Below are 115343 nucleotides of genomic sequence, written 5' to 3' on the forward strand. Positions count from 1 at the left end.
ACTGGTAATGCCAATGGTGTACTCATTGGGGAAGGCAAAAATTACTGGAACAGCATTGGATGTGGAGACCGATGGCGTGAACAGCAGATGCTCGGCGGCAAAGACAGATGAAGTCAAAGTAAGCTTGGGCGGCGGGTATCTATTTAATCATAGAGATAAACCCCGACATCAGATTAGAGGCTTCTAACGATGGTAAGGGGGAATAACGATGGAAACGTATTGTTGACTAAGTGCTAATGCGGTTATTGGTCCATGAAAGGGCACATTAGTATGGAGACGTACGTAGGAGCTTTCTATTCCCATTGAGCTTGGCGTGTTTCCTGGAGATTTACAATGTATCATGATCCTTCTACAGCCTTTGCTCAGCAACCGTCGGACGCTGATAGTGATGACCCTTTTTCACTGGTCGATTCTGCGGCTGTTGCGGAAGAACGGTTCAAAGCAGGTGTGGCCTACCACCAGGAAGCCCAGTATAAGATGGCACTCATTTCCCTTCAGCGTGCCCTCGATATGCTTAGCTCGGTGGAGCCTGGTTTACTGAAAGGCAAAATTTATAATGCGATCGCCACCGTGCACTATAGCCAGCGTCGCTATTTATGGGCCTTAGAACCTGCCCGTAAAGCCCTAGCCATTGGCGAGTCCTTAGATAACAACTATCTCAGGCTCATATGCCTGGATCAAATTGGTAATAGCTATCGCCACTTAAACGATTTGGATAAAGCCTTAGCGGCCCTCCAGGAAAGCCGACAGATAGCTGAATCAATGGCCAATAGTAAAATTTTGAGCCGTAGTTTGAATAATCTTGGTTTAGCCTATAAAGCCAAAAGAGATTATGCCCAGGCAATTAACTGCTATGAACAAAGCCTTTTACTGGCGAAAGAGAACGGCAACATGCGTAAAGTCAGTCAAATCTTGCGCAATATCGGTAACCTGCACCATCGTATTGGTGACTATGCCAAAACAGTTGACTACTACAGTCAGCTTCTGGATGTAGAGTCTTCCCCCCTGGATACGTCCACCAAGATCAAAATTTTGCGAAATATCAGCAGTGCTTGCTACGCCCTAGGGCGCTATTCTATGGCGGTGCAATACCTAAAGCAACGCTTAAAGCTAGCCCAGAAAGTCAGCGATCTTAAAGTTCAAGAGCAAAGTTTAGATGACCTAAGTCTGAATTACGATGCCCTGGGTAAGACTGACCATGTGCTTCATTATCAAGAGCAGCGGCTACAGATCTGTTTAGAATTGCGCAATAGTCAACTACAGCAGCAGGCCTTAGATCGTCTTCGGGCTACCTGTCTATCGGTGGGCGATTTTGAGCGTATTCTCAAATATCAACATTTATTCAACGGTCGCACCGCTTAATAAGGTTAATCCTAGCGTCTAATTTAGAAACAATCTTTGCACCACTAATCGCGCTATAAAAAAGCCTGCCTGGGTATACCCAGACAGGCTTTTTCAAGTTCTAACGTGTTAGATCCGGTTTAGGACTGTACCTAAAGACGCTTCTATGCTTGCCACTTAGCAGCAACAAGTTCAGCTAGGTCAACAACACGTTGGCTGTAACCCCACTCGTTGTCATACCAAGCAACAACCTTAACCATGTCGCCATCCATAACCAAAGTCAGGCTGGAATCAACAATGGAGGAGTCGTCGGTCTTACGGTAGTCGATGGAAACCAGAGGCTCATCTGTGTAGCCCAGAACTCCCTTCATGTGGCCTTCTGTTGCAGCCTTAATTGCGGCATTCACCTCTTCGGTGATGGTCTTCTTCTCGACCTGCACAACAAGGTCAACCACAGAAACGTTAGGTGTGGGTACGCGCATGGCAATACCGTTCAACTTGCCCTTCATCTCAGGAATGACCAAGGATACAGCCTTAGCAGCACCTGTGGATGTAGGAACAATGTTGATGGCAGCAGCACGGGCACGACGTAGGTCGCGGTGGCTAGCGTCCAAAATGCGCTGGTCGCCTGTGTAGCTGTGGGTGGTGGTCATTGTTCCTTTGATGATGCCAAAGGAGTCATTGATAACCTTCACTACAGGCGCCAAGCAGTTAGTTGTACAGCTGGCGTTACTGATGATGGGGTTTTTGCCGTGCTCATACTGATCGGAATTAACGCCAATCACATAAGTATCAACATTGCCGCCCTTGCCAGGTGCCGTAATTAGCACCTGCTTCGCACCTGCTTCCAGGTGACGACGTGCGCCTTCTTCACTAACAAAAACACCGGTGGACTCAATTACAAGATCGATATCCCAAGCACCCCAGGGAAGATTGTTGGGGTTCCGGTCAGAACAACATTTGATTGTTTTATCGCCTACAGTGATGGTGTCATCGGTGAAGGTGACTTTCTCATCAAGACGACCCAGCAAAGAGTCGTACTTAAGTAAATGACAAGCTGTTTTAGGATCCGAAGTATTGTTGATGGCAACAAGATCGAATCCAGAATTTTCTCTGGTTAACCAACAGCGTAGGAAATTGCGCCCAATGCGTCCAAAACCGTTGATAGCTACTCTAATCACTGCGCTTACCCTCTGTCGTACAACTGCGTCTAATTAACGTTTTTATTCGCAAAACCAATGATATCTCATCGTCTGAAGCACTCGGGGTCAGATGCATCACAGTCGGTGCTGCAATGAAATGAACCCTGGACTAGAAAATGGATTATGGTTTGATGGTGTAATTAAGTATAATTGCTCACGGTATTGGGTTACAAGTTAGTCTCTGCAATTCCTATAAAGTTATGGCAAAGGCAACAAAAATAGTTGCCCTGTGTTTCGCTTGGGGACGGGGTTTGGGCTTAATGCCCCAATGTTAGAGATGTTTGAAATCAACGAATTTTGATTATCAGCTGAGCCTAATGGCTGATGATGCGGACAGGTTTGTAGCCATCCTGTAGATTCCTGGTATCATACGCCTGAAATATCTGTGTGCGGTATGTGAGGTGAGTTTTATGCCCATGACAGTGGATTTTAGCGGCAGGCCATTTCACTTTATTGGTGTGGGCGGTATTGGGATGTCAGCTCTTGCCTATGTTTTGGCCAAGCGTCAGCTACCGGTGTCGGGGTCAGACCGTCGTTTAACCCATATTACGAGTCGGCTTCAGAAGCAAGGGGTGCATACTTTCTGGAGCCAAGAGGCGGAGAACATTGCGGAAGCTTCTCAAACCTTGTCAGATGGGACTGTGGTGTTGCCCCAGGTGGTTTGCTCGACGGCAATTGGTACGAGCAATCCTGAATATAAGGCGGCGTTGGATGCTGGCTGTCCTATGTTCCATCGCTCTGACATTCTGGCGGCATTGATGAACGAGACCCAGGGAATTGCCATTGCTGGCACCCATGGGAAAACCACCACTAGTAGCATGGCGGGGTATCTGTTGTTGAAAGCAGGGGTGGACCCGTCCATTGTGATTGGTGGTGAGGTGTCTACATGGGAAGGCAATGCCTATGTGGGAACCAGTGACTACATGGTGGCTGAGGCCGATGAGTCGGACGGTTCTTTGGTGAAGCTTTCGGCGGCCATTGGGGTGATTACTAATATCGAGCTAGACCATCCAGACCACTACAGTACGTTGGATGAAGTGGTCAGCATTTTTAAGCATTTTTCGGCCCAGTGTGGTGTGGTGATTGGCAGTGCTGATTGTGAGACCGTGCTGCACCAAATTCGCCCTGATGTGACCTATAGTCTGCGTTCTGACTCTGGGGCGGACTACATTGCCACTGAGATTTGCGAAACAGCGGAGGGGACTAAGGCTGAGATTTGGGAGCGCGGCAATCGGTTAGGAGAATTGGAACTGCCGGTTTTGGGGCTACACAATTTGAGTAATGCGTTGGCCGCGATCGCAGTGGCGCGACGCTTAGGGGTGGAGTTTGAGCAAATTGCGGCCATCATGCCCACGTTTGAGGGGGCGAAGCGACGATTTGATCAGCGTGGTTTTCACAATGACGTCTTGTTTATTGACGACTATGCCCACCACCCGAGTGAGATTAAAGTGACCTTGGCCGCCGCTAAGGTGAAGAGCACAGAGGTGTTGCCAGATGTGTCCCAGCGCCGGGTGGTGGCGATTTTTCAACCCCATCGCTATAGCCGCATTGCCACCTTGCTGCAGGAATTTTCCATGGCATTTGCCAATGCAGACCATGTGGTGGTTACGGATATCTACAGTGCTGGAGAGGCCAATGCTTCTGGTATCACGGGGGAAGGGGTGACCAGCGCCATTGGTGAGCACCATAGGGCGGTGACCTATGCGGCCACGTTGGATGATGTCAAGGCTACGCTGGCTGATTTGTTGCGGCCTGGTGATTTGGCGATTTTTCTAACCGCCGGTAACCTCAACCAGGTCATTCCAGATGTGATGGCCTATCAAGGGGAAAAATCTGAACAAGCGGCCCTCACTAGTGTTTAGTTAAGACCGATGGTTCACCCTTGACTCAGCTCCCTGGCCCCAAAGCTGCTGCCAATTAGCAGCGTCTTGCTTTTATTTCCGTTTATACGTTCACCATGGTCCTTGAAAAGCAACTAACCAGCACGGGCTGTGTGGCTAAAGCCCAATTTTCATTAGCCAATTTGACGACGTTTAAGGTTGGTGGCCCGGCTGAGTGGTTTGTGGCGCCGCGCAGTGTTAGTGATTTGCAGGCTGCGGTGCAATGGGCCCAGTCGGAGGGGCTGCCCATTACCCGGCTGGGGGCTGGGTCGAATTTGCTGATTAGCGATCGCGGCCTACCGGGGCTAGTGATTTCTACCCGCTATTTGCGGCAAGCGGACTTCGATGATGCCGGTCGGGTAACGGCGGCGGCTGGTATGCCCATGGCAACCCTGGCTTGGAAAGTGGCCAAGCGCGGTTGGAAAGGCCTCGTGTGGAGCGTGGGCATTCCCGGCACCGTTGGCGGGGCGGTGGTGATGAATGCCGGGGCCCATGGGAGCGACACCCAGGCCATTTTGGTCAGCACGGAAGTGCTCAAACCCGATGGTTCGTTAGAAACCATCAGGCCAGCCGATTTAGAGTTTAAGTACCGCACCTCAGTGCTGCAAAAAGATCCCAGAATTGTCACCCAAGCCACGTTTCAGCTAGAGCCTGGACATGACCCTCAGGCGGTAAGGGCTGAGACGTCGGCTGATTTAGAGCAGCGTCGCACCACTCAGCCCTATCATCTGCCTAGCTGTGGCAGTGTTTTTCGCAATCCTAAGCCGAAAAGTGCCGGCTGGCTGATTGAGCAGTCGGGCTTAAAGGGGTTCAAAGTGGGACAGGCTCAGGTGGCAGAACGCCATGCCAACTTTATTCTTAACTGTGGTGGCGCTACCGCGACGGATATTTTCCAGTTAATCCGTCATATTCAAGCCATTGTGGATGATAAATGGTCTTTGCAGCTAAGACCTGAAGTGCAGATTTTGGGTGAGTTTCAGCCGATTTAGCGGACAATCCATGGGGGGATATGCTCAAATTCTGAGCATTGCCACTGCATTTCCCTCACAGATGCTATAGTTTGACAGTTAATTTAGTAAAATCAGGCCGCCAATATTATGAGCAAAGGGCAAGGTTTTGGCTTCGGTCTTGGCAAGATGAAAGAACTGAGCGAAGCCTTCAAAAAGGCTCAGCAGGTTCAAGAGGGAGCTAAAAAGCTACAGGAAGAACTGGAGCAAATGGAAATTGAAGGCCAATCGGGCGGTGGATTGGTAAAGGTCGTGGTTAGTGGTAACCAGGAACCTAAGCGCGTTTCAATTTCTCCCGAGGCGATGAATGAGGGTGCAGAAGTGCTGTCTGATTTGGTATCAGCAGCGATGCGTGATGCTTATTTGAAGTCAACCGAAACCATGCGCGAGCGTATGGAAGAGTTGACCGGTGGGTTGCAGCTACCCGGTCTATAAACCGATTTTTCGTAACGTTGTTTGGTGTTGATGCCATTGCAAAGGTAAAACCAAACCTAATCGCATAGGGTTAGGTGGGTGCATTTTCTTCTAAATCGGCAACGACACTTAGGTTTTAGTTAAAGCGATTAGCAAGTTACTTGCTAATCGCTTTTCTCATGTCTATGCTTGGCCTAGCCATGTGTTTCCCTTCTAAAAGATTTTGTCATGACCACTCGCCTCTTGTTTGTCTGTTTAGGGAATATTTGCCGCTCCCCATCGGCAGAGAACATTATGAACTATTTGCTAGAGCAGCGGGGATTGCCGCAGATTAGCTGCGACTCTGCAGGTACGTCTAGTTATCACATTGGTAGTTCACCCGATAGCCGGATGACGGCCGCCGCCAAAAAACGCGGTATTCGTCTGGTGGGCCAGGCCCGACAGTTTGTGACGGAGGATTTTGATCAGTTTGATCTAATCCTGGCGATGGATGACAGTAACTATCGCAATATTCTGGCCCTTGATCCTTCCGGGCAATATGGCCACAAGGTTAAACGCATGTGTGAATTCTGCCAGGAATATAGCGATCGCGAAGTGCCCGATCCCTACTATGGGGGAGCCGATGGCTTTGACTATGTGATCGATCTGCTGCTGGATGCCTGTGACGGACTGCTGAAGGACATCGTTGACTAGCACAGAGGCGATGGCCCTACTGCTTAAACACACAATCAAAGTCTACGTATCTGCCCTGGGCGATGGCCCTACTGTTTAAACACAAAATCAAAGTCTACGTATTTGCCTTGGGCGATGGCCCTACTGCTTAAACACAAAATCAAAGTCTGTGTATTTGCCCTGGTCGTAGTTCACCACAAACCAAGTATTGGGGTCAAAGGCTAAGGGATAGGCCTGTTGTTGCTTGGGCTGCTCGGCTGGGGACAGCACACAGTATGGCGCGGCAATGTTGCCATGGACCGTTGCTTGCTCTGTGCCCTGGGCTAGGGATAAAAACTGATTTAACTGATCTCTAGATAGTCGCTGCTCCTTATTCACCATGGTTTGGCATGGGGTGCTGGCGGTAGCCTGGGGGGTAAGCGGCCAGCCGTTGACCGCCGTCTGTTGGGTTTGGGGTGCCAGGGGCGCTAACCAACGGACCAACTGCTGCTGGGGGACTAGGGCTAAGGTGGCTAGGGCAATGCCGCTGAGCCACCAGCCTAGGGATGGGGCCGACCGCCTAGGGCGAATGGCGTGCTTGGGCTTGGTGGCGACTTTGGGGGCGGGGTATCGCTTAGGAGCATATAGGTGGAACTGGGTCATGGTGTAAATGGCCTACTTTTGATGGATCTATAGTAGTACAAATGATCTAATTTTGATCTAGATCCCAGCTAGAAACCCAAAAAGTTTTTATGATTTAGACAGTGAGGGCCAACGGGCTTGAGGGCTGGGCGATGAATCGAACGGTGGTGTGGTTTCGCCGCGATCTGCGAATATACGACCATGAACCCCTATGGCGGGCGGCCCGTCGGGGGGAAGTGATTCCTGTTTTTGTATTTGACCGGGCGCTGTTGCACCATCCAGAAACCGGGGCTGCCCGGGTGGAGTTTATGGTGAATTGCCTGCAAAATTTGGATGCCGATTTGCAACGCTTAGGGGGGCGCTTGGTCTTGTTAAGCGGCGATCCGGTGGAGGTGCTGCCGCGTTTAGTGGTCGAAACTCAGGCCGATGGCATCTATAGCTATACGGACTGTGAGCGGATCTATGGTCGTGTGCGGGATGCACGACTCAACCAGGCCCTAGCTGCGCGGCAACTAAAAATTCGCTGGTTTGAGCCAACGGCCAGCACCGGAGAATTGATGGCCTATCCCCGCTATCGTCAGTGGTGGTATCAGGAAATGGCGAGGCCGCTGGTGCCTGCCCCGGCGCGGGTGGAGGTGCCCCCTGATGTCCACGGTGAGCCCTGGCCAACGTTGGCGAAATTGGGACACCAAGCTGATGGTAAGCCCCAGCCCGTCGGCAGCACCGCCGCGGCGCGACGGTTGCTCCGGCAATTTTGTGCAGAAAAAGCGGATCGTTATTATTGGCAACTGTCTTACCCCAGTGCTGAAGTTACCACTGGCCTCAGCCCCCACATCAAATTTGGGGTGATTTCTGTGCGGGAATGTGTGCAAACGATTCGGCGGGCGGACGATCGGGGCGATCGACGCATCCAGCGTAGCTACCATCAGCTGATTTCTAGGCTGCGTTGGGGCAATGGCTTTACCCAACGGTTTCGATATTTACCCCAGCTGGAACTGCGATCGCTCTATCGTATTTTTGATGACGACGGTTGGGTCTTTGATGAAGCCCTCTACCAAGCCTGGCAAACTGGGCACACCGGATTTCCCATTGTCGATGCTGCGGCTCGTTGTTTGCAGGCCACCGGCGGCTATTTAGCCTTGAACTTTCGCACTCGGGCCATCTATTCCAGCTTTTTGAGTAACCTTTTGGGCATGGATTGGCGCTATGGGGCGCTGCACTTTATGCGCCACCTCATCGATGGGGACTGCCCCATTGACCATTACCAATGGGCGATGCAGTCGGGGGTGACCCACTGTGTAGACAAGACCTGGACCCGGATTTACAACCCCCAGCAAGTGGCCGTCGATCGGTGCGATCCAGAGGGCTCGTTTATCAAACGCTGGGTGCCAGAGTTGGCCCATGTGCCCCCGGCGCAATTGGGTCAGCCGCCGCCGACTCAGGGCTATCCGGCGCCAATCTTAGACTATCGAGAGATGCGATCGCTGCGTGTACAACAACTAGAACAACAACGACATCAGTTCTTAAACACAGACAACGTGGTGCCACATTTGGGCCGCATGCCAAAAATGGTGACCCCCTTTGGGACAGAGCGGTATGGGAGTGAAACAGCCTGGTGTGCCGAGGAAGTTTCACAGCTATTTCCCATAGCTCTAGATCTAGACAGCTTAGAGCCCCAGCAATGTTTGGATTTACGCACGTGGTTTGTGGCCCACGTCGATATTATGCCGCCGAAAAATCGTCAGCGAACCCAGACTACTCCATCAGATACCGAGCAGCTAAGTCTTCTATAGCAAGTGTTTTACTCTAATTTTGTCGGAATTTTAGGCAGTGCTAAGGTGACGACGTCCATCTAATCCACGCTAAGGATAGCCATATAACGACGTTTTTTGCAGATACCTGGCAAGCTGCATTGGATGGGAAAGTAGCGTATGCTTAGACCTTAACTTATTCTGCGACGGCAAAGTATTTGTACATTTGAATTGTGGTTAGCTCTCGATCAATTGCAGCCATTAAAAAACGGTTACAGATCTGTTTTGTCCTATTTCTGTTGATAGGCATAGGTTTGCGCTGCACCAATGTATCCCACAAGGTGTACTGGCACGATGAGGTGTACACCACAGTGCGGGTATTGGGGCATCAAGGCAAAGCCATTGAGAACGAGCTGATCCAGTCACCTGTGGTCACCGCGACTGACTTGCAATCCTTTCAGCAATTTCCTCAGCCAAAACGCTGGCGCGATACCTGGTCCGCCTTAGCCAGCCATCCCGAACATCCGCCATTGTTTTATGTACTAGAACGCTTGTGGGTCGGATTGACCTCGCCTTCTGTCACCACATTTAGGCTGTTGGCGGTAATTTTTGGCATTTTACTTTTGCCGGTGACCTACTGGTTTTCCCAGCAGCTGTGGCAAGATCGCTGGACGGGGCTGATTGCCACCTGTTTAATGGCTGTGTCCCCCGTGCAGTTACTTTACTCCCAAGAAGCGCGTGAATATAGTCTTTGGGCTTGCTTAATCTTATTGAGTAGTGGGTGCTTGTTGCGGGCGGTGCGCGGTGTGTGGCGCTATTCCAGTGACGCCATTGTGGTGCGTTCCCCCAGGTGGGTCGTTTTTCGTCAGTGGGCCTTGTACAGCCTGAGTATGGCGCTTTTGCTCTACACCACCTTGCTCAGTGGCCTGGTGATTTTAGCCCATGGAATCTACGTTGTAATTAGTGGTTCAAAGCGGCAGTGGCAACGTTGGTTGCTCTCCTTAGGTGTGGCGCTACTGCTGTTTGTGCCTTGGTTATTGGTCATGTTTAGGGGCAGTTCCACCCTAGAGTCAGCCACCGAGTGGACCTCTTTTCGGCAGCCCTTAGGGCAGCTAGTTAAATTTTGGGGCCTCCACCTAAGTTCTGCGGTAGTCGATTTAGGCTTTCCTTTGGACAGTGCCTATACCTATGTAGCGCCCTTGCTAGTGTTGATTATGCTGCTGGTGGCCCTATGGCAGCTGTTATTGGTCACCTCCCCCACCGCCATGGCGTTTTCGATTATGTCGTTAATGGTGCCAGCGCTGGGGCTCATTTTGCCAGATTTAATTAACGGTGGTCAGCTATCGGTTAGCACCCGTTACTTTATGCCATCCCTACTGCTAGTGCCCTTAATTTTGGCTGGTTGGGTCCGTCAGCTCATGCTGTCGGATCGCAGAATGTATCGAACCTGGGGCCAAGGCATATTAGCCCTTTTGCTAGTTGTGGGTTTAGTGTCTGGGGTGCTGAGTGCGGCGTCATTTACCTGGTGGAATAAAAACACTAGCTACCACGTAAATACGATGGGAGAAATTATTCGCCAAGCAGATAGACCGTTGGTCATGGCCGAGTTGGGCGATACCGGGTTGGGCAATGCCCTTTCCCTAAGCTACGCCGTAAATCCAGAAACTGGTTTTTTGCTATTTAAGCCTGGTCAATTGCCCCAAGTTCCCTCTGGGTATAGCGACTATTTTGTTATCTATGCGAATGGAGAGCTGATGAACGCCATTACGGCTAAAACAGGTCGCTCGGTTGTTCTCGCTGCCGGAGATTATCCCCTGTGGAGACTTGATTAGTCTAATGATTGTTCCCAAATATAGTCGGTTTAGACAATCTTTATCCAAGGTGAAAAAACGTTAGTTTTTAGTGAGAGACAGCTTTTATTTGTAGAAAATAAATTACATTGGGGACCTGTGACTGTCGCTGCATCATTTCCCTGGTTTTAGGCATGGGGCAATGATTTGAGGCCCCTAATACGGTTGATACCCCTAAGTAATGATAAGTAGCTCTCTGCGTTCTCAACGATACAGTGCTAAACCTTTAGTTGATATTTGGACTGCCCGCTACAGTTGTGCTCCCCTCTCGGGGGGCGCCACACCGACCCAGTTTGAAGATGCCATTTCTGCTAAGGGGCGTCGGCGGACAGTGGAGCGTTTGCATGGTCGCTTTATTAAGCAATCGTGCAGACGTGCGGCCATTCGCACCAGCGATCTCTACACCTGCTATAAGGATTCGAATTTGGGGGAGATTGCAGAACTCGCTAAATTTGCGATTCAGGTCTACGATGTGCTGCTGCAGTTTTATCAGGTTCATACGCCAGCGTTAGTTAATATTGCAGAGCAACAGAATGGGATAGTGCGCGGCTCTACCCAACGCGTGTTTCAAATACCAGAAATTGTTTCCCTGATTACTGATATCGAGCCGTTGCTATTGGAATTTCATGCGCAACAAACCATTGAGGAACATTGGCAAACCCGCAGTTTTCTTAGCACTCAACTGAGCTTTAGTAGCTGGTTTCTATTGAAGGTGCTGCCGAAAGAGGAGCAGGTGTTGTTGGGGGCTTACTTTTACTTTTTAGAAGAGTATGTGTCGATGCCCTGGCACAGATTGTATAAGGCGGCCACCACCCATGACCCCAGCTCGCCAATACTCTATTTGGCAGAGCGGATGTTGCCTCAAATTGCCCCTGTTTCTATGCAGGTTTATACCCAGTGGAGCAAACTCTTTGGTGGATATTACAACCGCAGGGGGCAGTTGGATAATTCGGGGGTGCGACATTCTTCCTTGCGCGATTTTAGTATGTTTCAGGTGTATCTATGGCTTTGCATTTTGCAAGGGGACTTAGGGGCCATTGAGCAAGAGTTGGTGGTGTTGTGTTCTCGGGTTTATCGCGGCATTGGCATCCCTTGGGAAATGACAGTGAAGGGCACTAAGCTTTTGGTGGATGAGATTTTAAGTGGTCTGGATACGGAAGAGAAAGCGTTGATTTCACCCTATACGGCTGGCATGTTAAGGGCATTTGAGCGGCAGCCATAGAAGGCTGTGAGTAAGTCTAAATTCGGTGGATTAAATCCGATGACAAAAGACAAGCTTGGAGAGGGCATTTACAAGGGAATGCCCTCGGATACTGGTGGCCATTAGTCACAGAATACGCAGTGCTAGGGGGAGATGCTCCCTGGATAGTCAACGATCACTATCTCTAGCCTTTGGCGACGGTCATGGCTTTGACCCGAATGTCCCCTGTCAGGATGCGGGGGCGGAAGAGAGTTTTAGTTAAGATCCATAGGGATTGCAGCTCTCCTGGGGTATTCCAACGCTTCCATTGGCCGGGGCGGCAGTATAGCAACTCTACGAGTTTGCGAGTCTCTGGCAGGGAAACCTTTTGGAATTGTACGGTGACGCAGGGAAACTCTCCTTCATTGCAGGTTTTGGTGAGGATGCCTTGCAAACTAATTAGGTCTTCGCTGATGGACAGGTGTATGGGGCAGGTTTCTCCTGGTGCCAGCTTGGGCAACCCCCGCTGGGTCAGGGTGATGGTGGCACCAATTTCTGAGATGGCGGTGGTGGTGCCCCACCAGGTGCGGGGGCTGTCGCCAATTTTTAGTCGCACCACACGGCGCAGGTCAAACCAGTCGTAGGGGGTGGGGCGAGGCACATCCAGCAAAACCAGCAGCGCCGCGCCTAGCATCATTAGGTTATATAGGCTCCAGATCCAGCCAACGCCGAGGCCGCGCAAATGGGCTGAGGCGTTGGGGGTGACTTCTAAGGCCCAGTTGCCTCGGGCCAGGCATTCGCCTAAATTGAGCCAGATGCTGCAGGCGGTGAGTACAAACATGGCCATTAGGGGCCAGGCTAAGTTCCAGTTAAATCGAAAGCCTTTGCTGGAGGTGCCCTTGGGGGTGACCTTAAAGCCGGTGCCAAAGGGAGACAGCAGGGCCTGAACTACGGTGACCGCTAGGGGAAAGGCGAGGACTAGGGAGTAAACATCGGAAAGGATGGCGGAGCGGGAGTGGTGATTGAGCCAGGAGAAGACTGTGATTTGAACAAAATAGTAGGGCAGGAAGAAGTAGATGATTTCTTCGGGGGTGGAGCGAATGGGGATAACGCCGAAGGAATAGAACAGGGGGGCAATTAAAAATATGATGCGGGAGATGCTGGTGAACCAGTGCAAAATGCCTTCTAAGTGACCTAATCGCTGGATTAGTTTAAGTCCGGGAATGGTGAGGGGATTGGTGTCGATAAAAAAGGCTTGCAGGGTGCCCCTGGCCCAACGCAGCCGTTGGATCGCATGGGCGGTGATATTTTCGGCGGCCAGACCGGCACTGAGTTTTTCGTCGAGATAGATGATTTTATGCCCTTTGGACGCCAGACGCACCGCGGTGAAGTAGTCTTCGCTGAGGGAGTCGGTAACAAAACCGCCGGCGCCTTCTAGGGCACTGCGGCGGGTGACAAACGAGGTGCCGGAGCAAACAACGCTGCCCACGCCATCCCGCATGGGCTGGATTTGTCGATAGAAGACTTCTTCTTCTGGGGTGAGAACGTCTTCTAGGCCGAGGTTACGGGCAATGGGATCGGGGTTGTAAAAACTTTGGGGGGTTTGCACCAGGGCGACGGTGGGATCCTGGAAAAAGCCGACGGTGCGTAATAGAAAATTGCGGGTGGGGACAAAGTCGGCATCGAAGGAGGCAATGAGATCGCCCTGGGTGTTTGCGATCGCATGGTTCAAATTCCCCGCCTTGGCATGGTCATTATTGGGTCGGATGCGATATTTGCAGCCCAGCTTTTCCGCCAGGCGCTGAATATCCGGTCGGCGGGTATCGTCTAGCAGGTACACCGTCTTATTGGGGTAGTCCATGGCCTGGCAGCCAATGATGGTGCGCCGCAAAATAAACTCAGGCTCATCGTAGGTGGGAATAAACACATCCACCGACGGCAGAAATGCCTTGTCCATCACCGCTAGCTGCATTTGGTCTGCCTGGGCCCGCCGATCCCGCACCCGCAGCAGCAAAATTAGCTGAATAATGCTCACCAGCAGCCCCAGCATTTCCATGGCAAACAGCACCGTGCTGGCCGTACCGTTTAATGGATCGTCAAAATTTAGGGTAGATAGGCTGCGCCAGGTAACGTAGCGGCCCACCAGGATCAGCAATACGGCAATGACTAACGTCCTAGACCAGGGCTTGGGCTTGGGCGAAATGCGGGTGATGATCAGGGCAAACAAAAACAGGGCCACGGTTGGAAAAAACAGGTAGTGGCCTGCCACCATGGGAGCTTCGAGCCATACGGGGGGGGACTGCTGTAGCAGGTTTAGCTGGGCAAAGATGCGGCTGATTTGCCCCTCGCCAGAAAACCAGGCAAAGGCTAGGCCAAGGGCGATTGCAACGATACCTAACATGATGATAGTTGCGTTGGGAATAGACAGCAGCGGTTTCTGCAGCGGAGGCTTACCGGTCGGAACCATTGATTCTTCCATGGATTAACACGCATTGATATCGCCAGGGCTATATAAGCTTTACGAATAAGGGCAGACTATGGATTGGTCCCACGTTTAACTTACACAGTTAGGCCGTACCTCAACTGTTCAATAAGTTGCATACTGGACTGAAATTTTGCTGAGACCCCGATGAATTGTCCCCACGAAACTTTTCAGTCGACAATCAGCCATTATTCTTATTTTCATCATGCAGCGAGCATGCTGTCCGTTTACAGTGGGTTTGTCATTGTTGGCAAGTCAAAAATTTCACTGTGATTCAGCAGACATTACGCACATAGAGAGAGGAAAATGGGCATCAACGATTGGCTTAGACTCATGCATCCGATTTTGGCAGTAAGTGTAGTATTTCCACTTATTGGCATGGTGTCTTACTTTGCGCTTCAGACTCGGCAGCGTCGTTTAGCGGTGCAGGCTAAGGAAAAGTCCAAGATTCCGCCGGTGGTGGGCAAGGAACATGTGAACTTGGGCAAGTGGTTAACTGGGGCTGTGGTCGGACTCACCTTGGTGGGGGTGGGCCATCCAATTTTTAAGAACATCGTCAAAAAGGCCGCCACCGATAGCCCGGTCCCTGGGGGCACTATCATCTTTATTGTCTTTATGTTCTTGTTCACCATTGGTGCCCTGGTGTGCCTGTATCGAGCAACGGCACCGCAAAAACTATGGCGCGGATTGTTCGCGGCGTTGACGACGGCCGGTCTATGGATTTTGGGTAGCCAGGATGGGGTGTTTCGTCGCACCTATGAGTGGCAGGTGTCTCACTACTATTACGGCATGGTGGCAGCGACGCTGATGGTCATTTCATTGGCGATTTTGCCCGAGATTTATAAGTCGAAGACCTGGCGCAAGGTGCACATTGCCCTGAACTGCATCGCCCTGTTGTTGTTTTTGGTCCAAGGCATTACGGGGACAAGAGATCTGTTGGAGATTCCCCTGAGTTGGCAGGAACCCTTTGTGTTTGGTTGTGACTTCGCCAACAAGACCTGTGGCGGCTAAGGCCGAATCCTATTGTTGTCGCTGTGGCAGTGGCTCAAAATAACAACAAATCCGATCAAAGGCCGAAACTCCCACAGGAAGCTTCGGCCTTTGACTTATCCTGAGAGGGCTACTGCGGCAGCCGACGATCGCCTGTTTTATCAAGCAATAGACCTGTCTCGGCGGATGGGGTTTCGAGATGCTTTGGTCGCGATCTGAAAGGCGCTATTGCATGACACAGGTGGTGGCTGGAGACAATTCAGCCTTAGCCTGGCGAAGAGAAATTCGCACTATAAAGTTAGTGCCATGACCGAGTTTAGAGTGGCATTGGAGGGTGCCATTATGTTTCTCAGTGATTACTTTGTAGCTGATGTAGAGACCCAATCCAGTTCCTTTGCCCACATCTTTGGTCGTAAAAAATGGATTAAACAATTGATCAATGATGTGATTTGGAATGCCAGGACCATTATCCTCAATGTGGATTTCAACCTGTTCGTTGGCAATCAACTTTGTGGAGATAAAAATCTGATTGGGATGTGCCTCAATCTCACTGTATGTTCGGGTTTTATTGATTTCTTCAAAGGCGTCAATGGCGTTGCTTAAAATATTCATAAAGACTTGATTTATTTGACCTGCGTAGCATTCAACGACAGGTAATGCGGCATAATTTTTAATGACTTTAATCTCTGGCTGTTTGCTATTTGCCTTGAGCCGATTTGCCAGAATCACCAGAGTGCTATCAATTCCTTCATGAAGGTCCACGCCCTTGATTTCTGATTCGTCCAGGCGAGAGAAATTGCGTAGGGATAGAATGATTTCACATATGCGTCGGGTTCCTAATCGCATGGATTTTAGAACATCTCCAGCATCTTGAATCAAAAATTCTACCTCTAACTCTTCCAACTTTTCTAGGACGGTTGTGGGAAGAGTTTGGCTATGTTTTTCATAGATCTGTAGCGCATGGACTAAATCTTGTAGGTAGTTTTCAATATGGTCAAGATTGCCATGGATAAAGCTAACGGGGTTATTAATTTCATGGGCAACTCCAGCCACCATCTGACCTAGGGCGGACATTTTCTCACTTTGAATTAAAGCCGACTGGGTGGATTGAATTTCAGCCAGGGCGTTTTGAAGAGACTCTGTTTTTTCTTGCTCTTGTTGTAAGAGTTGTTTGACTTGGCTGATTAAACGGTTTAATGCCGCAGACAGTGTACCCACTTCATCTGAGCTATTTACCGGTACCTGCAGGTCAAAATTGGATGTTTCAATTACTTTTTCTGCTGTTTCTGCGGCGTTTTTAACAGAAAAAGAAATTGCTCGACTCAGTAGGAAAAGTAGTATGCCCGCAATTATTAACGAAATAAGTGCACTGCCAAGGATTACCTGCAACCGGAAGATGGCGACCCGATCAAAGGTGGTCTTCGCATTATGAATTTGGATATTGGCATTATCACTGAGCTCTTGCACCAGGCTGAGAAACTGATAGGCATCTTGCCGTAGTGCCTGATTATTAAAGCGAGTAAGCTTTATCTGTAGATCACGACGTTCAGCGTCAGATAGCTGCTCTAGTTTTACTTGATTTAATTGAGTGATAAGGCTGTCTAAATCTTGGGTAAAGACTGAGTATTTTACGGTTAAATCTTTAATTAGCTCTCGTTCTCTTTGGTCATAAATCGTATTGCCATACACAATCCCATGATTTTTTTTGTAATCATGCCAGGCCCCACTAAACTGTTCTCTGTCTTCTATAAAGGTTGTATAGACTTCTGTCCACTGAGGTATGTCATTTAAGGTCAGAATGGCACCCTTTTGATGCAAATGCATTCTTAAGAGTTTGATTTTCAGTTCGTTGAGCATTCTGTGCTCAGCTTCACTGTCTTCAATCTCAGCCTGTGCCTGATCGAGATAGGCTTCTGCAATAACCCAGCCAGTGGTAACACCCAGAATGGCAACACTAATGGCAAGTCCAAAACTCCAGCCAATTTTATATTGCAATTGCAGATCGTTGAACCATTGACTCACATTAGAATATGAGCTTTTAAAAAAGGACTTTGCAGGCATCGAGTTAAAAATTGAAAATTAAGGAAGTAATATAAGGGGGGATATTATTCCCTGCCATTGATGGGGGTAGAGCCTTGATTGCTACTACTATTCCCTTGCATTATGTGACGGTCATAATGGTGTGGATAAATTTAAGAACAAACCGCAATTGTTCGCTTTATCCAAAGTTTGGATGATCCCAATTTCTAATAAATCGACTGACTTTCAGGGCAATCAATTAGTTGCCAGGGGCATAAACCCACGGTAACTTCATCATTAATTCTTCGCTTACATAATAATTTGCCGTAATCAAGGTCGCTCGGAATATTGCTAGATAGGCTAGCTTTTTTACGTCTATGCCCAGCTCAGTTAGCCTACCTAGGCATGTCCCATCGTTGAACTATCACCGGTGGATAATATGCAGGTATTTAACAAAAAGTGCTTATCTGAGTCGTTTTTTTGTTGTTTCGCTTGATAACAACGATTGTAAAAGGTCAGTGGTTCATAAGAATCAGTAATTTCCGGGACTGCCAAAGTCCGGAGCGTTCTGGAAATTGAGTGGATAAATAAAAAAGACGTTGCTGATCTTAGGGATAGTGGTTCTATTCATCAAATACCGTTTATGGCATGTTCCTTCCATGGGGCATTTCCCCAATAGGCAACTCTTCAAAAGAACACGTTTCTGTAGGGCTCAGGATGACAGTGAATTACGTGCCTAGAACTGAACAGCCAGCTGTCTCTTCGAGCCTGCTCAAGATTTGGAAAACTCGATATGTTGCCAGGGCCCAAAATATAGCAACAGATCCGACTAATTTTAGGAAATATCCGTTGGAGTTTGTGGCTTCGAATATAGGGCGCAAAAGAACCCTGGCAAAACTTTCTGATAAATTGATCAGGGAGTCATCCCATGGTGCGGCGGCTAAGACTCGTAGTCTGTACTTGCAACATGAATATTTGCAGTTTAACGATACGGTAGATCTATCGAAATTCACCCTACAAACAATTCCTGTCCTTTTACGTTCCTATCAAGAGCAGCCGCCGGTCGTTATTTATCCCCCAGGGGCAGCGCCTGAAGTTTCTACTGCAGTACAGTTTGGCATTGCCGATATTAGTACCCTGGCCAACTATTTGGGCAGCTGTTTTTCTCAATTCAAGTCCCAGCATGCTGCTTCAAAAGATTGGCTGGTGCAATGTTTTTTGACGTCTCAAATTGGCCTTGCGAGCGCGTCTATTTTGTCGGTGCTAGACCCTGTGGAGCAGGCGATGCTGACGCCCTATTTTAACTTGTTAGAAGACTATGTTGCGATTCCCTGGTGGCGATTGTGCGATTCTGCGAATCAATACGATAAGTTTTCTCCTGAACATAAGCTGGTGGAGCATATGCTGGTGCGCACCTCTGAGATTTCCTGGGCCGCCTACCGTCGCTGGACCCAACAGTTTGTTTCCTATGCCGGGGCTAGGGGTAACTTAAACAACTTGAAGATCCGCCGTTCTTCCCTGCGGGACTTTGATATGTTCCAGGTTTATCTCTGGTTAAGTGTGTTGCAGGGGGATTCAGGCATTATTTCAAAGGAGCTGGTGGTGTTTTGTGCTTATATTTTTAAGGGCATTGGCATTCCATGGCCGATGACGCTTGCCGGGATCCGCACCCTGGTGGAAGAGATTTCAGGGCGGCTAACCCCTGAGGAACAGTCAGTTGCTAATAGGTTTATGAATGGCATGATCAACGCTTTTCAAGCGGTGGTCTAGGGACGCTATAGAATGGGGCTGTGTTGTGCGCACCTGTTCTGTAGCTGGGGATTGAGGGATTTATGCCCGATGATATTGTGCCGTTTCTGATGGGCGTGGGTTTGCTGGTTGCCTATTTGTTTTGGTCTGCGGCTACGGAGATGGGGACTCGTTGGCCCTGGCGACGGTAGGGCCAAGGGCATCAGCTTAATTTGAAAAAATTCGGCTATTGCAGCGTCAACGCTAAAAATTGGGATTCTGCCTTGATGAAGAGTAAAGGGTAAAGAGTCACGTTCATCTCGTTTACCCTATAGCCCTGGGGGCATGCTGACGCTAGTACTCTTTACTGACCTTATCCTAAATCTTAGGCTTGACAGACTACTAGGCCCCAGTGCGAAAGTCAGAATTTTTAAGTCAGAAAGGGAGAGTGTGCCGTAGAGCTTTGTTTTTCTTGCAGAGTCCTCTAACTTTCTGGGAAGATCGTTCTGCTTTGGGTTGGGTGCCGGGGGCGATATTTTTTTAGTGCCCTTAAAATTTAGCGGTGTTGCTGTGTCTTGAACTAATGCCCCAGTGTGAACTTTGCCAACGTGACTGTCCAAAGCTAACGGAGCATCATCTTGTGCCCCGACAGCAAACGAAGCGTAAGAAACGGGATCCTGGGCCGACAACGACTATTTGTGCGCCGTGCCATAGGCAAGTGCATGTGCTGTTTTCCAATAAGGAACTGGCCCAGGACTTGAATACGGTGGAACGGCTGAGGTCCCATCCCAATATGCAAAAGTTCCTGGGTTGGATTCGGAAACAGGACCCCTATAAAAAGATACGCACCTATCGTTAAACCCCTGGGAGGCTGGGATAGTCGGTGTAGCCTTGGCGTCCGTGGGTGTAGAAGGTGGTGCCATCGGCTTCATTGAGTGCTGCGCCTTGTTGAACCCGTTCGACTAAATCGGGGTTGGCGATAAAGGGCACGCCGTAGGCGATGGCATCGGTTTTGTTATTTGCAATAGCGGCCGCTCCGGTGGTGGCGTCATAGCCGCCATTGAGAATAGTGGGGCCTTGGAATGCCTGTTTGAGGTGGGGTAGGGCGGTCTCGACGTCGCCTGCTGCTGCCATGAAATGACCCGGCAGGGCTTCTATGACGTGTAGGTAGGCGAGATTATATGGGCTTAGGGCCTTGGCAACGTGGGTGAATGTGGCGAGGGGATTGCTATCGTGCATGTCGTTAAAGCCAACATAGGGCGATAACCGCACGCCGACGCGATCGCAACTCCAGGCATTGACCACGGCCTCGGTCACCTCTAGCAAGAAACGGGTCCGATTTTCTACACTGCCGCCGTACCTATCTGTGCGCTGGTTGGAGCCATCCCGCAAAAATTGATCGATCAAATACCCATTGGCACCATGGATTTCCACCCCATCAAAGCCCGCCGCTTTCGCATTTTGGGTGGCGGTGGCATAGTCTTCAATGACCGCCGGAATCTCTTCTAGGGTGAGGGGGCGGGGGGCAACAAAAGACTTTTTGCCAAGGGGTGTGTGAATCTCTCCTTGGGGGGCGATGGCCGATGCGGAGACGGGCAGCGCGCCCTGGGGTTGAAAATCTGGGTGGGAGGCCCGACCGGTGTGCCACAGCTGGAGAACAATTTTGCCACCGCGCTGATGGACGGCCTGGGTGATTTTTTGCCAGCCAGCCACTTGCTCGGCGGTGTAAATGCCGGGGGTTTGGACCCAACCCGCGGCCTGTTCTGAAATTTGGGTGGCTTCGGTAATAATCAATCCGGCACTGGCCCGCTGTTGGTAATATTCGACCATCAGGTCGTTGGGAACGCGGGAGGGCCCTGAGCGCGCTCGGGTTAGTGGGGCCATGATCATGCGATTGGGCAGTGAGATCGCTCCAATTTTTAGGGGTTGAAACAGGGCGGCTACCGAATCGGTGGGGGCGGTATGGGGGATATTAGCCATGGGGAAACTGACCTAATGCTGTAGTTCAATAGTTCCGAATAGTCGAACTATAGCGTGTTATTTTTTAACTTGGCCATGTTTTTTGATGGGGGTTAACCGTACCGATGTCCCCTATCTAGTAAAGCTGGGGTCAATGCTGACCCACATCACCAGGTTAAGTTGCTCGGGGCTAATGCTACTGTCTAACACCCGTGTGGTAATGCCAGAGGCTTCTAGGTTGCGCAGGCTCAGCCTATCCCCCAGGTTTGCGGTAAAGGTATCCACCAGTTGGGGCGGGGCGGGGCTGTCGTTTACGGAAACCTCTGGATCTACCAGCACCAGACGATGACCATTTTCGATGGTAAAGCCGGCCTGGGCCTTAATGTTTAGGCTGTCCCCCAGGCTCGGTTCACTTAGGTCTAGCTCTAGCTGCAGCCGGTTATTGGGTAAAAACGTCGCCTTTGGGTTGGTGAGTTCGTAACGGCTGACTTCGCGGGCTTGGGCCGCATTGCCCAGGTTGATTTTGATCTGGTTGAGCCGCTCGGTAAATTCTGGAGACTGCAAATAATTGTTCAGGTCCTCTGGCGTAATCACCACATGCAGGGCACCGTTCAGCGGCTGGTCTAGCACCACCTTGCCCCGCTGTAGTTTGCCAAAATTTAGGTCAATGGGGTCAGTTTCTAGGTCTGCGATCGCCACCCGAAATCCGGGCGTTGGATAAATCCCCCGGCTGCCAATGTGCAATCCGTCGATTTTGCCCTTTAGTAGGTTCAAATTAGAGCCATTGTCCACCCGCACCTGGATATCTTCCACCCTGCTTAGGCGTGAACGGATCGCCTGTTCGGCAATGGTATCGAGACCAAAGCCAATGGGCGAACCGATAAACAAAAGGCTAGACAGCAGGATTGAAATAAATTCCATGGGCGAGGTGCCGAAGACGGGGTGAAAGTCCCCTCCTCGGAGGGGTGCCCAAAGGGCGGGGTGGTTTTCGATCAAATGTGCCGGTGGTCAACCCACCCCAATCCCTCTTACGAGGGACCCACTCCCAGGGGGGGGAAGATTTTGGGAATGGGTTCGAAATCCTACGTTTTTGTGGATAGCCTATTCGCTTTTAACAGCCTCATCCACCCATTGCTTCACGGTGCTGACCACCTGATCAAGGGCCAGATCCACCGATTCGCCATTGGCGCGTTTGACCGCTTCTACCTTACCCTCTTTCAATGAGCGACCGGTCACCACCCGGAAGGGAATGCCGATTAGTTCAGAATCTTTGAATTTCACCCCGGCCCGTTCTTTGCGATCGTCCAGCAGGGTTTCGACTCCGGCGGCATTGAGCTCGGTGTAGAGTTGCTCGGCGGCGGCCATTTGGGCCTCGTCGTTGATGTTGGGCACGACGACGACGGCATGGTAAGGCGCGATCGCAACCGGCCAGATAATGCCATTTTTGTCGTAGGACTGTTCCACCGCTGCCTGGGCCAGACGGGACACACCAATGCCGTAGCAGCCCATGACCAACGGCTGGGACTTGCCATTTTCGTCGGTGTAGGTGGCTCCCATGGCCTGGGAATATTTGGTACCCAGCTGAAAAATGTGACCAATTTCAATGCCTCGGGCGGTTTGAATTTGCTGGCTAGGGTCGTGGACGGCCCGGTCTCCAGCGGTGGCATTGCGCACGTCGACCACTAGCTCAGGTAGCTCAAACTCCTGACCCCAGTTGGCTCCCACCACGTGGTACCCCTTTTCATTGGCCCCGGTGGCAAAGTTCTTCAGGTCTACGGCGGTGTTATCCACCAGTCTCAAAAACTTGGACGCTACGTTTTTCTGTTTTTGGATATAGTCATCGGCGATGTCGGGGGCAATGTAGCCCAGGGGCAGGGGTTTGGCCGCCCACTTGGACTGGGCCTCGGGGGCGGGCACCTCTAGGGATAGCAGCGTAGACGCGTCGTAGTTTGCGGCTAGGTTGGTGAGGGTATTTTGCAACTTGGTGTCGTTGACGTCCTGGTCGCCCCGAATGTTGATCAAGACCAATACGGTTTTGCCGTTGTCGTAAACCGCCTGATACAGAACGTTTTTGACAATTTGGGTTGGGGAGCAGTCTAGAAACTTCGCCATGGTTTCAATGGTCGAAGTGTTGGGCGTTTCTAGCTTTTTGCATTCGCTAAATTCAGAGGGCACCGCATCGACCGGCAGGGAAACCGCCTTTTCCACGTTGGCCGCATACTGGCCATCCTCGGTGTAGAGCACCTCATCTTCCCCAGCTTCCGCCAGCACCATAAATTCATGGGAACCCGAACCGCCAATGGCTCCCGAGTCGGCCTCCACAGCTCGAAACTTAAGACCGCAGCGGCTGAGCACATTGCTGTAGGCCGTATACATGTCGTCATAGGTGGCCCTGAGGCTATCCATATCCCCATGGAAGGAGTAGCCGTCCTTCATAATAAATTCGCGCCCGCGCATGAGGCCAAAGCGGGGACGAATCTCGTCGCGAAACTTGGTTTGAATTTGGTAGAGATGGGTGGGGAGCTGTCGATAGGAGCGCACCATGTCCCGGGCCACGGCGGTAATCACTTCTTCGTGGGTGGGGCCAAGGGCCACTTCCTGCTGCCGCCGGTCCGTCAGGGCAAACATGATGCCTTCTGCTTTGGTGTATGTGTCCCATCGGCCCGACTGCTGCCAGAGGTCTGCAGGCTGTAGCTGGGGCAGCAGGCATTCCTGGGCCCCCGTGGCGTTCATTTCTTCACGGACAATATTGGATACCTTGTTCAGTACCCGCAGCATTAGGGGTAAATAGGCAAATACGCCGCTGGAAATTCGTCGGATATACCCGGCCCGCAGCATGAGCTTGTGGCTGGGAATTTCCGCCTCCGCCGGATCTTCACGCAGCGTGACAAACAGCATCTTGGACAGGCGCATAGTTCAGCAGACTCACAACATCAACACAGTCTAATGTATTAGCACAAAGGCCGTTGCATTCAGTCGCAAAATTTTAGCTGTGCGGCTTCATTGCCGCCACCCCGATTGCATCCTATCGGGGCAGCGTCACGGTGAATGTTGTTTTCTGCTTGGTGCTTCTTAGGGTCAGCGTGCCGCCTAGATTCATGGTTAATTGTTTGGCGATGGCTAGGCCGAGGCCGCTGCCGCCATACTGTCTTTGGTCTAATTCGGCAATGCGGTAAAACTTATCGAAAATATGGGGTTGATGTTCCACCGGAATGTGGGCGCCTGTGTTTGCAATATCAATGGCCACTGTTGTATCCGCCGCCTTAACGGTAACGGTTACTGTTTTTTTCGTGGGGGTGTATTGCAGGGCATTGTTCAGTAGTTCATTAATGGTGCGTTCTAGTTGGTGAATGTCGCAATCGATCAGCAGCGGTTTTTTCGGGATACTACTTTTGAGGGTGATAGATTCCTGTTCAAATCGTGGGGCAAAGGTGCGCAGCAGAGACGGCAGCCAGCTGTGCAGGTTCATGGATACGGGCTCTGATGTTTTTTGGGTGTTGGAAAACATCAGGGTGATGAGATTATCGGTGAATTGTTTTTGTCGCCTGCATTCTTGGCTCAGCAAACTTAAGACTTTAAGCACTGTTTTTCGCTGGGGCACCTGACGCCAAGAGGCATCTTTGAAAATCCTTTCTAAGGTTTGGGTGGAGAGTTGAATGTTGCCCAAGGGGACAAATAGCTCATGGGAGATCAGCTCTAAAAACTCATCCTTGGCGTTACGTAGCTGCTGAATGTCGCTTTGCTGGCGGTCAATGGTTTCTTTTAGCTGGGCCTGGTGCAGTGCGATCGCAGCGCAATCGACAATAGATTTAAACTGTTGCTGCTCACGTTTCTTAAATTCCTGCTTTTCACCACGAGTTAGCCACACGGTCCCTAATAAAGTCGTGTTAATCGTTAGGGGACAGCCTAACCAGGTCAGGGAAGGAGGTACTAGGGCCTGCACCAAATTATGTTGAGAGTTAAAGCATGCCAATTCACCCTCCACCAGCGGTGAGTAAAGGTGCCAAACCGGAGCCAAATTCCGGCGTTTATTTAAAGGTGTCAGCCAACCTTGACCCGTGCTACCAATTAAGGTGGCCATGGGTGGGTCAGCCGTATATAGCTCTATCTGACAGCCTTTGAGACCAAATCTTTCCACCAAGGTGGTGGGCAACCATGTGGCTAAGTCTTGAACAGTAGAATCCCCCTGGCGTAAGAGGATCAGAACCTCTTCTATCACAGCTTTTTGAGAAGATGAATTGTCTGCGGAGAGAATGGGTGCAGGGGACATGATCAGATCTGAAGCAAGAGTTTCAGACTTAAGGGACGTGCACTCTAACTCTCTATTTTCCAAAGCCGATCTAGCCTCCTCCACTAAAGAAAGTGAATTTGCATTCAGCAGTTTGATGGGGATCATTAACTGAATGCTATTAAAACATAAGTTATCTGCTGATATCTATAGTTTGTTAGGCTAATATGCTCAGCAAAATTATATTTTAGAGAGAATTTTATAGGGTTTAGAAAGGATTTTGGAGCCGTTAAAAATGATTTTTCATAATCAAAAAAATCAAAGTCTAGCAACTAAGAATATGCTCGCTTTTTGATTCTATTGATTATTGAAAAAGCTTTTGAAATATTTTAAAAAACCAAGAAAGTATTGCCCAAAGACTTTCATCAACATATTTTTGAGCAAAATTAAGTAGGTATCAGTGGGTCTTTTATGTAGGGGTTCTTGGATTGAAATTTTTGACCCTTTAAAGTTTTCTGCTAATCGTTTCTTTGATTAACCATGTCTGACTCTTGGAGAGATCGCTGAGTATATAGACTTAAAGTAAAACTCCTCAACGCTTTCTAGAGAAGCCATAGCGAGTAAGACAACCGATTTGTAACCTCATGTGGACTCATATGGGTATTAGACTGTAGCAACCCTTGAAACGTCGATTTCGCGACACATTAATTTAAAAATGTATCGAAATATTAAGCATGTGTCTCTTCGTTAAAACCTGTTGACTTAATTCGGTCTTTTCGATGCTAAAGTTGATAATTAGTTAGACTTCATCAACATATCTAGGACGGCAAACTTAGGGAGATAGTTTAATTCTTCGGCTGACTAAAAAGCAAAATTTATTTCTTCTCAAGAAAGATTTTTTAGGTCCTAGAGCTGTAATTGTACATTTCGTTTTAGCCATTAGTTTCTGTTTGGCTTATGCTTTGTGTGCAGTTTAAATCAGGCTCTATGGTCTGCATTATTTTTCTTGCCGATTGAACCTCGACGGTGCTCTAAATTAGCAAAATCAACGCCCAATGGTGCTCATTTTGCAGGGCTGTGCATTGAGGTTATATCAGGCGATGAAACGCAAATCTGTCATCCTAATTGTTGAGGATGAGGTGCATATTCGTAATGCGCTACAGCGACATCTTAGTAAGGCTGGTTATGATGTGCTGCTTGCTGCTGATGGTGAAGAAGCTATTATCCAATTCAGTACGTATGCTATTGATCTAGTCGTGTTGGACATACTGATGCCCAAATTAGATGGGTTGCAGGTGTGTCAGCGTATTCGACAAGAGTCGGATGTGCCGATCATTATGGCTACGGTCTTAGGGACAACGTCTGATCGGGTCACCGGCTTAGATCTAGGCGCAACTGACTATATTGTTAAACCGTTTTCCAGTCGTGAGTTGGTGGCGCGTATTCGTACGATTTTGCGGCGGGTCTCTCCAGACGATAAGAGTCAGTCGCTGCTGCGTGGCCCTGTGGATATGGCAACTTTGTCCATTGGTAATCTGGCGCTGCATCCGCAAACCCGCAAAGTGTACGATCGCAATGCGAGTATTCGCGTCACCGAAATTGAGTTTCACATTTTATATCTGTTGGCCCAAGCTCCAGGAGAAATTTTTACACGGGAGGCTATTTTGCAGAATGTGTGGGGGTATGAGGAAGGGGCGGAACTGGAAACTAAGGCCTTGGATGTGCATATTTCTCGCCTAAGAACAAAGTTAGACAAGAGTTCAGCCCGGATTATGACAATTCAAGGGCGGGGCTATATGTTGCTGGCTCGGTAGGTCTGGACCTCGATGGGGCGTCCCATGCGGCTATCGCGATATTGCCTAGTCAATGATTGCCCCTATGGTGGCTTGTGTGGCGTTGATATAGTCCTCGGGCTTGATCCACAGCATGGCGCCGCGCATGCCCGCAGAAACGGCGATGCGGTCGTGGGCCTCGATCCATTCATCCACATAGGTGGGATAGGGCTTTTTGCAGGCTAGGGCGGTAACGCCGCCACGGATATATCCCGTCAGGGGCTGTACTTCTTTTAGGGGGACGGGCAGTAGTTTACGGTCGTGGGTAAGTTTGGCTAGGGCTTTGAGGTTGAGCTGGGCATTGGCCGCTAGCACCGCTAGGCAGATGCCGTTGCGATCGCCACGAATGACCAAGGTTTTGAACACCTGATCGTGGGGCAACCCGAGCTTATCGGCGGTGGCGCTAGCCACTAAATTATCTGGATCGACTGAGTAGGTGAGGATCTCATAGTCAATGGCTAGGGTATCCAGCAGACGGGCTGCATTGGTCTTCATTGCAGGGATGGCGATGTCCGGGGTCCATGGACCTAGCCCAGGTTATGGGCTGGGTTCTTCTTCTTCTAGACCTAATGTTAGTTGACATGGGGTTTGGATGGAGACGCTTTCCTCATCCTCATCTGCTAAATAGCCCACTGAAAATTGATTTCGTCCGTTGGATTTTGCGTGATATAGGCCTTGATCCGCTGCGGCGATCAGTTTGTTGGGAGATCGCTCCTCCCTGGCGGCGGCAGTGGCGATGCCCAGGCTTAAACTGACATACTCGCTAATGCCGGAATGGTGATGTTCGATGCGTAGATTGCTAATGGCGATTTGGATATTTTGAGCTACGTTTTTCGCCCCTTCCTGGGTGGTATTAGGGAGCACAATGGCAAATTCTTCCCCACCGTAGCGGGCCACCAAATCAGGACGGCGTTTGACCGCATCGGTGATGGCACGCGCCACCTTTTGGATACATTTATCTCCTTGTTGATGGCCGTAGTTATCGTTATAGGGTTTAAAGAAATCAATGTCGCAAAGGATAAGGCTGAGGGGACTTTGGGTGCGGTCTGCCCAAGCTCTGTCAAGAAAGTCATCAAAGGCACGGCGATTTGCAATTTGGGTTAACCCATCCACCATGGCTAATTCCGTGAGCACTTGATTTTTCTGCTCTAGGGCTTTTGTGTTTTCCTTGTGTACGGTAATATCTGTTGCCGTGCCCAGTAGCTGTAGCGGTGTGCCATCTTCGTGCCACTGAAAGATGGTTTCTCGACATAGCATCCAGTGCCAGCTACCTTGCTTATGGCGCAATCGGTATTCTGTTTCTACGGTCTTGTCACGGCTGGCTTGGGCTAATGTTGTCCGGGCTTGGTGGATGGCTTGGATGTCTTTGGGATTGGCAATTTGTTCTAAAAATTTAGGGCCTAATTTTTGGATTTCTTGGGGAGAGTATCCCAAAATATGTTGCATAAATCCATTGACATAGTAATTTGTGCCACTGGCAAAATCATTAACGTAAAGGATATTGCTGCTGGCATCTAAGATGCCTTGAATAAAGCGTTGGCTTTCTTGCCAGGCTTTTTCCGCTTGTTGTTGTTCAATATTGGCCAGGGAGAGCTGTCGTTTCTGTCGATTGAGTACTTGGGTTTGTTGTTGATATTTAAACTGGCTGAGGGTGAGGCCTACCATGCAGGCGGCGCTAATCAGGAATGATTTTTCTGGGGGTTGCCACACTCTAGGGGAATGGTGCTGGGTACAGCAGAGAATGCCAGTCACCTGATTTTGTCTGTAAATGGGAACTTCTAGGAGGGCGGTGATGTGTGGTGCGTCGGTGGATAAATAGGGGGGGAGTTGGCTTGGATGGAAGCTGGATTTTGTTTTGGAGATAACGCCTTGTTGTCCCGGAGGACAGCTATTGAGGACCAGACATTGCTGTTGAGATAGCGTTTGGAAGTAGTCGGGATGGTGGTCGACGGTTAGCTCGTTGGGGGACTGGTCTGAGCTATTGCCCCAGGTGGCAACCTGTTTAAGGGTGGTGCGATCGCGACTATATAGCCAAATGTGACAGCTAGTAGCCTCTAAGCTTTCAACAACACATTGACTGATGTGGTTTGTGGCAATATCTAAATCCCCGTTGCCGATTGCCTCACATTGATTTAGGTCTAAAAGGGTTTGGGCCAATACACCGTGGGATAAAGGACTGTCTAAAAAAACAGGGGCCACTGTGGATTGACTAAATTGCTCAGATGCAATTGACATACCGAGGTTTCAGGAGGTAACGTGCTTTGACACTTTGATGGCTTCACCGAAGTTGTACCAAAAAGCACCAGGCTTATTTAATAAGGGTTCCTCAGAAGAGATGTTCCCTAACTTATTTGGGCCTGAAACCCGTAATTTGGCGGGGCTATGGCAAGCACCTTGGGGTAAGTTCGATCATTCTAGTGAATTTTGCTGACCCTAGGATTAGGCGCACCGCCCATCAGTCAAAAATATTGCCAAAAAATTCAATGGTGTCCTTGAGGGCGGCTACAAAGCTGTCGATTTCAGCGTAGGTATTGTAAAAGTACAAACTGGCCCGGGCGGTGGAGTCGATATTGAGTAGGCGGTGCAGGGGCTGGGTGCAATGGTGTCCCGAGCGAATGGCCACCCCAGCTTGGTCTAAAAGGGTGGATAGGTCCTGGGGGTGGAGATTTTGAACGGTGAATGTTGCGATCGCAGCCCGACCGCTGCCATCGGCATTGGGCGGAGGGCCATACAGGGTGAGCTGCGGTAGCTGGGCCAGGGCATCATATAAATAACGGGTCAGCTGGTGCTCATACTGGGCAATGCGGTCCATGCCAATGCCCAGCAAGTAATCGACTGCGGCACCCAGCATAATCACTTCGGCAATGGCTGGGGTGCCCGCTTCAAATTTATGGGGCAGTTCGGCGTAGGTGGAGTGATCTAAGTAAACATCCTGGATCATTTCGCCCCCGCCTAAAAAGGGAGGCATGGCATTGAGGATATCTAACTTGCCATAGAGAAACCCAGCCCCGGTGGGACCACACATTTTATGGCCCGAGGCCACCAGCCAGTCGCAATCGATGGCCTGTACGTCCACCACCATGTGGGGGATGCTTTGGCAGGCGTCGATCAGAACCTTTGCACCGTGGGCGTGGGCTAGTTTAGTGACGGCTTCAACGGGGTTGATGCAGCCCAAGGTATTGGACACATGGTTCATGGCCACTAGCTTGGTGCGATCGCTAAGCAGTGACTGAAAATGCTCCAAATCAAAGGTTTGGGTCTCCGTCAGCTGCACATGCTTCAGCACCGCCCCGGTGCGCTGGGCTACGAGCTGCCAGGGCACCAAATTGCTGTGGTGCTCCATCACCGTCAAAATTACCTCATCCCCAGCCTGCAGGTTGTTCATGCCCCAGGCATAGGCCACTAAGTTAATGGCTTCACTCGCGTTGCGGGTAAAGACAATTTCGTCGCGGCTAGTGGCGTTGATAAACGCCGCCACCTTGTCGCGAGTGGCCTCATAGGCGGCGGTTGCCCGCGCGCTCAGGGCATGCACCCCCCGGTGAACATTGGCATTGTCCTGCTGGTAATAGTTGTTCAAGGCATTCAACACCACATGGGGTTTTTGTGATGTGGCCGCATTGTCAAAATACACCAGCGGCTTCCCATTCACCGTTTGATCCAAAATCGGAAAATCCGAACGGACCTCATCAGCGAGGGGTTTTGCCATTGTTAGAGTCATGCCTACACTGTCCATTGTTGAATGTACTGGGTCATACGCTCTCGCAGGGAAGCCACGCTCAGGGGCTCAATCATTTCCATGGCAAAGGCGTAAATAAGCAGCCGTTGGGCCTGATCGCGGTTAATGCCTCGACTTTGTAAGTAAAACAATTCGTCCGGTGCTAGCTGGCTAACGGTGGCACCGTGGGCACATTTCACATCGTCCGCCACAATATCTAGCTCGGGCTTCGTATCTACCCGTGATTTGGGCGACAGCAGCAGGTTGCGATTCAGCTGAGATGCATTGGTGAGCTGAGCCTGTTGCGGTACATAGACTTTGCCATTAAATACCCCATGGGACCGGTCGTCCATGATATTTTTCTGCAGCTGATTGGCAACTCCGTGGGGATGGTTCAGGGCCACTAAACTGTGGGTATCCGCTAGCTGTTTGTCCCCAATGGCGGTCAGGCCATTCAGGGTGGTTTCGGTCTGGGTCCCGGTTTGGTAAACCTCAATATTGTGTCGAGAAATTGATGCCCCAAAATTTAGGGTGGTGTTGCGATAACGACTGTCCCGAGCCTGAGAGATAGCGGTTTTGCCAATGTGAACCGCTTCTGTGGATTCCTGCTGGAGACGCAGATGGGTAATCTCGGCGTTATCGTGCACCCAAATTTCGCTGACGCTGTTGGTGAAGCTAGCCCCCACCCCGTGGAACTCTTCCACTAAGGTGGCCGCACTGCCGGATTCTGCAATCACCAAACAGCGGGGCTGCACCAGCAGCTGATGGCCCATGGTCAGGTAGATGAGCTGCAACGGCTGCTCTAGGACCGAATTTTTACCGATGCGCACAATGGCGGCATCGGTAAACCCTGCGGTGTTGAGGGCGGTGAATACTTCGTTGCCACCCTGAATTTGACCGAGTTCGTCAGGCAGGGTGCCCGTTTGGCTCAGTACCTGCACCGCTGGGGGCAATGTAGATAGGTCCTGGGCATAGGTGCCGTTAACAAATACGACACGGCCGCTAGCTTCACCCAAGGTGAGAGTTTGTAGCAGGTCTGTAGCCTGGGCCAAGGTGGCCCCGTCCATGGTGGGGGCGGCTTGAAACGGCACCGCTAACATCGAAGATAGATCGGTGAACCGCCACTCTTCATCTCGGTTGGAGGGAAATGTGCGTTCTTGCACCAGGGCACGGGCCGTAGCCCTTAGAGACGCTAGGGATAGGGAAGAACCCTCGGCGGCTAAGGTGGCCTGGTTTAACAAGTCTGCCAGGTAGCGATCGCGTTGAACAACGGCTGTGGAGGTTGCGCTCATGATGCCACCGCCTGCTCTTCTAACAGCCACTCATACCCCTTCGCTTCTAACGCTAGGGCCAACTCACGGCTACCGGTCTTAATAATGTGCCCGTCGCACATGACATGGACATAGTCGGGCACGATGTAGTTCAGTAACCGCTGGTAGTGGGTGATCACCAAATTGGCGCTGTTGGGGGTAGCCAGTTTGTTCACCCCTTCAGCCACGGTCTTAAGGGCGTCAATGTCTAAACCAGAGTCGGTTTCGTCCAAAATCGCTAGGCTGGGCTCCAGCAGCGCCATCTGCAAAATCTCGTTGCGCTTTTTCTCACCGCCGGAAAAGCCTTCGTTGACGCTGCGGTCCAGAAAACTCACATTCATTTTAACGATTTCCGTTTTCTCTTCGATCAGATCGTCGAAGTCGAATACGTCAATCTCCTCTTCGCCCCGTGCCTTCCGGTGAGCGTTGTAGGCTACCCGCAAAAACTCTCGGTTACTCACGCCGGGAATCTCCAAAGGATACTGAAATGCTAGAAAGACACCGGCGGTTGCCCGCTCGTGGGGTTCTAGCTCAGAGATATCCTGGCCATTAAACTCAATGGTGCCGCTGGTGACTTCATAGTCTGGATGGCCCGCCAGCACCTTAGAAAAAGTACTCTTGCCAGATCCGTTCAGGCCCATAATGGCATGGATTTCACCAGCCTTAACCTCCAGGTTAAGACCTTTGAGAATCTCGATGCCGTCCACGCTGGCGTGTAGGTCCTTAACGGAGAGAATAGTTTTTGCGTCTGGATTAATCATCTAGGGGTGGATTAGAACGTAGTCTTGGGGTTAATGGATTAGCCAACAGAATTTTCGAGCTTCAGCGCTAGCAGCTTGTCCGCTTCAGCGGCAAACTCCATGGGTAGCTTGTTGAAGACATCGCGACAAAAACCGCTGATCAGCATGGAAATTGCATCCTCAGGGGAAATTCCTCGCTGGGCAAAGTAGAATAGCTGGTCCTCACCGATTTTGGAGGTGGATGCTTCGTGCTCTACCTGGCCAGTGTTGTTCTGAACTTGAATGTAGGGATAGGTATTGGCGTTGGACGTATCCCCAATCAACATGGAGTCGCATTGGGAATAGTTGCGGGCATTCTCGGCCTTGGGGTTAACCTTTACGAGGCCACGGTAGCTGTTTTTCGAATTACCGGCGGAAATCCCTTTGGAAATGATGGTGCTGCGGGTGTTTTTGCCCACATGAATCATTTTGGTGCCCGTGTCCGCCTGCTGCATGTTGTTGGTTAGGGCCACAGAATAAAACTCACCGACGGAGTTATCGCCCACCAACACACAGCTGGGATACTTCCAGGTAATGGCGGACCCTGTTTCCACCTGGGTCCAAGAGATTTTAGAGTTCTTGCCAGAACATAGGCCGCGCTTGGTGACAAAGTTGTAAATACCACCCTTGCCGTCCTTGTCTCCCGCAAACCAGTTTTGCACCGTGGAGTAATTGATCTTGGCATCGTCTAGGGCCACTAGCTCTACCACCGCTGCGTGCAGCTGATTGCTGTCGTACATGGGGGCTGTGCAGCCTTCGAGGTACGTAACCGAGCTGCCCTTGTCGGCCACCACCAGGGTGCGCTCAAACTGGCCCGAGTCGCCATTATTAATCCTGAAGTAGGTGGACAGGTCCATGGGACACTGGGTGTTTTCAGGAATATATACAAAAGAGCCATCGCTAAAGACGGCGGCATTGAGGGCCGTAAAGTAGTTGTCTGCCGAGGGCACAACGCTGCCTAAATACTTCTGAATTAGTTCAGGATGCTCTTGGACGGCTTCTGAAATGGAGCAGAAGATAATGCCGTGCTCAGCCAGCTCTTCTTTGAAAGTGGTACCAATGGAAACGCTGTCAAATACGGCATCCACCGCCACATTGCTCAGACGCTTTTGCTCTGAAAGGGGCAGACCCAATTTTTCAAAGGTGGCCAGAATTTCGGGATCTACTTCATCTAGGCTCTTCAGCTTCTCACTTTGCTTAGGCGCAGAGTAGTAGATGATGTCCTGATAGTTGATCGGTTCGTAGTTCACATTTGGCCATGTGGGCTCGGCCATTTTGAGCCACTGCCGGTAGGCCTTCAGTCGGAACTCCAACATAAACTCCGGCTCGTTCTTTTTTTGAGAGATTAACCGAATAATGTCCTCGCTTAATCCCCGAGGGATAACGTCGGACTCTACGTCGGTAACAAATCCGTACTTATAGGGCTGGCTAACAACGGATTGAACGCTAGTGCTCATGGTTTAACCGGAGAGGTTGGAAGAGATGGGTGAACAAACTGAATGGGAAGCCTCGGTCGGCCCTAGTGAATGACTAGAGCCCTGGCATTGGATGGGACTAGTACTTGTTAGTTTCTGTACGAATGCGGTCGAAGGAAATTTCTTGATCCTTACCGGCAAAGTCGTTTTCTTCGGTTAAGAACAGCATGCAATGGCATTCCCGGCGTTCCTGCATGGGTACGCAGGGGCAGTTCCAATAGGTGCTCTTGACTTCAGCTTCTTTGTCTTCGTAGTGGCGGCAGGGACATAGGGGAGAACCAAAATCATCCTTATGCTTGGCTAAACCCTCAAGCACCACGGACGTTACACCGAGGTCAGCACAAAAATAGGTGCCGGTGCGCTTGGCATAGCTTTGGGCAAAATTCCGCATCAGCTCAAGATTCTTATCGCTGGCCTGTGTGGGTTTACTTAAGGTCATGGGTGAATGGGGGTGCTGAGACAACCAGATGATTCTATAATTAAACAACACACAGGTTGCTTAACTCTTTAAAGAGTAATCGAGCTGGCAGACTTTAGCAACACATATGTTGTTAAAGTAGGAGCAGTTAGTTTTACTGTTAACAGTTTGTAATATTGCGATCGCAATTTCAGGGCCGATGACGTCAGTGCAGCAGCCATCCACCAAGGACGATATCCTTCAGTTTTTGTTGAAATCTAGCCAAGCAACGGCGCAAAAACTGGCGGCTAGTTTAGGGGTTAGCCCCCAAGCGATTCGACGTCATTTAAAAGATTTGCAAGCCGAAGGGCTAGTCGAGCACCAGGTAGTGCAGTCCGGCATGGGGCGCCCCAACTATATCTATCAGCTCAGCGCTAAGGGCCGCGACCGGTTTCCCTCCCAGTACGACCAGTTTGCCGTTTCCCTGCTGGATACGATTGCCGAAGACTTGGGGGCAGAGCAAGTGGGTGCCCTCCTGCGACACCAGTGGCAGCGCAAAGCCCAACACTATTACGCAACCCTGGGAAATGGCCCATTGCCCGAACGGGTGCAACAGCTGGTAGCCCTGCGCCAGGCCGAAGGGTACATGTCTGAATTACACACGGGCGATGACGACGATACATATATCATCACCGAATATAACTGTGCAATTTCCCAGGTTGCCGAATCCTATCCGGCCGTATGTGGCCATGAGTTAGCCATGTTTGCCGTTGCCTTGCCCGACTGCCAGGTGGAACGTACCCACTGGTTAGTCAGGGGGGAAAATCTATGTGGTTATAAAATTCGCAAAAAATAGCGGGTGTCGGAGTGCTGCAATCGCCCCTGCATACTTTATATTCCTATTGTCCCACTGGCAGAATTCTATGTTTGACCAAACCCTTCAGTTTTTGACGCCGGAAGAGTCTGCCGATGTGGATAAAGCCCTATTGACCACACCGGAAAAATTTTTGACCCGGTTGACCCTATCCACCGCCAAGCTGCTTGCCTTTATTGCTAAAGATTTGGGCACTTCCGTCGATGCCCTCACCAATGAGCAAATTATTCAATGGTTTGAGGCCGACTCTAAACGCAAGCAACAACAAGGGGTTAATGCTTCTGTATTGAAGTGGGATCCACGGAACTTAGAGGATTTGGCAGCCGACAACGAAACCTAAGGGCTTCTATTTGATCACACCTTGGATCACAAAATCACACAAAATCACACAAAACGGGAACTGTTCTAGCTTTAAGACAGTCACAATAAACATGAACGGCAGACGCTTGTGATTTATGAGTGTGGCTGTCAGCCATGGGCACGCTATAGATTGCAAGCTGTCGACTGTGTGAAGGCTCGTGGAATTTATCAACATGATGTTAACTAGGCAAGTAACTAGCTCTGCGGATGAGCTCTATAAAGATGCTCGGATTCGTTGGGCAAAGGCAATTAAGTGCTGTATTTACGACAATGAAGACATGATTTGTCGGGTGATGGGTCTGCTGGAGCAGGCCAGGGAGCAAAACCCTAGTCACGTTAGAACCCTGGTGCTTTTAAGCGATCTCCTTATGGAGTTGGGGGTTGCTGACGAGGCCATGGATGTGGTGGACTCATTGCTTTCGATAGAACCCAACAACCGCACCCATATCCGTAAAAAGCAATTGCTGCGGCAAATGCAGGCCAGACCCAATGAAGATAATCGTGAAGCGATGCGTGACTTTGTGGAATCTCGGTGGACCAGAACCAATGACTGGTAGGTGTCCTGATGCCCAGATCAGCGTCTGACGCGCTAAATTAGTTCATATTTAAACAATGCCCATAGCTGAAAACACCCATATGGGTCGCTGCAGCTATGGGCATTGTTTTTGGCGTATTGGATAAAAACTATCCCTAGTGCGGCGTCAACGCTAGAAGTTGGGCCTAAATCTTCGATTTCGTGAACCCCTGGCATCCCGTGTCTTAGGAGATGCAGGGAGTTTCCATGGCAAGGGCTGGAGCCGTCCGGTCAATCGTGAATATTGCCATCGGGCATAATTGCCCCCGTGAGTCTGGCGGCGGTGAGTTTAACCATGACCTTATTGCCGTAGCCCACAACTGCGCCGCTGAGGTCTGCGCCGCTGAGGTCTGCGCCGCTGAGATCGGCCCCCACCAGGTTTGCTTCCCGTAGGTTTGCGTGGCTTAGGTTTGCCTGCAGCAGGTTTGCGCGGAAGAGCTTGGCTTTGTGCAGGTTCGCCTGATTCAGGTTCACCTTGTGCAAAAAAGCATCGCTGAGGTCGGCCCCTTCCAAGTTGGCTTTGCTAAGGTTGCGCCCCGAAAAATCCTTTTCTTTGAGATTGGCCCCTTTAAAGTCGGCCCCTTCTAAATCCGGTTGTCTATAGGGGGCGGGGGACTGGGGTGGCCGGTAGGCCGTATTTTGGGGGACTTGGTAGATATAGTCGGCATAGCCGTCACTTTTAGGCTGGGGCACAGTGCTATATGGCCGATAGGCACTGCTGTGGCCGTTATTGCGCTGGCTGCGGCTAGTCGAGGGGCTGTGGGAAACACCTTGGCCCGCACTGGAGGGGCTGCTGTTGGGCGATGTTGGCCTGTGGTTCTGATGGCTATTGGCGGTGGAAGATTTGGCGGTGGAGGAGTTTGAGCTAGAGGAGTTTGAGCTAGAGGAGTTTGAGCTAGAGGAGTTTGAGCTAGGGGAGTTTGAGCTAGGGGATGGAGATGAGGTGGGTTTTGCAGAGGATGCCCGAGGCGATGATGGCTGAGGGGGGGCTGACCCATTGGCAGCCGATTTTTTTTCTGGGGATTTGTAGGGTGGGCGCGAGCTGTAGCTTTGGGTGTTGGGTTGGCTTTGACGGTGAAAGGGAGAGTGGCCGTTGGGGGGAGCTGCTGTTTTGGCGTTAGGGGAGCTGCCGTTGGCGGCGCCGGTGTAGGTACTGCTTTGGGGTTGGGTATGTTCACCTTGGCTGTAGGCGCTGTAGGAGCGATACCGCCGTTTTCCGTAGCGTTCGGGGTTGTACTTACTGGCTTTAGGCTGTCCTACGGCAGCTTTTGGGCTGCCGTGCCGCAGATACTGCTTCAGACGACTGCGGGCCTCATTGAGGAGTTTGAGTTTGTCTTGGGCTTTATCGCGTAGCCGTGAGTTATCGGCCGGAATCCGATCGGGATGCCAGATGAACACAAGGTCCTTGTAGGCCTGGTTAACATCTTCAAGGGACGCTCCGGGCTCTAACTCCAGTACGGTATAGGCTTTCGCGATATCGTCCATAGGTAGAGTTATACGAATGATGACGGGGCGGCAATGGGAGGGAGACGATGGGCGCGACGGGTGGAAAAATAAGGCTGTTTTATCGTCACGTGAATCAAGGGCCTTGGTACGAGACCAGTGGGCAATGTATGCCGATTATGGCGACTGGTGTTGCTTCTTGGCAAAGAACCTCCAATTACCTTAAGGGTCTATTCTAATTTCGTAGAAAACTTAAGGCTCTATTGCGTTTCCTTACGGAAAAGGATGATTTCGCAACAAATCATTCTTCCGCCAGGCTAAGTTCGTAGACGTTCCATAGGGCCCCTAAGGGGGAGTACTTTACGTTTTGCACTTTATTGCGAATGGCGGCCATGGAGTACTGGTTGATTAAATAAATGAACGGCAGCTGTTCCTGGCCGATGCGCTGTGCCTCTACATAAATTTCACGGCGTTTTGCTTCGTCCAGTTCTTGGGCGCCTTTGATGTATAGCTGACCAATTTGTTTCTCCCAGTCGGCTACCACCCGTCCTTCGATGGGGTCTTGGCCCGGTAGTGGTTTTTGGTTAAAGGCATGGAGGCCGCCATCTGGGTTCCACACATTGGACCCCCCGTTGGGTTCTAGGCCACCGCCAAAGCTAATCAGGTGGCATTCCCAATCGAGGCTATCCCCTAGTTTTTCCACCAGGGATCCCCAGCTAATGGGGGTGAAGTCTACGGTGATGCCAATTTTGCTTAGGTCTTGCTTGATCTGGGCGCCGATGGCTTCGCGGACTTTATTGCCGGCATTGGTAATTAGGGTAAAGCGCACCTGGTTGCCGTCGGCATCTAACAATTGGTTTTTATCGTCGTATTTGAATCCGGCTGAGAGCAGCAGTTCTTTCGCGGTTTCTAAATTGTAGTTATAGGCGCGAATGCCGTCGTTGTCGGGGCTGGCGGAATAGGGGCTGAGGGGAAAAATGGCTGAATCTTGGAGCACGCCCAACCCTTGGTAGATATTGTTGAGCATGGTGGGGCGGTCGATGGCGTGGGCAATGGCTTGCCGAAACGCTAGGGTGTTAAACCATTTTGACTTGGCTGGATCTACTAAGGGTTTGCCGTCGCGGGAGCCTTTGTTGAGGTTAAACGAGATAAACAAACTGCCTGGGGAGGGGCCACCGTTGTAGACGGTAAAGTTGCCCCGGTCTTCTTCGCGCTTTAGTAGGGAAAAGTTATCGGGTTTGACGCCGGTTAAATCTAGACCGCCGGAGCGAAACTGGACGAATTCACTATCTTGGGATTCGACCACCTGCCACACGATTTCTTCTAGGTAGGGCTGGGATTGGCCTTCGCCGTCGGTGCGCCAATAGTAGGGGTTGCGCTCGAACAGGACCCGTTCGCCGGGGGTGAATCCTTTGAGTTTAAAGGGGCCGTTGACGATGATGTCGCTGGGTGGGGTGTTGGTGGCCCAGGTGGAGAGAAATAGGGGCTTACCTTCGGAGTCGTTTTTGGTGATGGTGTCGATCAGGGCATGCTTGGGCATGATGTTGACGCCGGTATTGCGCAGGAGCGGGGCGTAGGGCTCGTGCACTTCAAATTTGACTTTGCGATCGCTCACCTTAGTCACCTTGGGCAGGCGACCTTCATCCCCCACCCGCAGAATGTCAATAATCTGCGTGGGAATCGACTCATTAAAAAAGATGTCGTTGTAGGTGAACACCACATCATCGGCGGTGAGGGGTTCCCCATCGGACCACTTGAGGTTTTCCCGCAGGGTAAAGGTGACGCTGAGGCCATCGTCGGAAAATTCCCAGGACTCGGCCAGTTCTGGCTCCACTTCGCCCGTTTCGTAGTTTTCTGTAATTAGCCCTTTGTAGGTCAGGCCAAAAATATTGGGCCGTTCGCTACTGAGGGGATAGTTAAAGGTTTTGGGATCGCTGAGGATGCTATACACCAACCGGGACGACTCCGCATCCCGCGTTTGGAAATTGTCTAAGGAGCAGCTTGCGATCGCAACCACCATCACCAAGCCCATTAACCAGTAGGACCACCTGCGCAACATACGAACGCCCATAGAACAGCCAGACACAATTTCTAGCTATTCTAGCGGTTCTGTGTAGAGGCATTACGTGCAATGCCCCTACACAGAATTATGGGCCTCCTATTGGCTAATGGGCGCTGCCCCACCTACGAGCTTTTGGGATAACGAATTAGCCAGGGGGACGGTGTCGGTTGGGGCACCTCGTCGCTAATGCGCTGGCGAATCTCCTGAATGTCGCGTCCCGTTAGCCGGGCCAGATTTTGCGACTCCTGCTCAAACCGGGTCATTAAACTCCGCAAATATCGTTGGCCCCGATCTTCCGCCTCATCAATAATGACACGATAGTTTTGGCCGGTTTGATTTTCTAACCGTTGCCGTGCCGCCGCATCGGGATACTCTTCCCGTAGTCGTGCGGGACAGTCTAGGCTGCCCGTAAACGCATGGCGCGTCACGTAGCGGCCCTGGAAAAACTGACGATTAGACGTGGTTTGAAACATCAAATCCTCTGGAAACTTGTCGCGGCTATAGCGCACATGGAGGCGGGAGATAAAAATTGACGACGGTCTCGGACGGCGGGGCGGAGCAATGACCGAGCCCGAGCGTCGTGGTTGGGGCGTTGGTTGGTCCAGCCAGCCCACCCCAGCCGCTTCCAGTTCCTCTGGGGTCAAAACAGGGGCTGAACACGGGTCGCAACTGCGCATGTCCCAGGCATATTCTAGAAAGGCTACATTTTTATTTTCCTGTTCGTAGCGCCGCTGGAACATTTCTGGATAAACCTGGCCAAAGTCGTCTTGAACAAACAACGGCAGGTCAATATCGGTGGGCACATTCACCGTGCGGTAGTTCGTCAGCTCAATGCGGCCTTCAGGGGAAAGCAAATAAACAATCAAATCCTGGTCGCCATCCGCATTGAGCATGCCTAGGCGGATGGGCAGCATAAACTTAGGCGAATCATAGCTAATCTGTAGCGGTCGCAGAGACTGATAGCCAGTGCTATCGAACTCGTCGAGATTCACCTTAGCAACAAAGAATTTCATCTTCTGGCGGATGTAGGGTGCCAGCACCTCACTAGCCCCCTCCGGCAGCTGATATTGGTTTTGTCGCAGCCAGGTTTCTAACCCATCAGATTCCTTGGCACTGAGGATGAGAATATCGTACTCCCCCACCGAAAACTGTTCTTCGATGGTTACCCCCAGGGACGATGGCGGGGCGGGGGCAGCCGTAGCCTCCGCCACACCATCCGCCACGCTCAGCGATAGCCGTCTATTGGCTAGGGGGCGCATAATTTGGCACGGGTCGCTGTCGAAATATTCCACTAGACGGGGCGCGCTAAACGCATCGAGACGATCCAGCACAATAGATTCGGCCACGTCCACCTGGTCTTCGGTAATGACGGTGGGAACGGGCACCACCATGGCAAAGTCGCTCACCTCTCCTTGGTAGTCGTTGCCCATGGTGAGGACAGTGTGGTTGCCGTCGCGGGCAATGGCCACCTGGGAGGCCTGGTTGTAAAGTTCAGTGTCGGCCTTGGCCACGTAGAAGCCGCAGAAGGCATGGGCCGGTTGGGGATGGATGCATAGGGTGACCGTGGCGATCAGGGCCATCAGACCTATGCGTAACAAACTGATCATACAGGGGTCCTTTACGTGCGACAGAAAATTAAAGAGAGAAATGCAATATTTGTCTACGAAGCCGGTATCTTATCCCTTCCGAGGAGGGAGCCCATCTGGGAGAGGGGGCGTAGGCCAGTGGCGCTAGTGGTCGAGACCCACCCCGCCTTTGGCACCCCTCCCGAGAGGGGATTTTGTTGCAGCTAGTGGGAAAGATTTTCGAGAAATATTTTTGGGAGATATTCTTGTCTAGTTTGCAGATGAAAGGGGCGGTTTAAATTGTTTCCATTCAAATCTGGGAGACTCCCATAGTTTGTCTAGCACGATTGTTAGGGGCGCTAGTAAGAACAAGGCCCAAAAGACGGCTGTGGAGAGATAAAACTGATTGCGTAAAATAAAAGTTAGTATTGCTATGGCCAATGCCCAAATTAACCTAGCGGGGCGGGCATTGGGAATTGATCTGGGGTCGGTCACCATAAATAGGGCAAACAACAGCAGCGAACCGCTGGTCATGCGGTGGGCCCATACGTCCCAGGTCCAGCCCAGGTAAAGATTGCGGCATGCCTCTAGCAGGGCATAGCTGGCTAGGAACATGCCGGTGGTGTCCCAGCGACCCACTCGTTTGAGCACCATGCCCCCTGCGCCGATAAAGATCAGGGCATACCAGATTTCGTCGCCCCACTGGCCGGGGGAGACCCAGGCATCGTTAGTAAGGGTGAGGGCGGCGATGATGCCCAGGTTGGCGGGATTAAAGAAGTGTTTGTTATGGGTTTTGAGGAGGAATTTGCTGGCAATGGCGATGGCGGCGGCGAAGGCCATGGTGGCGATGTGGTCAGTGCGCAGCAGCAGGCTGAGGCCCAGGGCCGTGATGAGGGGACTGCGCCAGTTGACTTCGACTCCGCTCAGCCACCGGCCAGTCTCTTCGTGCCCTGAGCGGAGTCGTATAGCCCTAAGGGCATGGGCAAGCCTAACGCGAAGCGTCTCCTTTGGAGTTAGGGACCAGGAAAGCAGCCCTTGGGTAAGTAGAGCCGTGAGGATGGCGGTGGCGACGATGGCTGGCTGTAGGGACCAGTCGCGCATGGCCACCCCTAGTCCGAGAAATAGGCTCAGGCAAAGAATTTGGTAGTCGCGGGCGTCCTTGAAAGAAGGAAGGTGCGATAATCGCGCTTTGAACATATCCATAGGCTGCTTTCCATACAGGCACGGTTGCTAGTATGGCTGATGCAAATCCTTGATGGCCTCTGAGTTACAAAAAACGAAACGACTCACTCTTGATAAGCGATCTACACGGTCACTGTATATTCTTTGTGAACCTCGCCGACGATTTTAGTCGGGCCATAGCCGCCGCAGGGCTGTGAGTCTGAACCCCTGCGACGGCTTAAAGGTTCTCTTATTTCGAGGTCAAACGCATATCAGAGATGCTTAGGGAGAAGGCTTCCCCGGTTTCGAAGCCTAGGGCTGTGAGCTGCCCCATATCTGCCCCAGCGGCCACTAAGCTACTTAAGGCAATCTCTATCTCGGTCCATTCCCCGACGGGGGCGTCGGTAAACGCCTGAGTCATATCCAATTCAGCCCGACAGTCATCACCGCATTCGGCAAATAGTGTGACCGCACCTGCGGGAGCTGTATCCACACGGTATTGAATAACCAGAGATAGATCATCGTAGTGAGCGGCGGCCGTATAGTCTGTGGCAGGCCCCGCAATGGCAACGGTGGCCGATTCTTCACCACTCCACACAAACTGTTGGGCATCTTCCTGGGCGTCGCGGTCAATGGCGCGGATGGTGATGGCTTCGCCTAGCTGGGTGCGGGCATCGACCACCGTGCTAGCAGTGTCTCCGGCTGTGGCCTGGATGCTCCAGGGGGCAATGGGTTTACCGTAGGCAAATAAGGCATTGCTTGTGGTTGTTTCACTGCCGTCTAGGCCAGAAATTTCTGGTAGCTTGGCGACGTTGCCATTGTCTTGGTAGGTAAGGCCATAGCCATAGGGAAACAAGGGATCGTAGTTTTCATCGCCGCGATTGACCTTGGTTTGGATGGCGGTGCGGGGCCAGGAGAAGGAGAGTTTTCCTTTGAAGTCGTGGTTGATGTCTCCATTGGGCTGGCGCACTAATACATCGGCAATGCCATTGCCTGCGCTTCCCGGTAGCCAGGCCGCCACAAAAGCATCTGAAGCATTCATTTCAGGGGCCACCCATAGGGGCCGACCGGAGAGAAAAACGGCTACGGTGGAGATGCCCTGGGCTTGGAACGATTGCAGCTGCTGTAATTCTTGATCGGATGTGTAGTCTAAATGGTCGATATCTCCCTTAAACTCAGCGTAGGGATCTTCTCCAAATACTACAATGGCCACATCTGGTTTCTGGCTGTAGCTGCCGTCTTCGCTTAGTAGGGCAGTGCCGCCCCCCGCTTCGATAGCGGTTTGTAACCCTTCCCAGATGGAGGTGCCATTGGGAAAATGTTCTCGACTGTTGCCCGTGCCCTGCCAGGATAGGGTCCAGCCGCCGGTTTGTTTGCCGATGTTATGGGCTCCATCGCCAGTCACTAGAATGGTTTGATCGGTGCGTAGGGGCAGAAGATTCTCTTGATTTTTTAGCAGTACTAATGATTCTCGCACGGCTTGTTGGGCAATGGCTTGGTGGTTGGGGTTGCCGAGTACGTTGTATTTGCCAGCCAGGGGCCGGTCTGAGGGTTTTGGCTTTTCAAATAGACCGAGGCGAAATTTGACGCGTAAAATCCGACGAACGGCATCTTCTAGTCGTTTCTTGGGAATTTCTCCTGATTTTACCTGGGCTAGGGTATTGGTATAAAGCTCTTCCCAGGTGTCGGGGGCCATGAACATATCGATGCCCGCATTGAAGGCAATGGGGCAGCTCTCGGTGGTGCAGCCTAGGATTTGGCCATGGCCATTCCAGTCGCCGACGACAAACCCGTTAAAGCCCATGTGTTTTTTTAGGACGTCGGTGAGTAGGCCTTTGTGGCCGTGCATGCGGATGCCCTGCCATGAAGAGAAGGAGGCCATCACCGTTTGGACGCCGGCATCTAGGGCGGGGGGGTAGCCTGCGCCGTGGTAGTCCCGCAGGTCTGCTTCGCTATCGATATTGTTGCCCTGGTCTTTGCCATCTTGGGTGCCGCCGTCGCCGAGAAAATGTTTGGCGGTGGCAATGACGTGCTGGCTGTTGAGAAAGCTGTTAGTGCCTAGCTCTCCTTGTAAGCCTTGAACTACGGCAGAGGAATATTTGGCAACGATGTCGGGATCTTCTGAATAGCTTTCGTAGGTGCGGCCCCAGCGATTGTCTCGCACTACGGCTAGGGTGGGGGCAAAGGTCCAGTCCATGCCGGTGACGATCACTTCACGGGCGGTCACTTCGCCGATTTGTTGCATGAGGGCGGGGTTGTGGGTGGCGCCTAAGCCAATATTGTGGGGAAAGATTGTTGCGCCGATAATGTTGTTGTGGCCATGGACGGCATCGGTGCCCCAGAGAATTGGAATGGCGGTGTGCCCATTGGTTGTATCCATGGACGCGGTGTAGAACTCATCGGCTAGGGCGAGCCATTTGTCTGCTGCGGCGCGGACATCGTTCTGGGGGGCGGAATTCCCGCCATTGAGAACTGATCCCAGCCGATAGCGACGCACATCCTCTGGGGTAACACTGCTGATGTCGGCTTGGATGGTTTGTCCTACCATTTCCTCGATGGTCATGGTGGCCATGAGTTCGGTAATGCGCTGTTCGATGGCTGGGTCGATTTCTGCCCCGCCGGTGGTGGTGGGCCAGTTTTTGGGGCTGATGGTGCCAGGGGCATTGCTTTGCCCCCTGCTACTGGCGGCGGTATAGGCGGCAAAACCACCCAGCACGAGTAAGAGGAGTAGGGGACCAAGCATCTTGAGTTTCATAGGGCAGCTGCGGAGGAAATCTTAAACCGAACTGGGTAATCGGAACGAGGATTATTGATTAGCTTTTACAGTCTGGGTAACTGGCTATCCGTACCCAAATTATGAATGCTGGCACTAGAGTTCCCTGTTGAGCATCCGGGTTGCTGCGGATAATTCGAAAATTTGAATACTAGCTACGGTGGCGGTGTACTTGGTCAAACTATTAAGGGGGTTCTCAGTCTTTCTTCAGCTGTAGTGTTTACTCTGGTTAGAGTCCTCAAAGCTTGAACCATGACGATAGTATCCCGTGCGGTCCCTTTTGCGATCGCAACTCTCCTCGCCATCTCCACCCCGGTGCTAGCCCAGCCTGCGCCAGGTTTGCAAACGATGACAGTCGATCGGCTAGGGCAAATTTTACAGTCGGAGTTGAGGACGCTAGAGGGCGAAGATGGCCGGTGGCAATTTCAGATCGGTGAGCGCACCGTGATTGTCTTAGCCGATGCGGATAGCGATCGCATGCGAGTCTTTAGCCCGGTCATATCCGTAGACGCCCTCACCGGACCGCAGGTACAGGCGATGCTAGCGGCCAATTTCCACACCGCCTTAGATGCCCGCTATGCCGTCACCGATGGCACCGTCGTCGCAGTTTATGTCCATCCATTAAGCACCCTACAGGGAGACAACTTCCGTTCGGCGCTGCGACAGGTGGTGAGCCTAGCCGAAACCTTCGGCACCTCCTATTCCAGCAATGAACTAAACTTTGGCCTGGGTCAGCGCCAGCGCCCCAGGGGGGTGGAAGAAATCTAGTGGGCCGGTGCTTATGACTAAGCAAATTAGGCTTCAACGGGTTGGGGAAATAGGTGCACAATGTCATCCGGATGCATCGGTTTTCCCAAATAAAACCCCTGAATAATGTCTACACCGCAGGCCTGGACAAAATGCAGCTGAGCTTCCGTTTCCACCCCTTCAGCGACGACGCAAAACCCTAGGTCATGGCAGAGGTCGATGCTGGACTTGAGTAAAATTTGCCCCCGTTCCAGTTCTCCTTGGGGGGGCATCACCAGATTGCGATCCAGTTTAATTTCATCGGCATCCAGGGTTAATAAACTGGTCAAACACGAATAGCCGGCGCCAAAATCATCAATGGCAATTTTGTGGCCTGCATACCGTAGTTCAGCAATGACTGATGCGAGGGCATCTAGCTGAATCGTATAGGTATGCTCCGTAATTTCAATATAGAAATGTAGCTTGTGCGCCTTGGCACGGGTAATAAAGCGTTGGACGGCCTGTTTATCCAGGAGAAAGTCCTTGTCAAAGTTGATGCTAATAATGGGGACACAAACCCCTAACTGTTTCCATTTAGCGGTCTGTTCAAAGACTAAATCAATCACCTTGCTATCTATGGCCTTGGACAAGCCCTGTTGATAGAGTGCGGGCAAAAAACTAGGCTGTAACGTGTTACCGTTTTTATCTTTTAATCTTAATAACGCCTCCATGCCAATAAAATTTAGGGTTTGGGCATCAAACTTAGGCTGAAAATGCAGCAGTAAAGTGCCCCCCCTAAACTGCTTTAGAATTTTTTCTGCGGTGTTAATTTGAGTGAGCCGACTATTTTGGTCCTCAATAAATACACGCTCTTCATAATGGTTTAGTTCCTCAGAAAAGAAGCCATAGGCATCTTTCTTTAGGTAGCTAACCAACGACGATGGCACTTTATATTGGCGGTTAACTAAAACAAGAAATGGCCAATAGATTAAGGCATCCGCTGCGATACAAAGTAACTGAATAATAACAGCGAAAATAGAACCGTCCGATGCCACATAGGCACTGTATATGGGGGGAGACATCCAGTGCGTTGGTGTCAAAGCGATATCGAATAAACCTAGATTAATAGCGCCTAAGGCAATGGCCATATTGACAAATGGAGCTAGGAAAAAAGGCAAGAAGAAAACGGGATTTAAAATTATTGGTAGGCCAAATAGTAAGATTTCATTCACGTTAACTAGGGAAAAGAATAAGCCTAGCCGCGCAATGGATTTAAAGTGCTGATTTTGATGGGTGAATAGGATCAAGAAGGGAATCACAAATGTGGATCCAGACCCACCGATGTTCATAAATACATCATGGAAGGTCTTAAATTTAACCCCCGTGGATTGCCCAACGGGGATATCCTGCAGTAGCTGAAAGATGCCTTCAGAGGTATGTTCCCCATGGAACCCTAGGATCCAAGTAGAAAGGGAAACTGTTTTATATAGAATCAGCTGCTGAATATCGCTGAGGTTATGTAGGCGAGGTAGCCAGTCTGCAATGGCTGCGATCGCACTGCTGTGTAGACACAGATAGATGACTTGACTAAGCACCTCTATGCTGAGAATTGTTAGCAGGCTAGGGACAGCTAAATTAACCGTTTTCCGTAATTTTGGACTGATATTTTTTGAGGATTTAAATAACCTAAGTGCACGAAAACTTGAGAAAAAAGATAGCCCCCTAACGGTAATAAACGATAGTAAAAGACTAACCACTATCGAGGCATTGCTAGATGTGAGCTCCGACGTTGCATTAATGCCGAGGAAGCCCGATGCCCTAAAAAAACAGACCATGCCGATTAACATGGTCCCAATTTGATCTAATTCTTGCTCTTTTGCTAATAAGCTACTGAGCGATAGATTTAAAAATAACGGGATTAGAAAAAAATATAATCGATTTATTTCAGCTGCATTGATCAGGGCATTCTTAATGCCTAAAAAATCGAAAATTGGCGTGAAATTAGAGAGTAAAACTAAAATATTCATTGCCAAAACAATTGGCAAGAGAGAGGTAAATGCTTCTCGTATAATTAGAAAAAGCCTAAATTTTGTAAAGTCTCTCAACATTGCTGCGGCATACTTGTGCTGGGCTCATTTTATAAGTATTCCCGATTTTGAAGCTAGCTAGTTTGACGCTGTCTGTTTTGATGCAAAAGTTTAATTCATCGTTAGTAAAAGACGGCTGTTCAGGGTTATGAACTTAAATGCTTGGCAGCAGTAATCTGGGAATTTGGCAACAATAATTGTGCCTGACTTCTCTGCGGTGAAAACCAGATTTACATGGTTGTGCGCTAGGGGGGAAATACTGATTTTCCTAGAGAAAAATGATTTAACCGTTCTTGGTTTGCTACACGCTTTACTACAGACCTGATGGACAGACAGACATTCCTGGTGTAGGTTGCGAAAATGCAGTGAAGCCCAACACCCGAAACGGCTACGCCAGGGCTTTAGTGCAGCCATGCGGCTTTGCCCAAGCTACAACAGACCAAAGGTTTCGAGCATTTTGTCGGTCAACCCGCTATGGATGTTAGTCGTTGCCTGGGGCAGTCCCTATCCTTTGACGCAAATAACCTGTTTTAGGGTGGCGACGACTTCTACCAAATCTTGCTGATTGGCCATAACGTCATCGATGGGTTTATAGGCTGCCGGAATTTCGTCAATAATTCCTTTGTCCTTGCGACATTCAACCCCTTCAGTTTGGGCGATTAGGTCGTCTAATGTATAGGTATCTTTAGCTTTGCTGCGGGACATAACGCGACCGGCCCCATGGCTGCAGGAGCAAAAACTATCGTGGTTGCCCTTGCCCTTCACGATGTAGGATTTTGTGCCCATGGAGCCGGGGATGATGCCATAGTCGGTGGGACGTGCTCTTACGGCCCCTTTGCGGGTGACGTAAACATCGCGGCCAAAATGTTCTTCTTGCTCGGCATAATTGTGGTGGCAGTTGACGGCTAGCAATGGCTTGAATGGTTTGCCTCCACCGAGATGTTTTTCGATGATGTGCTTAAAGCGGGCCATCATTTCTTCTCGGTTTTGCAACGCATAGGCCTGGGCCCATTGCAGATCGTTCCAATAGCTGCGGAATTCGTCGGTGCCCGCAACAAAGTAGGAAAGATCGGGGTCGGGTAGTTTTTCGTTGGCTAGCTTCCGTAGGTTTTTGGCGGTGCTAATGTGGTTTCTGGCCAGCATGTTGCCAATGTTGCGAGAGCCGGAATGGAGCATCAGCCACACGTTGTCTTCGGTGTCGATGCACACTTCAATAAAGTGGTTGCCGCCGCCCAGGGAACCCATTTGGCTAAGGGCTTTTTTCTCTAGATGTTGCACCCCTTTGTGCAGGTCTTTAAAGCTGCGCCAACCCTGCCAGTTGTGGACAGATTTGTTGATCTTTTTATTGCTGTCAAAGCCGGTGGGAATGGTCGCTTCGATTTCTTTGCGGATTTTTTTGAGTTTGCCGTCTAATTTTTTGCTGCTGTAGGGGGTTTGGATGGCGCACATGCCGCAGCCAATGTCGACACCTACGGCTGCGGGCACCAGGGCCTCGTCGGTGGCAATGACGGAACCCACCAGGGCCCCTTTGCCCAGGTGAACGTCGGGCATTAGGGCGACGTGTTTGTAGACGAAGGGCAACGAGGCAACGTTTTTAGCCATTTGGATCTCTTTCGAGCTGAGATCGTGGTTGGCCCAGGAGAGGACGGGTTTATTGGTTTTGAAGGGAACGTTGTTATACGGCATGGTGAGGACAATCTATTGGTATACCTGGTTCATCCAGGTTTGGACAAAATCGCGCCGGTGTACATCGGTCCAGGTGAGCCAGGTGTCTTGGTCCACATGATCGGTGACTGCGTCAACCAGGGGCCAAAAGGCTTCGTCCAGTTCTTGTTTGAACCGTTGGGGCTGGGCGTACATAAATTTGGACTTTTTTGGGGTCATCCTGGCTAGGAATTTGGTGCGTAGGTAGTAAGGGCTTTTGAGTTTGAGGGCAAAGCTGCCGTCGGTGGCAAGGCGGACCATAAAGCCTTCGTGCTCGACGTGGTGAGACTTGCTGATGGCATCGGCAAAGGTGCAGGGAAACCAGGTGGGACGCGGTGTTTCGAGAATAGCTGCGATCTCATCCAATTCCGCCTCTTGTTTAAACCCACCCCCTAAAATACCGCCCCCAATCAGGTGCAGCCCATGGTCTTCCGGGGCGTATTGAATAATGTGGGGATCTTCGGGGTGGATCGCCTCCCACAGTAAGGTAACGTTGCGATTTTCCCTTAACCAGCCCAAGACTCGGCCATATAGGCCGTTCTTATAGAGCAGCGATTGGGCATAGTCCACATATTCTCCTTGAAAAGACCCAGAACAGGTAACGACGACCTGGGTGTTGTCGTAGGGATGGAGAAACGTGCTGACTAAAAAGCCGTTGAGTTTTTCGACCGCAATAATCTCTGTTGCGGGGGGCAGGGTGGTGCCCCGTTCGAGATAGTTAAAGGTGCGAGGAAAGGGCTGGTTGACCGGGTTGCCATCTAAGCCCACAACGATACCCCGAGCTTGTTTCAGTTCAGGATGGTCATCCCAGGCTGTGGGGGTGAAAAAGGCTTTGGAGGTGTACTTATATAGGGTGAGCCGAGACTGGCTGACGTGCTTGACCAGCTTTTTAGACACCAACGGTTCCATTTGTTTTGCAAAGCTGGGGGGGCTATGTCTGTGGTTAAACTCGCAGGGGATTTGCACCTGCTCCTGGGCGGGGAGGCGCATGGCGGTGAGGGGGCCGCCAAATCCGGCGCCGGTTTCTAAGGAATAGGTGCGTTCTCCTGGGGAGGTGAGGGGAATGTGTCCCCGCACGACGCTTAAGCTGCTGGTCTGGCGGAAATGGCCATCGGTGTCGTAGTTTTCGTTAATGCGACAGCGCCCATACACCCGCTCTTTGTCGGGCTGTAGCACGGGGTCGAACCACTCGATATCACCGTGGCACAGCACATAGTTGCCATAGCGGTAGAAGGAGGGCAGCGACCAAATAAAGTCTTTTACCTGGGTTTGGTAGGTTTTGTCGCGCTGTAGGATTTTGTGCAGGGTGGCCCGGGTAGATTTGCTTTTGATATTGTCGCCGTGGAGGCCGCGGGCCAGATTGTTGTCGTGGTTGCCGCGTACGCAGTAGTGGCCCGCCGCCACAGCCTGCCTCACCAGGTCTAGCACTTCTAAGGATTGGGGGCCGCGATCCACCAGGTCGCCGAGAAAACATAGCTGGCGTCCGTCTGGGTGGTGAAAGTCTTGGTCGTAGCCCAGGGTGTGGAGCATGGTGTGGAGCGTTTGGGCCAGGCCATGGATATCGCCGATGACATCCAGTTGGGCGCTGTCTGGAATGGTGGGGATGTCCACAGCCAGGGTGACATCCCCTGGGGCGACGGTGAAGGGCCATTGGGAATCGGTTTGGATGCGATCGCAGAACTTTTCCACCACCGCCGCGGGCACCACACAGCGCCGCTGTTTATTTTGCCGCTGCACCCGTTCTCGGGGCGGGTTAAAAATCACCACCTGCACCGGCACCCCTAGCTCATCGGCAAGGGTGGCAAAGGGTTTGCGTTCCTTATCGCTAATCAGGGTGGCATCCACAACGGTGGTTAGTCCGGCCTTGAGGCGGGCCCGCACCACGTTTTCTAAGGTGGCAAAAATTAGCCGATCGTCCGTGGCCAGGGGGCGATGGGCCACCTGGCCATCGACTACGGTTTGGCCGGTGCCAAAAAACGTTTGACGCAGGGCATCGCTGGACAGCACCAATGCGGTCGGGAGATGCTGACATGCGGTGGATTTACCGGACCCCGGCGCGCCTGACAGCAGCACAAGACTGCCAATTTGAATTGAAATTTGGGTGGTGGGACTACTCATGGTGAGTGCTTCAAACGACTACAGCTAGATTTCGGGTGCCGGTGGAGAAAACTATGGGATTCAAACTAGGCTGCCCCAGGATAACGTTGCCAACGCCGTTTTGTGGGAATGGCGTGGCACCGTCAATGCATCAAAAAAAGGCCTAGGGAGAAAGTCCCCCTGGGCCTGGTGTGTGCTGTTTGGTCGTGTTAATTAACGGCGTTGGCCCCTAACGGCGTTGGCCCCTAGCGGCGTTGGCCCCTAACGGCGTTGGCCCCTGCGTTGGCTCCGCATTTCCTGCATCTGGGCCTGTTGCTCGGCGGTGAGCACACCTTCGGCGGCGGTGTGGGCTGTCTGCCGAATTTCCTGGAGCTGGGTGCGCTGGTCTTCGCTCAGGTCCAAACCCCGCATGGCGCGCATCCATTCCCGACCGGTTTTATCGGCGACGGCTGTGCGCTGCTCTGCGGTCAATACGGCTTCCGCCTGGGTGCGGGCATTCTCTTTGATGGCATCCAGTTCGGCCTGTTGTTCGGTGGTGAGGTTCAGGGCCTCGGCGCGGCGGCTGTGTCGCTGTCCGTGGCGTTCTGCTTTCATGGCCTGCAGCTGGGTTTGCTGCTCATCGGTCAATACTTCATTCATGGCGGCGCGGGAGTCTTCCCGGATGGATCGGAGCTGGGTGCGCTGCTCTTGGCTTAGGTCCAATTGGCGCATGGCGCGTTTGAGTTCGCGTCCTTCCACATCGCCTACTTCGGCCTGTTGGTCCGCCGTCAATACGGTATTTATCTGGGTGCGAGCATTCTCTTTGATGGCATCCAATTCGGTTTGCTGTTGGGCCGTGAGATTTAGCGCCTCCACCATTTGCCCAGGGAGGGCGTGGGCTCTATGGGCCTTGAATATGGCGGTGGTACCTAGCACGGCGGTCAACATGAGTACGCCGCTGACACATTGTTTGATGGTGGGAAAGTTCATGGGGTTGGTGTGTTTAGTGATGGCCTTATCCTAGCTAGGGGCAATTCTTTTTGGCGTCTAGCGGGAGTCATCTCTAACCAGGGCTACGGGCATGGCCTAATCATGACTTTAGTCACTTGTCAGCCCGGCGGTGCCTGGGAAATGGGTGCCCCCTATAAAAGAAAGGCCCAGGGGGATATTGTCCCTGGGCCGAGGTGCCCTCTAGAGTTGCTGTGACAGTATTCTTAGCTGTGGGTTAACGGCGACGACGGCTGCGCCGCTGTGACCGTGTGGCCGTGGGTTAACGACGACGATTGCGCCGCTGGGACTTCATTTCCTGTAGCTGGGCTTCCTGTTCGTCGGTGAGTACCTCATTTACAGCGGCGCGGGAGTCCTCACGGATGGACTGGAGCTGGGTGCGCTGCTCTTCGCTGAGATCCAATTGGCGCATGGCGCGTTTGAGATCGCGCCCTTCCGCATCCCCCAGTTCGGCCTGTTGGTCCGCCGTCAATACCGCATTCACCTGGGCCTGGGCATTTGCCTTAATGGCGTCCAATTCAGTTTGCTGTTGGGCCGTCAGATTTAGCGCCTCGGCCATCCGCTCAGGGAATGCCTGGGCACTATCAACCTTGACCATGGCGGTGGCACCCACCAGAGTGGTAATCATAAGAGCGCCGCTGAGACATTGTTTGATGGTTGGCAGGTTCATAGGTTTGATTGTTTGGTGTGTTGAACGATGGCCTTATCCTAGCCAGGGTGAGTTCTCGGTAGCATCTAGCGAGAGTCATCTCTGGGGGCGGTTAAAGTCACGGTGTCGCCATGACTTTCGTCACTAGTCGGTTTTTTGGGCCGGTTTGGTCTGTAGACTTCGGTTAGGGTAAAGAACAGCCCTGCCCCCATGGCAAAAGCCTAACGGCAATATCCAACGCTAATCTTCAGCAGTCTTTCCATGACGACCCGCGCCATTCAGTTTCAGAACCACCCGTTTCGGTTTTTGCTCTACCTGGAGTGGGGCCTGTTGGCGGTGTCCATTACCGGCATTTTGACCATGCCCCCAATGCGTGAAATTGGGCGCCGTGGCTTGTCCAATGGGGTAGCCCCCGCCTTTACCCACTGGCCCTTATTCACCGTGGGCTGCCTGCTGTTGTTTGGGCTGTTGGGGCTATATTTACCCACCAAAGGGTTTTGGCTGAGGCTGGGCCACATTGCCGCCCAAGTGGCCCTAATTTTGGTCACCTCCGGGCTGATGCTCCGGGGGGCGCGTCTGTTTCCGTTTATTTACCTGGTATTAGTCATCCGTAGCTGTCTCATGGTGGGGTTGGTGGGCCGCATCACCGTGACATCCCTTGCGTTTCTCTTGTTTATGACCACCCTGGGGTTAAAGTTTCGCTCTGTAGGGGGGCGGGTGCCCCGCCCGGTGCGCCACCTGGTCGGCAGTCTGCAAATGAATCTAGTCGTTTTCTTCGGCTTGTCTTTGGTGTTTACCCTGTTGTTGGTCAACGCCCTCCTCAACGAGAGAACGATTCAGACCCGACTACAAAAAGCAAACGAAGACCTGAAGCGGGCTGCGGTCCAGACCAAACAACTGGCAACCGCCGAAGAACGCAGCCGCATCGCCCGCGAGATCCACGACTCCCTCGGCCATTCCCTCACCGCCTTAAATATTCAATTGGAAGGTGCGATCAAACTGTCCCAGCGGGATCCGCAAAAGTCTCAACAACTACTCACCGAAGCAAAACGCCTTGGCTCCGTGGCCCTGCAGGATGTGCGACAGTCCGTGGCCACCCTGCGGAATAAATCTCCTAACCAAAAATCTCTGCAGAGCCAGTTAAATACCCTGATTGATACCCTGACGGCGAGTACCGGCATTACCCCGAGCATCAACCTGCAAATATTAAAACCCTTGCCCGAGGCCATGGGGGCCGCCCTCTATCGCCTCGTGCAAGAAGGCATTACCAATATTGTTAAACATGCCAACGCCACGGCGGTGGAGCTCAGTTTGATGGTGGATGACCAGGGCACAAGACTGCTGTTGCGAGATAACGGCGATGGGTTTGACATTAGCCAAACCTCCACAGGCTTTGGTCTCCAAGGTATGCGGGAACGGGCCCAGGCCATTGGCGGCCAGCTCACCGTCAACAGTCGCCCCGGCGAAGGCTGCGAAATTCGGTTGACGGTGCCTGGCACCTAGGGACGTGCCCAGCGTGCAACGTTTCCCACAACAGAAATCGGTAATCAGAGTCACAGAACACAACCATGAATCAAGCTGCCCAACAACCCAATTCAGACAATATTGCCGTCATGCTGGTGGACGATCAGCAACTGATTCGCCAGGGCCTCAAAACATTGCTAGATCTAGAGGACGACATTACCATTGTCAGCGATGCCGACAACGGCCAGACCGCCCTCAAGCTGCTAGAACAACTAGCCAACAACAACCAGCTGCCCACCGTTGTGCTGATGGACATGCGCATGCCCATTATGGACGGAGTGGCCGCCACTACGGAGATCGTCGCCCGCTATCCCACCATCCAAGTGCTGGTGCTCACCACCTTCGACGATGATGACCTGGTGGCCAAAGCCATGGCCGTTGGTGCCAAGGGCTATTTGCTTAAAGATACCCCCTCAGAAGAGCTGGCCCAGGCCATCCGCACCGTTGCCAAAGGCTACAGCCAGTTTGGCCCCGGCATCCTGGAAAAAATGCTCTCTGGGAAACAATCCCCCGATGTGGACATTCCCGCAGGTTTTGACGAGCTCACCCCCCGCGAAAAAGAAGTCCTGCGGTTAATCGGCACCGGCGCCAACAACCGCGAAATCGCTGAAACCCTGTTCCTTTCAGAAGGCACTGTCAAAAACCACGTCACCAGACTACTGGGCCGATTAGGCCTGCGCGATCGCACCCAAGCCGCCCTGCTTGCCGTGAAACTCTCTTCCAAACTCACCGCGGACGAATAAACCGAAGTCGGAGTTCGGAATTGGGCATGGCCTTTGGTGTTGCCTGTTTTGCTGAAAATGAGATCCGGGCATACGACCGGTGTCAGCAGGGGATTCCATCAGGGTGATCCATCTACAAAACCCACTCCAGCCCCACCCCCAGCCGACTATCCGTCGCCCCCGGTGCAAACTGCCACTCCATATCCGTCGCTAGCCGCAGCCGATCCGTCAACCCATAGCCAAATTCCAACTGCGTAATCATCACCGCATCCTCCTCCGTCGGGCTCACCCAGCTCTGGGTATAGGCAAAATCGGCCCCACCGCCCCGCGACGGAATCACCTTTACTTGAAACCCCACCTGGATGCCACTTTCGCTATAGTCCACCGCCTCCACATGGCGATAGCCCACAATGGGGGCCACATTCACATAGCCCCCCAGGGGCAGCACGTAGTAACGCACATGGGCGCCGTAGGCCTTGCGATCGCGATCGTTGCCATCAAAATTGGCCACATAGTCCCCATTCACCGTCACCGGCAAATCGCCCATAAACACATCTTCCACGCCAATGGCCAGCCCCCGCTCATCCTGGCTAGATGGAAATAGCCCGTATTGCAGCTGCAGCCGGGATGGAAAACTGGGCCTGTGGCGAATATCCTCTAGCACATCCGGCGTTTCCTGGAGCCATTCCTGCAACACCGGGCTGCTTTCGACGGTGCCCGGCGGTAGCTCTAATTCGGGCTGTGCCATCGCCATCCCCCCATGGAGGCAACCCACCACTGCCAGACCGTTGCCAATTCCCTTGAAAGCCTTAGTCATGGTGACCCAGCCCATTAATACCCTTCCCTCATTGATTGTGCGATCGCCCCTTATAAAAAGCCCATGGGATCCACCGGACTACCATTACGACGCACCTCGAAGTGTAAATGTGGCCCCGTCGATAATCCCGTAGAACCCACCGCCGCAATCGACTGTCCCTTCTTCACCTTTTGCCCTTCCTGCACATTCAATCGACTCGCATGGGCATAGAGCGTCGTCAGGCCGCCCCCATGGTCAATAATCACCGCATTGCCATAGCCCCCATACCAGCCCGAAAAAATCACCTTGCCAGAATCCGCCGCCACAATGCCCGTGCCATAGGCGGCCCCAAAATCTACCCCCCCATGAAACCGCCGATAGCCCAGCACCGGATGAAATCGCGAACCAAATCGGCTAGTGATAGCCCCCGCCGTGGGAATGCCCATTTGGCCCGTGCCCAGGATGCCGCTGGCCGCCGCAATCCGCTGGCGAATTAAACTAGCCAAACTTTCAGAATCCTTCACCAGCTGAGCCTGGGCCGCTTCCAGGGCACTGCGATTGTCCTTCAATCGGGCAATTAGCTGGGTTTGTTGCCCCGCCTGGGCCTCATACTGATCTCGCCGGGCCAATAGCTGCTGACGCAGTAGGGCAATGGAATTCTTCTGGGCTTCCACCCCCTGCTGCTGCTGCACAATCAGGTCCGCCTGGCCCTGCAACTCCGCCATAAAGTCCCGATCCGCCTGGTAAACCTTGCCCAGCAAATAGCGCCGCTCCAAAAACTCATTCAAATTCTCACTTTTTAGCAGCACCGCCCAGCCCTCCGCATCCTTCTGCCGTTGCATAAACTGCAACCGGCGCACCGCCGCAATGCGGGCTCCCTCATACTCTTCCTGGGCTTGGGTTAGCGTATTTTCTAGCCGCTTCAGCCGTTTTTGCGCCTCACCAATTTGAAACTCCGTATCCTCAATCTTTAAATTGGTGATCGTAATACTGTCCTGCAATCCATCTAGCTGCTCAGCCGCTTGCCGTTCTAGACCCTGCAGTCGGTTTTGCTCAGCTTCTAAATCTTCCTGCTGTTGTTCTATATTTTCCTGTTGCTGCTGTAGCTTTTCCAACGGCGCATTATTTTGAGACTGGCCCAATGCCAGGGGCACCAGAAACAAAATACAAATTACTACACTGGCAAAGAGAGATAGAAATCGCCTGATTTGTTTTGCCGTCATTGGTTTGGCAGGAACTGTCTGAAATCACCGATGAAACACACGAAGGACATCATAGTCTGACTTTGCGGTTCAAAAAAGGCCGTTGCCGCGCTCCGGCCCAACTGGACCTGTCAAATCTAGGCAAATAGCCAAGTTCGGCGGATCTGTTTATTTTCTAAAATCGGCCCTAACTTTCAAGCGGGGCAATACAGTCAGCCACCTCATTGCGGGGGCTATTCACCAAGGCACTCACCGGATAGGCCTCCATGGCATCCGCGCTGTAGGGCCGTAATAAGTCCTGCACCTGCTTTGGCGGTGCCGTCAGCCAGCGGTCATAGCCATCCTCAGGAATAATCACCGGCATGCGATTGTGGATGGGGGCCATCAGTTCATTGGGGTCCGTCGTCAGAATGGTGCAAGTTTCCAAATAGCTACCATCGGCCCCTTCCCACTGCTCCCACAGTCCCGCAAAGGCAAACAGCGGTCTATTGTGCAGATGAATATAAAAAGGCTGTTTCTTTTTGTTGCTGGCAGTGCGCTGCCATTCGTAAAAACCATCGGTAGGGATCAAACAGCGCCGTCGTTTGAACGCAGCACGAAAAGAAGGCTTTTCCGCCGCCGTTTCCGAGCGGGCATTGATCAGCCGATAGCCAATTTTGTAATCCTTGGCCCAGGAAGGCACCAGACCCCACTGAAAGATACGATATTCGCGATTGGCAATAATGGCAGAAACCGGCTGGGCTGGGGAAATGTTGTAGCGTGGGGGCGGTGCAGGCTCTGACGTAAGTTGAAACGCTGCGGCCAGCTCTTGGCCAGAATGGGTTTGGGTATAGCGACCGCACATAAGTAGCCATCTGAACTGCGACAATTGTACTGAACTTTTTGTGGGAGGTGCATGGGATGGACTTGCTATATCGTATTGCTCCGGCGGCGGCTGTGCAGGCGGCAGAGGCCCAGGGCTATTTTGAGTCGGCGGACCTAGCGGCTGAGGGCTTTATCCATTGTTCGTTTTTGCATCAGGTGCTAGGGGTGAGTCAGCGGCACTATGGGGGCCAGCAGGGGCTAGTGTTGTTTAGCATTGACCCGGCGGCGGTGGATTGTGAAATTCGGGTGGAGAATACGTCCGGTGGGACAGAGCTATATCCCCATATCTATGGTCGGGTGCCCTGGGCGGCGGTGCAGCAGGTTTATGCAGATACCTATGATCAGGCCGGTGTGTTTGTTCTGCCAGCGGAGTTGCGGTGATGGGCGAGTGTTGAAAAAGTTAGCCCATGGATAAGGTGAACCGACCCATGGTTTTGGGAACGTTCACTGTATATCCAAGTGCGCTTTCAGGGACTCCTAAACTCGTGATAACTTTGCTGGCTCAACGTTTGGTATCGAAAAAAGTTCTCTCTTTACTCTGTTTAGGAGGGTGCTTCACTGGGATTACGCTACACGGTTCATTCCAGGTGTCTCATGCGATCCCCCTATCGACAACACTTCCCTTAACAGAAGAGACCATCTCTTTTGATGAGAGCACACTGGCCCAGGGCTTTTCTCCTGAGACGTCGGCCTACAGCAAGTATCGCAATTTGTTGCAGGTGTTGAACTGTCCAGAGGATGGGGCGGTTTATGGTAATTTCCATGATTATGGCTACTGGGATGGTGGGGCCTGGTGTGGTGAACAGGGGGCGGCTGGCTACTGGGTGTGGTCTGCCCCCAACTGGTATGTGTGGCAGGATAAGGTGCCGGAGTATGCCAATGCGGGGAAGTATTCGAGTTTACTGCAGGTGATTTATTGCCCTGGGGATGAGTCCACCTATGGTAGCTTTGACGACTACGGGTATTGGGGCGGTGGTCCCTGGTGTGGCGACTATGGCAAGGCTGGTTTTTGGGTGTATTCTGCGCCCAATTGGTATGTGTGGGAAGTCGATAGCGAATAAGGTTTTCCGCAAGAAACCCGATTTCTTACGAAGTCAGGATTTTGGCAAATACGGTGTGTAGGTTGTGGTTGAGCGGTCAGGATTTAATGCTCCATATCTAAAGCTCAAAACCGCGAAACCCAACGAGGGCGATAATTCCAAATGATCATTGGTATTAAAAATGATGGATTTTGCATTGGTTAGTGCTTGGGAACAGATTTGTTGGGTTTCGCTAGCTCAACCGCAACCTACGACGTGATGGCAAATTGTGGTTGTCTTGCAAATGGGCTTTGACGTTTGCTATTGGCAAGGTAGTGGCGAAAGCGGCGTAGGAAGAAGCAATAGTTTTCGCGTTCTAGAAAAATCCTTTGGCGGTTGTTGCCGCGATTGTAGAGGTGGTAGTACTGACCTGGGAGAAACTGCGTCTTGCGCCGTGGCATCGTCGAACCTGATGATTTGCTTGGTTTAGGATGCCCTGGATGAATGCGTCGGTTGCGATGCGGATGTTTTGCCTAGATCCCCGGTTTCAGGCGAAAGCTATCGCCTAGATCCCCGGTTTCTAGGGATCCCGAATTGCCAAGATCCTGGACTTGTTTAGAAACCGGGGATCTCATCCGGGAGCCCTAGAAACCGGGGATCTCATCCAGGAGGCTTGCTGGAAACCGGGAATTTTTCCAAGGAAGACGCTATTCCGCTGGACAAAGCTCTGCCAGGGAAATTCCTGTTGCCTGACTAACCGCTTGACATTGTTGTTGATACTCACCCACAGAAATGTTACGAATGCCATTGAGTGCATCGGTCATCCAACTTTGTGCCCATTGCATCCGATCTTCTTGGCCCAACTCTTGCATAATAAAAAATGCTTGTTGAAGGGTGTCTAGGGCTTCTGGATATTGAGCCAGTTCAACGTAGACTGTGCCAATTAAATAGGTTCTAAACCCTTCACTAAATCTATCTTCCAGGGCTTGAGCAACAGCCAAGGCTTGTTTGTAATACTCTAATGCTTGCTCATCTTGATTTTGATCGTCATAAATAGAACCAATATTGCTCAAGATGGCACCCTCTCTATCGGGAAGCTGAACCTCTCGACTAAGGGCTAATGCTTCCTGGTAATAGGTCAGAGCCGTATCATACTCTTCTCTGTTTCTGTAGAGACTTGCAATACTTCTAAGGGTTGGAATTGCACTAGCTTTTCTGCCCAACTCACGGATAATTGCTAAAGAAGCTTCATAGTATTCCAATGCCAAATCTTCTTGGTCTTGAGCACTATAAATTTCACCAATATTGTGGAGGGTAACCTCTTCGCCCGCGCGATCGCCCACCTCACGACGAATCGCTAAGGACTCTTCGTAATACCCCAAGGCCTCACCATACTTCCCTTGATTGTCATAGACTAAGCCAATGTTGTTGAGAGTGACCCCTTCGCCCGCGCGAGCGCCCACCTCACGATTAATCGCTAAGGACTGTTCGTAATAGCTGAGGGCCTCAGCATAATTGCCTTGAGCACTATAAACTGAGCCAATTGCTCCGAGCCTCCCCCCTTCTTCTGCGCGATTACCCACTTCACGACTAATCGCTAAAGAATCCTGAAAAAAGTTTAGTGCTTCGCCATATTGTCCTTGGTTCCATTTGAGAGTACCAATATTGCCAAGAGTGCCCCCTTCGCCCGCGAGATCGCCCACCTCACGACGAATCGCTAAGGACTCTTCGTAATACCCCAATGCCTCATCATACTTCCCTTGATTGTCATAGACTAAGCCAATGTTGTTGAGAGTGACCCCTTCGCCCGCGCGATCGCCCACCTCACGACGAATCGCTAAGGACTCCTCGTAATACCCCAATGCCTCACCATACTTCCCTTGATTGGAATAGACCCCGCCAATGTTGTTGAGAGTGACCCCTTCGCCCGCGCGAGCGCCCACCTCACGATTAATCGCTAAGGACTCCTCGTAATACCCCAAGGCCTCACCATACTTCCCTTGATCGGAATAGACTAAGCCAATTTCATTAAGTGTAGCTCCTTCAACTGAGCGATTACCTATTTCTTGAACAATAGCCAATGCTCGTTCGTAGTAGTTAAGAGCTTCCGGATATTGAGATTGTCGCCAGTAGGTATTCCCAATTTCATTTAGGCTTTCTGCCTCACCCCGTCGATTATCAATGGACTGATGAATATCCAGCGCCTGTTGATATTCCCCCAATGCCTCAGCATACTGCCCCTGAGTCTCATATAATCCTCCAATGGTCAGGCGCATATCCCCCACACCGGCCTTGTCTCCCACTTCCGCAAACTCATCTATGGCTAGACGATAGTTTTGCCGTGCATCCTCATACTTATATTGATCAGCGTAGATTTGACCTATGCCCTTTAGACTCTCCCCTATTCCTTTATCATCCTGAATCCCTTCAGCAATAGTTTTGGTCCTACCATAAGTAGTCAAGGCGGTTTCATACTCCCCTCGACGCCGCTGAATATCAGCCATTTTCTTCAGGCCATCTGCCATACCAAAGCTATCGCCAATAGTTTCAGCCAGTTCTACCGCCTCACCATATTTTTCCAGAGCCTTATCTGTCTCACCCTGAAAATCATATACATCCCCCATATAGCTGAGTATTTGTCCCTCTCCCAGTCGATCCTTAATTGCTATGGCAATGTCTAAACTCTCCTGGTGGGTGTTTAGTGCTTTTTTCGGATCGCCAGTAGCTAGGTAAACCCGCGCCAGGTGCATCAGTGCCTGACTTTCCCCTAGCCGATCTTTCGTCTCGCGGGTAATGGCTAAATGCTGTTGATGAAACTCTAAAGCATCTGGATATTTACCCTGGTTGTAGAGTACCTCTCCCTTATTCCCTAGGGCCTGTCCCTCTCCCCGGCGATCTTGGATTTGTTTAGCAATGGTTAGATGCTTTTCATGGGCTGCTAGCGCAGTAGGGTACTGCCCAAGAATGTTATAAACTTCTCCGATATTGCCGTGGCTATAGCTTTCTCCTCGCTTATCTTGGGTCTTTTCAGTTTTTGTACGTCCTTCTTCTAAATACCCAATGGCATTTCTCAGGCCACCCAGCTCATAAAAAGTGTTTCTAAACCGCTGCAGTCCCAACGTACCAATCGAGAACCGTAAGGCCTCTTGCACTTGATTGCGACGTTCTACAGCATCATCGCGTAGTTTAGTTGCTTCTTGTAATTCGTCTTCCCTAACGAGTTGTTCCTGCTCTAATTGACTGACATTCTGTTGTAATGTCCCAACATTCTGCTGTAGTAAACCCAATTCGGACTCAGCCCCGGTTAACTGAGTTTGCACATTGCCCAACTGGCTATTTTTAGACGCTAAATCCTGATTCAGACCTGCCACCTGTCCACGAATAGCCTCAGCCTGTTGCTTAGCAGTTTGGGTTTCTGTCTGCGCAGTTTTTACCTCTTCCATGGATTTCTGATTAGCTTCTTTAAGTTGTTTATTGGCATCTCCCAGGGATTCATTATTCTGCGCTAGTTTATCGTTTTGAGATTCTAGTTTTTCAAACCTAGTTTCGATAGATTCTAGTTTTTGTTCTGCGTTTTCAACTTGTTGAGTGGCTTGACTAGCTCTTGCACTTTCCGCAACGGCATGTCTACTAGCTAAAACGGTGCCAAAGATAGCTGTGCTCACCAAGCCAACACCCAACAAAGAAGAAAACCGAGTCCGCTTCCGTACCTTTCTAAGATCTTCCTTCGCATCCGCCAACTCATCATCCGCCCGCCGAATCGCCTTATTCTTCGTAGTCAACAACTGATTCTGCTGCGCCACCGTTGCCTGCACCGCCGCTAGCTCCGCCCGCAATCCCAGCTTCTGACTCTCCACCAAATACCCATAGTCCAGCTTCCCCAAACTGCGGGTCTCCGACCAATCCAGCGCCTCAATCAGCTCCTCCCCCTGCAACAACAAACTATCCTGCGGGTCCGCCACCCACGCCTCCAGCTTCTCTCCATAGGGTCGAATGCTCGCCAAAGACTCCCGCACCCAATCCTGGGCAAACACTGCCTGATAAATCGGGTTATACACCAGCAGCTTGCTATCCTGCTCCACCACCAACCCCGACAACCGCAGCGCCATCTGCTTAGCACTGCCGTCTACAGGAATATATCCCTTTTCAACAATCTCCTGATACAGGCTCAACAACTGTCCCGCCCGCGCATTCTCCCGCAGCCGATCCCGAATTGTTTTCAAATGGGGCGGCTCATCCTGCATCTCCCAGTTATCAATAATGTGGTCATGCACCACCTGGGCCACCAGCTCGTCCGCCGCAGGCTGCTCCCCCGTACGCTTCACCTCCTGAATCACCAACTGACAAACCTTTTGAGTCAAAAAAGGTTGTCCCCCCGTCCAGTGCAGCACCGCCCGCAACACCGCCTCCGGATCGCCCACACGCTCCCTTAACCCCGGCAACAACGGAGCCGCTTCCTTAAACGTAAACCCCGTCAGCTGCACCGCCCGACCAATATTAAACGGCGTCCGTTCTTTCGCTTGGATCAAATTTGTCGGTGTCGCCACCCCAATCAGCGCAAAGGTTAGTCGCCTATAGTCAGCATTCTCCGCCCGATTGTTAAAACACTCTCGAATCACCGCAAAGAAATCATCCGCCTCAAACTCCAAACTGAGGACGCTGTCGATTTCATCCAAAAAGATCACCATGGGCTGGGCCACCGTCCGCAGCAACACATGGCTCAAAAACTTACCAAACCGACGCACCGGGGGCAGGTTATGGTTCTCCTCCCACCAATCATCCAGGTCGAAGTTTGGACTCAGCCGGTCAACACCAAACCGATCCACCAGGCTATCCATAATGCCGAAATACCACTCCGCCGGTTCGATGGTAGTGGTCCCCAATCCACTCACATCCAAGGACGCACAGGCCACCCCCTCCGCCTGCAGTCGGTTAGACGTGCGCACCCGCAGACTAGATTTACCCATCTGCCGAGAGTTCAGCACATAGCAAAACTCTCCCGCCTTCAGCGCCTGGTAAAACTCTTCGTCCGCCGCACGCTCAACATAGGTTTGGGCCTCTGGCGGCAAGCTACCGCCCACTTGATATCGATACTCAGCCATGATTTTTACAGGGGGTTTGCATCAGGAAAGTAATCGTTTAACGAACGTTGTCCCTTAAGCCAAGGCTGAGGGATCGTTTAAGGATGTGCGCGAACGCTTTGTGAGCCCTAGCGATACCTGGTTCCCCTTCAGAAGGGGAACCGTCAGGGAGGGGTCTGGATAACGTGCGCAAACAGTCGAAGACCCCTCCGCCTTCGGCACCTCCTCTTCTAAAGGGGAGGAAGTTGCTCAACTGTTTCTTGTTGAGGATTTTATCCATATTCAATTCCCTCACCTCACAATCGCGACTGAAAATACTGCCTATATAGCCCACATAACGGCACCACCGCATTGCCGTCATACTTCACCAGCCCCATACTGTGCAGCTTAAACGCTTCCGTGGAGCCAATCTGTACCGGCTGATAGCTGGGAATCACCTGCTTAAACGCACCCAGCAAATCTGGATCCGCCTCCAAATTCAGCAAATGCCGCCGCAGATGATCGCTATACAAACCACCCTCCGTAGGCGCTTGCTCCATCAGCTGGGTCAGACTGATACGCCCCCGCGCCAGCTGATACAGCGCTGCCCGCATTAGATAGGGATGTCCCCCCACAAGGTCGATTAGCTGTTGCTTTTGGTGGGCTCCGAAGTCTAGCTGATGGCGGGTGATCAGGGTTTCGATTTCCTCTGTGTTTAACTCCCGTAGCTCAATGGGCAGACCCACATTAAACGGCGAACGGTTGATGCTGAGGGGCACATACACCTCTTTGGAATGAACGATCACCAGATTGAGCTTGCGCCAGAGGGGATTGGTTTTACCCTCTTCGTGCCATACCCGCAACATGCCAAAAAAGTCCGTGGCGATTTCAGGATGTTCAAACACCTGATCCACTTCGTCAAGGCCTAGAACAATGGGCTGATCCAGTTCTTTGAGCAAATATTTTTCAAAGTAACGCTGACAGCGACGCACAATCCCCCGCGCCCCTTTCCAATAGTCCGCCAGCCGATCTTCTAGGTCCAGCTCCTCGGTAACGCTGCAGCAAAACCACTGGAGAAATTCGTCCAAGTTATCCAGGGTGGCATTGTCCGAGGTTTGAAAGCTAAGGCGCACGGTTTCGAATCCTTGGGATTGGGCATGGGCCAAAGTCCGCACCAGCAATGAGGTTTTGCCCAACTGTCGTGGGGCCTTGATGCGAATGAGTGACCCTGGGCGCACTACGGTCTCGTAGCAGTCAGCTTCGATGGGGTGCCGCTCTACGTAAAAGGGCGAATCCAATGGCACTAACCCTTCTGGCTCTTCCAGCATTACAGACGGTTGAGCGACAGCTCTAGAGCCAGCTGGCGGGGACTTAGGGGCTGGTGGAGCCGAGGGGGCGGGTTCTTTTATGGGAGCGCTTACCGTTGGCTCAGGAGCGGCGGGACGTTCATTGGATGTTTCTGCAAGTTCTTTGCGTACTTTGAGCACCGGGGTGGAAACTTCGTCGATGCCTTCTAGGGCAATGGCCGATAAACCCACTTTGTAAGCAAAGGGGACGGGATGGCCGTAGCCCAAGGCATCGTAAAAGCCAACGGCAAATTCGATGGCGGCTCGATCGCCGATGGCATCGGTCATTCCGACTACGTAATCTACATGCTTTACGACAGCCTCTGCCTGCACCTGGGAATAGCAGGCATTGAAGAGGACGCATTTAACATTGGGGAATAGGCCAAACAGTCGAGAAAGTGCCAGACCACTGACGGGTTTGGCCTCACCGATATCGCTTTCTAGCAGCAGACCTTTGGCACCTGCCCCATGCCCCGAAAAATGAACGATCTCTGGCTGATATTTCAGCATGGCCCTGCGTAGATCATCAGGGCGGGTGGCCCATTGGGACACCACGTTAAAGCTGTCCCGCTCGGCTGACAGGTTCAGGCCTTCTTGGATTTCTCTGACTTCTTCATCTAATCGCAAACGGCTCGTATCCGAAGGATTCGCCGTCAGGATCAGGATTGTCTTGGCTGCCATAGCGTTTGGCAAATTGGGGGCGTGGGGCAAATGCCTGTACTTACTCTAATCTTTGTGGAAAGAATATTTCCAGTCACTTAATTAAAGATCTTGATACGGCTTTTGCCGATATGTCTATTACCCCCAAGGGTGCTTTTGGGCTTCGGCTTCGCTCAGCCCACGGTAACTTCGCCCAGCCCACCTACAATGACTCTGGATTCACCCCTAATTCCCTGAGCTTTGCTTCCAATGCCTGAATCCGCTGCTGATCCGCTTGCCTAAGTTCCCGCTCAGCTAAGGATCAATGCCTGAAAGGATGCCTTGTATCCAGATATTTTCTGCCTCAGGCAGCGATGGTTTTAATGGTTGAGTGTAGTCAATAGACAAATCAAACCGAGCGCGGGTGTAGATGTCATTCAAAACGTCTTGTAGCTCTACCACCGGTTCAGCATCATCCGTTAATAACGGAATCGGAATGTTTGGTAATGGCTCAGTCAGGCCAAAGGCATAAAGGTCAGCGGCAGGGCGGCTATGGCCACGACTTACCAAAATGCGATATGGGGCCTCGATAGTTGCTAGAACCGGCATCGGCTCCCCAACTCGCAATAGGTCAATTTCAATTAGATTTGTTTGAGATTGCAAAATCTTTTGGCGTTTGGTTTGATAGGTCTCTCGACCAGTGCCAGAACGTTTGTTTTTGGGCGATAGCACTTCAATCACGCAGACAATATCGCCCGATTGCGTCAGACGTACTTCCAAGAATCGTTCGGTGACCTCGGCGGGTACAGGTACTTGTACGGGGATAGGTTTAGTCGCCGTAGCCATTGTCTGTGTAGGAGTTTTTGCCTGACTGCTACCCACGGCCACATCTGCAATGCCCACCAATAGCCCCTCTTCCACGCTGGTATAGATACGCTCTTCGATGGAGACTCGATATTTTGGGGCTACCTGGGGCGTAATGGCATCTGCGATCGCAACAATCAAACGATTATGCACCTGATGCCACAGGGCAGAATGCTCCAAATAAGGATTCATGCCAGGGAAGGGATTTTTCATGGCTAAGCGCTCTCCACTGGTCTCCAGTCTAATTCAACCTTTCCAGCTCAGGGCAACGATGCCAAACCCCGTAATCAACACCCCAAATACACGATTCACCCAAACCAGCCGTCCCGGTGTCAGCCAGTGCCGCAGCCGCGACACCCCACTGCTAAGCAAACACCACCACAGGGCGGAGCCCAAAAATACACCACCCACCATCACCACCGCCTGGCCATAGCCCAGGTCGGACGGGGCAAATCCGGCAAATAGCAAAATAAAGGAAAAAATCGTGGCTGGGTTGGTCAGCGTGAGACCAAAGGTGGATAAAAACGCCCCGGCTAACCCGGTTTTGCTAATTTCGGCGGGCTTATCGGCGGGCTTACTGAGAAACGTGGTGACGCCCAGATAGCAGAGAAACAGACCGCCAAGAATGCCCAGCCATCGGGCCTGGTCGGTAAGGAAATTAGACACAAAGGCCAGACCAAAGGCGGCCACTGCCCCATACACCCCATCCGCCGTTGCCGCCCCCAACCCCGACAGCAACCCCGCCATGGCCCCATAGGTCAAACTCCGACGAATGCATAACAACCCAATGGGCCCGACGGGGGCCGCAATGGCAAATCCCAGAATCAAACCACGGAAAAATAAAAAAATCATGGCAACCCTCCATCAAACCGCCAATGCCGTCGTTTCCTTTACCGTCGATAGGGCAATCGATGTCTTGGTTTGCAAGATCCCCGATAGCCCCTTGATCTCTTCGCTGAGAATGCGTTCCAAATCCGCCATTTTGCCGCACCGCACCTTCAGCAAATAGTCACCGTCTCCGGCCACGTGATGACATTCCTGAATTGCCGGGGTTGAGCGCACATAGTCCAAAAATGTCTGGCGATACTTTGGCTGCTCTAATACCACCGTCACAAATGCCGTAATGTCGTAGCCCAGCTCCACCGGGTTGACCACCACCCCATAGCCCTGGATGATGCCCCGCGTTTCTAACCGGCGGATGCGATCGCGAATGGCGGGGGACGACACCCCAAACCGACTGGCCAAATCGGACCAGGTCACCCGCCCATCCACCATTAAGGCCCCTAAAATTTTGCGATCTAGCTCATCCATCTAATTTATTTTTAAAGACTTTTTTGAGTTTTTTACTCTTAAAATAAGACCCTAAATCTATTTAGGCTTTAAAAATAAGAAATAGATAGGTTTTTGTTTGATATTTAAAATTGTATTTTTATTTACGCAGGGTCTAGCCCCCCATTCGGTCATTTGATGGGTAAGAATTATTACTATCAAAACAGGGTGTAGTACGTAGGCGTGCTAGTCGCCCTGCACTACCAAAAAATGTCGTTGCTGATTCAAAGGTTATTTCTGGGTTTCGTTGGCAGCTTTGGCCACAAGGTTATACATTGCAGAACCCACGCGGCCTGTTTGAGGCTTAGCAACGCTGAGAACTTATATGCATAAACTTTTGTCTGACGTCGTGGCTGCTGCGACGGTGTCCGCCGATTGGATCGGTATTCGAACTGTTAAAGATATTAGTAGGGCCTGTGCCATCCGGGACGCGCACCCGGAGCGCAATAGTCAGCACTTTGGCCATGGGGCCATGGTGGAGGTGCTGGCCCAGGGCCAGTTTGGCTATAGCGCCACCAATAACCTCAGTGCCGAGTCTCTGTCGGCGGCGATTGTCATTGCTTATAACCAGGCTGTGGCCGCCAGCGCCTGGTCGGTGCATCGGTTTACCCCGGCGGCTAGGCCCAAGGCAACCGGGTCCTACGTTTCCCCCCATCAGCTAGAGTCCATTGCCCCGGGGGAATTAAACGAGATTTTATTGCAGGTGTGCGACCGGCTCAAGGTGTCTGACAAGATTGCCCAGACCAGTGCAACCGCCAGGAGCCACGACATTGAAACCTGGTTTGTGAGCAGCAATGGCTCGGACATTTACCAGCGGCAATGTTTGGTCGAAACCCATTTTGGCACCATTGCCCAAGATGGCCCCACCACACAGCTGCGCACCGACCATGGTTATCTGGCCCATAGCTACCAAGGTGGGTGGGAGCTATTCCCCGGTGTGGATCTTTGGCAGCGGGTGCAGCAGGTGGGGGAGCAAGCGGTGGAGCTGCTCTATGCAGACAATTGCCCCGATGTGGCCACCACCCTGGTGCTGGCCCCGGACCAGATGATGCTGCAAATCCATGAGAGCATTGGCCACCCCCTGGAGCTAGATCGCATTTTGGGCGACGAGCGTAACTATGCGGGGGGCAGCTTTATTAAGCTAGAAGACTTTGGTGCCCTCACCTATGGCTCTGAGCTGATGAATGTCACCTTTGACCCCACGGTGGCCGGAGAGCTGGCCAGCTATGGCTTTGACGATGTGGGTACCCCGGCCACCCGGGAATATTTGATTCGGTCTGGCAAATTGGAGCGGGGGTTGGGGGGTCTGGAAAGCCAGCAGCGTGCCCAGGTGCCGGGGGTGGCCAACGCCCGCTCTTCGTCCTGGAACCGCCCCGCCATTGATCGCATGGCCAATATCAATTTAGAGCCTGGGGATCGCTCCTTTGGGGAGATTATCGCCAACATTGACCATGGCATTTATATGGAGACCAATCGCTCTTGGTCCATTGACGACCAGCGCCATAAATTTCAGTTTGGCTGCGAATATGGCCGGCTGATCGAAAACGGTCAGCTCACCCGCACCCTTAAAAATCCTAACTATCGCTCGATTACGCCGCAGTTTTGGCACAGTTTGTCCCAGGTGGGAGATCGCAATACTTGGGAAATCTATGGCACCCCCTTCTGTGGCAAAGGGGAGCCCAACCAGCTGATTCGGGTAGGCCACGGTGCGCCGGTGTGTGCATTTGACAATATTGAAGTGTTTGGGGGTGCGGTATGACGGACGCAGTAGCAGCAACAATTGCGGAAAAAGTTTCCCTTAAGGAAATTATCTTTGGGCAGCTGGCCGATCGGGTGGCAGCGAATGTCCCCACAGCCACCCATTTCACCTTGACCCTCAGCGGTGAGGACAGCCAATTTAGTCGTTTTAACCGGGCCCGCGTGCGCCAAACGGGGCAGGTGAGCGATGGCAATCTGACGTTGACGGTGATGCAGTCCGAGCGCACCGCCGCTGCCACCCTGCCTTTTGTGGGGGACTTTGAGGCGGATTGGTCGCTGCTAAAAACGGCTTTGGCCGATTTGCAGACGATGGTGCCCCAACTGCCGGTGGACCCGTTTGTGGTGTTGCCGACGGGGACCGCCACCAGCCGCACGGTGAACCATGGGCAGGTGCTGGCGACGGATGCGATCGCAGCCACCCTGCTATCTCCGGTGCAGTCCCTCGATTTCACCGGCATCTATGCCGGGGGCCTGATCTTTCGCGGCTATGCCGATTCGGCCGGTCAGCGCCACTGGTTCGAGGGCACCAACTACAGCCTGGACTTTTCCCTATTTGATGACCAAAATCGAGCGGTGAAGGGCACCGTTGCCGGTAGCCAGTGGCAGCAAGCAACCTTCCTCGACAAAATTGACCAGGCAAAACAGCAGCTGGCGATGCTGGGGCGACCGGCTAAAACCATTGAGCGGGGGCAGTATCGCACCTACTTAGCGCCAGCGGCAGTGGCAGAGCTGTTGCACATGTTCTCCTGGGGCGGTGTGGGGGAAGCGGATTTGCAACAGGGCAACAGTGCCTTTGGGTTGTTGCGCCAGGGCCAGCGCCAGCTATCGCCTAAATTTACCCTGCAAGAAAATTTTCAGCAGGCTAATGTGCCCCGCTTCAATGCCTATGGTGAAGTGGCGCCGATGCAGCTGCCGGTGATCCAGCAGGGGCAGCTGGTGAATAGTTTAGTCAGTTCCCGCAGCGCCAAGGAATACCAGGTCACATCGAACTATGCCAGCCGGGGCGAGCATTTGCGGGCCCCTGAAATCCTGGCGGGGAGCCTCGGAGAAAATAAGATTTTGACCGCCCTAGATCGCGGGCTGTATCTGTCTAATTTGCACTATTTAAATTGGAGCGATCACCCCAACGGTCGTGTGACGGGCATGACCCGCTACGCTTGTTTCTGGGTGGAACGTGGGGAAATTGTGGCCCCCATCGACAACCTGCGTTTTGATGAGAGCCTATATCACTGCTTTGGTGAGGGGCTGGTGGACCTCACCGACTGTCAGGAGACGATTCCCAATACGGATACCTACGATCAGCGCAGTTTGGGCGATAGCCGGGTGCCTGGGATGTTGGTGGATGAGTTTACTTACACCCTATAGCGGGGTTGCGAGCAACCTAAACCGCTTGACTTTAAAGGGATGATGTTGTTTATCTGTGGGTGACTCTAGCTTCCCACTGGTTCCTGGTGATAAAGGCCATTAGACTAAGTAAGCAATATTTTATGGCTCTGTCATGGCAGAACAATCCTGGGCTAAGTCCCAGCCTGACTCATCGCAACGACTGACCATATCTATTAGTAGTGTCGTGCTGTTGATTGCGGCGGTACCGATGCTAGTGCTGCTGTGGCAGTTAAAAAGTTTGCTGCTATTGGTGATGATTTCGGTGGTGCTGGCCTGCTCGATTGCGCCAGTGGTGGATTGGGCCGAGCAATATCGAGTGCCCCGCTGGCTCAGTGTGATTTTGGTCTATCTCACCCTGATTGGTGGCCTGGTGCTGCTGGGGGTGTTGATTGGCCCGACGGTGTTTGAGCAGTTGGAGCGCATTATTCGCCGTGTGCCGGTTGCTCTCCGGGGCCTACTCAATGAGGCGGATGCTTGGGTGACGGCGTTTACGGATACTAGCTCCTTCACCACCAACGAGCTATTTACCCAGCTAATTGATGTGCAAAGCCTGGTTAGCTGGAGTATTAAGTCTAGTCAACAGCTGCTCGTCCGTTCCTATGGTGTCACCGCTGGCATTTTGGGGGGCGTGCTAAGTCTGGTGCTGGCCCTGTTTGTGTCGGGGTATATGGTGGCGGACAGCCGCACCCTGACGAAAAATCTGACGCGCCTATTGCCCACTCCCTGGGATGAAAAACTGCTGGACCAAATGCCCCCCATGGGCCAGCGCATTGGGGGGTATTTGCGGGGTCGATTTGTGGTGTCATTTGTGCTGTCCTTGGCCACCAGCGTGGGGCTTAGTTTGCTGGGGCTCAAGGATTTGGCGGTGGGTCTAGGCGCGATCGCAGGTGTCACTAACCTGATTCCCTTTCTCGGTCCCATCCTCGGCGCGATTCCGGCTCTGTTGGTGGCCATACCCCAGGGCGGGTGGACTTTTTTGTGGGTTTTGCTGCTGTATGTCGTAGCCCAAAACTTAGAAACCTATATCCTTGATCCATTATTAGTGGGGTCTTCCGTCGGGGTGCACCCGCTCTATCAGCTATTAGCGGTGCTGGGCGGGGCCCAAGTCCTTGGCATTATTGGGGCGTTGATCGTCCCCCCGTGGATTGCGGGGGGCGCTGTGTTGCTTGAGAACCTATACCTGCGACCCAAGTTAGCCACTGAGCGCCAGCTGCGTCGCAGTAGCATCTTGACCGAATTAACCACGTTTAAGACGGATCGTTGACCCCATTGGCCGTAGATATGTCGCATATGGGGCCATTACACCATTGACCCCATTGGCTGTGGATATTCGCATATGGGGCCATTACGTCATTGACCCTATTGGCTGTGGATATTCGCATATGGGGCCATTACGTCATTGACCCTATTGGCTGTATATGTCGGATATGGGGCCATTGATTTATGAGGTTTGTATAAAGGGTTGGGACCCAAAAATACGTCTGCATCGTCCTTGGGTACGTCCGGCGGTTGATTTTCGACCGTACGTACATTTGAGCGATAACTCAGCAGTAGCCTTGCCCTAAATTCACCAAAGACCCTACCCTTAAGCAGGGTTCATTGATGTATTGGAGGACGGTTGTCATTGTCTAGGAAAGGTAAATTTTTACAGTTTTGCCTGTTAAGGCGCTGGTAAACCTGTCCTAATGCACTGAGCAAGTTCCTATATTTAACGTTTAGGCGTTGCTGATCCTCGGGATGATTTTATTTGCCATAGTCTGGCCCTAAAGCCAGCTGTGTAGATCGCTTTATTCCCTAAATCAGTAACGGCAATTTTTATAGCTAGTTTGTTGTCCTCTATATGGCTGCCTTAGCTACGAGTCCGCTGGTTTTTGACCTGAAGGTTGGCGTGGATACGGTTGTCTATCGGTCTGACTAAGCAATTTATGACTATTGATATTGATATTCTTATGACCCTTGGGGTGACGGCCGTTGCCCTAGTTATGTTTGTGGTGGAGCTGGTTCCCGCTGATGTGACGGCCTTTGGGGTAATGGTGGCCCTGATGGTGCTGGGCCTGGTGACGCCTCAGGAAGGAATTGCGGGGTTTAGTAATTCTGCCACCATCACTGTGATGGCGATGTTTATCCTGAGTGCGGGGATTGCCCGCACGGGAGCCTTGCAAAAGGCCAGTACCTGGCTGATGAAATGGGGGGGCAAAACCTGCCGTCGCCAAATTTTTGCCCTGGGGCTGATTGTGGGGCCCATGTCTGGTTTGATTAACAACACGGCGGTTGTTTCGGTGTTCTTGCCGATTATTGAAGACTTTTGCCAGCAGCATCGCATTTCTCCGTCTAAACTGCTGATGCCGCTGTCCTTTGCCACCATTTTGGGCGGCATGCTAACGGTGGTGGGCACATCCACCAGTGTGTTGGCCAGTGGCCTATCAGATCAACTGCAATATGGTAGTTTTTCCCTCTTTCAATTTATTGAGTTGGGGGCGGTGGTCTTTGTGGTGGGTCTGCTCTATCTCACCTTTGTCGCGCCCCTATTGCTGCCGACTAGAGACGCCGCTGGCAATAACCTGAGCCAGGAATATGGCCTGAAGGAATATGTCAGCGAAGTGGTGATTACGCCCCGGTCTAGTTTGGTGGGCCAAACGTTGCAAACCAGTCAATTGCAGCGTCGGTTTGACCTGGACGTGTTGGAAATTATTCGCAATGGCAACCACTTTCCCCAGCCGTTGGGGGATAAATCCCTATGTGCGGGCGATATTCTGCTAGTGCGGGGGGGGCGCAACCACCTGTTGAAAATTCGCGATGGCGAAGGGATTGAGATTTTGCCCGATGTGCAGTTCGGGCAAAAGTCTTGGCAGGCGGACCTGAGCTCTGGTCAAGAAGGGGTGGCCGAGGTGCTGGTGATTGCTAACTCCAATGTGGTGGGGTCTACCCTGAAAGACCTGCGGTTTCGTCAGCGCTATAACGTGACGGTGCTGGCGATTCGTCGAGGTCAGGATTTGGTGCGCGATCGCATGGGTAAAGTCCGGCTGAAGTTCGGCGACTTGCTGTTAGTGCAGGGGCCCAAGCAAAGTTTGCTAGGTTTGCAAACCAGCCGAGATCTGCTGGTGCTAGAACAGCGCGACCTGGAAACCCTACGCTCCGACCGGGCCAATCTGGCTATGTTCATCGGGGTAGCCGTTGTGGGGGTGGCCGCCTTCACCCCCATCAATATCCTGGTCACCTCCCTGGCAGGGGTGATGGTGATGATTATGACCGGTTGCCTCAAGCCCGGTGAACTTTACCAAGCTGTGCGCTGGGATGTCATTTTTCTGTTGGCCTGTTTAATTCCCCTGGGCACCGCCATGGAGCGCTCCGGGGCAACGGCTTGGCTTGCCCAGCAACTAATTGCCGTGGGAGGCAGTCTATCCGGATATGGATTACTGAGCGCGCTCTATATCCTGACAACGGTGCTATCTAGTATTTTGTCTAATAGTGCCGCTGTAATTCTGCTGCTGCCCGTGGGGGTAAAGGTTGCCACCGAACTAGGACTGAATCCGTTTACCGTAATGTTTATCATTACCTTTGCGGCGTCCAACAGTTTTATGACCCCCATTGGCTACCAGACCAATACGATGGTGTATACCGCCGGTGGCTATCGATTCCTTGATTTTGTTAGGGTTGGGGGGCCACTCAGTCTCCTGTTAGCCATGGTTACACCCCCGCTGGCCATATGGTTTTACGGTCTGTAGGCAAAAATTAGATGTTTAGTTGGGGTAAGCAATCTGCTATTAAATTATGTGGCGTTGCTGTGTGCGCAGTAACGGCAACTATACCAAGCTTACTGACGTCATAGATTTGGAGGCTAAAACTTTTCTCTGAAGGAACAATAAATGACTAAGTTTGCAACGTGCTTTCTGTTACCCTTGTGTAAAGATTAGTAACGTATACTACTAGTTGAACAGATATGGGTAGTTACCAAATATAGATTTTAGGAGTATTTTTAAATGCAGCATCGTGGCGTCACAATTTGGTTTACCGGTTTGAGTGGTTCTGGTAAAACCACCATTAGCCAAGAAATTGAAAAGAAACTGCGGGCCGCTGGTGCCAAGCTTGAGGTGCTAGATGGCGACATCGTTCGCACTAACCTCACTAAAGGTTTGGGCTTTAGCAAAGAAGATCGCGACGAGAATGTTCGTCGTATTGGTTTTGTTTCCCATTTGCTAACTCGCAATGGTGTCATTGTTCTAGTCTCTGCTATTTCTCCTTACCGGGCAGTGCGTGACCAGGTGCGCCAGCGCGTTGGCGATTTTGTGGAAGTCTATGCCAATGCCCCTGTGGAAGTTTGTGAACAGCGTGATGTGAAGGGCCTTTACAAGAAAGCCCGCTCCGGTGAAATTAAGAACTTCACCGGTATCAGCGACCCCTACGAAGAGCCCCTGAATGCTGAAGTTGTTTGCGAGACTCACAACGAGAGCCTGGATGAGTCTGTAAATAAGGTGATGGCGAAGCTAGAAGAGCTAGGATATTTGTCTCCTGTTGCCGCTTAATCACAGTCTCTTGCCTGCAGTTTTTAGCTGGGGCAGCCAATAAGCAACAAGGCCAGCCCCTGTTAAAGGGGTTGGCCTTGTTGTTGATGCAAGGGGATAACATCCAAAGCATTTCACTTGTCCAGGTTTTCCAAGGCCCATTGTGCCCTAGCTTGTACGGCTAGGGTGGCATCTGTTGTTGTTACCCGCTCTAAGCATTGGATGATGTTTGTTGTGGCGTTAACCAGCGCCAGGGATTCTAGCCCGACAACCGCAGCGTAGCGAACCACCCACTCGTCATCCTGGGTAACCTGTAGCAGCACATCTTGGCATTGTTGCTGCGCCTGGGTGCGTTCTGTCGTGGGCATATCATTCCAGTTGATATTGCCTAGGCCCCGGGCGGCAGCCCGCCGTACGCTGAGGGAAAAATCATTGGCGGCGGCATTTAAGAGTAGTGCTAGCCCCCTTGGATCGCCGATGCCCGCCAAGGCTCGAATGGCCCACGCCCGAGCCCCATAGTTATAGCCATCTAGATTTTCCAATAGGGAGGAGACGGCGGGCACACCAATTTGGATCAGCCCTTCCACCGCAGCTACCGCAGCCCCAGGATTGTTAAACCCTAACACCTGAATTAATGTGGGGATAGAACGCTCATCGTTAAGGTCAGCCAAGTCTTCGACTGCATCCAATAATCCTTGGGCCGAATCCGCCTCATTAACGGCTTGCAAACAGATTTCAAATGTTTTAACTGGCAGCACCATCACAATAACCCATCCATTAATTCCATCACCCGTCGACCCTCGTTGGTGAGGTCGAGAGACGTTGCCTGTTTGTTGAGCTGATGTTCTAGCACCCCTTTGAGGGCAATGAGTTTCATGCTATTTTCTGCCAGGGTATTGGCAATCGCATCGGCCCCTGCCAAATATCCGATGGCGCCCAAGTCCATTAGGGCTGCCCGTCTTAGCTGTAGCTGATCGTCTGCTAAAACAGAGACTAACCGCTCCGCATACTGGGCCTCGGCTGTAATTTGGTACATGGCCCGCGCTGCGGCATTGCGCACCTGGGGGACATCGTGCTCTAAAAAAGGTTCAATGATGGATACTAATTCTGGATTACCGAGGGTTCCCAGGGCTTCCAAAATAGCGTTGTAGGGTTGTACCAGGTGTGGCTTTCCCGGTACTTGAATCGCGGCGGCTAATCCCCCGTCCAATAAGGCGGCTAAAGCGGGAACTGCAGAAGAGTCTCCTAAACTTTCCAGGGATTGGGCTGCGGTTTCCCTCACATAGTAGTCGTCGCAGTGGAGACACTTGATTAATGCAGGCACTACCTGGTCGTAGCCTTCCCCAATTTTCCCCAGGGCCCGTGTTGCATTTCTGCGCAGAGGGTAGCCACCATCTGGTGAACGATCTGATTCGTCTTCTAGGGCCGTTAATAAAGCTGCAATGGCGTTAGGTTGGCGAATGCGCATTTTTCCTAACCACCAAGCCGCATAATATCGCAACCCTGGATCAGCTGTTTGGTTGATATTGATTAATGCTTGGTCAACGGTTAAAGGTTGACCATCTGGGTTATGGGGAATACCGCTCACTACTTATCTAACGTATACATACAACAATCCCAGAGGTGATAGAAAACACTAGATAAACCAGCGCTTGTAAACACCTCTGGGAAAATATTGAAACTTAACTACTACAGTATTGAACCGCAGAGCTAAGACTCAACTAGCTAAGAGCGTTGATTGCGTAATCAATGTAAGCGTTAGCTTCAGTAGCCGCTTGACCACCTAGACCGTGGCTAGACTTGATGAACTTCAGCGCTTCGATATACCAGCTAGGAGACAATTCGTAGGCACGATTGATCTCATCTAGACCAGCTACCAAGTACTCATCCATGGGACCAGTACCACCAGTTACCAAGCAGTAGGTAACCATGCGTAGATAGTAACCGACGTCACGAACACACTTGGCTTTACCTTCTGCAGTAGAAGCATAGGTAGGACCAGGAGTAGTTGTGGTGTAAGGAAACTTGCTGTAAACGGCGTTTGCTGCACCAGAGCATAAGGCATCAGCCTTAGCAGTCAAACCTTTAGCGGCTTCCATACAAGCAGCAGCTCGTTGGAAACGACCAAATGCAGACTGAATCTCGGTGGAACTCAGGAAACGACCTTGTGAATCAGCAGCTGATACTGCTTCAGTCAATGGGGTTTTCATTGCTTGAGATATCTCCCAAAGTTGCTAAATAGACTTACAGAAAAAGCAAAGAGGCGATTAGAGAACTCTCTTTCTCTGTTCAAAACCAAACTCGCTAAGAATACTTAGGACGTTACTTAGGCAACTGCAGCAGCAGCGCGATCAAAGTAGCCGGAAATCTCAGCCATGAGATTGGAACAGTCGCCAGAAGTAATGCCGTTGGAATCGTTAGCGATCGCAAGGGCAGCTTCCTTCATTTTCTGAACGCCAATGGCAACAGAAGCACCGGGAGTACCAAGGGCAACGTAAGTCTCGCGAAGACCGTTCAAACAACGGTCGTCAAGTACGCTGGCATCGCCAGTGAATACAGCGTAGGTTACGTAGCGCAGGATAATTTCCATATCGCGTAGGCAGGCAGCGTTACGACGGCTAGTGTAAGCGTTACCACCGGGAGCGATAAGGGAAGGCTGCTCTGCAAACAAAGCACGGGCAGCGTTAGTTACGATAGCGGATGCATTACTGGTAATGCGGTTAACAGCGTCCATACGCTTGTTGCTGTCAGCAACCATAGCGGACAAAGCATCCAATTGAGCACTGCTGAGATATTCGCCTCTTGCATCAGCCTGGGAGACGACCTTAGCAAACGCATCAAACATAGATTGACTCTCCTAAATTTGATTCGTCGAAGTAAGTTTCCAAAAAAGTGGGGACGAGAACCCGTAAAGCAACTGCATTTAAAAACAGTTTCAAACCATAGATAGGCGAATGCAGACAATCTGAAACATCTTTCACAGAAGCCATAATCATCTCAGCAAACTTCGCTCTCCCCAATTTGAAGATTAAAGCGAATAGGTTACGAATCTAAGAAAGTTAAAGAAACTTTACCAGTTGCAATATTGATGACATTGGCATCCAGAAAAACAGCCACAAACCTGTCTGTTAAAAGCCAACAGTTTATTTTATATACTGCGACGGGGTCGCAATATATTACAAATTATAAGGGTTTTAAGGAATTGGTGACACAGAAAACATTTTTTAAATGCTCCTATGGGTAAGCGCTGAAATGCAAGTGTAGTCAGACATTGAAAAATGTCTGACTACACGAAAAAGTTCTCCTGTCAATCTAAAGATCGCAGTAAAAACAATATTTTTGTGGATGGATTTTAGCGTTTGCTTGACAACGTTAAGCGGCCTGCAGGTGACGCTCCAAATCGAATAGAAAGCCGTGGATGTATTCCTCTGTCCATTCGGCGCCGTAATAGCGGGTGAGCATGCCTCGGGCTGGGTCCTTCTCGGCTCGATAGCGAATATAGCTTAGCTGGGCTGTTTCAATCGCTTTGAGACGCTCTGGATCTGTTACGGGTTGCGCCTGCTGTGCAAAGCCGATATAGGCGTCTAGATAGCCTTTGAAGGCGTTAAACACATGGGTGTTAACGTCCTCTAGTTCCGTGGGTCGAGTCCAGAGAAAGGCGGGAGAAAAGAACGGCTGGGCCTCTGCTGGAAAATCGCCCCCCCAGGGTAGAACTTTCTGATATTGCTCAAACATGGGCATGATCGGGTCGCTATAGCGCGCCTGGTAGTCTCGGCTATCGCGAAACAGGGGCTGCATGTCAATGGCGATCAGATGGCCACCGGGGAGGGTGACTAGGTCTCCACCAAAAAAGGGTAGGTCGTAATTTAGGTGGGGGAAAATAACAAAGTTAAGCACCTGTAGGCTGTCACCCGCTTGCACATGGGCGGCCCGAATCTGTCTGAGCTTCGGAGAGCAGTAGCCATGGCTTGTGGTCTGTACGGTGACTTCCCGCTTACCTTTGCCGGTGGTGGCGGTTTTGCTTTCAAACCCGTCGGGTATGGGATATGGAGATAGGTCTAAGCGCTCTTGGAGTGTCGCGATCGCATAGTCTAAAAATGGTTGATATAAAGTCATGGCAACAACTACAAAAGGGCACCACGAAAGGATGCCCTAGTAAAATTACATTAACAATGGAAAAAACTAACCCTATGCCACCCTAGTGGGCTTGAACGGCCAGGGGCACGGCATCTTCAAACAAAAATTCGTAGAGAAAACGGTCGGCCCATTCTGAACCAAAGTAGCTGGTGAATAAACCGTGGGCTGGATCGCGCTCAGCACTGTATTGGTCGTAGTCAATCTGAGCCTTCTTGACCCGGGCGATTTCCGCATCGGTGGTCAAAGGTTCAGCATCCGCTAAGAGCTGCCAGTAAAGGTCTAGGTAGTCCTTAAATGCCGATAAGACCCGCGTAGAAACGGTTTCAGTGTCCGTTTTGGCAAATAGTAGATACTTTGAGAAGTACTGGTTGGCATCGTAGAACTTCATTTCCAACCCCTGGGCTAGCTCAGCGTAGTTGTCGCGAAGTTCCTTAAGCGGCATTAAATACTTGGCCTCATAAGCTTCGTCCTGAAACAGAGGCTGAAAGTCGAGAACAATTAAATTCTTGACCTTGCCAAAGGACAAAAAGTCAATCCCTAGCAACGGTACGTCGTAACAGTGATTGGGATAAAGGACACCATTAAAGATCTGGGCACCTTTGCCAGCGTCAATGTAGGTGTAGCGAATTTTTCGTAGTTCAGGTGACTGATAGCACCAGCTCTGGATAGATGCTGGGTTCCGCCCTCGTTCACTCATTCTGCATTCCAGACCTTCTGGAATAGCTCGTGGTTGGAGTTCAAATTTCTCTTTTAAAGAGGCTTCTAAATGCTCTAGAAACGGGCGGTACATTTGTCTTCGCCTTAACTTTATAACGGTTACGACAGATACCCTCTGCCATTTGCAGCATAAGAGATATATGAGGGCAGTGTCTTGAATCTTAGAGACAAAGACACATTCCTTTACATCATGCTGAACCCAGCCGTTGGGTATGGGCTTGAACCATGGTGCTCAGGTCGTCTGTCGTTACAAACCGCCGTTCTGAGCAGTAGGTCATGAGGTTAATGCCATTGGCTAAACGGGCTGTGCTAACCCGCACGCGAAAATCATCTGAGAGAAACCAGCAGCGTTCCTGCCCTTGGTTTTTGTCATACTCATTGTCAATGGTGAGGACGCCATCCTCGGCAAAGCCATAGCGACCGACCACGGGCATATTTTCCACGTAGCCACGGTCCCGTAGCAGCTGTCCCGTGCGCCCTTGATCATCATTGGGGATATCCACAAGAATGGCCGCGTACTTAGAGTCGTAGGTAAATTCCTTGGTATTGGACTGCCATGAAAATTGAGCCCCCCCGCCCGCTTTGCTAGGGTCTACGCCTTGGTTCTGGCAAATTTCAACGATGCGGGCATCGTCGGGCTCAATAACGTCCACAATCAGGTTTGATTCTCCTGATTCATCGGCGACGGAGTCAAAATGGTGAACGGCTCGTTGAATAAACCAGATGCCTTCGCTCTTACGAAAGAATTCCATCATGGTCATCGGAGATTTAAATGGCATGGGATCAGGTCCGTTCAAAGGGAATTTACTAAAAAATGTGTTCGGATGCGCTGTTAAACTGAATCTACATAAAGCAATGGCCTATGTTTCAGGGCGTTTGCGCGTCGGGTTAGGGATGGCCATGGGGCGCTGTTAGAGAAATCTTTTGGCTGGCCTCCTCAGGAGCTGTCAAGAAACGGCTTCATGGTGCTGCTTCATGGTGTATGCCTGAAAAGCTGGTTAAGCCATGATTTCAATGAACAAGACCATGATTTGAATTGTTCACAAGCCCTAACCTGGCGGATATTTCAACTCAATTTATTGCTACGGCGGGTGTCGCTGGCTCAGTGAATGGCAAAACAGTCGCCCCAAAGTAGACCACAAAACATTTTCAACAACAACGTCTTAATTAACGAGTTTAACTATCTATGAGTCATCCCGAAACCATGAGTTTAGACGCACCTTTGTGGGAGCGTTTGTCAACTCAACGCGATCTATCCGGTGCCGATCTCTCTGGGAAGGATTTACGTGGGTTTGATTTGTATCGAGTAAATCTAGCCGGGGCTAATTTGGCGGGGAGCTGTCTGCAGGGGGTAACCCTGATTGGGGCGGACTTAACCGGTGTTTCTTTGGTGGACGCCCAGCTACAGCAGACGGACCTCCGGGGGGTGCAGCTAACGGGTGCCAACTTGTCTGGCGCAAATTTAACCGGGGCATTTATCCATCGCGCGGATGTGCGGGGGGCGAATTTTAGGGGCGCTATTTTAGAGGATGCCAAGCTAAATATTGCCCTCTATGATGAGCAAACTCAGTGGCCAGAAGGATTTCGCCATCAGAGCTCTGGGGCTGTGGGTCCCGGTGCCGTGCTCAATGGTGCATTTTTGAATACGGCCTATTTGCGGGGGGTGGATCTGCGGGGAGCCAAGCTTTTGGGGGCTTACCTTAGCGGTGCCGATTTAACCGGTGCGATTTTGGATGATGCGAGCCTCAGTGGGGCCAATTTGCAAAAGGCGTTTCTGACCGGCGCTAGCCTGCGGAATGCTCGGGTAAGTGGCACCGAGTTTCAAAAGGCGGACATGCGGGCCACTGATTTAACCGGCGTAGAGTTTGACATGGTGGGCAATATTGCCGGAGCTGATTTCACCATGGCCCAAGGATTAACCCCCAATTCTAGGGGGCAACTGCTGGGCCGTGGTGCGGGGGAGTTAGATGTGTGGAATGGTCTCACCCGCAATACGACCCGCCGCAGTTTAGACGTTGAAGGAGTTTAAGGGTCGCATAGGGGCCGGCCCCTATGACCTGGTTTCTAAATATTGACCGATCATAATTTCCTGACCGGCCCGGGAGATGATGGTCTGCCGCGTACGGTAGTTGGCCCCCACCAGTTTGAGCTCTTCATCAAAGGTGGAGCCGCCATACTCGGTGTGCAGCTGCATGGTGTTGCGATCGCGCAGCTGATAGGTGGCCACCACCGGTTTGGGGGTGGCAAATCCGCGATCGCGATATAGCTTGTTGCCACGAATGCCAAATGCGGTGGCCCCGGTGGATTGTTTGCCGCTGGGGCTAATGTAATGGCTTTCCCAAGCAAACTGAATGCCACAGATCAGGGCATCTTCCATACCGTGGACGCTTTCTAACTCCACTAACGTAGGATGACCGTTGGCCAAAAACTCAATGGTTAAATCGCTGACCACCTCCTGGGTTTCACCATTTTTCAGGGTGTAGTAGCGGCGTTTAGAGTTCCATTGACCAACGGAGCGCTCAAAAAAACTAGTAGCGAGGGTTTCCAGACTTTGGACGGGGGTGGTAATCACGGACGATGACATAGGAGAAGGACCTTAGTTTAAGTGATGCGCCTGAATGCAAGCTATATCGAAAGAAGTTTGTATTTATTTACATTTAAGTTAGCGAAAACCCCAAAAAACAGCAATGAAGTCTGTTTAAAGGACGGTTAAGGATAGGGCTGGCCCTGGTTGGGTGCCAGTCAAAGCAAAGGTAGCAAAAGCCCAAATTGCGAGCTGTAGCTATCTCTACAAAAATGCTCGGGGCTTTGGGGGGCTACGGTAGGACGCTAACTCTACAAAAATGCCCGGGGCTTTTGGGGACTACGGTAGGACGCTAACTATTTCCGTAAGCGGGCATTTTTCTTAAGCATGTTGTTGGGTTTTTGGCGGCCGCTATGGCACCGGGCCTTGGTATGTTGTTGGATTTTTGGGCGGCCGCTACGGCACCAGGCCTTCCAGGGCGGCGGCGACCACCTTATGGTGGTCATCCTGGCGGAGCTCTATGAGGGCGGCTTGGGCCGCGTCAGCCTTGAACCGTTTGAGGGCATAGGCCACATGCATGCGGGTATGCCAACTCTGGTCTGTTCTCAGGGGTAAAATTGCGTCTAGGGCGGCGCTGGCTTGGTCGCTATTGGCCAGGGTGCTGAGGTGGTCTATGCCCGCGTTCATGACCGTCAGGTCTGAGCCTTGGATGGCTACCAGGCAAATTTCTAGCATGTGGGCAGGACTTTTGAGGTCGATCATGGCGGCTAGGATGCTGCGCCGCACGAGCCAGTTGCTGTTGTGGTGAAAGGTGTTGACCAAATGGGGAATCGCATCGGCACCATACATGGCCAGGGAGTTGGTGGCTTCTGCCTGCACGTTGGGATCTGAGTCATGGTCAATCATGGACTGCAAGACGGTATATCCTTCTGGGCTACGCTTCCGGCCTAGGCCCATGGCCACAAAAGAGCGCACTAAAAAGGCCGCATCGTCTTTTTTGCTAAGCAGTAGCGGACTGGCAATGTCAGCGTCATAATCTTTGAGGGCCACAATGCCCTTAAGACGCTCTTGAGAGTCGGCATGGCCAAGCAGCGTTTTGATGTCGGAGAGTTCCATGGATAATCTGTGCCGGTGCAGGCACTGTTTCTGATAATAGCGATGCCCTGATTGTAACATTGTGTAACAATAATGAGAGGCCAGTGTAAAGCGGCCCATGGATAAGGAATATGGCACCATCCCTCAGTCCCCACGTTAAGGAATTAATTGCGAAAGCTCGGATTGTTAGTTTTGATGGCTGGCAAGAACAGTTTGGCGCCGATGCGATCGCTCATCTGCAGTCCGCCGATGACCAGCGCGTCTATTTAGACGATGCGGCCCTAGCCGCCCTGCCCGCCGGTAAAATTTCTCAGCATTTGCGTCACCACGCCAGCGCCATTGTGGATGCTGCTCGGGCCCAAGTCTTGGCCCATTTTCCCGGCATTACTGAACCGGGGGGCGGGCTTTATCCAGCCGTTCGCGCCGAAGCCTGTTGGCGAGATTTTTGGCACTTTTTGCGTTGCATTACCTACGGTGTGGCGGCCCAACGTACCGATTACACCAGCAAAGCCGGGTTGGAATATATGGAGCAGCTCTATCAAGAACTGCAGGTTCCCCTAGATGCCATGGTGTACGGCCTCAAGGCCTTAAAGGTCGCCAGCCAAGACCAGTTACGTCAGCAGGGGGTGACCGTTGCCGATGAGCAGCTAGCCCCTTATTTTGACCATTTAATTGATTCCCTCAGTCGTTTTCAGACCGCCGATGCCTGACTTGTCCTCCATCCATGAGCCCTTTGTTAATGCCTGTATTCGTGGCGATTTAGCAACGGTTAAGCAGCGTTTAGTTGATGGTGCAAATATCGAAGGGATTTGGCGTAGCTGTACCGGCTTAATGTGGGCTGCGGCAGAAGGTCACTTATCGATTGTGCAGTTGCTTTTGGCTGTGGGGGCTAGGGTCAACGCTAGAAACGAAGTGGGTTATACGGCCATACTTTATGCGGCCGAGGCAGACCAACGAGATATTGTCCTAGCTCTGCTAGACAAAGAGGCCCATACCGATGTCAGTATTTGTAATCGATATCAAGAAACGATTTTATTGCTGATGGCACGCCAGGGCCATGGGGATATCGTGGAACGCCTGGTTCACCAAGGGGATGACCTGCACCACACCAATAAAATTGGTGATACGGCCCTCTATTTGGCTGTGGGTAATGGCCATGGCCCCACCGTGGCCAGTTTGATTCGTTTAGGGGCTAGGGTGAATACGGCCAATATTGGTGGATGGACCCCGTTGATGATGGCCTCTGCCCGTGGGGATATTGACATTATTGAATTGCTCCTAGCCCAGGGGGCCGATGTCAGCCCTCAAAATAATTGGGGCGGTACGGCCCTGAGTGAGGCTAAGCAGTCATTTCGTTCCAGTCAAGCCGTAGCTTTATTACGGCAAGCGGGCGCCGAATAGCTTATTTCTGAAACGGTGCTTTACAAGGGGAAATGTTGATCCTTAGATGGCTCAAAAGCCTTGACTACACATTTTCAGTTTTCTCCAGAATTCATCGTCTATTGTATCGTTTTGTATCTTTGCCCATGGGGCTTTAGGCTGTAGGGGGCAACGGGTTTAGTTGCTTTTATAAAGCTTGAAAGCCTATAATCCATTAGGTTTTAGTGTTTTTTAGGAGGCGCGCAAAAGTCGATTTGGTACCTCTATCACTTTTGTTTCGACTGGGTTCATAATTCTTGATGATTAGAGACCGCTTTTATATAAGAAGATGAACTGTAGCGAGTGTTTATGCTCAGTTGTGGTCAGACTTGTTCAGATTGCATGATGTAGGTCAAAAGCTTGTTACTACAGGGTTTTGGGCTTGTTTGCAGTTTCAACAGTGCTTTAAGGGCATAGTCAACCCTAAGCTTCTTAACATTCCGAGATAAATTATTTAGACCATTGTTGTCGTCTAGGAGATAGCATTAATGGCTTTTGGACCAGCTTCACGATTGGGCGTGAGCCTTTTCGACGAGACCCCTCCAGTCGAGTGGGTTCCTGGCCTTGATAGTGAGGGCCTCGAGTCTATTATCAAAGCCGTCTATAGACAGGTTTTGGGTAACGCTTATGTGATGGAGAGCGAGCGCCTAGTGGTGCCCGAGTCCCAGTTTAAGCGCGGTGAATTGACCGTACGCGATTTTGTTCGCGCCGTAGCGAAGTCTGACATGTATCGTGCGCGCTTTTTTGAAAGCTGCCCCCGTTATCGTTACATCGAGCTCGCGTTTCGCCATCTTTTGGGACGCGCTCCCAATGGTTTCGATGAAATGAAGGCCCACAGTGCCGTTCTCGATACTGAAGGGTTCGAGGCCGACATCGATTCTTTCGTCGATAGTGATGAGTATCAGAACGTTTTTGGCCAGGACTTCGTCCCCTATATTCGTGGGTATAAGACTGAAGCATGCAACATGGTTGGCTTCACCCACACGTTCGAACTAGTACGCGGTGCTTCCAGTAGTTCCCTTAAGGGCAGTGTCAGCGGCAAGAAGCCCCGCCTGAACTCCATGGTAATCAACGCGATTCCTGGGCCTGTTCTATCTCCGCTGTCCGCTGGTGGTACCTTCCAGACTCCTGCTGATTCTTCCCGGTCTCGCCACGGTGTGGGCGCTAGTGCTAACGGTAAGATCTACCGGGTTGAAGTCACTAGCTACCGTTCTAAGGCCTTTAATCGTGTGTCGAAGTTCCGTCGTGCCAATAAGGTGTACATGGTTCCCTTCGATAAGCTATCCGATGAATACAAGCGTATTCATAAGCAGGGCGGTGTAATTGCTAGCATCACCCTCGTTTCTTAGAATCTGCGATTTAAGATGGTCAGGCTGCCTTTTGGCTTTAGCCTGGCTGTTCTTTAAATTCGTTTTTGTGTTGAGAACGTTTGAAAAAACAGTAGGAGATTTTCAATGACAGCGTTTGAATTGTGGCCCGCAAGCAGCAGTGAAGATAAGCAAGCGATTATCCGTGCTGTATATCGTCATGTTTTGGGTAACCCCCATGTGATGGAAAGTGAGCGTCTCGTCAGTGCTGAGTCTCAGTTCTGCGATGGCTCCCTATCTGTTAGAGATTTTGTCCGCGCGGTTGGTAAGTCTGATTTTTACCGTAGCCGTTATTTCGAGTCCTGCGCTCCCTACCGCTTTGTAGAGCTAAACTTCATGCACTTTTTGGGACGCGCTCCCGAGAGTCAGGCTGAGCTTTCTGAGCACATTCGCCGTTGCGTAGAAGAAGGTTACGACGCAGAAATCGATTCTTACATCGATAGCGATGAGTACCAGGCGCGCTTTGGTGAGAATGTAGTTCCCTTCTACAACGCCAACTTGACTCAGGTGGGTCAGTCCCAGGTTAGCTATAACCGCATCTTCGCCATTGATCGTGGACCTGCCCAGGTTAGCAGCGCTGTTAAGTCTGCTCAGCTGGTTTCCCAGGTTGCCGGTGCTGAAAAGGGCAATAAGATTAAGGCTGCAGCGACTAACTTGAATGCGGGTACTACTAAGCGCTTCAAGATTAAGACCACCGCTGCTAAGTTTGATGCGCCTCGTCGCGTCAGCATGAACGAGTACATTGTTTCTGCTGATAAGATGACTCCTCAAATTCAGCGTATTCACCGCACTGGTGCGAAAATCGTGAGCATTACTGAAATTGTTTAATTTTTAGTGATGTGCGTCTTTTAAAGCCGCCTTGGATTTCAAGGTGGCTTTTTTTCACTCATTAATGTTTTGTGGCGTTGCTGATGCTCGGGATGATTACATCTGGGAGATGCGGTTCTATTGAGCGATTGCCGGATCGGTTCATCCTCTAAATCAGCAACAGCTTTTTTGTCTGGGTAGGCTGAAGAATTATCTGCAAGATACGTCATTGTTTTCAATCCGGAGGCTCAGGAGTCTTGCTTAGGTAGCTTCTGCTTCATAGTTTTGTGAGGTCGCGGCTCTAGGGCATTGCTTAATTCAGACATAGCTGGTGTAGACGAAGGCAATTACTGACAAATTCATGATCAACAACACTTTGTTCCGCCCTGAAGTATTGAAAACTAACAGGAAGAAGTTTAATCCTGATGGTTTTGATTTGGCGGCAGCGCTCAAAAAAAGGAAAGCGGCTGAAGCGGCTGAAGCGGCTACTCCTCCAACGGCTGATTTTGACGTTAATAAAAACTACCTAAGTCCGTTCTCGGATGGTCAACCTGTGGAGTTGGTTGGCACCACATCTGTGACGGATTTGGATGTTGTTATTCGGGCTGCCTACAAGCAGGTGTTTGGCAATGCCCACTTGATGGAAAGTGAGCGTTCGGCAAATGCAGAATCAAAGCTGCGCAGTGGCGAGATTACAGTATTAGAATTTGTGCGTCAGCTGGCTAAGTCTGATCGCTATCGTGCGATTTTCTTTGAAAATTGTTCTAATATTCGCGCGGTCGAATTAAATTTCAAGCATTTGCTGGGACGGTCTCCAGACGGCAATGGGGAAATTTCTGAGCATATTCAGATTTTGGCGGAAGGCGGCTTTGAGGCTGAGATTGATTCGTACCTGGATAGTGACGAATATTTCCAGGCTTTTGGTACCGATTTTGTTCCCTATTATCGGGGGCATAAAACTCAGTCCGGTCGCTCTGTGTCTGGCTTTACCCATTCCTCTCAGTTGGTGAAAGGGGCCTCTAGTAGCGACAAGTCCATTGCCAACAATACCGCTCCTCAGGTGCAAGCTGGGTTGCTGGGGGGTGCCCCAACCGAGATTCAGCCTTTGGCCACGTTGCCGCTTTCTACGCCAGTGATTCCTCCCCAGGAGTATGCGGCTCCGGAGCCACAGCTGACTAAGGCAGATTATATTCCGGTGTATAAGTCAGCGACGTTTTTGTCGGAGCCCGTTAGCCCCAGCGAGTGGGTGCGCGATTATAACGCTAAGCAGGCGGCCGCCACATTCCCGGCAGCGCGTTTGAGTCAGCCGGTGCAGCAGTTTTCCGGTGCTTCTATTGAAGATAAGGATATTCTGATTCGGTTGGCCTATAGGCAGGTGTTTGGCAATGTGCACCTGATGGAGAGTCAGCGGTTGCTGACGGCTGAGTCGCAGTTTAGGGACGGCACTTTTAACGTTAAGCAGTTTGTTTGTGCCCTGGCGAAGTCGGACGCTTATCGGGCGCTGTTCTTTGAGAGTTGCTCTAATATTCGCGCCGTCGAATTGAACTTTAAGCATTTGTTGGGTCGCGCCCCTGACAACTTTAAGGAAGTTTCTGAACATCTTGGTATTTTGGCCGCGGGCGGTTGGAATGCTGAGATTGATTCCTACTTTGAAAGTGCGGAGTATGACCAGAGCTTTGGCACCGATACTGTGCCTTACTATGTGAGCTACTCTACGCAAACTGGTAAGAATGTTGCTGGCTACAATCGTATCTTTGAGCTGGTTAAGGGCTTATCGAGTAGCGATCTCACCATTTCTGAGTCGATTCAAACCAGTCAGCGATCGCAGCTTCAAACCGATCTGCTCAAGGGCTTCCAGCCTAATAAGGAGAACGTCTTCAATCCCAAGGGATTCCAGTTAGCCAAGGCCGTTGGCGCTCCCGTCGTTGTTGCCAAGATGGATTCGGGTTCGGCCTCGATCACGGCTGCCTACACCGACGCTTTTGCCGAACAACAGCCGGTTGAGCTGGTGCCTGGAGATAGCACCGGGCAAATCGACATTGTTATCGAGGCGGCTTACAGACAGGTGTTTGGCAATGCCCACCTGATGGAAAGCGAGCGTTTCCCCACAGCCGAATCTCAGTTGCGGAATGGTGACATTACTGTTCTAGAGTTTGTGCGGGCCCTGGCGAAGTCAGATCGATACCGCACCTTGTTCTACGAACGTTGCACCAACCTCAAGACAGTTGAGCTGAACTTTAAGCACCTTCTCGGTCGTGCCCCTGAGAGTGGCGAAGAGATTTCCCATCACATTCAAATCTTGGCTGAGCAAGGTTTCTATGCCGAAATCGATGCCTATATCGATAGCGATGAGTATTTCCAAACCTTTGGTGCCAATGTTGTTCCTTACTTCCGGGGCTATCAAACCCAGACCGGTAAGGGAATGGCCAGCTATACCCACTCTTTCCAGCTATTGCGGGGTGCTTCCAGCAGCGACAAGCAGCTAAGTCAGTATGGCGCGGCTGATGTTGATCGGGCTATTCTCTCCAATCACTCCAGTCGCATTCCCGATATCTCTGAACAGACCGTACCTGTGGCAGACATTCGGCCTCAGCCCAAGCAGACGCCTGCCGTTGCTAGCCCCGACTACGCCTTTGGCCTAGATGCCACCAGCCCCCTATCGGCGGTTGAGCGTACGGCTATTTGGCAAGGGCAATACAATGCCATGGCCAATGCCGACCCCGTTAAGCTTAGCCCTGGTGCATCCGATGGAGATGTCACCCTGGTGATTAACGCCATCTACAAGCAGGTGTTGGGCAATGCTCACATTATGGAAAGTGAGCGGCTAGCCAGTGCTGAATCCCAACTACGCAATGGTGATTTGACCGTTCGTGGATTTGTGCGGGTGTTGGCCAAGTCAGACTTGTATAAGTCTCGCTTTATCGATAATGCCCCCCGCTATCGCTGCCACGAGCTGAACTTCAAGCATCTTCTAGGCCGTGCCCCCGAGAGCTACGACGAGACTGTGTACCACAGTGCCATGGTCGACAACCATGGCTATGACGCGGATATTGATGCCTACATTGATAGTGATGAATATGAAACCGCGTTTGGTGAGCATGTGGTTCCTTTCTATCGGGGCTATAAAACCCAGACTGGCAAGAGCCTGTTGGGCTATGTCAATATGTTTGACCTGCTCACCAGTGCGTCTACCAGTGATAAGGCGGGGTCCACTAAGGCCCGGGTGGAGAAGCGTCTCTCCTATGAGAATCCCATTAAGGTTCAACCGGTCACCGACGGTAACGTTCTGATTCAGAAGCTGTTTGGTCTGATCTAATTGCATCCTCTCAGTTAGAGATTTGCAGTGTTTAAGCCCCATGACTTCCCAAAAGTAGGAAGTCATGGGGCTTAGTTTTGGTTAGATGAATCGATCATTGGGCAAAACGTTGCGATCGCATAGCGCGATATCGCTTGTTTATTTGTCGCCTCTATTACTATTCGTTACGAAATATGTCCTTGAGAACATTAAGAAAAAACAAGTTGTTCTCATTTAGCCCTCAAAATCCGATATCAGTCTTAAATAGGGCCACGTTTTTGACCATTAGCTTTAGCGACGTCTAGGTTGTTCAAAACAGTGGGTTCAACCTAGGTATTTCCCCTGGATGGCTGTTGGCCTGGGACCTAATGCTAATAATACACAGAGATTATAGTTGGCCTGCTATCTGTGAGCTGATCAGCGCTGTTTGCTGACTTAGCTCTAACGGTACGCCCTTTAGCAAACTCAAATTTATTTCGGAGGATTGTTCCATGGCACTTTGGGTAACCAATGCTGTGCCCGTTGAACTTCGCCCCAATGCAACCGAGGATGACCTGCAAACGGTCATTCGTGCTGTATATAAGCAAGTTTTAGGCAACCAGCATGTGATGGAGAGCCAGCGTTTAATTAGCGCTGAGTCTTTACTGCGTGATGGCGATATCACAGTTAGAGGATTCGTCCGGGCAGTAGCCCAATCAGAGCTTTATCGCTCCCTCTTTTTTGAGAGTTCTTCGGCTTACCGTTTTATTGAGCTAAACTTCAAGCACTTGCTTGGTCGTGCTCCTCAAGAGCAATCAGAAATCGCCAACCATGTAGCGCTTTACAATGAGCATGGCTATGTAGCGGAGATTAACTCCTACATCGACAGCGATGAGTACACTGCCAGCTTTGGTGAAAATAGTGTGCCATCGGTGCGGGGTAACCAAACCCAGACGGGTGTTAAAAACGTTGGCTTCAACCGTACGTTTGCCCTTGAGCGCGGTGATGCTACTAGCGATCGCAGCAACCAAGCTAAATTAATTAGCGATTTGGGTGGCAATTTAGCGACTAAAATTGCAGCGCCCCAAGCGGGGACCGGTCGGACCAGCACTAATAAGCGATTCCGGATTACGGCTAGTACCTCTACCGCTGCAGCCGCTCTGGGCCGTGTTAGCAAGCAGCAGTACGTTGTTTCCTATAGCCAGATGTCCCAGCGTATTCAGACTATTTTGAAGTCGGGCGGCAAAATTCTGAGCGTCACTGAAACCAACTAGGTTTAGCTCTCAGATACACCAGCAGAGAATTCATTCTCTGCTGGTGTTGTGTTGTAAAAAAGTTCCGTGCCAGTCGCGGATTAATCATCACTATTCTTTAGGAGAAAAGGTTATGTCCCTTTGGATTAATAATGAAGCAGTTGAGCTGCGCCCCAATGCTAGCGAAGAAGACCTACAGGTTGTTATTCGTGCTGCGTACAAACAAGTTTTGGGTAATGCCCATGTCCTAGAAAGTCAGCGTCTAACCAGTGCTGAATCTATGCTCAGAAATGGGGAAATCACTGTGCGTGGTTTTGTCCGTGCCGTTGCTACTTCGGACATCTATAAGGCTCGCTACTTCGATAATGCCTCTCCTTACGGATTTATTGAGCTGAACTTCAAGCATCTGTTGGGTCGTGCTCCCCAGGACCAATCTGAGATTGCTGAGCATGTGCAGACCTACAATGCATCTGGCTACGATGCTGAAATTGATTCTTATCTCGACAGTGATGAGTATCTGTCTGCCTTTGGTGAAAATGTTGTGCCCTATGCCTGTGGCGCTAGCCAAACGGGTGTGAAGAACGTGGCCTTTAACCGCATCTTTGCCCTAGATCGTGGCTATGCCGCTAACGATACTACTAAGGGTGCCAAGCTAATTAGCGATGTTGCCGGTAATCTGGGTACTAAGATCAAGTCCCCTGCTACCGCTTCTGGTGCCTATAGCAACACAGGCAAGCGTTTCCGCATTGTGGCCACCAAGGCTAACTTTGGTAGTCGGGTCACTAAGAGTAACTACAGTGTGGAAGTTGGCTTCAGTCAGCTATCTAACCGCATTCAGAACATGCAGCGCTCCGGTGCCACCATCGTTAGCATTTCAGAAGCATAGGCCTAGGTTTCTGGCTTATTAGGCATGAAGTTTTTACGGTAGTGGCTCAACTTTTGGAGCGATTGTTTGTAAAAACTATCTTGCCTAATGAGTCGGTTGTGTTTGAAAAGTTTGGTGTATTGCGAGGTAATAACCATGGCAGGAATGATAACAACGGGTTGTGCCGGCGTCAGTGACTACGGCTCCCGTTCGGTGACAATCGATGTGGCTAATGTGGCCCGTCAAGATGTGGCAAAAACTAGCAACTATCAGGTGAAGGTTCCTTTTAGCCAAATGTCCCAAACCATGCGAAATATCGCTGAGTTAGGCGGCAATGTGGTCGGCGTCTCTGTGTCTGGTGCGGCTCCGGCTTCGACTGGAAGTTCAGATGACTAGATAGTCGTTACTATTCTCCTCATGCTTAAAGCCTGCAGGTATTGACAGTCTCCCATTGTCTATCCTGTGGGCTTTTTGGTGCTATGGGGGAATGTCTTTCTGGCTTTGACCTGTGGGCGCAAGGCTATAAAATTAAAGGCCTACGCAAAAAAAGTTTTACCTCAATGGATATTGAAACCTTTGTCGAACGCTCAATCGGTGAATGGCGATCGCAACGCAGCGCCCATCATTTAGCGTTTGGTCATTTCGAAGAAGTGCGCTCCACCATCAATATCGAATCGCTCACAGTGGATACCCCAGGAGTTTTAGACCTGTGTCAGCGTTATGAGGTGTCTCCTGAGCACATCGTTAGCCCGTTCAAAATGACTTGGGAAGGGGAATCTGACTGGGATGAAGATGAAGTCATGGCCGGTTCCACGATTTTAATCCCCGTTCCTGACAGTGCAACCACTGGGAAACTGCTGCGTGAGCAGGGGTATGCAGAGACCATGGAAGCGATGGGGTCTTATTGTCTCACCGATGACGGCACCTTTATTTTGACCACCGCCTATGACCGGGCAGCCGCGGAAGAAAAAATTTGGTTTGCGACGCCCAACTTGCGTTTTCGCGTGTCGTTGATTAAGACGAGCAGCGGTAAAGGCGTAACAACAGCGAGCTTCTCCTCAGAGGTAAGACGGGGCGTAAAAAGCTAGGTCGAAGATTTTTGGGCTACTAAAATTTATGTAGATAGCTCAACGGACTTGCAGTTTCGTCAAGCAGACTTGCACTTTACTCAAGGGGAGCTATCCTTGGAGGCACTTTCATTAAGAGGAAACTCCTATGGTAGGTATTACCAGTGGCTCTGCCTTGAGTGATGATCGCTCACGCGCTGTGGTGATTGATGTAGCTGGCATGGCAAATCAGACGATTTCCAGAGTTAGTAATTACCAGGTCAAGGTTCCCTTTAGCCAAATGTCGGCGGCTATGCGCACGATTTCCGCCCAGGGAGGGAAAGTGGTGCATGTTTCAGTTCAGGGTGGGCCGCCCCAAGCTCCCCAAACCCCACAAGAAACCCCAGATTCAAAACCGGCAAAAGCTACAACCAAGAAAACTGGCACCAAAAAAGCGGCTAATAACAAAAAGAAAAATATAGTTTCCCGCTTGACGAATCGGAAGGGACGTCGTTCTAAGAAAACCTCCTAGGTCTGTTGCGGCGCTATCAATATAAAAAAAGGTCAGGCTATCACCCTGGCCTTTTTTTTGCTTTGTATAGATGCGCCCTCACCTAGGTTGGGAAGATTTGGACACCTTAGTAATAGGGAAGTATGGTGTGATGAAGACGCAGGCGTGTCATCCAATGTTGATATTTTGTAGTGCGATCGCATAGAACTGACTAGCGTCTAACCCCTATGCTTGCTTACACTAGAAACTAAAGGACTTCAGCCCAGGGCAATAGCAAAGTGAGCTTTACGATGTGACCAAGACTCTTTAAGAGACAATCACAACAGCTCATCACAATGTTGTTCTAAATTGAATAAAACGCTCGTCAATAATTTTAAGAAACTTTAAGAAATGGTGCTTTCTAGCAGTGCTGACGTCTCTTACTCTCAGGATTTTGTAACCCTGGCCCGTTGGATGTCTGGGGATTTTAGTAATCAACACCAGGCGTTTGAAAACCCTAGGAAATTTGCCCATATCCGTATTTTTTTTCGTCCCCTTCCCTATGAGTTTTTCTCTGGAGTTGGGCTATATTCTGAGCAAACACAGGATTACGATCTCTGGAGTCCCTATCGTCAAGGTGTTCATCGCCTTGTGGATAAAGGCGATCATATTTATATTGAAAACTATGGACTTAAGGACCGGTTGCTATATGCCGGCTCTGGCCATAACCTAGACATTCTCAAAACCATTACCCCCGACTGTATTGAACGGCGAGAAGGCTGCTCGATGGTATTTAGGCGTGAAGGGGATACGTTCATTGGCAGCGTAGAGCCCGGCAAAGCCTGCATTATTCCTAAACAAGGAAAGATGACCTACCTCACCAGCCACGTGGAAATTACTGAAAGCACCTGGATGAGTGTCGATCAGGGGATGGACGTGGAGACGGATGAGTACGTGTGGGGCTCCACAGAGGGCATTTTGACGTTCCGTAAGCGCGCCAGTTTTGACAATGAATTGCCGTTCATTTGACGTTCCGTAGGCGCACCCGTTTTGCTAATGAGCTGCCGTTCATTGGCAATGCCGTCAGGTGCACCCGTTTCGATCATGAACTCCCTTTCATTTGCAATTCCGTAAGGTGCGTCAGTTTTGATGATGAACTCCCTTTCTAAAGAACGTAAAACGACTAGAGAGATTGAAAAGACTACGGATCATCGACATTTAGACCTTAACGACCTTAAAGAACTTCGGGTTTCCATGCTTCCTCCCCAGGCACAAAAAAAGATGAAATCGTGGATCCGCAGTCGTCATTTGATTCGGTCGGGCAATTTTTTTATTTTTGAAACCGTTGAGTATTCCACGGTGGAAAAGTTTCAAGACTGTTTAAAAGCCCTAGGGGGGACGTTAATCTCCGTCAAACCGATGAAAAAAATATGGATTGGCGATCATCGGCGAGTGGTTTTATATCAAGCCAAGGCGAGTTTGCACACGCCCCACCACGATCTGCAGCAATATTGGATTAAATACGGCAGCTTCCACACTCGGTTTGATGAACGGGCGTAGGTTGGACATGGCCTACGATCCGGTGTTTGTTGGGGCAAAATGCTTGCCGTTCGGTGGCTCCAGCCTTTTGTATCGGATGATTGAGCTGCCTTGACAGGCCATCCGAACTGCTATCAAAAATCTTAAAAATTAGAAAACTGTGTATCTTGTAACGGAATGTTGCTTTGTTTTCACTAACTGAGACATAAGGGCCCACGATTGCATATTGTTTTTATGGTGATAAACGCAAACGAGACGAGTTTGTTATCACCAACGAAAAGTTTTTAACAAAACAAGGAGAGCTCAATGCTTGACGCTTTTTCTAGAGCGGTTGTATCCGCTGATGCCAGCACTGCACCTGTAGGTGACCTATCTGCCCTTAAGGCATTTGTTGCTAGCGGCAACCGTCGTCTAGACGCAGTAAACGCAATCGCTTCCAACGCAAGCTGCATGGTATCCGATGCAATTGCTGGAATGATCTGTGAGAACCAAGGTCTTATCCAAGCCGGTGGTAACTGCTACCCCAACCGTCGTATGGCTGCTTGCCTACGTGACGGTGAGATCGTTCTCCGCTATGTAACCTACGCTCTACTAGCAGGCGATGCATCCGTTCTAGATGATCGTTGCTTGAATGGTCTAAAAGAGACTTACGCAGCTCTAGGCGTACCTGCAACTTCCACTGTACGTGCCGTACAGATCATGAAAGCACAGGCAGCCGCTCACATCGCTGACACTCCTAGCGAAGCTCGCGCCGGCGCACGTCTACGTAAGATGGGTTCTCCCGTTGTAGAAGATCGTTGTGCTTCCTTAGTTGCTGAAGCAGGCAGCTACTTTGATCGCGTTATCTCTGCTCTAGGCTAAGCCCTAAGCGAGATTGCTCTGACTAAATCACGATCAATTTAACTACTGGAGAAATACCAAAATGAAATCTGTTGTTACCACTGTGATCGCTGCAGCTGATGCAGCTGGTCGTTTTCCTTCCACTTCCGACCTAGAGTCCGTACAAGGTAGTCTTCAGCGTGCCGCTGCACGTATGGAAGCTGCTGAGAAGCTTTCTGGCAACCTAGATAACGTTGCTAAAGAAGCTTACGATGCTTGCATCGCCAAGTATCCCTACTTGAACAACGCTGGTGAAGCTAACTCCACTGACACTTTCAAAGCAAAGTGCCTACGTGACGTTAAGCACTACATGCGTCTTATCAGCTACAGCCTAATCGTTGGTGGTACTGGTCCTTTGGACGAGTGGGGTATTGCTGGTCAGCGTGAAGTATACCGCGCCCTAAACCTACCCACTGGCCCCTACGTAGCTGCTCTAAGCTTCGCTCGTAACCGTGGTTGCGCTCCCCGCGACATGTCTGCTCAGGCTCTAACTGAGTACAACGCTCTTGTTGACTATGTAATCAACTCCCTATCCTAAGTGATTGGGCCCCTATCCTAAGGGTCGGTTACTAGATTAAGAGCTTGACTGCATTTAGGTAGTCGAAACCTGGAGATTCGTAAGGATCTCCAGGTTTGTTGTTGTTGTATAAACATACTAAAAATGGCTTCTTCTGATTTTGGAGAAGCCATTTTTTTTACACGCTATTTTCTGACTGCTAATGCGAAATCCTGACTGATAGCGGCCGATATCGAAGGGCGGTTTCAGCAATAAGCCCAAGCCACATCCGTTAGGGATTGCCTTGGTCGGATTGCCACGTTTGAACCGGCCTGGCTGAATTCAAATTGGGAGTGTGATCGCTGAAATAGAGGTTTGGACCCCTTACCTGCTCGGCATTCAATGGGGAACGGCTAAATTTGTAGTTTTGTAACATTTTTAAGCTTGTTACCGAGCAGCGCTCAGTCGCTGGCGCTTTGTTTTCAGGGTTAGAAATTGCATGGGCTATTCAATGGACCATGTTGCCAATCTAGTTAAAGCTGCATGGGACTAGGGTTTTCGTCCAAAAAAAAATAATCCTCGGGCCAGTGGAACCAAGCCGTTGATCGCCTTCCGGCTCAATTGACGGAAAACCTTTCCACTGATACGATCACGTCTGTATCCTCTGTCCCGTTTGGGTTTCAAACCCATACTGTTAAAGGGACAGAAATTGTAAAGCCACATTCTAATAATAGTCGAGACTTTTGCGATTATTTGAAGTGGTAGAGCTGTAAAAACTGTTTTTCTAAGGGCTTAGGAAATGCTTAAAAAGTTGTCTGGTGTCTTGGAGCTAAAGCTGCCATTACTTGATAAGGGTGAATCAAGTCGGCCAAAAGCTGCTGAGTCAAAGCCTGTTGCTGCCCCCAAGCCCCCTCAGGATACTAAGACTGCGGCTGCCGCTCCTGCCGTTAGCAGTCAGGCTGCACCAGCGAGTGCCGCTACAACGTTGCCAGCGAAGTATATGTCCGCCGTGGCGGGTAGCCCTATTGCTGAGTTTATTAACGAAACTGCATCCGTCGAGAATGCGGACCTAGTCATCGAAGCTGCCTATAAGCAAGTTTTTGGCAATGCTTATTTAATGGACAGCGAGCGTTCCAAGGTAGCCGAGTCTAAGGTGCGCAGCGGTGAGATTAGTGTTCTAGAATTTGTTCGCAGCTTGGCAAAGTCCGATCGATACAGAATGCTTTTCTTTGAAAAGTGTCCTAATGTCACTGCGGTTGAGCTCAATTTTAAGCATCTGTTGGGTCGTGCCCCTGACAGTTACGAAGAAATTGCTCAGCATCTTAGAATTTTGTCAGAAGAAGGATTTGACGCAGAGATTGATTCCTATCTTGACAGTGACGAATACTTTTGTACGTTTGGGGATATGCAGGTCCCTTACGTTCGAGGCTATACCAGCCAAGTGGGTAAGTCCTCCGTGGGCTTCACCCGTTCCTTTGCGTTGTTTGGTGCCGCCTGCAGCAGCGATAAGTCTAAATTTGCAGATGCAGCTACTGCTGATCTGAAGCCCGGCTTGTTGCAAAGCTCCCCCGGCACTATTCCTCCCCTTAACCCAATTCCTGATTCAGCCGCCCAGGTTCCGGTTAAGGTGCCGATGCCTCGCTACCCTCAGGAGTTGAAGCTCATGGCGAGGGAGCTGTTGTCGGAAATTCAGGAAAGACAGGGTAAAGGCCCCTATTGCAATTACTAGGCTTGAACCCATGGGCAATGCCCTAGTTGGGCATTGCTTGGTTATATGCAAAATAGGGATGGTTCCCTTGAAGAGAACCATCCCTATTTTGTTTTTGTGTCCTATGGCAAGGGTGGGCCATGGGCCGATGGCAAAGCGGTTGAGAATGGGTTTGATACGTCAATATCCCCATGCTCAAACTGCCCGGTTAAGGTTTAACGGAAATTCCGCTGTTGCCACTTGTTCAGACGGTTAGCGCCAATGGTGGCTAACGCCTGGGCTTCCATAAGTTCGCCCCGTAGTCGTTCAATTAAAGCGGCTTTTTCGTCAGACTGCCGGGAGGGACTGCTACCCAAAACTGCTTTTGTCTGGGTGCCTTTTCTCAGCACAGATGCGCCAATGCTGGCGGAAGGACGCAGGCTTGCCAACTGTTGTTGCAGTTTGGCAATGAGTAAATCCTGTTCGCTAGTTTGGGGTTGGGGGGTGGCAGGCGTGGGTGTTGTTGTCGGTGGAGTAAATTTAAACACCTCTGCCAAAATATCTTGGGCATCGCGGGGCTTGCTGACCTTGGGCTCCTGATAGGGCAGGATGCCATTGGTCACCCGTGGGCGATTATCCGTTAGATCCTTGTCGCTGCTGGAGGCTCCCTTGAGTAACGACAACATGTTGGTAAATTCCACCATGGTTTGCCCTGGAGCGCTTTCGTAACCTCGATAGTAGGGCACGATATTCTCACCAAAGGCGTTGTTGTACTCATCGCTATCGATATAGCTATCGATGTCGGCGGCATAGCCTTCGGTATCCAAAATTGCGCTGTGGGCCTTCATTTCAGCGAAGTTTTGTGGTGCCCGCCCGAGCAGGTGCTTAAAGTGCAGCTCCATGGCGCGATACCGATAGCAGTTGGTAAACCGAGACTGGTAGAGCTCCGATTTCGCCACCTGGCGCACAAACTCGCGCACGCTAAGTTCTCCATTTCTGAGTTGAGACTCGGGCACTACCAAACGCTCACTTTCCATAATGTGGGCATTGCCCATCACCTGGCGATAAACTGCTCGAATGACCACTTCAATCTCATCTGTGGAAGCACCGGGGATGAGTTCGACGGGTAGGGTTTGTCGGAAGGGGGCATAGCCCTTGAAGGTGTGCTGGTTAGCAACTTGTTCGGGGGTGGGTTCGGGCTCTGCCTGGAGGAAGGTGGGGGTGTAGGTAATGTCGGCGGGGCTGCTTAGGGGTGCGATCTCATCAATCTGCTCAGCCATCAGTGCCTTGGTTAGCCGTGCTTGGGATTGATAGTAGGCAGGATTGTTGTCATTGCTCGCGTTACCGCGCAGCAGCCGCAAGAGATTGGCAAACCCCGCCACCTTTTGCCCGGTGGGAGACTGATGCCCACGATAATAGGGCACGGTGTTTTCGCCAAAGGCTAGCAGATATTCTTCACTATCCAGATAGGTGTCAATGTCTGCCTCAAAACCATGGGTTTCTAAAATGTTGCTATGGTCGGCAATGTCGCTATAGCTGTTGGGGGCACGGCCCAGGAGATGTTTGAAATTTAATTCAATAAACCGGCTGCGAGAGCAAGGCTCGAAAAAGCGGCTGCGATATAGTTCAGATTGGGCCACCGCTCGGATAAACCCACGCACACTAATTTGGCGATTGAGTAAAAGAGATTCGGCCTCTGCCAACGCCGCTCGCTCGCTTTCCATCACATGGGCATTGCCCAACACTTGGCGATAGACGGCTCGGATCACCACATCAACCGCTTCCGACGAGTCATGGGCCCACAGTTCAACGGGGTCTGCTTCATTAAAGGCCTGGGTGCCCAGTTGAATGGCCTGCGGGTCGGCCTTTGCCACAGCTAGCTCAGGGTGCATGAGGGCATAGGCTTCAGCGGTGATGGGGGTGCGCCATTCGGTTTTGGGCCGGGTGACGGGGGCGATTTTGCCTACGGCATTGCCCATGGTGGCCTGATTTAATCGGGCTTGTTGACTGTTGGCCACATTGTTGTCATGGCTGGCGGCCCCCCGCAATAGTTTTAGAAAATTGGGAAAACCCGCCACTTTTTGCCCGGTGGGAGAGCGATGCCCGCGATAGAAGGGCACCGTGTTTTCCCCAAAGGTGCGGTAATACTCATCGCTGTCGAGGTAAGAGTCAATTTCTGTTTCGAATCCCGCAGACTCTAGAATGTCGCTATGGCTGGCAATGTCGTCGTAGCTGTTGGGGGCACGACCCAATAGGTGTTTAAAGTTAAGTTCGATGGAACGATTGCGCGAGCATGGCTCGAAGAACCGGGAGCGATATAGGTCAGATTTTGCCACGTGGCGCACAAAGTCGCGGACGGTGATGGCGCGGTTATGGAGCTGTGATTCGGCCTCTGCTAAGGTTGACCGTTCGCTTTCCATCACATGGGCATTGCCCAGCACCTGCCTGTAAACAGCGCGAATAACGACATTAACGGTTTCTAAAGAATCACTCGGCCATAACTGCACAGGATCTGTTTCATCAAAGGCTTGGGTGCCTAACCTAATGGCAGAATTGATAACAGGATTTGCAAATGTGCTGACCATTCACCGTCTCCAATTTTATAGTTGTGTCGACTGAACCAGGGCTATGTTCTAACGAGAAAACACAGGTACCTAGTCGTGCTAAATAGTGTGTATTGTTACCATTTTATTAAGATTAGGGTCTGGAAACCTTGATGAATTGTTACGACTCAGCTGTTTTGTGGCTCAACCCTAGAACGCCCCATCCAAAGCAGGAGGTTTGACCGATAATGGAAGGCGGCATAGGGGAGATAGAATACGGTTTCCTTCTCCATTCTGGATTCCTAACGGCACTACATCTATGGACTCGCTACTAACTCAGCTGCATGAAAATCTAGAAAATCTTGAGAAGAGTCGTGGTGATCGTGTAGAAATTGAAAGCATTAAACGTCTGATTCGCGATCGACTACCGGCGGTTGATACGGCGCGAGTCTTGCCCCATAGGAAAACACCCGCAGGGAAAACTAAGGTATTGCATATGAACTATATGCATAGCGATACCTCGAAAACAACTGAAATAGAGTGTCTACGATTTTTTGCTAAAACCCTGGCTCAACTGGAGTTGCGTCTAGAAATTGTTACGGACGAGGGCTGTCGAGAGGAGATTGAGCGAGAACTCTCACAATCTGTTTATCAAGCCCTGGACTATGGTGTGGTCATCAGTCAGAATCCTGTCTCTAAGTGGGCTGAAGACAGTGTGGAATATTTGCAAAATGGTCAAATGGCGGTGCTGCAACCGTTTGACAATGAACTGCTTGAGTGGGCCATGACCGTGGGGCGAAAAGAACGATGGCAAGGGAAAATGAGTCCGTCCCTGTTGGAGGAGATTTTGCGGGACGATCATTTGTGGATTCTCTTGGGCGTCAGGGTGAATGAATTAAGAACGGGGTTAGAGTTAGAACGTGCCGCCCGGTTGCAAGGGCAGCATGTTGGCCATCTGAGGGCCTATATTGAGGGGGGCAATATGATTACGGGGGAGGATGCCACCGGTCAGCCAATTATTTTGGTGGGAAAGGATGCGATCGCAACCACCGCCCACATGTATCAACTCACCCCTGACGAAGCGAAAACCGTTATCGCTGAAGATTTTGGGTTAGATAGCATTGATCGGGTGATTGCGGTTGAGCAGCCAGGCAAATTTCACCTGGACATGGGCATGCTTTTCCTCGGCCATGGCAAAGTGATTGTCAATGACAGCAAAGCGGCCCTCAACGATGCCGTGGAAATGGCCGAGATGGTCCCGAGTGAAACCATGGCCAAAACGGCCACTAAGCTAACGCTGCAATGCAGTTTAGAAGACGACGCTGCCCAGGACTTACGGTTGGCAGGTCTAGAGGTGCGGCGAGAGAAACTGGAAAACGATGTGTTTTATAACTTCTTCAATGGTGAGTTTGTTCAGGGGGGAGACGGCTTAAACTATTACATTACCAACGGCAGCTTTAAAGATACCCAAGAGACCTTCGAAGCCTTGATGGTCAAGGAACTCCAGGTTGTTGAAAAAGTCTTTTTTAGTCCGCAGCCCGTGGCTCAAAAAAGTCTCCAAGAGCGTGGTGGGGTGGGTTGTCGTCTCAAAGGCTCAAGCCTGTAGTGTTGGTTTCGCCGCGGGTGGGGATAGGGGACTTATGGGTAAGAGCCCTAGAGCAAAAGGCCATAGCGGGCACCTCGAACGCTGACTTGGATTCGATCACTATCGAAGTGTTCCAGTAAGGTGAGCAAAATAAGTAACGCCGGTAAAATAATGTCGGCTCGTCCAGGTTCCATGCCGGGTAAATTTTCTCGCTGCTGCAGCGAACGTTGATTGAGCTGCTGATAGAGGGTTGTGATGGCGGGGCGAGTGAGGGGATACCCATCAATTGCATCAATATCATAGCGTTGTAGTTTTTGAGACAGGGCCGCCAGGGTGGTGGCTGTGCCTCCAGTTAATAGGACCGTTGTTTCAGGCTTGATGGTGGGCAGTTGTTGAAATAGCCCGCCGATTTGCGATCGCAGATACTCAAACTGGTCTGTGGAAATTTGTTGACTTAGTTGATAGCGCTCCTGGACCACCACCGCCCCCAGGGGCACGCTGGTTTGATATTCAATCTTGTCACCTCGGCCATAGACTATTTCAGTACTGCCACCGCCAATGTCAATCACCAAATACGGTGTTTGGTGGTGGATGGACGATAGGGAACTCAACGCCCCTTTAAATGTGTAGTGGGCTTCTTCCGCTGGGCTCAGGATCCGCACATCTAAGTTCAAGCGGTGTTTGATTTGTCCACAAAAATAATCACTATTTTGGGCCCGGCGCAGGGCTGCGGTGCCAAAGCAAATCATCTTGGTTGGGGAAAATGTACGGGCCAGGGCCACGTAGTCGGTTAGCCCAGCCAGGGTGCGGGCCATGGCGGCGTCAGCCAGACATCCCGTGGCGATCAGATTTTCCCCCAGACGGACTGTTTGGGCTCGGTCAATCACCGGTATCAGGGCGGACGGCATGCCCTGCTCCATGGCCGGCGCCGGTGTTGCGATCAGCAACAAAATTGAATTAGTACCAATATCAATGGCGACGACATGGGATGGGGAAGTGGCCATGGCTGTTTCTATCAATCTGTGTTGCTTTGTAAAACAAAATGCAATAAAAGGTAATCGAACTCAATGGAAATGGAGCTGTCGTTGTTAATTGAAGAAAAAATTTAGCTTCTGTGAGAGTCCTTGCTCCTGCTGGTTTGTCTGGGGATGGATGGTGCGCGGGAGCAAAAACAGTGTTAAGGAACTGGGGGCAAACCCGGAGACCGGGGTCAGAATATGGGGGAACTGTAGCCCTTGCGTCTAGAACTTACTCAACACCTACTATGCGTCCGATTCGTACATTTAACGTTACGCCCACCCTGCCTCCGTCGTTAGCGCCGTTGAAGCAGCTAGCGGAGAACATCCACTGGGACTGGGATGGCGGCACTATCGACTTGTTTAAACGCCTTGATCCTGAGCTGTGGGTATCCAGTCGCTACAACCCTATTCTGATGCTCAGCACCATCAGCCAAGATCGATTGCAGGCGGTGGCAGAAGATGGTGGGTTTATTGCCCAAATGAGCCACGCTGTTGAGCGCCTAGAGCAGTATTTGCAGGAGACCTCTTGGTACGACGCCAACCGTCAACAGCCGACGGAAAATGAGTGCTACGCCTATTTCTCCATGGAGTTTGGTTTGACCACTTGTCTGCCTGTGTATTCAGGTGGCTTGGGCGTACTGGCTGGGGATCATCTCAAAACCGCCAGTGATTTAGGTTTGCCCTTGGTGGGTGTGGGCCTGCTTTACCAGGAAGGTTACTTTGCCCAGTACCTGAATGCAGATGGTTGGCAGCAGGAGCGCTATCCCATCAATGATTTTTACAATATGCCCCTGACCCTGGAACGGGATGCCCAAGGGAATGAGTTGCGCATCTCTGTGGACTATCCTGGCCGTAAGGTCTATGCGCGCGTTTGGCGGGTGCAGGTGGGTCGGGTGCCGCTGTATTTGTTAGATACCAACATCGAACCCAACGCCCCTGAGGATCAAGACATTTGCGATCGCCTCTACGGCGGTGACATCGACATGCGGATCCAGCAGGAAATGATGCTGGGGATCGGCGGTGTTCGCATGCTCCAAGCCCTAGCCCTAAAGCCTTCGGCCTATCACCTAAATGAAGGCCACTCCGCCTTTTTGGCCCTAGAGCGCATCCGCATTCTGATGAGCGATCAGAACCTAAGCTTTAGCGAAGCTCAGCAGGTGGCTAAGGCCAGCCAGCTGTTTACCACCCACACCCCTGTTCCCGCCGGTATCGACCTCTTCCCACCCCATAAGGTCTTCCATTACCTAGGGCACTATGCCGCCCACTTCGGCCTATCCCATGAGCATTTTCTTGCGTTGGGTCGCGAAGTCGACAACGACAATGAGTCCTCCTTTAGCATGGCAGTCCTGGCCATTAAGATGGCCTCCTTTGTCAACGGTGTGAGTAAGCTGCACGGGGCCGTATCTCGTAAAATGTTTGGCGGTCTGTGGCCCCATTTGCCAGTGAATGAGGTGCCCATTACCTCCATCACCAATGGCGTCCATGCCCGTAGCTGTGTGTCTCGCTCCACCCAAGAACTCTACGACCGCTACCTAGGCCCCACTTGGGATAGTGCCGATGCCAACGATCCCCTATGGGATAAGGTGAATGCCATTCCCGATGAAGAAATTTGGCGCAACCATGAGAGCTGCCGCTCCCATTTGGTCATGTCCGTTCGCGATCGCTTGTACAAAGCGGTTAAAGAGCGCGGCGGCTCCCACCTAGAAATGGAGCGTGCCCAAGAAGTCCTAGACCCCAGCATTTTGACCATCGGCTTTGCCCGTCGGTTTGCCACCTATAAGCGCGCCACCTTGTTCCTGCGCGATGTAGAGCGCCTACGCAAGATTGTTGAAAATTCCCTTGGCCGTCGCGTACAGTTTGTGATCGCCGGTAAGGCCCACCCCAAGGATATTCCTGGTAAAGAGCTGATCCGCAATATTATTCACTTCACCCGCGATGAAGGATTGGATCGCTCCATTGTATTTGTGCCCAACTACGATATCCACGTGGCTCGTTGGATGGTTTCGGGCTGTGATGTGTGGTTGAACAATCCTCGCCGCCCCCGCGAAGCCTCTGGCACCAGCGGCATGAAGGCCGCCATGAACGGTTTGCCTAACCTCAGTGTTCTAGATGGTTGGTGGGATGAAGCCGACTACTCCAAAACCGGTTGGCCCATTGGTTCTGGAGAAGACTACGAGGACCAGGAGTACCAGGACGAAGTGGAAGCCAACGATCTCTATGAGCTGCTAGAGAACGAAGTGGTGCCCCTGTTCTACGATCGCAATGACCACGGTATTCCCCGGGGTTGGGTGGCCAAAATGAAGGCCGCTATCCGGTTGAATACCCCCGCCTTCAACACGGCGCGCATGCTGCAAGAATATGCCACCCTGGGCTACTTTGCTGCGTCCGATCGCGGTCAGCGACTAATGGCTGAAGGCTATGCGCCAGCTAAGGCGTTGTCCAATTGGCAGTCGGAACTACACCACCACTGGCAGCACATCTCCATCGGCGAAATTTACCTCTCCCACGATATGGAGCTGCAGGTGAATGAGCCCCTCCAGGTCACGGCTCGGATTCATTTGGGCCATTTGCAGGCGTCCGATGTCTTGGTCGAGTTCTATCAAGGTGGCATTGACATTGATGGCGAGCTCCAAGGTGGTCAGGCAACATCCATGGTTTACCGTGGCCAAGACCCTGATGGTAGTAGCCTCTACAACCTAAATGTGGCCTATAGCCACAGCGGTCTCCAAGGGTTCTCATTGCGGGTATTGCCCCAACACGAGCATTTGAGTAGCCCCTATGCTACTCGTCTAGTGCTGTGGGCGGATCCCGATAATGTCCGCATTGTCATTGGCCATGTGGAGTCTCCCTCCTTGGCCCAAGTTGGCGCTTAAAGACTAAATCCATGGGCTTAACCCTTTAGGGGTAGCCCCATAGCCTGCTTGTAACTAACCCACCGATGGGAACCTGGCCTCAGGTTTTTGTCGGTGGGTTAGTCATAGGGGGCTGTTGTTGTCGCTGTAGCGCGGTTTTTTCCACGGTTAATCTTTTGCCGGTGGGGTTGGCCCCGTGAGCCATCCCTCAATGGTGTGCAAGATAGCCTGGCTAAGGGCGCCATAGTCGTACCCTCCTTCCAGGCCAAACAACATTTTGGGGGCGATGGTTTTACACAGTTGGGTAAAGGCGCCATAGTCTGCTGGCATCAGGTTTACGCTAGCCAGCGGGTCGGCGGCCGTGGCATCGTATCCGGCACTGACGATTAGCAGGTCTGGTTCAAACCCAGTCAAAAACGGCAGCGCTTGCTGTTCGAATCGGGCCTGATACTCCTTAAACCCACTGCCGGGCACCATGGGAATGTTGCAGACGTTGTTGTGGCTGCCGGTTTCTGCGGCACTGCCCGTGCCTGGATAGGCGGGCATTTGGTGCAAAGAACAGTAGGCAATGTGGCGATGGGCACCCACCAGTTGTTGGGTGCCGTTACCGTGGTGCACGTCCCAGTCGAGAATGGCCACTCGATTAATTTCGGGCTGGGCTAGGGCATAGTGGGCGGCAATGGCGGCATTGCTAAGTAGGCAAAACCCCATGCCCTGGCCGTATTCAGCATGGTGTCCCGGGGGGCGGGCCAAGATAAAGGCCGATGTGTGATGATGGCCCACCACGTGGTCAATGCCGTCTAGCCAGGCGGCGGTAGCCAGGAGGGCAATGTCGTAGCTGGCGGCGGAGACGGGGGTATCACCATCCAGATGTCCGCCCCCCCGCTGGGCGATGCGTTTTAGCGTTAGCACATAGGCCGGATCGTGGACGGCGTTGATGTGCTCTAGGGGATTGCGATCGCAGGGTTCCACCCACTCCAGACTGGCTGCCAGGGCATGGTTTTTCAAAGTATCCACCACGGCTTGTAACCGACCTGCATTTTCCGGATGGCCCAGGCCCGTGTCATGGTCCAAAAACCGCTCAGAATAAATCATCCGAAACGGCGGCTGTTTCGATGCCGTGGAAGACACCATGATTTTTCTCTCCAGAGTCTTTAAAGAGTCGAGTCAACAGATCTTTTCAAAGGCCTTGTCAGCCCCCAATTGTTCCAAACCCCAAACCCATTTTCATCATCCTAAACGATCACGGCTAAACCCCTTTATTTAATAGGGTTACAGCTCCCCCCAGGAATAGCAATTCTGTGCTAGAATTTTACCCGTTCTCAGTGTAAAAATTTGCCGGGAAAAGCTGTCTTAGCGGTTTCGTTTATTAGGCTCTCAGAGGTTAATAAAAAAGCCCCCTGATAGCTCGTCAATTTGACCCAATTCCCGGTTGTTTGGAGTCTCCTTTTTGTATGAGTAACCCCCAAGACCGGATTGTATCCACCGATTTGCGCAACGAGATGTCACGCTCCTACCTAGAGTACGCCATGAGCGTAATCGTAGGGCGAGCCTTGCCAGACGCGCGAGACGGTCTCAAGCCAGTGCATCGACGCATTCTCTACGCCATGCACGAACTGGGGTTGACTGCAGACAGACCCTTCCGAAAGTGCGCCCGTGTTGTGGGTGAAGTGCTCGGTAAATATCATCCCCACGGAGACACCGCCGTGTACGATGCCCTGGTGCGCATGGCCCAGGACTTTTCCATGCGTTCGCCCCTGATCAATGGCCATGGCAACTTTGGCTCCATCGACAACGATCCGCCCGCCGCCATGCGATATACAGAGTCGCGGCTACATGCCCTGACCTCAGGCGCGCTGTTGCAAGATATCGAGTCGGAAACCGTAGACTTTGCCGACAACTTTGACGGTTCTCAGCAGGAACCCACCGTACTGCCTGCCCGCATTCCCCAGCTGTTGCTCAATGGCTCTTCGGGCATTGCCGTGGGCATGGCCACCAATATCCCTCCCCACAACCTGGGTGAACTGGTGGATGGTGTGATTGCGCTGATTCAAAATCCTGAAATTACCAGTCAGGAGCTGATGATGCAGCACATCCACGGTCCTGACTTTCCCACCGGAGCCCTAATTGTTGGCAGCAATGGTATTCGGGATGCCTATCTCACCGGTCGGGGGTCGGTGACCATGCGCGGGGTGGCCTCCATTGAAACCCTAGAATATACGGGGCGTCCCGATCGCGAAGCAATTATTATCACCGAACTGCCCTATCAAACCAACAAGGCGGGGCTGATTGAGAAAATTGCCGACATGGTCAACGATCGCCGTTTGGATGGTATTTCCGACATCCGGGATGAGAGCGATCGCGATGGCATGCGCGTCGTCATAGAACTCAAGCGAGACGCCTATCCCAAGGTGGTGCTCAACAATCTCTACAAGCAGACACCCCTACAGAACAACTTTGGCGTCAACATGCTGGCGCTGGTAAATGGCGAGCCCCAGCTCTTAACCCTGCGACAGTTCTTAGACGTCTTTTTAGAGTTTCGGGTAGAGACCATCACCCGCCGCACCCGTTACGAATTGCGTAAGGCAGAAGAGCGAGACCATATTCTCCAGGGATATCTCATTGCCCTAGACAATTTGGACGCGGTCATTGCCCTGATTCGCAATGCCCCCGATGTGGGCGCTGCCAAGCAGGAGCTGATGGAGTCCTATGAGCTATCCTCCGCCCAGGCCGATGCCATTTTGCAGATGCAGCTGCGACGGCTAACGGCATTAGAGGCAGACAAAATACAACACGAGCACGAAGCTCTCCAGGCAAAAATTACTGACCTGCGCGATATTTTGGCGCGTCGTGAACGAATTTTAGCCATTATCCAAGAGGAGCTAATCCAGCTCCGCGACCTCCATGCCAACGAGCGCCGCACAATCATTGAAGCGGCGGAAGATGAGCTCACCGATATCTCTCTCATCGCCAATGAGCAGGTAGTTATCTTGGTGACCGAGCAGGGTTACATCAAACGCATGCCCGTGTCCACCTTTGAGGCCCAAAACCGGGCCACCCGAGGTAAATCGGGCACCCGCATGAAAGATGACGATGCCATTGAGCATTTCATCACCTGCTGTACCCACGATCATGTCTTGTTCTTTACCGATCGAGGGGTGGCCTATACCCTGCGGGCCTACCAAATTCCAGAAGGGTCGCGGGTGTCGCGGGGAAATCCCATTGTGCAGATGCTGCCCATCCCTCGGGAAGAGAAGGTGACCTCTGTGCTAGGGGTGCAAGAATTTTCGGAAGATGTCTACCTGGTGATGCTCACCCAGGGGGGCTTTATTAAGAAGACGGCGCTGTCAGCGTTTAGTAACATTCGGGCCAACGGTCTAATTGCGATTTCCCTAGGAGAGGGCGATCAGCTTCGCTGGGTGCGATTGGCTCGGGCAGAAGACAGCATCATTATTGGCTCTCTCCACGGCATGACCATTCACTTTAGGGCCGACAATAATCAGCTGCGTCCCCTGGGTCGTCCCACCCGTGGCGTCAAGTCGATGTCCCTGCGGGATGGGGATCGCCTGATTAGTATGGATATTCTCGCGGCGACGGTGACCGACCAGGTGGCGGCATCCAGTAATGATGCAGAGGATGAGGATGAGAGTGAGCTGGACGCCGAAGAAGTCATCGGGCCCTGGGTACTGGTCATTGCTGCGGGGGGCCTGGGTAAGCGGGTGCCGGTGGATAATTTCCGCCTCCAAAACCGGGCTGGCATGGGCCTAGTGGGGATGAAATTCCGTAAGGAAAATGATGAGCTGGTGGCTCTACGGGTGGTGAATCCTAACGATGAACTGATGCTGGTGACCCAGCGGGGGATCATTATTCGCCAGTCTGTTGAGGCCATTTCGATTCAGTCGCGGATGGCCACAGGCGTTCAGCTACAGCGGTTGGATGATGACGATTCGATCGCTGCGGTGGCCGTTGTCCCCGAATTAGACATCGACGAGGAAGACTCTTTGGATGAAGAGTCCTCAGCTGAAGACTCTCTGTCCGAAGAGACAGACGCTCCAGGGGCAGAACCCGCAGCCGAGGCGGTCGCCGATGGTGGTGAAGATGTTGCGGCTGCACCAGAGGCTGAGGCAGATGTTGCGACAGAGACTGCGGCAGACGCCGAGACAGAGGCAGAGGCACCAGATACCGAGACTGAGGCAGAGGCCCCAGATACCGACGATTAACGGCCTGTATCAAACTGCTAAGACATTGTTACTAATCTGGTAGCAATATTTCCTAAAAATCAGCTGATTAATGCTTGACAAGTGCGGAAAATCGTGAATTTTCCGCACTTGTACCTATGAATACAGGGTATTTGTTACAAAGTCTGCTATTAGTAAGACTCTCACAGAAAAAAATTGGTATTAAGCGGTACTCTATTGGCAGCATGCCTGTAATTAGGGTTGTACCGTTCTAGGTACGTGCAGATGTTCAGTAGGCATAGATAGAAAAATGACTCAATTCCACGGGGTAATTGGGTTTGGATGGCTAGGGTTGGACCCAGGTGCTAACCTTGCCGTTGCAAACACATCCTCGATTACACAGTTCACAGATAGCATCGGCAGTCAGTTGGGTAATTTCTTACCTGGACTGCTGGCTGCCTTTTTGCTGCTGATTGTGGGTCTCATCGTCGCCACAATCGCTAAGGCCTTTGCCAAGTTTGTGCTCAATAAAACAAACCTGGACAATCAGCTGGCTGCTAAGGCCGGTATTGGTGAAGAAGTACCCATCGAGAATACTATCGGCAGTATTGTGTTCTGGGTGGTCATGCTCTTCTTCTTGATCGCCATCTTGAATGCCCTCAAGTTGGACGCGGTTTCGCAGCCCATCAGTGGTTTACTGCAAACCGTTTTTGAGTACGTTCCTCGCTTAGCCGGTGCTGGCGTCATCCTGTTTGTTACTTGGGTGATTGCTAAGATCGCTAAGTCCGCCGTTATAAACGGTTTGGGCCGTTTCAACCTAGATCAGCGTTTGTCTGAGCAAACGGGCGTTGACGGTGAAGGAAATTCGTTCCAGGTAAATGACACCCTTGGTAATGTCATTTACTGGTTTATTTTCTTGCTGGCACTGCCGCTAGTTCTCAGTGCACTACAGCTACCTGGTCTATTGGGCCCTGTGGAAGAGCTACTCAATGAGTTCCTCTCTGCAATTCCTCAGATCATCACAGCGGCTGTTGTGTTTGGTATTGGCTGGCTAGTGGCTAACATTGTCAAAGGCATTGTTACTAACCTGCTGGCAGCCACTGGTGTAGATAACTTTGGCAGCCGCTTTGGTATGTCCACTCGCGCTGGTGACGGTCTGTCCGTTTCCACCCTAGTGGGCACGTTGGTCTTTACCCTGATCATCATTCCGGTCGCTATTGCAGCCCTAAATGAGCTAAATATTGAAGCCATTTCGGTTCCTGCCGTAGCCATGCTGGAAGATGTGATGGCTAAGATCCCCCAGGTGCTCTCAGCTGGTGTGGTGCTAACTGTCTTCTACTTCATTGGTCAGTTCGTTTCTGAACTAGTGGTGGGTCTGCTGTCCGGTGTTGGCTTTGACAACATCACTAGCATCTTGGGTTTGCCCGAGCTGACTGGGCCTGAAACCGAGACCTTCTTGGCTGAAGGTGAGCCCATGCCCGCTGTGGACTCTCCCAGCAAAACACCGTCTGAAATTGTCGGTTTGATGGTGCTGGTAGGCATCATTCTGTTTGGTGCTGTCACCGCTACTGAAATTCTTGACTTCCCTGTTCTAACTCAGATTGTTAAGAACATCATGGCTGTTTCAGTACGGGTACTGAGCGGCGTGGTCGTCTTCGCCATTGGTCTCTATGCGGCTAACTTGGCCTTCCGTTTGATCAACGGCATGGGCATGTCGTCTTCCAATACCTTGGCTCAAACTGCACGTATTACCATCATTGCTTTTGTGGGTGCCATGGCTCTGCAGCAGATGGGTGTAGCGACTAGCATTGTCAATTTGGCCTTTGGTCTCTTGTTGGGGGCTATTGCCGTGGCAATTGCGATCGCATTTGGTCTGGGTGGTCGTGACGTGGCTGCCGATAACCTGCGTGAGTGGGTGGATCACCTAAAGAACTAACCTGGTTAGCTGGCATCGTCATTAGCTAAGCCAAGTGCTATGGGAACCCGATATGCGTCTACCGTGACAAAATCAAGGTTTTAGATAGGCAATGGCTTTAGTTATCGCCAGATAATAGTTACCCCGGAGTCTTACATTACAACCCGCAAACAGAGCTCATCCCTGGGCTCCGTTTGCGGGTTGTCCAATTCATAGGGGGGATCTGACGTCACGATTTTATTTTTTTAAGTAAGGTAAAGATAGTCTGGAAAAATACATCACACCTAGGCGTTTATACCTTAAAGTCTCACGGAGGCATTCCCATGGATAGCAACGAACTTGCACAGTATATTGAAGCCACTGACGGCATTAGTAAACCATGGCTACTAATACAGCTGCGGCTCAAGAAACTACAGGAACGTCGCCATGAGCTATCGCCGGATGATTACGCCCAACAGGTAGCCGATATTCACTCCGATTTAATGAAATTGGGGGAATGGTGGGTTGGCCAAGAAAAAAATGTTTTTTAGAACAGATGTGCCCATTGATACCTATTGGCCATAGGCACAGTTTAATCAGTACATAAGTAGTGACATTGAGGGTGGGAAACAGCAGCATGCTGGATAAAGACGCTGACCAAACGGCTAGCAACACTGCTTTAGATAAGGCCGCCCCAGGGCAGTCAAACGCTATGGACATTGATCTAGCGTCACCGAAGTACTACATCAGTCGCGAGTTAAGCTGGCTGTCG

General features: G+C 51.3%; 93 protein-coding genes and 1 pseudogene (2 of these 94 running past the window's edge). 48 read left to right on the forward strand and 46 right to left on the reverse strand.

Features of this window, described 5'->3' with window-relative positions; all coding sequences use genetic code 11:
- A protein-coding gene (locus tag IXB28_RS04915) for a B12-binding domain-containing radical SAM protein (protein WP_215617421.1) crosses the window boundary here: on the reverse strand, positions 1-117 show its 5' end (the start). The gene continues 1518 nt to the left of window position 1, outside the view; only the first 117 of its 1635 coding nucleotides appear in the window; it begins with the start codon at positions 115-117; the stop codon falls past the left edge of the window.
- A 216-nt stretch (positions 118-333) separates the two neighbouring features.
- Here IXB28_RS04915 and IXB28_RS04920 point away from each other — a divergent pair, with 216 nt between their 5' ends.
- Entirely contained in the window at positions 334-1362 is a 1029-nt protein-coding gene (locus tag IXB28_RS04920; RefSeq protein WP_215617422.1) for a tetratricopeptide repeat protein, read from the forward strand.
- Positions 1363-1505: 143 nt separating this feature from the next.
- On the opposite strand, the gene IXB28_RS04925 is transcribed toward IXB28_RS04920, so the two are convergent.
- Entirely contained in the window at positions 1506-2522 is a 1017-nt protein-coding gene (locus tag IXB28_RS04925; protein ID WP_215617423.1) for a type I glyceraldehyde-3-phosphate dehydrogenase, read from the reverse strand.
- Between the two features lie 431 nt (positions 2523-2953).
- Here IXB28_RS04925 and murC point away from each other — a divergent pair, with 431 nt between their 5' ends.
- From murC to IXB28_RS04945, 4 genes are all read left to right on the forward strand, one after another.
- Positions 2954-4405, forward strand: coding sequence for a UDP-N-acetylmuramate--L-alanine ligase (murC, locus tag IXB28_RS04930; RefSeq protein WP_215617424.1), 1452 nt, complete (start codon positions 2954-2956; stop codon positions 4403-4405).
- Positions 4406-4500: 95 nt separating this feature from the next.
- On the forward strand, positions 4501-5412 hold the full coding sequence (gene murB / locus IXB28_RS04935) for a UDP-N-acetylmuramate dehydrogenase (protein WP_215617425.1): 912 nt from the start codon (positions 4501-4503) through the stop codon (positions 5410-5412).
- 105 nt (positions 5413-5517) lie between these two features.
- Positions 5518-5865: a YbaB/EbfC family nucleoid-associated protein gene (locus tag IXB28_RS04940; RefSeq protein ID WP_326520972.1), complete on the forward strand. Its 348-nt coding sequence runs from the start codon at positions 5518-5520 to the stop codon at positions 5863-5865.
- A gap of 207 nt (positions 5866-6072) precedes the next feature.
- On the forward strand, positions 6073-6537 hold the full coding sequence (locus tag IXB28_RS04945; protein ID WP_215617427.1) for a low molecular weight protein-tyrosine-phosphatase: 465 nt from the start codon (positions 6073-6075) through the stop codon (positions 6535-6537).
- 120 nt (positions 6538-6657) lie between these two features.
- Here the strand turns inward: IXB28_RS04945 and IXB28_RS04950 are convergent, their stop codons facing one another.
- Positions 6658-7158, reverse strand: a complete 501-nt coding sequence (locus tag IXB28_RS04950) for a hypothetical protein (RefSeq protein ID WP_215617428.1) — start codon at positions 7156-7158, stop codon at positions 6658-6660.
- A gap of 131 nt (positions 7159-7289) precedes the next feature.
- Between IXB28_RS04950 and IXB28_RS04955 the strand changes: the two genes are divergently transcribed.
- The 3 genes from IXB28_RS04955 (at position 7290) to IXB28_RS04965 (ending at position 11960) form a co-directional block, all read left to right on the forward strand.
- Positions 7290-8930 (forward strand): FAD-binding domain-containing protein, encoded by a 1641-nt coding sequence (locus IXB28_RS04955; protein WP_215617429.1) that lies wholly within the window; start codon positions 7290-7292, stop codon positions 8928-8930.
- A 191-nt stretch (positions 8931-9121) separates the two neighbouring features.
- Entirely contained in the window at positions 9122-10720 is a 1599-nt protein-coding gene (locus IXB28_RS04960) for a glycosyltransferase family 39 protein (protein ID WP_215617430.1), read from the forward strand.
- Positions 10721-10919: 199 nt separating this feature from the next.
- Complete coding sequence (locus IXB28_RS04965) at positions 10920-11960, forward strand: globin family protein (protein WP_215617431.1); 1041 nt, start codon at positions 10920-10922, stop codon at positions 11958-11960.
- A gap of 163 nt (positions 11961-12123) precedes the next feature.
- Here IXB28_RS04965 and IXB28_RS04970 read toward each other — a convergent pair whose 3' ends face one another.
- Positions 12124-14385: a glycosyltransferase family 2 protein gene (locus IXB28_RS04970; RefSeq protein WP_215617432.1), complete on the reverse strand. Its 2262-nt coding sequence runs from the start codon at positions 14383-14385 to the stop codon at positions 12124-12126.
- A 321-nt stretch (positions 14386-14706) separates the two neighbouring features.
- Here IXB28_RS04970 and IXB28_RS04975 point away from each other — a divergent pair, with 321 nt between their 5' ends.
- A complete protein-coding gene (locus IXB28_RS04975) occupies positions 14707-15411 on the forward strand; it encodes a DUF4079 domain-containing protein (RefSeq protein ID WP_215617433.1) in 705 nt (234 codons plus the stop codon).
- Between the two features lie 204 nt (positions 15412-15615).
- Here IXB28_RS04975 and IXB28_RS04980 read toward each other — a convergent pair whose 3' ends face one another.
- Entirely contained in the window at positions 15616-17451 is a 1836-nt protein-coding gene (locus IXB28_RS04980) for a sensor histidine kinase (protein WP_215617434.1), read from the reverse strand.
- An 816-nt stretch (positions 17452-18267) separates the two neighbouring features.
- On the opposite strand from IXB28_RS04980, the gene IXB28_RS16890 reads away from it, so the two are divergent.
- The 3 genes and pseudogenes from IXB28_RS16890 to IXB28_RS16710 all read left to right on the forward strand — a co-directional run bounded on the left by IXB28_RS16890 (position 18268) and on the right by IXB28_RS16710 (position 19996).
- Complete coding sequence (locus IXB28_RS16890; protein WP_215617435.1) at positions 18268-19179, forward strand: hypothetical protein; 912 nt, start codon at positions 18268-18270, stop codon at positions 19177-19179.
- A gap of 541 nt (positions 19180-19720) precedes the next feature.
- Positions 19721-19849, forward strand: a pseudogene (locus IXB28_RS17000) (HNH endonuclease); the annotation flags it as partial.
- A gap of 12 nt (positions 19850-19861) precedes the next feature.
- Positions 19862-19996 (forward strand): hypothetical protein, encoded by a 135-nt coding sequence (locus IXB28_RS16710; RefSeq protein ID WP_274609654.1) that lies wholly within the window; start codon positions 19862-19864, stop codon positions 19994-19996.
- Here IXB28_RS16710 and IXB28_RS04995 read toward each other — a convergent pair.
- From IXB28_RS04995 to IXB28_RS05010, 4 genes are all read right to left on the reverse strand, one after another.
- A complete protein-coding gene (locus IXB28_RS04995; RefSeq protein WP_215617437.1) occupies positions 19993-21117 on the reverse strand; it encodes an alkene reductase in 1125 nt (374 codons plus the stop codon). The two genes, IXB28_RS16710 and IXB28_RS04995, sit on opposite strands and share 4 nt — an antisense overlap.
- A gap of 111 nt (positions 21118-21228) precedes the next feature.
- On the reverse strand, positions 21229-22017 hold the full coding sequence (locus tag IXB28_RS05000) for an LmeA family phospholipid-binding protein (protein ID WP_215617438.1): 789 nt from the start codon (positions 22015-22017) through the stop codon (positions 21229-21231).
- A gap of 180 nt (positions 22018-22197) precedes the next feature.
- Positions 22198-24009, reverse strand: a complete 1812-nt coding sequence (gene proS / locus IXB28_RS05005) for a proline--tRNA ligase (RefSeq protein ID WP_215617439.1) — start codon at positions 24007-24009, stop codon at positions 22198-22200.
- 112 nt (positions 24010-24121) lie between these two features.
- Positions 24122-25366: a sensor histidine kinase gene (locus IXB28_RS05010; RefSeq protein WP_215617440.1), complete on the reverse strand. Its 1245-nt coding sequence runs from the start codon at positions 25364-25366 to the stop codon at positions 24122-24124.
- A 1058-nt stretch (positions 25367-26424) separates the two neighbouring features.
- On the opposite strand from IXB28_RS05010, the gene IXB28_RS05015 reads away from it, so the two are divergent.
- The gene (locus IXB28_RS05015; protein WP_215617441.1) at positions 26425-27138 is read left to right on the forward strand and encodes a response regulator; all 714 of its coding nucleotides are present in this window, start codon (positions 26425-26427) and stop codon (positions 27136-27138) included.
- A 45-nt stretch (positions 27139-27183) separates the two neighbouring features.
- Here the strand turns inward: IXB28_RS05015 and ybaK are convergent, their stop codons facing one another.
- The 7 genes from ybaK to IXB28_RS05050 form a co-directional block, all read right to left on the reverse strand.
- Positions 27184-27651: a Cys-tRNA(Pro) deacylase gene (gene ybaK / locus IXB28_RS05020; protein WP_215617442.1), complete on the reverse strand. Its 468-nt coding sequence runs from the start codon at positions 27649-27651 to the stop codon at positions 27184-27186.
- A 42-nt stretch (positions 27652-27693) separates the two neighbouring features.
- Positions 27694-29391, reverse strand: coding sequence for a diguanylate cyclase domain-containing protein (locus IXB28_RS05025; RefSeq protein WP_215617443.1), 1698 nt, complete (start codon positions 29389-29391; stop codon positions 27694-27696).
- A 220-nt stretch (positions 29392-29611) separates the two neighbouring features.
- Positions 29612-30874, reverse strand: coding sequence for a SufS family cysteine desulfurase (locus IXB28_RS05030; protein WP_215617444.1), 1263 nt, complete (start codon positions 30872-30874; stop codon positions 29612-29614).
- Between the two features lie 2 nt (positions 30875-30876).
- Positions 30877-32163, reverse strand: a complete 1287-nt coding sequence (gene sufD / locus IXB28_RS05035; protein WP_215617445.1) for a Fe-S cluster assembly protein SufD — start codon at positions 32161-32163, stop codon at positions 30877-30879.
- Positions 32160-32942 (reverse strand): Fe-S cluster assembly ATPase SufC, encoded by a 783-nt coding sequence (gene sufC / locus IXB28_RS05040; RefSeq protein ID WP_215617446.1) that lies wholly within the window; start codon positions 32940-32942, stop codon positions 32160-32162. Before sufC ends, sufD begins: the two co-directional genes overlap by 4 nt.
- Before the next feature lie 38 nt (positions 32943-32980).
- Complete coding sequence (gene sufB, locus IXB28_RS05045) at positions 32981-34417, reverse strand: Fe-S cluster assembly protein SufB (RefSeq protein WP_215617447.1); 1437 nt, start codon at positions 34415-34417, stop codon at positions 32981-32983.
- 97 nt (positions 34418-34514) lie between these two features.
- Positions 34515-34874 (reverse strand): ferredoxin-thioredoxin reductase catalytic domain-containing protein, encoded by a 360-nt coding sequence (locus tag IXB28_RS05050; protein ID WP_215617448.1) that lies wholly within the window; start codon positions 34872-34874, stop codon positions 34515-34517.
- A gap of 178 nt (positions 34875-35052) precedes the next feature.
- Between IXB28_RS05050 and sufR the strand changes: the two genes are divergently transcribed.
- From sufR to IXB28_RS05065, 3 genes are all read left to right on the forward strand, one after another.
- On the forward strand, positions 35053-35688 hold the full coding sequence (gene sufR, locus IXB28_RS05055; RefSeq protein WP_215617449.1) for an iron-sulfur cluster biosynthesis transcriptional regulator SufR: 636 nt from the start codon (positions 35053-35055) through the stop codon (positions 35686-35688).
- Between the two features lie 67 nt (positions 35689-35755).
- A complete protein-coding gene (locus IXB28_RS05060) occupies positions 35756-36046 on the forward strand; it encodes a hypothetical protein (protein ID WP_215617450.1) in 291 nt (96 codons plus the stop codon).
- Between the two features lie 193 nt (positions 36047-36239).
- The gene (locus IXB28_RS05065; RefSeq protein ID WP_215617451.1) at positions 36240-36623 is read left to right on the forward strand and encodes a tetratricopeptide repeat protein; all 384 of its coding nucleotides are present in this window, start codon (positions 36240-36242) and stop codon (positions 36621-36623) included.
- 248 nt (positions 36624-36871) lie between these two features.
- Here the strand turns inward: IXB28_RS05065 and IXB28_RS16435 are convergent, their stop codons facing one another.
- The 5 genes from IXB28_RS16435 to IXB28_RS05095 all read right to left on the reverse strand — a co-directional run bounded on the left by IXB28_RS16435 (position 36872) and on the right by IXB28_RS05095 (position 45626).
- Positions 36872-38125, reverse strand: a complete 1254-nt coding sequence (locus IXB28_RS16435; RefSeq protein WP_246559612.1) for a pentapeptide repeat-containing protein — start codon at positions 38123-38125, stop codon at positions 36872-36874.
- A gap of 259 nt (positions 38126-38384) precedes the next feature.
- Positions 38385-40142, reverse strand: a complete 1758-nt coding sequence (locus IXB28_RS05080; RefSeq protein WP_246559613.1) for an ABC transporter substrate-binding protein — start codon at positions 40140-40142, stop codon at positions 38385-38387.
- A 125-nt stretch (positions 40143-40267) separates the two neighbouring features.
- On the reverse strand, positions 40268-41752 hold the full coding sequence (locus IXB28_RS05085; protein WP_215617453.1) for a DUF2330 domain-containing protein: 1485 nt from the start codon (positions 41750-41752) through the stop codon (positions 40268-40270).
- A 228-nt stretch (positions 41753-41980) separates the two neighbouring features.
- On the reverse strand, positions 41981-42811 hold the full coding sequence (locus tag IXB28_RS05090) for an RnfABCDGE type electron transport complex subunit D (protein WP_246559614.1): 831 nt from the start codon (positions 42809-42811) through the stop codon (positions 41981-41983).
- 310 nt (positions 42812-43121) lie between these two features.
- On the reverse strand, positions 43122-45626 hold the full coding sequence (locus IXB28_RS05095; protein WP_215617454.1) for a glycoside hydrolase family 3 protein: 2505 nt from the start codon (positions 45624-45626) through the stop codon (positions 43122-43124).
- Between the two features lie 270 nt (positions 45627-45896).
- Here IXB28_RS05095 and IXB28_RS05100 point away from each other — a divergent pair, with 270 nt between their 5' ends.
- On the forward strand, positions 45897-46412 hold the full coding sequence (locus tag IXB28_RS05100; RefSeq protein ID WP_215617455.1) for a type III secretion system chaperone: 516 nt from the start codon (positions 45897-45899) through the stop codon (positions 46410-46412).
- Positions 46413-46438: 26 nt separating this feature from the next.
- On the opposite strand, the gene IXB28_RS05105 is transcribed toward IXB28_RS05100, so the two are convergent.
- The 5 genes from IXB28_RS05105 to IXB28_RS05125 form a co-directional block, all read right to left on the reverse strand.
- Positions 46439-48478, reverse strand: a complete 2040-nt coding sequence (locus tag IXB28_RS05105) for an EAL domain-containing protein (protein ID WP_215617456.1) — start codon at positions 48476-48478, stop codon at positions 46439-46441.
- A gap of 483 nt (positions 48479-48961) precedes the next feature.
- Positions 48962-50143 carry an RtcB family protein gene (locus IXB28_RS05110; protein ID WP_215617457.1) on the reverse strand — a complete coding sequence of 394 codons (1182 nt, stop codon included), beginning with the start codon at positions 50141-50143 and terminating at the stop codon, positions 48962-48964.
- A 12-nt stretch (positions 50144-50155) separates the two neighbouring features.
- Complete coding sequence (locus tag IXB28_RS05115) at positions 50156-52279, reverse strand: AAA family ATPase (protein ID WP_215617458.1); 2124 nt, start codon at positions 52277-52279, stop codon at positions 50156-50158.
- A 240-nt stretch (positions 52280-52519) separates the two neighbouring features.
- The gene (locus tag IXB28_RS05120) at positions 52520-53227 is read right to left on the reverse strand and encodes a Spy/CpxP family protein refolding chaperone (RefSeq protein WP_215617459.1); all 708 of its coding nucleotides are present in this window, start codon (positions 53225-53227) and stop codon (positions 52520-52522) included.
- Positions 53228-53507: 280 nt separating this feature from the next.
- Positions 53508-53915, reverse strand: a complete 408-nt coding sequence (locus tag IXB28_RS05125; protein ID WP_215617460.1) for a Spy/CpxP family protein refolding chaperone — start codon at positions 53913-53915, stop codon at positions 53508-53510.
- A 240-nt stretch (positions 53916-54155) separates the two neighbouring features.
- On the opposite strand from IXB28_RS05125, the gene IXB28_RS05130 reads away from it, so the two are divergent.
- Both IXB28_RS05130 and IXB28_RS05135 read left to right on the forward strand, forming a co-directional pair.
- Complete coding sequence (locus tag IXB28_RS05130) at positions 54156-55397, forward strand: sensor histidine kinase (RefSeq protein WP_215617461.1); 1242 nt, start codon at positions 54156-54158, stop codon at positions 55395-55397.
- Positions 55398-55462: 65 nt separating this feature from the next.
- A complete protein-coding gene (locus IXB28_RS05135) occupies positions 55463-56161 on the forward strand; it encodes a response regulator (RefSeq protein ID WP_215617462.1) in 699 nt (232 codons plus the stop codon).
- A 112-nt stretch (positions 56162-56273) separates the two neighbouring features.
- Here the strand turns inward: IXB28_RS05135 and IXB28_RS05140 are convergent, their stop codons facing one another.
- The 3 genes from IXB28_RS05140 to IXB28_RS05150 all read right to left on the reverse strand — a co-directional run bounded on the left by IXB28_RS05140 (position 56274) and on the right by IXB28_RS05150 (position 58982).
- A complete protein-coding gene (locus IXB28_RS05140; RefSeq protein WP_215617463.1) occupies positions 56274-56957 on the reverse strand; it encodes a hypothetical protein in 684 nt (227 codons plus the stop codon).
- Positions 56958-57007: 50 nt separating this feature from the next.
- Complete coding sequence (locus tag IXB28_RS05145; protein WP_215617464.1) at positions 57008-58159, reverse strand: murein hydrolase activator EnvC family protein; 1152 nt, start codon at positions 58157-58159, stop codon at positions 57008-57010.
- 166 nt (positions 58160-58325) lie between these two features.
- Entirely contained in the window at positions 58326-58982 is a 657-nt protein-coding gene (locus IXB28_RS05150) for an SOS response-associated peptidase (protein WP_215617465.1), read from the reverse strand.
- A gap of 56 nt (positions 58983-59038) precedes the next feature.
- On the opposite strand from IXB28_RS05150, the gene IXB28_RS05155 reads away from it, so the two are divergent.
- Positions 59039-59383 (forward strand): DUF952 domain-containing protein, encoded by a 345-nt coding sequence (locus tag IXB28_RS05155; protein ID WP_215617466.1) that lies wholly within the window; start codon positions 59039-59041, stop codon positions 59381-59383.
- Between the two features lie 206 nt (positions 59384-59589).
- The gene (locus IXB28_RS05160) at positions 59590-60063 is read left to right on the forward strand and encodes a hypothetical protein (protein WP_215617467.1); all 474 of its coding nucleotides are present in this window, start codon (positions 59590-59592) and stop codon (positions 60061-60063) included.
- Positions 60064-60728: 665 nt separating this feature from the next.
- Here the strand turns inward: IXB28_RS05160 and IXB28_RS05165 are convergent.
- The 5 genes from IXB28_RS05165 to IXB28_RS05185 all read right to left on the reverse strand — a co-directional run bounded on the left by IXB28_RS05165 (position 60729) and on the right by IXB28_RS05185 (position 69241).
- Positions 60729-65123 (reverse strand): tetratricopeptide repeat protein, encoded by a 4395-nt coding sequence (locus tag IXB28_RS05165; protein WP_215617468.1) that lies wholly within the window; start codon positions 65121-65123, stop codon positions 60729-60731.
- 275 nt (positions 65124-65398) lie between these two features.
- Positions 65399-67108: an AAA-like domain-containing protein gene (locus IXB28_RS05170; protein ID WP_215617469.1), complete on the reverse strand. Its 1710-nt coding sequence runs from the start codon at positions 67106-67108 to the stop codon at positions 65399-65401.
- 273 nt (positions 67109-67381) lie between these two features.
- Complete coding sequence (locus IXB28_RS05175; RefSeq protein ID WP_215617470.1) at positions 67382-68143, reverse strand: DUF4058 family protein; 762 nt, start codon at positions 68141-68143, stop codon at positions 67382-67384.
- A 33-nt stretch (positions 68144-68176) separates the two neighbouring features.
- Positions 68177-68782 (reverse strand): LysE family translocator, encoded by a 606-nt coding sequence (locus IXB28_RS05180; RefSeq protein WP_215617471.1) that lies wholly within the window; start codon positions 68780-68782, stop codon positions 68177-68179.
- Positions 68783-68794: 12 nt separating this feature from the next.
- Positions 68795-69241 (reverse strand): Lrp/AsnC family transcriptional regulator, encoded by a 447-nt coding sequence (locus IXB28_RS05185; protein ID WP_215617472.1) that lies wholly within the window; start codon positions 69239-69241, stop codon positions 68795-68797.
- A gap of 343 nt (positions 69242-69584) precedes the next feature.
- Between IXB28_RS05185 and IXB28_RS05190 the strand changes: the two genes are divergently transcribed.
- The 5 genes from IXB28_RS05190 to cysC all read left to right on the forward strand — a co-directional run bounded on the left by IXB28_RS05190 (position 69585) and on the right by cysC (position 76926).
- Entirely contained in the window at positions 69585-71018 is a 1434-nt protein-coding gene (locus IXB28_RS05190) for a TldD/PmbA family protein (protein WP_215617473.1), read from the forward strand.
- Complete coding sequence (locus tag IXB28_RS05195; RefSeq protein ID WP_215617474.1) at positions 71015-72382, forward strand: TldD/PmbA family protein; 1368 nt, start codon at positions 71015-71017, stop codon at positions 72380-72382. The genes IXB28_RS05190 and IXB28_RS05195 overlap by 4 nt, the downstream gene beginning before the upstream one ends.
- 133 nt (positions 72383-72515) lie before the next feature.
- Entirely contained in the window at positions 72516-73667 is a 1152-nt protein-coding gene (locus IXB28_RS05200) for an AI-2E family transporter (RefSeq protein WP_215617475.1), read from the forward strand.
- Between the two features lie 661 nt (positions 73668-74328).
- Positions 74329-76128, forward strand: a complete 1800-nt coding sequence (locus IXB28_RS05205; RefSeq protein WP_215617476.1) for an SLC13 family permease — start codon at positions 74329-74331, stop codon at positions 76126-76128.
- Positions 76129-76383: 255 nt separating this feature from the next.
- Complete coding sequence (cysC, locus tag IXB28_RS05210; protein ID WP_215617477.1) at positions 76384-76926, forward strand: adenylyl-sulfate kinase; 543 nt, start codon at positions 76384-76386, stop codon at positions 76924-76926.
- 113 nt (positions 76927-77039) lie between these two features.
- Here cysC and IXB28_RS05215 read toward each other — a convergent pair whose 3' ends face one another.
- The 7 genes from IXB28_RS05215 to IXB28_RS05245 form a co-directional block, all read right to left on the reverse strand.
- Positions 77040-77666: a HEAT repeat domain-containing protein gene (locus tag IXB28_RS05215; protein WP_215617478.1), complete on the reverse strand. Its 627-nt coding sequence runs from the start codon at positions 77664-77666 to the stop codon at positions 77040-77042.
- Positions 77666-78493 carry a HEAT repeat domain-containing protein gene (locus IXB28_RS05220; RefSeq protein ID WP_215617479.1) on the reverse strand — a complete coding sequence of 276 codons (828 nt, stop codon included), beginning with the start codon at positions 78491-78493 and terminating at the stop codon, positions 77666-77668. Before IXB28_RS05220 ends, IXB28_RS05215 begins: the two co-directional genes overlap by 1 nt.
- A 133-nt stretch (positions 78494-78626) precedes the next feature.
- Positions 78627-79115: a phycocyanin subunit alpha gene (gene cpcA, locus IXB28_RS05225; RefSeq protein ID WP_215617480.1), complete on the reverse strand. Its 489-nt coding sequence runs from the start codon at positions 79113-79115 to the stop codon at positions 78627-78629.
- A gap of 116 nt (positions 79116-79231) precedes the next feature.
- Positions 79232-79750: a phycocyanin subunit beta gene (locus IXB28_RS05230; protein ID WP_215617481.1), complete on the reverse strand. Its 519-nt coding sequence runs from the start codon at positions 79748-79750 to the stop codon at positions 79232-79234.
- Positions 79751-80277: 527 nt separating this feature from the next.
- On the reverse strand, positions 80278-81021 hold the full coding sequence (locus IXB28_RS05235; protein WP_215617482.1) for a phycoerythrobilin:ferredoxin oxidoreductase: 744 nt from the start codon (positions 81019-81021) through the stop codon (positions 80278-80280).
- Positions 81022-81103: 82 nt separating this feature from the next.
- Positions 81104-81832 carry a 15,16-dihydrobiliverdin:ferredoxin oxidoreductase gene (locus tag IXB28_RS05240; RefSeq protein ID WP_215617483.1) on the reverse strand — a complete coding sequence of 243 codons (729 nt, stop codon included), beginning with the start codon at positions 81830-81832 and terminating at the stop codon, positions 81104-81106.
- 115 nt (positions 81833-81947) lie between these two features.
- A complete protein-coding gene (locus IXB28_RS05245) occupies positions 81948-82538 on the reverse strand; it encodes a phycobiliprotein lyase (RefSeq protein ID WP_215617484.1) in 591 nt (196 codons plus the stop codon).
- Positions 82539-82945: 407 nt separating this feature from the next.
- On the opposite strand from IXB28_RS05245, the gene IXB28_RS05250 reads away from it, so the two are divergent.
- The gene (locus IXB28_RS05250) at positions 82946-83788 is read left to right on the forward strand and encodes a pentapeptide repeat-containing protein (RefSeq protein ID WP_215617485.1); all 843 of its coding nucleotides are present in this window, start codon (positions 82946-82948) and stop codon (positions 83786-83788) included.
- A gap of 21 nt (positions 83789-83809) precedes the next feature.
- Here the strand turns inward: IXB28_RS05250 and IXB28_RS05255 are convergent, their stop codons facing one another.
- Both IXB28_RS05255 and IXB28_RS05260 read right to left on the reverse strand, forming a co-directional pair.
- Positions 83810-84343, reverse strand: coding sequence for a phycobiliprotein lyase (locus IXB28_RS05255; RefSeq protein WP_215617486.1), 534 nt, complete (start codon positions 84341-84343; stop codon positions 83810-83812).
- A gap of 396 nt (positions 84344-84739) precedes the next feature.
- Positions 84740-85399 (reverse strand): HEAT repeat domain-containing protein, encoded by a 660-nt coding sequence (locus IXB28_RS05260; RefSeq protein ID WP_215617487.1) that lies wholly within the window; start codon positions 85397-85399, stop codon positions 84740-84742.
- 110 nt (positions 85400-85509) lie between these two features.
- Between IXB28_RS05260 and IXB28_RS05265 the strand changes: the two genes are divergently transcribed.
- The 15 genes from IXB28_RS05265 (at position 85510) to IXB28_RS05335 (ending at position 100542) form a co-directional block, all read left to right on the forward strand.
- A complete protein-coding gene (locus tag IXB28_RS05265; protein WP_215617488.1) occupies positions 85510-86088 on the forward strand; it encodes a globin family protein in 579 nt (192 codons plus the stop codon).
- Positions 86081-86779 carry an ankyrin repeat domain-containing protein gene (locus tag IXB28_RS05270; RefSeq protein ID WP_246559616.1) on the forward strand — a complete coding sequence of 233 codons (699 nt, stop codon included), beginning with the start codon at positions 86081-86083 and terminating at the stop codon, positions 86777-86779. The genes IXB28_RS05265 and IXB28_RS05270 overlap by 8 nt, the downstream gene beginning before the upstream one ends.
- A gap of 506 nt (positions 86780-87285) precedes the next feature.
- The gene (locus IXB28_RS05275) at positions 87286-88146 is read left to right on the forward strand and encodes a phycobilisome linker polypeptide (protein WP_215617489.1); all 861 of its coding nucleotides are present in this window, start codon (positions 87286-87288) and stop codon (positions 88144-88146) included.
- A 105-nt stretch (positions 88147-88251) separates the two neighbouring features.
- Positions 88252-88992, forward strand: coding sequence for a phycobilisome rod-core linker polypeptide (locus tag IXB28_RS05280; protein WP_215617490.1), 741 nt, complete (start codon positions 88252-88254; stop codon positions 88990-88992).
- Between the two features lie 373 nt (positions 88993-89365).
- Positions 89366-92287: a phycobilisome rod-core linker polypeptide gene (locus IXB28_RS05285; protein WP_246559617.1), complete on the forward strand. Its 2922-nt coding sequence runs from the start codon at positions 89366-89368 to the stop codon at positions 92285-92287.
- 470 nt (positions 92288-92757) lie between these two features.
- Positions 92758-93519, forward strand: coding sequence for a phycobilisome rod-core linker polypeptide (locus tag IXB28_RS05290; protein WP_215617492.1), 762 nt, complete (start codon positions 92758-92760; stop codon positions 93517-93519).
- A 112-nt stretch (positions 93520-93631) separates the two neighbouring features.
- Complete coding sequence (locus IXB28_RS05295) at positions 93632-94384, forward strand: phycobilisome rod-core linker polypeptide (protein WP_215617493.1); 753 nt, start codon at positions 93632-93634, stop codon at positions 94382-94384.
- Between the two features lie 135 nt (positions 94385-94519).
- Positions 94520-94759, forward strand: a complete 240-nt coding sequence (locus IXB28_RS05300; protein WP_215617494.1) for a phycobilisome linker polypeptide — start codon at positions 94520-94522, stop codon at positions 94757-94759.
- Positions 94760-94923: 164 nt separating this feature from the next.
- Positions 94924-95451 carry a phycobiliprotein lyase gene (locus IXB28_RS05305; RefSeq protein WP_215617495.1) on the forward strand — a complete coding sequence of 176 codons (528 nt, stop codon included), beginning with the start codon at positions 94924-94926 and terminating at the stop codon, positions 95449-95451.
- Between the two features lie 127 nt (positions 95452-95578).
- Positions 95579-95941: a phycobilisome linker polypeptide gene (locus IXB28_RS05310; protein WP_215617496.1), complete on the forward strand. Its 363-nt coding sequence runs from the start codon at positions 95579-95581 to the stop codon at positions 95939-95941.
- 369 nt (positions 95942-96310) lie between these two features.
- A complete protein-coding gene (locus IXB28_RS05315) occupies positions 96311-96928 on the forward strand; it encodes a chromophore lyase CpcT/CpeT (RefSeq protein ID WP_215617497.1) in 618 nt (205 codons plus the stop codon).
- Between the two features lie 225 nt (positions 96929-97153).
- Positions 97154-97459 (forward strand): CpeR family transcriptional regulator, encoded by a 306-nt coding sequence (locus IXB28_RS05320; protein ID WP_215617919.1) that lies wholly within the window; start codon positions 97154-97156, stop codon positions 97457-97459.
- 285 nt (positions 97460-97744) lie between these two features.
- The gene (cpeB, locus tag IXB28_RS05325; protein WP_215617498.1) at positions 97745-98299 is read left to right on the forward strand and encodes a globin family protein; all 555 of its coding nucleotides are present in this window, start codon (positions 97745-97747) and stop codon (positions 98297-98299) included.
- Between the two features lie 61 nt (positions 98300-98360).
- Entirely contained in the window at positions 98361-98855 is a 495-nt protein-coding gene (locus IXB28_RS05330) for a globin family protein (protein ID WP_215617499.1), read from the forward strand.
- Positions 98856-99612: 757 nt separating this feature from the next.
- On the forward strand, positions 99613-100542 hold the full coding sequence (locus IXB28_RS05335; RefSeq protein ID WP_246559619.1) for a phycobilisome rod-core linker polypeptide: 930 nt from the start codon (positions 99613-99615) through the stop codon (positions 100540-100542).
- 194 nt (positions 100543-100736) lie between these two features.
- Here the strand turns inward: IXB28_RS05335 and IXB28_RS05340 are convergent, their stop codons facing one another.
- Complete coding sequence (locus IXB28_RS05340) at positions 100737-103085, reverse strand: phycobilisome rod-core linker polypeptide (RefSeq protein ID WP_215617500.1); 2349 nt, start codon at positions 103083-103085, stop codon at positions 100737-100739.
- A gap of 277 nt (positions 103086-103362) precedes the next feature.
- Here IXB28_RS05340 and IXB28_RS05345 point away from each other — a divergent pair, with 277 nt between their 5' ends.
- Positions 103363-104649 carry a hypothetical protein gene (locus IXB28_RS05345; RefSeq protein WP_246559620.1) on the forward strand — a complete coding sequence of 429 codons (1287 nt, stop codon included), beginning with the start codon at positions 103363-103365 and terminating at the stop codon, positions 104647-104649.
- Positions 104650-104696: 47 nt separating this feature from the next.
- Here IXB28_RS05345 and IXB28_RS05350 read toward each other — a convergent pair whose 3' ends face one another.
- Entirely contained in the window at positions 104697-105632 is a 936-nt protein-coding gene (locus IXB28_RS05350; RefSeq protein ID WP_215617501.1) for a Ppx/GppA phosphatase family protein, read from the reverse strand.
- A 260-nt stretch (positions 105633-105892) separates the two neighbouring features.
- Here IXB28_RS05350 and glgP point away from each other — a divergent pair, with 260 nt between their 5' ends.
- Positions 105893-108520 carry an alpha-glucan family phosphorylase gene (glgP, locus tag IXB28_RS05355; protein WP_215617502.1) on the forward strand — a complete coding sequence of 876 codons (2628 nt, stop codon included), beginning with the start codon at positions 105893-105895 and terminating at the stop codon, positions 108518-108520.
- A gap of 147 nt (positions 108521-108667) precedes the next feature.
- On the opposite strand, the gene IXB28_RS05360 is transcribed toward glgP, so the two are convergent.
- Positions 108668-109633, reverse strand: coding sequence for a histone deacetylase family protein (locus IXB28_RS05360; RefSeq protein WP_215617503.1), 966 nt, complete (start codon positions 109631-109633; stop codon positions 108668-108670).
- A 320-nt stretch (positions 109634-109953) separates the two neighbouring features.
- Between IXB28_RS05360 and gyrA the strand changes: the two genes are divergently transcribed.
- The 4 genes from gyrA to ppk1 form a co-directional block, all read left to right on the forward strand.
- The gene (gene gyrA / locus IXB28_RS05365; protein WP_215617504.1) at positions 109954-112719 is read left to right on the forward strand and encodes a DNA gyrase subunit A; all 2766 of its coding nucleotides are present in this window, start codon (positions 109954-109956) and stop codon (positions 112717-112719) included.
- Between the two features lie 268 nt (positions 112720-112987).
- Positions 112988-114613 carry a mechanosensitive ion channel gene (locus IXB28_RS05370; RefSeq protein WP_215617505.1) on the forward strand — a complete coding sequence of 542 codons (1626 nt, stop codon included), beginning with the start codon at positions 112988-112990 and terminating at the stop codon, positions 114611-114613.
- 302 nt (positions 114614-114915) lie between these two features.
- On the forward strand, positions 114916-115122 hold the full coding sequence (locus IXB28_RS05375; RefSeq protein ID WP_215617506.1) for a hypothetical protein: 207 nt from the start codon (positions 114916-114918) through the stop codon (positions 115120-115122).
- Positions 115123-115208: 86 nt separating this feature from the next.
- Positions 115209-115343: the beginning of a polyphosphate kinase 1 gene (gene ppk1, locus IXB28_RS05380; RefSeq protein ID WP_215617507.1), read on the forward strand. It continues 2037 nt past the right edge of the window; 135 of the gene's 2172 nt are visible here — the first part of the coding sequence; it begins with the start codon at positions 115209-115211; its stop codon lies off the right edge, out of view.

This window comes from Leptothoe kymatousa TAU-MAC 1615 (assembly GCF_018739865.1).
GTDB classification, from domain to species: domain Bacteria; phylum Cyanobacteriota; class Cyanobacteriia; order Phormidesmidales; family Phormidesmidaceae; genus Leptothoe; species Leptothoe kymatousa.

Excerpts from the sequence above, each read along its gene's own strand:
- IXB28_RS05105 (WP_215617456.1), bottom strand. The coding sequence starts at position 48,478 with ATGTTGAGAGACTTTACAAAATTTAGGCTTTTTCTAATTATACGAGAA.
- sufR (WP_215617449.1), top strand. The coding sequence starts at position 35,053 with ATGACGTCAGTGCAGCAGCCATCCACCAAGGACGATATCCTTCAGTTT.
- IXB28_RS05140 (WP_215617463.1), bottom strand. The coding sequence starts at position 56,957 with ATGACTAAGGCTTTCAAGGGAATTGGCAACGGTCTGGCAGTGGTGGGT.
- IXB28_RS05170 (WP_215617469.1), bottom strand. The coding sequence starts at position 67,108 with ATGGCAGCCAAGACAATCCTGATCCTGACGGCGAATCCTTCGGATACG.
- IXB28_RS05370 (WP_215617505.1), top strand. The coding sequence starts at position 112,988 with ATGACTCAATTCCACGGGGTAATTGGGTTTGGATGGCTAGGGTTGGAC.
- IXB28_RS05120 (WP_215617459.1), bottom strand. The coding sequence starts at position 53,227 with ATGAACTTTCCCACCATCAAACAATGTGTCAGCGGCGTACTCATGTTG.
- IXB28_RS04965 (WP_215617431.1), top strand. The coding sequence starts at position 10,920 with ATGATAAGTAGCTCTCTGCGTTCTCAACGATACAGTGCTAAACCTTTA.
- glgP (WP_215617502.1), top strand. The coding sequence starts at position 105,893 with ATGCGTCCGATTCGTACATTTAACGTTACGCCCACCCTGCCTCCGTCG.
- murC (WP_215617424.1), top strand. The coding sequence starts at position 2,954 with ATGCCCATGACAGTGGATTTTAGCGGCAGGCCATTTCACTTTATTGGT.
- IXB28_RS05090 (WP_246559614.1), bottom strand. The coding sequence starts at position 42,811 with ATGCGCGACTGGTCCCTACAGCCAGCCATCGTCGCCACCGCCATCCTC.
- IXB28_RS04955 (WP_215617429.1), top strand. The coding sequence starts at position 7,290 with ATGAATCGAACGGTGGTGTGGTTTCGCCGCGATCTGCGAATATACGAC.
- cpcA (WP_215617480.1), bottom strand. The coding sequence starts at position 79,115 with ATGAAAACCCCATTGACTGAAGCAGTATCAGCTGCTGATTCACAAGGT.
- IXB28_RS05230 (WP_215617481.1), bottom strand. The coding sequence starts at position 79,750 with ATGTTTGATGCGTTTGCTAAGGTCGTCTCCCAGGCTGATGCAAGAGGC.
- IXB28_RS05350 (WP_215617501.1), bottom strand. The coding sequence starts at position 105,632 with ATGGCCACTTCCCCATCCCATGTCGTCGCCATTGATATTGGTACTAAT.
- IXB28_RS05335 (WP_246559619.1), top strand. The coding sequence starts at position 99,613 with ATGCTTAAAAAGTTGTCTGGTGTCTTGGAGCTAAAGCTGCCATTACTT.
- IXB28_RS05050 (WP_215617448.1), bottom strand. The coding sequence starts at position 34,874 with ATGACCTTAAGTAAACCCACACAGGCCAGCGATAAGAATCTTGAGCTG.
- IXB28_RS05345 (WP_246559620.1), top strand. The coding sequence starts at position 103,363 with ATGGACTCGCTACTAACTCAGCTGCATGAAAATCTAGAAAATCTTGAG.
- sufD (WP_215617445.1), bottom strand. The coding sequence starts at position 32,163 with ATGAGCGCAACCTCCACAGCCGTTGTTCAACGCGATCGCTACCTGGCA.
- IXB28_RS05100 (WP_215617455.1), top strand. The coding sequence starts at position 45,897 with ATGACGATAGTATCCCGTGCGGTCCCTTTTGCGATCGCAACTCTCCTC.
- IXB28_RS05340 (WP_215617500.1), bottom strand. The coding sequence starts at position 103,085 with ATGGTCAGCACATTTGCAAATCCTGTTATCAATTCTGCCATTAGGTTA.
- IXB28_RS05130 (WP_215617461.1), top strand. The coding sequence starts at position 54,156 with ATGACGACCCGCGCCATTCAGTTTCAGAACCACCCGTTTCGGTTTTTG.
- IXB28_RS04975 (WP_215617433.1), top strand. The coding sequence starts at position 14,707 with ATGGGCATCAACGATTGGCTTAGACTCATGCATCCGATTTTGGCAGTA.
- gyrA (WP_215617504.1), top strand. The coding sequence starts at position 109,954 with ATGAGTAACCCCCAAGACCGGATTGTATCCACCGATTTGCGCAACGAG.
- IXB28_RS16435 (WP_246559612.1), bottom strand. The coding sequence starts at position 38,125 with ATGGACGATATCGCGAAAGCCTATACCGTACTGGAGTTAGAGCCCGGA.
- IXB28_RS04945 (WP_215617427.1), top strand. The coding sequence starts at position 6,073 with ATGACCACTCGCCTCTTGTTTGTCTGTTTAGGGAATATTTGCCGCTCC.
- IXB28_RS05275 (WP_215617489.1), top strand. The coding sequence starts at position 87,286 with ATGGCTTTTGGACCAGCTTCACGATTGGGCGTGAGCCTTTTCGACGAG.
- murB (WP_215617425.1), top strand. The coding sequence starts at position 4,501 with ATGGTCCTTGAAAAGCAACTAACCAGCACGGGCTGTGTGGCTAAAGCC.
- IXB28_RS05375 (WP_215617506.1), top strand. The coding sequence starts at position 114,916 with ATGGATAGCAACGAACTTGCACAGTATATTGAAGCCACTGACGGCATT.
- IXB28_RS05125 (WP_215617460.1), bottom strand. The coding sequence starts at position 53,915 with ATGAACCTGCCAACCATCAAACAATGTCTCAGCGGCGCTCTTATGATT.
- IXB28_RS05015 (WP_215617441.1), top strand. The coding sequence starts at position 26,425 with ATGAAACGCAAATCTGTCATCCTAATTGTTGAGGATGAGGTGCATATT.
- IXB28_RS05240 (WP_215617483.1), bottom strand. The coding sequence starts at position 81,832 with ATGTACCGCCCGTTTCTAGAGCATTTAGAAGCCTCTTTAAAAGAGAAA.
- IXB28_RS05010 (WP_215617440.1), bottom strand. The coding sequence starts at position 25,366 with ATGTCCCCTGCACCCATTCTCTCCGCAGACAATTCATCTTCTCAAAAA.
- IXB28_RS05265 (WP_215617488.1), top strand. The coding sequence starts at position 85,510 with ATGGCACCATCCCTCAGTCCCCACGTTAAGGAATTAATTGCGAAAGCT.
- IXB28_RS05150 (WP_215617465.1), bottom strand. The coding sequence starts at position 58,982 with ATGTGCGGTCGCTATACCCAAACCCATTCTGGCCAAGAGCTGGCCGCA.
- IXB28_RS05200 (WP_215617475.1), top strand. The coding sequence starts at position 72,516 with ATGGCAGAACAATCCTGGGCTAAGTCCCAGCCTGACTCATCGCAACGA.
- IXB28_RS05155 (WP_215617466.1), top strand. The coding sequence starts at position 59,039 with ATGGACTTGCTATATCGTATTGCTCCGGCGGCGGCTGTGCAGGCGGCA.
- IXB28_RS05235 (WP_215617482.1), bottom strand. The coding sequence starts at position 81,021 with ATGACTTTATATCAACCATTTTTAGACTATGCGATCGCGACACTCCAA.
- IXB28_RS05115 (WP_215617458.1), bottom strand. The coding sequence starts at position 52,279 with ATGAGTAGTCCCACCACCCAAATTTCAATTCAAATTGGCAGTCTTGTG.
- ybaK (WP_215617442.1), bottom strand. The coding sequence starts at position 27,651 with ATGAAGACCAATGCAGCCCGTCTGCTGGATACCCTAGCCATTGACTAT.
- IXB28_RS05030 (WP_215617444.1), bottom strand. The coding sequence starts at position 30,874 with ATGACTCTAACAATGGCAAAACCCCTCGCTGATGAGGTCCGTTCGGAT.
- IXB28_RS05060 (WP_215617450.1), top strand. The coding sequence starts at position 35,756 with ATGTTTGACCAAACCCTTCAGTTTTTGACGCCGGAAGAGTCTGCCGAT.
- proS (WP_215617439.1), bottom strand. The coding sequence starts at position 24,009 with ATGCGCCTGTCCAAGATGCTGTTTGTCACGCTGCGTGAAGATCCGGCG.
- IXB28_RS05250 (WP_215617485.1), top strand. The coding sequence starts at position 82,946 with ATGAGTCATCCCGAAACCATGAGTTTAGACGCACCTTTGTGGGAGCGT.
- IXB28_RS05185 (WP_215617472.1), bottom strand. The coding sequence starts at position 69,241 with ATGGATGAGCTAGATCGCAAAATTTTAGGGGCCTTAATGGTGGATGGG.
- IXB28_RS05065 (WP_215617451.1), top strand. The coding sequence starts at position 36,240 with ATGATGTTAACTAGGCAAGTAACTAGCTCTGCGGATGAGCTCTATAAA.
- IXB28_RS05205 (WP_215617476.1), top strand. The coding sequence starts at position 74,329 with ATGACTATTGATATTGATATTCTTATGACCCTTGGGGTGACGGCCGTT.
- IXB28_RS05110 (WP_215617457.1), bottom strand. The coding sequence starts at position 50,143 with ATGCCGTATAACAACGTTCCCTTCAAAACCAATAAACCCGTCCTCTCC.
- IXB28_RS05180 (WP_215617471.1), bottom strand. The coding sequence starts at position 68,782 with ATGATTTTTTTATTTTTCCGTGGTTTGATTCTGGGATTTGCCATTGCG.
- IXB28_RS05360 (WP_215617503.1), bottom strand. The coding sequence starts at position 109,633 with ATGGTGTCTTCCACGGCATCGAAACAGCCGCCGTTTCGGATGATTTAT.
- cysC (WP_215617477.1), top strand. The coding sequence starts at position 76,384 with ATGCAGCATCGTGGCGTCACAATTTGGTTTACCGGTTTGAGTGGTTCT.
- IXB28_RS05310 (WP_215617496.1), top strand. The coding sequence starts at position 95,579 with ATGGTAGGTATTACCAGTGGCTCTGCCTTGAGTGATGATCGCTCACGC.
- IXB28_RS05260 (WP_215617487.1), bottom strand. The coding sequence starts at position 85,399 with ATGGAACTCTCCGACATCAAAACGCTGCTTGGCCATGCCGACTCTCAA.
- IXB28_RS04980 (WP_215617434.1), bottom strand. The coding sequence starts at position 17,451 with ATGCCTGCAAAGTCCTTTTTTAAAAGCTCATATTCTAATGTGAGTCAA.
- IXB28_RS05320 (WP_215617919.1), top strand. The coding sequence starts at position 97,154 with ATGCTTCCTCCCCAGGCACAAAAAAAGATGAAATCGTGGATCCGCAGT.
- IXB28_RS05255 (WP_215617486.1), bottom strand. The coding sequence starts at position 84,343 with ATGTCATCGTCCGTGATTACCACCCCCGTCCAAAGTCTGGAAACCCTC.
- IXB28_RS05215 (WP_215617478.1), bottom strand. The coding sequence starts at position 77,666 with ATGGTGCTGCCAGTTAAAACATTTGAAATCTGTTTGCAAGCCGTTAAT.
- IXB28_RS05300 (WP_215617494.1), top strand. The coding sequence starts at position 94,520 with ATGGCAGGAATGATAACAACGGGTTGTGCCGGCGTCAGTGACTACGGC.
- IXB28_RS05025 (WP_215617443.1), bottom strand. The coding sequence starts at position 29,391 with ATGTCAATTGCATCTGAGCAATTTAGTCAATCCACAGTGGCCCCTGTT.
- IXB28_RS05295 (WP_215617493.1), top strand. The coding sequence starts at position 93,632 with ATGTCCCTTTGGATTAATAATGAAGCAGTTGAGCTGCGCCCCAATGCT.
- IXB28_RS05190 (WP_215617473.1), top strand. The coding sequence starts at position 69,585 with ATGCATAAACTTTTGTCTGACGTCGTGGCTGCTGCGACGGTGTCCGCC.
- IXB28_RS05135 (WP_215617462.1), top strand. The coding sequence starts at position 55,463 with ATGAATCAAGCTGCCCAACAACCCAATTCAGACAATATTGCCGTCATG.
- IXB28_RS05315 (WP_215617497.1), top strand. The coding sequence starts at position 96,311 with ATGGTGCTTTCTAGCAGTGCTGACGTCTCTTACTCTCAGGATTTTGTA.
- cpeB (WP_215617498.1), top strand. The coding sequence starts at position 97,745 with ATGCTTGACGCTTTTTCTAGAGCGGTTGTATCCGCTGATGCCAGCACT.
- IXB28_RS05280 (WP_215617490.1), top strand. The coding sequence starts at position 88,252 with ATGACAGCGTTTGAATTGTGGCCCGCAAGCAGCAGTGAAGATAAGCAA.
- sufB (WP_215617447.1), bottom strand. The coding sequence starts at position 34,417 with ATGAGCACTAGCGTTCAATCCGTTGTTAGCCAGCCCTATAAGTACGGA.
- IXB28_RS05270 (WP_246559616.1), top strand. The coding sequence starts at position 86,081 with ATGCCTGACTTGTCCTCCATCCATGAGCCCTTTGTTAATGCCTGTATT.
- IXB28_RS05000 (WP_215617438.1), bottom strand. The coding sequence starts at position 22,017 with ATGGAATTTATTTCAATCCTGCTGTCTAGCCTTTTGTTTATCGGTTCG.
- IXB28_RS05145 (WP_215617464.1), bottom strand. The coding sequence starts at position 58,159 with ATGACGGCAAAACAAATCAGGCGATTTCTATCTCTCTTTGCCAGTGTA.
- IXB28_RS04995 (WP_215617437.1), bottom strand. The coding sequence starts at position 21,117 with ATGGCTAATATCCCCCATACCGCCCCCACCGATTCGGTAGCCGCCCTG.
- IXB28_RS04950 (WP_215617428.1), bottom strand. The coding sequence starts at position 7,158 with ATGACCCAGTTCCACCTATATGCTCCTAAGCGATACCCCGCCCCCAAA.
- IXB28_RS05290 (WP_215617492.1), top strand. The coding sequence starts at position 92,758 with ATGGCACTTTGGGTAACCAATGCTGTGCCCGTTGAACTTCGCCCCAAT.
- IXB28_RS05165 (WP_215617468.1), bottom strand. The coding sequence starts at position 65,123 with ATGGCTGAGTATCGATATCAAGTGGGCGGTAGCTTGCCGCCAGAGGCC.
- IXB28_RS05175 (WP_215617470.1), bottom strand. The coding sequence starts at position 68,143 with ATGAAAAATCCCTTCCCTGGCATGAATCCTTATTTGGAGCATTCTGCC.
- sufC (WP_215617446.1), bottom strand. The coding sequence starts at position 32,942 with ATGATTAATCCAGACGCAAAAACTATTCTCTCCGTTAAGGACCTACAC.
- IXB28_RS04920 (WP_215617422.1), top strand. The coding sequence starts at position 334 with ATGTATCATGATCCTTCTACAGCCTTTGCTCAGCAACCGTCGGACGCT.
- IXB28_RS05195 (WP_215617474.1), top strand. The coding sequence starts at position 71,015 with ATGACGGACGCAGTAGCAGCAACAATTGCGGAAAAAGTTTCCCTTAAG.
- IXB28_RS05085 (WP_215617453.1), bottom strand. The coding sequence starts at position 41,752 with ATGATCAGTTTGTTACGCATAGGTCTGATGGCCCTGATCGCCACGGTC.
- IXB28_RS05305 (WP_215617495.1), top strand. The coding sequence starts at position 94,924 with ATGGATATTGAAACCTTTGTCGAACGCTCAATCGGTGAATGGCGATCG.
- IXB28_RS04970 (WP_215617432.1), bottom strand. The coding sequence starts at position 14,385 with ATGGTTCCGACCGGTAAGCCTCCGCTGCAGAAACCGCTGCTGTCTATT.
- IXB28_RS05080 (WP_246559613.1), bottom strand. The coding sequence starts at position 40,142 with ATGTTGCGCAGGTGGTCCTACTGGTTAATGGGCTTGGTGATGGTGGTT.
- IXB28_RS05095 (WP_215617454.1), bottom strand. The coding sequence starts at position 45,626 with ATGAAACTCAAGATGCTTGGTCCCCTACTCCTCTTACTCGTGCTGGGT.
- IXB28_RS05330 (WP_215617499.1), top strand. The coding sequence starts at position 98,361 with ATGAAATCTGTTGTTACCACTGTGATCGCTGCAGCTGATGCAGCTGGT.
- IXB28_RS05245 (WP_215617484.1), bottom strand. The coding sequence starts at position 82,538 with ATGCCATTTAAATCTCCGATGACCATGATGGAATTCTTTCGTAAGAGC.